Raw genomic sequence first — 115,343 nt, forward strand, 5'->3', positions numbered from 1 at the left:
GCAGTCGCTTCTGGTCATAAGCGACCGCGACACGGCCGGCCGGCCGGAGCTCATGATCGAAGCCGGCCAGAAGCACCTGGAGCATGGCCATGGCTGGCACACCTTCGTGAGGCCGTCCCCCCTGCCCTCGCCGGATACGGCAACGCTTACCGCCATGGCCGAGGACGTGGAAAAAGGCGTCTCCGGCGTACGCCGCCTGACCTATGACGGCCGCGACTCCCTGGCCGCCTACGCTCGCACGGCCGAGGGCGAGGCGCTCATGCAGATCGCCTCGGTCACCGACGTCCTGGCCGCTTCCCGGGCCGTGGCCGACGACGTCGAGGACAGCATCACGCGGCTTTTCACCTTCGGCACCGTGATCGTGGTCGCCGTCATGCTGGCCCTGGTCTTTATCTCGTTTTCCGCCTCCCGGGCCGTCACCCGCCCCATCCGGGCCCTGACCGACGCGGCCGGGAAACTGGCCGATGGCGATTTCGAGGCCCGGGTGGACGCCACGGCACGCGACGAGATCGGCGAGTTGGGCCGCGTTTTCAACGCCCTGGCCCCGCGCCTCGAATCCCATGTGCGCCTCATCGAGACCATGGCGCTGGCCAGCGAGATCCAGCACAGCCTGCTGCCGGCCAACCCGCCGGAGATCCCGGGCCTTACCCTCGCCGCGGCCAGCCGCTACTGCGACGAGACCGGCGGCGACTATTACGACTTCCTGCCCCTGGAAGGGGAAAAGGCCGGACGCCTCGCCATCGCCCTGGGGGACGTGTCCGGTCACGGCCTGGAAGCCGCCCTGCTCATGACCACGGCCCGGGCGCTCCTGCGCCCACGGGCCAAGCGTCCGGGCACGCCCGGCGAGGTTCTGGCCGACGTCAACCGGGAGCTTACCCGCGACGTCTACGGCACCGGCCGGTTCATGACCCTTTTTTACATGGAGATCGACGCGCCGGCCCGCGCGGCGACCTTTGCCAGGGGCGGCCACGATCCGGCCATGCGCTACGATCCGGCGACCGGGCGCATCGATGAGCTCACCGCCCGGGGCATCGCGCTCGGCGTGGCCGAGGAGGCCCGTTTCGAAACCGGCGCCGCGGACCTTGCCCCGGGGCAGGTCATCCTCATCGGCTCCGACGGCCTGTGGGAGGCCGAAAACGCCGCCGGAGAGATGTTCGGCAAGGACCGCACCCGCGACATCCTGGCCAAAGCCGCCCCCGACGGAGCGCAAGCCGTCCTGGATGCCCTGTTCGCCGCCATGGATGCCTTCCGGGGAGCAAGCCCCCTGGACGACGACGTGACCCTGGTGGTCATCGCCGTAACCGACCAGACGTAAAAAGGAGACGCACCCCATGCCCGTGACCGAAAAGGAAGCTAAGTTCAAATACTGTCCGCTATTAACCACCCACGACGACAAGCTGAAGTTCTGCCAGGGAACCATGTGCATGATGTGGCGCGCCGCCGGGCCGGATACGGGCTATTGCGGCCTGGCCGGACGCCCGGCCGGCCCCGAAGGGGAAAAGTGACCCTCTCCGGGCTCTCTCTTCCCCTCAAAATGCCCCCAAGGGAAAAATTGAGGAAAGGGAAAACGCGAGAGGGGCTACAGCCCTTTTTACAGGTATTCCCCTCTCGCACGTTGCTTTCGAGAATTCCCTCCCCCCGCACTTCCCTTTCAACTCTCGTGGATTGTGTTGACGCGACGCCATGTTGTGTTAGGGTCTCCCGGCGAGGTGGGCGGGACGCCCGCCAGCTTCGGGAAGCCACATGCTGCGAACGCTCATCGTCGACGACGATCCGGTCAACACCTGTTTCCTTCGGGAAATCCTGTCCCCCTATGCCGCCTGCGATACCGCCGGGAACGGCGTGGAGGGGCTTTCCGCCTTTGGCCGCGCGCTTTCCGCCGGCGCTCCCTATGACCTCATCTTCGTCGACGTCCTGATGCCCGGCATGGACGGCCATCAGGCCCTGGAGGGCATGCGCCACCTGGAACACCAGCAGGGCGTCTCGTCGTCCGATGCGGCCAAGGTCATCATGATCTCGGCCCAGGACGACGCCAAGACCGTCTACCGCGCCTTTTTCCAGGGGCAGGCCATGTCCTTTCTGGCCAAACCCTTCACCTGCGACACCGTGCTCGACGAACTGCGCAAATTCGACCTCATCGACGCACCCCCACATGCGCCATCAAGGAGCGATGCATGAGCCAGACGCCCGATAAACGTTTCACGCCCCAGGACCTGGCCGGCTACGACGGCACCGACGGCAAGCCCGCCTACGTGGCCTACAAAGGCGTGGTCTACGACATTTCGGCCAGCAAACGGTGGAAAGACGGCAAGCACATGAATCGCCACCATGCCGGCATGGACATGGGCCTCGACCTGGCCCAGGCCCCCCATTCCGCGGACCTGCTCACGCGCTTTCCCCGCGTCGGCGTGCTGGAAGCCCCGGCCCTGGCCCCGGAACCCGTGGCCGACCGCGTGCCGGCCTGGATTTCCAAGTACATGAAGCGCTTTCCCATGCTCAAGCGCCATCCCCATCCCATGACCGTGCACTTCCCCATCGCCTTTTGCGTGCTGGCCCCGCTGTGCCTGGTGCTGGCGCTGGTCACCGGCTGGGCCGGGTTCGACGCGGCCCTGCTCGTGCTGCTCGGCGCGGCCGTGGTCTTCACCCCGGTGGCCATCGTCACCGGACTTTTCACCTGGTGGCTCAACTACGCCGCCGCCCGCATCCGCCCCATCGTCATCAAGCTCATCGCCACCCCGATCCTCTTCCTGGCCGCGCTGTGGGCCTTCGTGGCCCACCTCAAGGCCCCGGACCTGCTCGCTTCCCCCGGCAGCCACCTCGGCTTCATCATCGTGGTCCTGGCGCTTTTCCCGCTGGTCTCGCTGATCGGCTGGTTCGGCGCGGCCCTGACCTTCCCGCCGCACGAAGACTAGGGGAGGAGAAGCGGGAAGGCTTTCCGGGGGAGGGGACTTTTTGAAAAAAGTTTCCCCCTGGCCGCCGGAGGCGTTTCCCCTCTCCTCCCTACCCCTTGGAGCGAACGCCGGGGGTGGACATCATGTAGATTTCGTGCGGGTCGAGGATGAGCACCACCGAGCCGTCGCCCATGATGGTCGCGCCGGAGATGCCGCGCATGTCGAATTCCGAAAGGTAGGTCCCGAGCGGCTTGATGACGATTTCCTGGCGCTCGAGCAACCGGTCGACGATGAGCCCGAGGCGGCGCTCGTTGTCCTGGAGGATGACGATGGGCGCGATCTCCCGCTCGCCCTCCTGCAGCGGCAAATCGAGGACTTCGGCCAGTTCCACGATGCCGAGCACCTCGCCGCGAAGCGTCACGCACTTGCGCTTGTTGACCTCGGTCATGCGCTTGAGCTCGATCTTGGTCGTCTCGGAGACGGAATCGAGCGGGAGGGCGTAAACCTGTCCGGCAACCACGATCATGAGCGCGTCGATGATGGCCAGGGTGAGCGGCAGGGACAGGATGAACTTGGTGCCCTTGCCCACCTCGCTCGTGACGCTGACCGTGCCCTTGAGATTCTTGATGTTGGTGCGCACCACGTCCATGCCCACGCCACGGCCGGAAATGTCGGTGATTTTTTCGGCCGAGGAGAAGCCGGGCATGAAAATGATGTCGATGGCGTCGCGGTCGTCGAGGGCCTTGGCTTCCTCGGGCGTCATGAGGTTCTTTTTCACCGCCACTTCGCGCATCTTGACCGGGTCGATGCCCTTGCCGTCGTCCTCGATCTCGATGGCCACCGAATTGCCCCGGTGGTAGGCCCGCAGCCACACCCGGCCCACGGGCGGCTTGCCGGCGGCCACGCGTTCGGCCTCGGTCTCGATGCCATGGTCCACGGAATTCCGGATCAGGTGCACCAGCGGGTCGCCGATGACCTCGACCACGGACTTGTCGAGTTCGGTTTCCTCGCCTTCGGTGATGAGGTTCACTTCCTTGCCGGATTTACGCGACAGGTCGCGCACCAGGCGCGGGAAGCGGGAAAAGACCGTGGAGACCGGCACCATGCGCACCTTCATGATCGTGTCTTGCAGATCGTCGGAGATGCGCGCCATGGAATAGGTGGTTTCGGTGAGCTGCTGGCCGATGTGGGCCACATCGTTCTTGCCCTCTTCCAGGGAGCGGGCGAGCATGGCGAAGCGGTTGCGGTTGATGATGAGCTCGCCGATCAGGTTCATCAGGTGGTCGAGCTTTTCATGGTCCACGCGGATGGTGGCCGACACCTTGGGCTTGCCGCCGGCTTCGCTCGCCTGGGCGGGGGGCGCGGCCTGGGCGGCGGGCTTGGCCGCCGGTTTCGGCGCGGGGGCCGACGCGGGCTTGGTCGCCGGTTTCGGCTCGGGAGCGGGTTTGGCGGCGGGAGGCGGCGTGGGCTTGGCTTCCGGCTTGGGCGCGGCGGCAGGTTTGGGCGCCGGTTTGGGCTCCGGTTTGGGTTCCGGCGCGGGAACCGGCTTGGACTCGGCCTTGGGCGCGGGCGCCGGTTCGCTGGCCGGCAGCGACGCCGCCTCCGGCGCGGCCGGAGCCTTGTCGCCGCGAAGCGTCGTCAGGGCGGCGGTGAGCATGTCGCCCAAAATCGAGCATTCCTGGCGCAGCATGTCGAGCAGGATGTCGAAGGAGAGGCCGGATTTGCGGGCCTGATCCACGAGCCCGGCCGTACGTTCGGCCTGGGTCTTGAGGTCGGACAGCCCCATGTAGCCCGAGGAATTCTGGATGGTGACCAGGGCGCGGTACAACCCGTCCACCATGTCCTTGGAGTCGGGGTTCTCGGCCAGCCCGGCCAGGGCCTGGCCCATGTACACGATCTGCTGGTCGATGGTGGACTCGAAAACGGCCACGTCTTCCGGGTCGTAGCCGGTGGCGGCGGGCTTGGCGGACGCCTTGGCGGCGGCTTCGGGCGCGGCCGGCGCTTCAGGCCCGGCCGGTGCTTCAGGCTGCGCTTCCGGAGCGGCTTCAGGGGTGGCTTCGGCGGCGTCTTCCGGCTGGGCGGACGTCGCTTCGGTCGGCGGCTCGAACACCTCGCCGTCTTCGGTCGCCTGCTTGAGCCGGGCCACCAGCGGCCGGATGTCCAGCGGCGCGGCCATGCTCGTGGCGGGCTCGATGTTGCTGACCAGCGCCTCGACCTGATCGACCACAGCCAAAAGCAGGTCCACCATCGGCCGGCTGGTGGCGATCTCGCCCTTGCGCACCCGGTTGAGCAGGGTTTCGGCCTCGTGGGTCAGGGCGTTTAATTCCTTGTGCCCGATGATGCCGCTGTTGCCCTTAAGGTTGTGGAAATAGCGGAAAATGTCGTTGATGCTTTCGGAGCGGCCCTCGCCGGCGGATTCGAGTTCGAGCAGGGCGGCGTTTAAACGCTCGATGATTTCCCGGGCCTCTTCCAGGAAATCGGCCATATGGCCTTCGCCGATGGACGTCAGCTGGTAGGTCTCGGTGCCGGTGGGCGGCAACTCTTCGAGAAACCGGGCGATCTTCTCGGCGGCGGCGGCGGCTTGCCCGGAAGCGGCCGGTTCGGACGCGACGGCCGGGGCGGTCTGGGCGGGCTCGGGCTCGGGCGCCGGCGCGACGGCCGGCTCGGGCGGGGCGACATCCTCGGCCGGAAAATCGGTCGGCGCGGGCGGCACCTCGGGCACGTGCGGCGCTCCGCCTTCGAGCTGGGCCGCGATGCGGGCGATGACCGGCGCGGTGTCCACCTCGCCCTCGACCCCGGTCTGCTCCAGGTTCTCGATCATGGTGCGCAACAGGTCCGTGGCCGCCAGGATCACATCCATGATCTCGGGCGTGACGGCGATGTTGCCCTTGCGCAACTCGTCAAGGATATTTTCGGCCTTGTGGGCCAGCCCGTTGATCGCATTGAGACCAAGAAAGCCGGAAGCCCCCTTGAGGGAATGCATGGGGCGGAAAATGTCGTTGAGGAGACTTAAGTTTCCAGGGTTGCGCTCCAAATCGAGAAGGTTGGGCTCGATGGTCTCGAGATGTTCCCGCGCTTCCACGATGAAGTCGGCAAAAAGTTCCGGGTCCATGAAATCCTGGTTCATCAAGGCACCTCGTGGCTATCGACGTCGGACGGGACGTCGCTCTACCCCAAAAGCATCTTTACGTTGCGCACCATAACTTCGGGCTGGGCGGGTTTCACCATATACAAATTGGCCCCGATGGAAAGCCCGGCATGGATGTCGCGTTCCTCGCCCTCGGTGGAGAGCACCACAATGGGGATGTCCCGGTATACATCCTGTTCGCGCACGGTCTTGATGAATGTAATGCCATCCATGCGCGGCATGTTGATGTCGGTGATAATCAGATCCACCTGCGGATCGGTGTAGAGCTTCTCCAGACCGTCGAGACCGTCTTCGGCGGCGGTAACCTTGAAGCCTTCCTTGCGCATGATGAATGCCACGAGGTTGCGCACGGTCTTGGAGTCGTCCACGATGAGGATATGCTTGGGCATCGACCTACCTCCTCCTCAACTCTTCAAAACCTTTTGGAAAAGGCTGTCAACGGAGAGGATGGCGACCAGTCCCTCGCCCACCTTGAGCAGCCCGGAAACAAGATCCGAGGACACGCCCAACCGCGCCTCGACACCCCACTCGATGTCCTCTCCCCGCGCCTGGTGCATGGTGGACAGGGCTTCCACCATCAGCCCCACCAGCATGCCCCGGCAGCGACACACGATGATGAACCGATTTTCGCCCCGCGGGCCGGAAAGTTCCGTGATCGCAGCCAGATCCACCATGGGGACCACCCGGCCGCGCAGATTCAGGATGCCGAGGATCTGGGGCGGCGCGGCCGGCAACCTGGTCACGGGCATGGCCCGCAGCACTTCCTGGACCTGGGCGATGGGCACGGCCAATTCCTGTCCGGCCAGGCGGAACCCGACCAGCTTGAGCGTTTCGGCCTGGCGCAGGCCGGCTTCCAGGGCCGCGTCCGCGTCTTGCGCCGGCGCGGCGGCATCCGGTGCCGGGCCCGTTTCGGCGTCGGGCTCGGGCGAGAGCGCCCCGGCCACGGTTTCCACCCGGGCGGGCCTGTCGAGGCCCTGCCGGGACAGGGCGGCCTCGAAATCCTCGCCCATGTAGCGCGCCAGAAAAGCCCGCTCGGCATCGGAAAACGCCTCCTGCCCCTTCTCGGGCAGCGTGACGTGGTCCTTGAAATATTCCTCCAGGGATCCGCTCACAGGGACAACACCTCTTTGGCCAGATCGCCGTATTCGCGCGCTCCCCGGCTTGCCGGGGCCACGGCCTGGATGACCCGGCCGGCGGCGCTGGCTTCGCGGAACTTGGTGTCGAGGCCGATGACCGTGGCGAACATCCGGCCGACGAACTTGTCCCGCAAAAGCTCCAGCACCCGCTGGCAGGCCTTGGCCCGCCGGTCGAACATGGTGGCCAGGGCCCGGTAGGCGATGGGCCGGGGCAGCACCCGGTTGAGCGTGCGCATGGTGTCGAAAAGGTTGCGCACGCCATGCAGGGCCAGAAAATCCGTCTGGATGGGAATGATGCACAGGTCCGCGGCCACCAGCGCGTTGACCAGCACCACCCCCGTATGGGGCGGGCAGTCGAGAATCACGTGGTCGTAAGCCGGCCCAGCGGCCAAAGCATCCTTGAGCAACACGCCCTTCCCCTTCCTGTCCGCAAGATCCGTTTCCATGTCCGAGAGCGCCGCATGGCTCGGCGCCAGGTCGAAATCCGCCAGCCGGGGCCGGATGACCACCCGCTCCCAGGGCGTCTCCCGGGGCGAGGGGGCCCGGAACACGTCCGCCGAGGTGGCCGCCACGTCCTCGGGGAAAATACCCAGATGCGCCGAGGCGCAGCCGTGGGGATCGAGGTCCATGACCAGGACCCGCCGCCCGGCGAGTGTCAACGCCGCGGCCAGCGACAGGGCCGTGGTGGTCTTGCCCACCCCGCCCTTCTGATTGGCTATGGCCAGAATTCGGGGCATGGACGCTCCGGCGTGTTCCCAGCCGCTTGCGCCGTCATGCCGTTACTCCTCCTTGCCGTAAATAATGGCCCCGGGGTAGTGCTTGGGACGAAAGGCCCGGGAAATGTTGTGCAGGGATTCCGAGTGTCCGATAAGCAGTTGGCCGCCGGGAAGCAGGTTGTCGTAAAAAGCGGTGATGACGTTTTTTTTCATTTCATCATCAAAGTAGATGATGACGTTGCGGCAAAAAACGATGTGGGAGCGCTCCACGCGCTTGAGCATCATCCGGTCGCTCAAGTTGATCTGGCCGAAGCTGACCAGACGCTTGACCTCGGGCCGCAGCTTGAAATTGGCTCCGTCCGGCGTGAAGTAGCGCGAGACGATCTCCTTGGGGGTGGTGCGCAGGCTGTACTCGGAATAGACGCCTTCCCGCGCCTGGGCCAAAACGGCTTCGGACAGGTCGTTGGCCGTGATGCGGATGTCCCAGGAGGCGATTTCCGTGCGCAGCACCTCGAAGAGGATGATGGCGATGGTGTAGGGTTCCTCGCCGGTGGAGCAGCCGGCCGACCAGATGCGCAGCCGCTTCTGCTTGAGCTTGCGCAGCTTTTCCAGGACGTCCTTGAGCACCATGTCCTGGAAGACCTTCAGCTGGGGCGGATTGCGGTAAAAGCTCGTCTCGTTGGTGGTGATGACCTCGAAAAGACGATTGAGTTCCTGGCGGCGGCCCGCGTCATACTGCAAGTAGGCATGATACTCGGCGAAACTCTTGAGATTGAGTTCCTTGAGTCTCGAGGCCAGCCGGTTCTCCACGAGATACTTGCGGTTGTCGGCCACATAGATGCCCGCCTGGGCGTAGATGAAATCCCGCAGTTGGGAGAACTCCGCGTCGGAGATCTTCAAATCCTTGCGCAGGGATATCGTCTTGGAAAAAAGCGAGGTCATGGACTAGCGCCCCCCTTGCTCGTCCTGCAGCCCGGCGACGGCCGCTTCGGCGGCAGCGACCAGTTCGGGGTCGCCGCCGGAGGTCAGCCCAAGCAATGCCTCCAAGGCTTCGGGGCCGCCAATTTCCCCCAACGTCTCCACGGCCTTGAGGGCCACCAGTTTGCTCGAGTCCGCGGTGAGCTCCATGAGCCGGGGCACGGCTTGGAGTTCGCCGCGAAGCCCCATGGCCTCCACGGCCCGGATGCGCACCCAGTCGTCGGGGTCCGACAGCGCCCGTTCCAGGGACGGATAGACCTTGTCGCTGTCGCAGCCGCCCAAAAGTTCCACCACGGCCAGACGCACGTCCCGGCTCTCGTCGGCCAGACCGGCCACGATCAGCGGCAGCCCCTCCTCCTCGTGACCGCACATCTCGGCCAAGGCCTCGAGCGCGATCTTGCGGATGTCGGGGACCGCATCGGTGAGGGCGCCCCGGATCACGTCCATGTGGTTGCGCACGCCCATCTTGCCCAGGGCATAGACGGCCATGAGCCGGTCCATGGGCTCCTCGCTTTGCGAGAGTTCCCGGAAGCGGTCGTCGAGATACGTGCCGCCGATGGCCACGCAGGCCTCGAGCGCCGCCTCCTTGACCGCGTCGGACGGATGCGCGAGCAGCGCGAAAATGGGTTCCCCGGCCAGCTGATGGCGCATTTTCGCCCCCAGAAAGGCCACGGCCTCGAGCAGCACCGACTCGTCGTCATCGTCCAGAAGGCCCAGAAAGAAATCCACCGCTTCCTCGCCGGCGATGGCCGCCAGCGTCCTGGCCGCCGCCGAACGAACGGGGGAGGGCAGGCCGGCAAAGGCGTCCATGACCAGGGTCGCGCATTGGGGACACGGCAGTTCGGTAAGGACGTCCAGGGCCACTTGCCGCTTGGCGTCGCCGCCCTGGCGCAACGCCTCGCCCAGGGCCTCGGTCAGCCCCATCTCGCGCAGCGCAACCACGGCGTGCTCGTAGCGCTCCGGATGGTGGTCGCGGTCGAGGCCGGCGCAATGGGCAAGGACGGCCGCGGCCGCCTCCTCGCCGGCGATCGACCCGAGGCCGGAGACGGCGGCGTCCTGCACGTCCTCCTCGTCGTCGCCAAGCGCGGCCAGCAGGTATCCCCGGAAGCGTTCCCGCTCGGCCGGGGACAAAAGCGAAAGCGCCTTGCCGCCCAGGATGTGCACCACGGCCTTGACGATCTTGTTGCGCAGCACCTCGGGCGAGGCGTCCATGCGTTTGAGGAGCATGGTCACGGCCTTGATGTTGCCGATCTCGCCCAGGGCGTCGACGATCATGGAGGCGACCAGATCCGAGCTCTTGTCCAGGGCCGCGACCAGGGCCCCGACCGAGGAGGCGTCGCGGATCTTGGACAGGGCCTCGATGACCGCGAACTGGACCCATTCCTCGTCGCCGAGCGCCTTGCCGAGACACGCCGCCGCGTCGTGGAAGGCCAGCTCGCCGAGGCTTACCGCCGCCTGGTAGCGGACGTTGACCTCGGGGTCCTTGAGCAGCGCTTCGCACAGCGGGGCCACGGCTTGGCGGGAATCCGTGGAGCCCAGGATGTCCGAGGCGAAAATACGGATGTCGGGGTCGGCGTCGTGGAGCAGCTCCACAAGCGTGGGAAAATCCTCAGCCCCCACGGCCCGCAGGATGTCCATGGAGGCGTTGCGCCGGGGCGCGTCGTCGGAACGCAGAAGCGGCTTGACCGCCGCCACGACGTCCTTGCCGCCGATCTTGCGCAATGCCCGGTCGGCCGCTTCCTGCACGCCGAGATTGTGCGAACACAGCAATTTGGCCAAATACGGAATGGCTTCGAGACAGGCGTTTTCGCCAGCCTCATAGGCCGCGTCCCGGAGCACGTCCGGATCGTCGCCGTCAAGCCGTTGGCAAAGCTCCTTGCAGTCGACCATGCCGCATCCTTGCCCGCCACCCCGCCAGGGGACGGTCATTTGTAAAGGTTGTGGAGGATGGCCTCGCCCATCTCGTCGATGTCCACGATCTCGTCGGCCAGCCCCGCGTCCACGATGGCCTTGGGCATGCCGTAGACCACGCAGGTGGAGTCGGACTGGGCCAGGGCGCGACCGCCCTTGGCCTTGAGCAGGCGCATGCCGTCCAGGCCGTCGCTGCCCATGCCCGTCAGCACCACACCGAGTCCCCGCCGGCCCACGGCCCCGGCCACGGAATCGAACAGCACCGAGGCCGAGGGTTTGTACAGCGCCTCGCGCGGTTCCTCGACCACGCGCACGTCGATGCGGCTGACCTTCTGATCGATGCGCAGATGCTTGCCTCCCGGAGCCACATAGGCCACGCCGTGCTGCAACCGTTCGCCGTCCTCGGCCTCCTTGACCGCAATGCGACAGACGCCGTCCAGGCGCTTGGCAAAGGGGCCGGTAAAGGCCGCCGGCATATGCTGGGCGATCAGGATGCCGGCCGGAAAATCCTGGGGCAGGGCCGAAAGCACCTTCTGCACGGCCGGCGGCCCGCCGGTGGAGACGCCGATGGCCACCAGATCGCGGTTCTGCGTGCCCGAAGGCCGGGCCGGCCGCGACGGCCGCGGCGATGGCGCGGACGTCGGCGCGGTGCCGGAAGCCGGGGCGCCGGGGCGCGCGCGTCCCGAAAGCGGCGGCCGGGAAAGATGGGTCATGCGGCGCCGGGCGATGGTCTTGACCTTGGCCCGCAGCTCGTCCTCGATCTTGACGATGTCGAGGGACACCTTGGAAAGTTGTTTGGGGATGAAATCCACGGCCCCGAGTTCCATGGCCTTGAGCGTCGCCTCGGCGCCCTCGTTGGTCAGGGAGCTCACCATCAGCACCGGCCGGGGCATCTCCATCATGACGTGCCGCAGGGCGGTCAGCCCATCCATACGCGGCATTTCGATATCCATGGTCACGACGTCCGGCTGGTGACGCCGGATCATTTCCAACCCTTCCTCGCCATCGCGGGCCGTGGCCACGACCTCGATTTCCGGGTCCTTGGCCAGCATAGTGCTTATGGCCTTGCGCATGAAGGCCGAATCGTCGACCACGACAACCTTGATCACATATATCTCCTGAAAGGGACCCGCCCGCGCCCGAATGCCGCGCCACCCCTCCCGGCACGGCCCGTGGCCCGCAACGCTCTCCATGATTAGATGAGTCTTGGCGTTCTGACAACCAACATTAGTGCTTGCCAAACCCCGTGGGATACTCTAAAACCCTGTCTTCCACGACGGGATGTGGCTCAGTCTGGCTAGAGCGCTGCGTTCGGGACGCAGAAGTCGGAGGTTCGAATCCTCTCATCCCGACCAGACTTTCCAAGGGGTTATGCGACAGCATAACCCCTTTTTTCGTCCGTCCCGCGACATTTTCGCGGCCCGGCCGCCAGAACCTTATTCGCAGGCCGCGCCCTTGCCGCCCGCGCCCAAGCTCATCTCCTCGGCCCGCTCCTCGGCCAGCCGTTCCACGGCCCGGATGAGGATTTCCAGCATTCCGCCCGTGTGATTGGCGCAGTACTGTTCCAGCCCCTCGGGGCCGCTCGCGTCGAACGCCAGCCAGTCCGGCTCCGGGAAAAGCTGCCCCGCTTCGCGCAGGCGCTGTTCCAACTGCTCCAGCAGGTCGTCGGCGTCTCCCAGGCACAGCGAGGGCATATCCAGCACCATGCGGAGTTTCTCGAAAATCTCACGAAGCCGTTCCCATCGGTTCGGCTCTCGATTCTGGGCCTCCCAGAAGGCGTCCATCGTGTCGGATCGCATGCCTTGGGCTCCTTTGCCGCGCCATTTCCCGATTCCTATCCTTATCGTCCGCCAATTTCCAGTCTGGAAGCCGCCGAATCCACGGCTTGCGCCCAAAATGAAAATGATTATCATAAGCCGATGGACAGCACAGCCAAAAAAGACACCTCCGTCATGGTCCCCGTGGCCGGCATGCATTGCGCCGCCTGCTCCGCCCGCATCGAACGCGTGGTCTCCGCCATGCCGGGCGTTGCCGAAGCGACCGTCAATCTGGCCGACGCCTCCATGCAGCTGCGCTACGACCCGCAGGCCACAAGCCTCGACGCCATCGGCGCGCGGGTGGCCGACCTGGGATTTTCCCTCGGGCCGCCGCCGACCGATGACGCCACCTTCGAGCTGGCCATCACGGGCATGCACTGCGCCGCCTGCTCCTCGCGCATCGAGCGTGTGACCCGCAGGCTCCCCGGGGTCATCGCCGCCGACGTCAACCTGGCCGGCGAGACCGGCACCTTCACCATCGACCCGGCCGTGCTGTCGCGCCGCCAGCTGCGCCAGGCCATCGCCGACCTGGGCTTCGGCTCCCAGCCCATCACCGCCTCGGAAAACCGCTTCACCGCCCGCCAGGAAGAGGCCAAGGCCGATCTGGCCAAAAAGAAACGCGAACTCATTCCGGCCATGGTCCTGGCCGCGTTGCTCCTCACCCTGTCCATGGGCCACATGCTGGGCCTGCCCCTGCCCGCCTTCCTGCGCCCCGAAACCGCGCCGGCCACCTTCGCCCTTCTCCAGCTCGCCCTGACCGCGCCCATCGTCTGGCTCGGCCGGCGGTTCTACCTCGACGGCATTCCGGCCGGACTGCGCGGCGGCCCCAACATGGACACCCTCGTGGCCGTGGGCACCGGCGCGGCCCTCCTCTACAGCCTGGCCAACCTCGCCCTGCTCCTGGCCGGCTCCGATCCCGTGGCCCGGGCCATGGACCTCTATTTCGAATCCGCCGGCGTGCTGCTGGTCATGATCAGCCTCGGCAAATACCTGGAAGCCTCGGCCAAATTCAAAACCTCGGGGGCCATCGCGGCCCTTATGCGCCTGACCCCGGACACGGCCACACTGCTTCGCGACAGCGCCGAGGAGACCGTGTCCCTCGACGAGGTGGAGCCCGGCGACAGGCTGCTCGTGCGACCGGGCGAACGCGTGCCCGTGGACGGCGAGGTGGTCGAAGGCGATTCCCGCGTGGACGAGTCCATGCTCACCGGCGAACCCCTGCCCGTGGCCAAAAAAACCGGCGACGCCGTCACCGGCGGCACCCAGAACACCACCGGCGCCCTGGTCGTGACCGCCACCCGCGTCGGCCAGGACACGACCCTGGCCCGCATCGTGGATCTGGTGCGCCAGGCCCAGGGCTCCAAGGCCCCCATCGCCAACCTGGCCGACACCGTCAGCTTCTATTTCGTTCCCACCGTCATGGCCACGGCCCTCGTCGCCGGCCTGGGCTGGTACTTCCTCGGCCACGCCGGCTTCTCCTTTTCCCTGCGCATCTTCGTGGCCGTCATGGTCATCGCCTGCCCCTGCGCCATGGGCCTGGCCGTGCCCACCTCCATCATGGTCGGCACCGGGCGCGGCGCGCGCCTCGGCATCCTGGTCAAGTCCGGCGCCGCCCTCCAGATCGCCGGCGACATCCAGGCCGTGGTCTTCGACAAGACCGGGACGCTCACCCACGGCAAGCCCGAACTGACCGACGTCGTCCCAGCCACGGCGAGCGACCCCGATCGCCTGCTCGCCCTGGCCGCCGCCGCCGAAGCCCGCTCGGAACACCCCCTGGCCAAGGCCATCGCCGCCGCCGCCACGGCCAAGGGACACGCCCTGCCCGCGCCCGAACACTTCGAAGCCGCCCCCGGCAAGGGCGTAGCCGCCACGATCGACGGCAACGCCGTGCTGGTCGGCACCGCCGCCTACCTCGCCGAACAGGGGGTCCCGGCCGATCCGGCCGCCGACGAAGCCGAAGCGCGTCTAGCCGACGCCGGCAAGACCGCCATCCGCGTGGCCGTGGACGGCAAGTCCGCCGGCGTCCTGGCCGTGGCCGACACGCCGCGCCCCGAAGCCGCCGCCGTGGTCAAGGCCCTGGGCCAAAAGGGCGTGGCCGTGGTCATGCTCACCGGCGACGACGAACGCACCGCCCGGGCCGTGGCCAATACCCTCGGCATCAAGGAAGTCATCGCCCGGGTGCTGCCCGACCGCAAAGCCGCCGAGATCCAAAAACTCATGGCCACAGGGTGCAAGACCGCCATGGTCGGCGACGGCATCAACGACGCCCCGGCCCTGGCCGCCGCCGACCTCGGCATGGCCATGGGCTCGGGCATCGACGTGGCCGTGGAATCCTGCGACGTCGTGCTCATGCGCAACGACCTGCGCGGCGTCACCGCCGCCCTGGAACTTTCCCGGGCCGTCATCGCCAACATCAAACAAAACCTCTTCTGGGCCTTCGCCTTCAATACCATCGGCATCCCCGTCGCCGCCGGCGTGCTCCATATCTTCGGCGGCCCCACCCTTAATCCCATGATCGCCGGCACCGCCATGGCGCTCAGCTCCTTCACGGTGGTCACCAACGCCCTGCGACTGCGCTTTTTCACGCCGAGGCAGGTAGCTTAGGGGAAGAGCGAAAGAGCGAAGAATTGAAGATGCCGGGGCGCTGCCCCGACACCCCGCCGGAGGGCTTATGCCCTCCGGACCTCCCTTTACGCTCTGCCGGGACGCAACGTCGCAGGGCGGCGGAGGGTGGGATTCTTGTTGCCGCAATCGGCCCGGCGGCACGAGGCGCTTCGCGCCTCGACGCCGGACGCGATTGCGGCAACAACCGCGCCAGCGGCGAAGCGCCGCATTTTAAGACAAACTGTTTCTCTAAATGTCGCCCCAAAGGGGCGACCGGCGTGGCGGCGGCGGCAAGGGCGTGGAGCTGATGACGGACAGGCCGTAGCGTTTTTTATTCATGAAACATTGAGGAAATAATAAAGTGTTGTGCCGAAAGCCCCCTGGAAAGTCGCTCTAGGCCGATAGCATCGCCGTCCCCTGCCATAACGCCAGCCAAACATGAACAAATATTTCATCATCCTGTAATCTTTTGAATTCTGAAAAACATTGCTCCCGTGGCCGAGGTAGTCTAGAAAGATGACTTCGGTTTCGTGACAGCATTCCAAACTTCGCAAAGAACCTGACAGCGCTAAGGTGGTGCCATGCCTCGTTTGTCTCGCCTCGTATTTCCTCTGTTATGCCTCAGCCTGCTCGTAACCGCCCGCCCGACCGTCGTCGGGGCCTATACCGTCAAAGCCGGCGATACCCCGGTTTCCATTGCCAAAAAGCACGGCGTTTCCGTCCAGGACCTGCTCAAGGCCAACAAAGGGCTTGATCCCAGGAAAATGCGGCCAGGCGATTCACTGACGATCCCCGGGGAATCCTCGGGCAAAGCCGATAAGAAGCACACGGAAAAGGAATCAAAGAAGGAAAAGGCCGGGAAGAAGGCCGAAAGCTCCTCGAGCAAGGAGCGCGCCGCCCAGGCCCGGGAGACTGCCAAGGAAAGCAAATCCTCCGGGAAATCGGGTAGCTACAAGGTCAAGAAAGGGGACACGCTCGGCTCCATAGCCGCCAAGTACGACGTCAGCGTGGATGACCTGCTTAAGGCCAACAAATCCCTGCATCCCAACAAGATGCGCGTCGGCCAGGAAATCAGCGTCCCCGGAGCCGCGCCGGCCAAGGCCGAACCCGCCGAAAAAACCGCGCGCAAGACGGAAAAGTCGCGCGAGTCCCAGACGAATACCACCACCTACACCGCCCACAAGCGTGACACCGTGCACACGGTGGCCAGCAAATTCCATATCAGCCTCAAGGAACTCTACCGGCTCAACCCCGGCCTCGGCAAAAAGCTGCATTCCGGCCAGAAGCTCAACGTGCCCAGAAACGCCGAGCCCGAACAGGCCCCGGCCCGCACGCACGCACCCGAGCAAGCCCCCGCGGCGGTGAGCGAACCGGAACGTCCGGCCCAGACCGTAAGGACGCCCGCCCCCGAAGCCGAGACTCCCCCGCCGGCCGAAGCGACCAAACCGGCCAGGACGCCCGAACCCGAAGCCGCACCGGCCAAAACCGGCATGCGCGAGACGTCCGACGCCGAAGCAGCCTTTGAAAAAGGCATCGAGTTCGGCAAGCAAAACAAGTTCCAAAAGGCCGTGGAGAGCTTCGACAAGGCCATCAAGCTCAACCCCAACCGGGCCGACTTCTTCGCCAGCCGGGGCCATGCCCACTACTATATGAAGCAGTACGCCAAGGCCATCGACGACTACACCAAGGCCATCGAGAAAAACCCCAACTTCGCCCTGGCCTACTCCATGCGGGGCCTCAGTCGCACCCGTTCCGGCCACTACCAGCAGGCCATCGCGGACTTCAACAAGGCCATAGGCTTCGGTCCCAACGAGGCGGACTACTACAAGGGACGCGGGTTCACCTACCTGCACCTCAAGCAGTATGGCCCCATGTGCGAGGACTACAAGAAAGCCTGCACCCTGGGCGATTGCGAACTGCTCGACAGCGCCAAGAAAGAAAAGCTGTGCCAGTAGGCGCGGCTGTGCAAGCGTCATAAAAAAGCCCGGCTCCGGCCGGGCTTTTTTTATGGAGAGAGGAAGAGGATGCGAGAGGGGGAGCCTTTTTGAAAAAAGGCTCCCCCTCTCGCGCTCTCCCTCTCCAAAAACTTTAACGGGGATAAGCTGTTATTGTCAGAAATCTTGGAAGTGGTTTTGGGGAAGACTGGCCTACGGAAAGATTTTCTCTAACGCCTTTGGGCAATACACGCAGAAATCGTTACGCCGCATGTTGTCCCTTGGATTTGGGCCAAAGCTGGGACAGGAGTATGCCGGCAAACATGAGCGCGCAGCCGAAAAGGCCGCGGGCGCCAAGGCGCTCGTTCAGGATGATCGCCCCGCCAAGCGCCGCGAACACCGTCTCGAAACTGAGCAGAATGGCGGCATGGGTCGGCTTGGCATCACGCTGGGCAATGATCTGCAACGTGTAGGCCAGCCCGACCGACATCAGGCCGCCGTACAGAATCGGCCAGGCCGCGCCCACAATCCCGGACCAGGTTATGGTCTCGAAAAAAAACGCGCAGACGAGACTCAGCACCGCGCAAACCGCGTATTGGGCCATGGCCAGGGGCAAGGCCCGGGTGCGCGGCGACAGCCAGCCGATCACCAGCACATGCCCGGCCCAGAAAAACGCGCCGATAAGCTCCAGCCCATCCCCCGGAGCCAGGCTGAAATTCTCGGTCACCGACAGAAAATACAGCCCGAATACCGCCGCCACCGCCCCGAGCACATCCCCCCGGGCCGGCCGCTGGCCAAGGAAAAAGCCCAACAGCGGCACCAACACCACATACAGGCCGGTGATGAACCCCGCCTTGCCGGCCGTGGTGTACAAAAGTCCCACCTGCTGCAACGACGCGCCGGTAAAAAGGATCGCCCCGGCAAGAAGCCCCCCCAACCAGGGAAACCCCGGATCGCTGCCCCCCAGAAACGGCGCGGGCGGAGGATAGCGCATCGAACGCAGCGCCAAGGGGGCCAGCACCGCTGCGCCCAGGGCAAACCGGATGCCGTTAAACCCCATCGGACCCAAATGCGCCATGCCGACCCGCTGGGCCACAAAGGCAAGACCCCAGATCAGCGCCGTAATCAGGCACAGGATATCCGCCCGCATCGATGCGTTTCGACCCATGACGATATGTCTCCTTATGCGGCACCAGGGCTCTGCCCTGGACTCGGCAGGGGCTCCGCCCCCGCACCCCCGCCGGGAGGCCGAGGGCCCCCCGGTCCCCCCTTCCCGTCTTTGGCTCGGCGGAGGCGGAGATGGTGGGCGAAAGGGCGGAGAGTGGAAGATGGAAGCGGAATTTGCCGGGACGGTGCATGTCGCTTCGCGACAAGCTCGTCCCGGCAAATTCCGCTTCCACCACGCCGGTCGCCCCTTCGGGGCGACATTTTAAAAATGAGTTGTTCTTAAAATGCGGCGCTTCGCCGCCGGGCCGATTGCGGCGACAAACATACGGAGCCCCGCCGCCCAACCACTCGCTCACCCCACCAACCGGACCCGGTAAAGGGGGGTCCGGGGGGCATCAAGTCCCCCGGCGGAGGGGTCCAGGGGAGGCAGAGCCTCCCCTGGGTCTGAGCGAAGTCCGATCACTCCACGACAACTACGGTCGCTGCTGGTCGCCCTGCTGCGCCTGGGCGTCGTTGCCTCGGCCGCGCGGCACGATGAGCACGCGTTTGAGCGGCCCGTCGCCTTTGGAGCGCGTGGAGATGGCTTCGTCCTCCTGAAGGGCCAGGTGAACGACCCGGCGATGGTAGGAGGAAAGCGGTTTGGTGGACTGGGGCCGCCCCAGGGTTTTGGCCTTGTCGGCGAGGAAGATGGCCATCTTGCGCAGGTTGTCGTCCTGGCGCTCGCGGTATTCGCCGGTGTTGATCTGGACCTTGATGGGGCTGCCGTGGCGACGGATGACGATGCGGTTGACGAGGTATTGGATGGAGGAAAGGGTCTGTCCTTCGCGGCCGATGAGCAGGCCGGAATTTTCCTCGTCGAGGATGAGCACGGAGACCCGCTCGCTGTGGCCGGAGATTTCGTATTCGGGAATCTGGCCGAGGATGCCGTCGAGCATCTGGTCCATGACTTCGCGCACGATGGCTTCGAGTTCAGGGGTGATGGGCTGGGGCGGCGTTTCCGGAGCGGCCGGCCGGCGTTCCTCGCGGTTGCCGCGGGATTCGCGCCGGGGAGCTTCCATTGCGCACTCCTCGTCCATTTCCATCATGTCGTCGTCCGGGAGGTCGTCGACCGGGGCAGCGTCCTTGAACGATTCCGCGACAGGGGGCGCGACGGGTTCCACGACAGGGGGGCGAACGGCTTCCTGACGCGGGGGCACGGGTTCGGCCGCGGCCGGCGCGGGCTTTTGCTTTTGCGGGGCGGCTTCCTGGCGCGGCGACCGGCGCGAACGGGTATTTCTTTCGGCCTTGGGCGCGGCGTCGCGCTTTCGGGATTCTTCCATACCTTGCAGGAGGTTGACTTCCTCGCGCAAGCGGGCCCGGACCTCGGCTTTCTTCTTGCCGACGAGGCCGAAGATTCCGGAGGAGCCGCCGGAGACGATCTCCACTTCCAACTTCTCACGGGGCTCGCCAAAATGGCGGCAGGCCTCCTCCATGGCTTCATCGACGGTCTTGCCGCTGAAGGTTCTGAATTCGCTCATAAACGCTCCTTGATTGCACTTGCGCCGCTTTGTTGCGGCCATGGATGCCCGATGACGAAGGACGTCACGAGTGCTTCTTGTTGAGCATCCAGTATTGCTGGGCGATGGAAATGACATTGTTGACCAGCCAGTACACAACCAAACCAGAGGGGAAGTTGAGGAACATGAAGGTGAAGATCACGGGCATGAGCAGCATGATCTTGGCCTGGGTGGGATCGCCCGGAGCCGGGGTCATTTTCTGCTGCAGGAACATGGTCGCGCCCATGATGAGCGGCGTGATGTAGTACGGATCCTTGGCCGAGAGGTCGGCGAGCCAGATCATGTGCGTAAAGGGCAAGTAGGTAATAAACGCCGCGTGCCGCAGTTCGATGGAGTGCAGCAAGGCCTGGTAAAGGCCGAAGAAGACCGGGATCTGCACGACCATGGGCAGACAGCCGCCGGCCGGGTTGACCTTGTAGGTCTTGTAGAGCTGCATCATCTCTTCATTCATCTTCTGGCGGTCTTCCTTATACTTCTCCCGCAGCTGCGAGAGCATCGGCTGGAGCTTTTTCATCTGCTCCATGGACTTGTAGCTCTTATGGGAAAGCGGCCAGAAGATTGCCTTGATGAGCACGGTCAAAAGGATGATGGCCACGCCGTAGTTGCCGACGTAGTCGTAGAAGAAGCGCAGAAGTTTGAGCAGCGGCTTGGCGATGAAGTCGAACCAGCCGTAGTCGATGGCCGCGGACAGGTGATGCGGGGCCATGGCCAGGTACTTCGGGGCCTTGGGGCCGAGGTAGTAGCTGATGGAGAGGTCCTGGCTGCCGCCGGCCGGAATCTCGATGCCGTCCTTGTCCACGGCCAGGCGGAAAAGCCCGTCCTCGATCTTGGCCTTGCCGAGCAGGTCCTTGGTGTCGGGAATCACGCCCACCAGGAAGTAGTTGCTCATGATGGCGCCCCACTCCACCGGCTTTTCATCGGCGATGCCCTCGGCCAGCTTCTTCTCGCTGTTAAAAAGCTCCAGGCCCGAGGTGTCGTAGAAGGCGGCCTGGGTGGGGTTGTAGCTGTCGCCCTCGGCCGAGAGGCGGTCCACGGCCACGGTCATGGACAGGCGGTCGCGCACCGGGTTGGCTCCGGTGTTGGACAGGGAGAGCTTTTCATCGATGAGGTAGCTTGCGCCGGAAAAGGTCAGGACGCGCTTGATGATGATCTCGCCCATGCGGCCAACGAAGGTCACGGAGGCGGTCCCCGAGGCGTCGATGGTGACGTCGCCGCCCTGGACGGACCACTCCACGTTCTGCCAGGTCGGCGCGCCGTTGAGGATGAGGCCCAGAGGCGCCTTGGCGTGCGCCTTTTCGTTTATGAGGTCGACCAGGGGGGAATTGTCGGCAATGGTCTGACGGTACTGCTTGAGGGAGAACCGGGAGAGCAGCCCGCCGGAGCTGTTGAAAACGGCCGTGTACAGGGGGGTGTCCACGGTCAGTGTCTTGCCGGGGGTGGGGGCGAAAGTGGCAAGGGCTTCGGCCGCCGGCGCCTTCGCCTGGGTTTTCCCGGGGACGGTTTTGTCAGGTGCGGGAGCCTGGGTTTGCGTCGTGGTTTCGGTCTTATGGACCGGGGGCTTGGTCGGAAACAGGAAGTTCCAACCCACCAGGACGACAAGGGAGAGAACCACGGCCAGGATTACGCGTTTGTTTTCCATTGTCCTTCAAATCCCGTCGATGAGTGTGGGTGCGTCGTAGGGGGGACGCTTCTCGAGGCGCTCTCGGGCGCGGCCAGGGTGCTTGGGGAACAGGGTCGAGACCGCCCCGGGCCAGGGGATGGCAACGTAAAAGCCGCCACAGGGCGAGCAGCCCGCCCCGCAGCACGCCGAACCGCTCCAGGGCCTCGATGGCGTATTCGGAGCAGGTGGGCACGAAGCGGCAGCATGGCGGCTTAAGGGGCGAGAGGGCAAGCCGATAGAAGGTTATGACCCAGATGAGGGCGCTTCGCATGGGGTCGGACTCCCCGGTCTGGCCAGACGGTCGAAATCCCTGGCCATCCGTGCCAAAAGCGGACGGATGTCGCGGCAGGCCGCATCCAGAGGCAGATGGCCCGGGTCCAGACTTTTTTTGGCGACGACCACGATATCCAAGGCGGAGACGGCGCATGGGGCGTCCAGGCGGAAACACTCGCGCAAAACGCGTTTAACGCGGTTTCGGGCGACGGCATTGCCGACCTTTTTACTGATGGCCATGCCGAGTCGCCATGTAGCGTCCCGATCCTGGCGCGGCAGGACGAACAGGAGAAAGAGCTTGCCGTGATAGCGGCGGCCCGCATCGAAGCAGGCCGCAAACTCCCATCGCGTCCGGAGCCTTTGCGCCGGAGAAAAGCCTAGACCGCCAGACGTTTGCGACCCTTGGCCCGACGGCGGCGCAGGATGGCCTGACCGTTTTTGCTCCTGGAGCGAACCAGGAAGCCATGCGTGCGTTTTCTGCGGATCTTGCTCGGCTGGTATGTTTTCTTGCTCATGCATAGACTCCATGAATTGTGATGAACTTCTTCCAATAGCCGCGAAAGCCGGCATCGTCAAGGCTGTCGCCCAGCGGGAATGTCGATATCCCCGTTTGGGCGGTCCGCCGGCGAGTCCTTCGGGGGCGTGCGCAGCAACCGTGCCCCCGCCAGGGCGAGTGCGCCCAGAAATAACACGGGGTCGGACTCGCCGACAGCCAGGACCGTCAGGACAGCCATCCCGGCCGCGACGAGGCATAGTGCCTTTTTTTGGACGGCCAGGGAAGCGGCCAGCAGGCCGAATCCGGCCAGGGCCAGGGAAAGATTCCAGCCTGTCGGTATAACCATCTGTTTATACTACAATTAACGCATAGCCTGCGCAATAAATTTCTTTTTTTTACATTTTCTGCTTGACGGGTAGTGGTGAACGGCCTAGATACATTTCTCCACGTGACGCGGGGTGGAGCAGACCGGTAGCTCATCGGGCTCATAACCCGAAGATCGCAGGTTCAAATCCTGCCCCCGCAACCAAGGAAGTCCAAGGGCTTACGCCAAAAGCGTAGGCCCTTTTTCTTTTCCCTCCCCAATTTCTCCCCGGCAGGGTAAACTGGTTGCCAGGGGTGTGATCCCCCGGGCTTTTGACATACGCTGTGGCGGCAGGGCTCCCTTCACCCTGGCGCGTCAGCAGGCTCGACCAACAGCCTTCACGGCGCGCCGACAGTGCGCCAAAGCCCCAGGAGGCAGCCGAACCGATGCCGGAAACCGGGCCCCATAGCCGCTGGATGCCGCGCTCCCTGCGGCAGTTCGAGGTCATGAACCGCAAACTGGCCCCCATCTTTCTGGTGGCGGCGCTCACCGGCGCGGCCACGGGAGGCATCGCGGCGGCGCTTTTGCGCAGCGTCTCCCTTGTCGACGCCGGCCGGGCGGCGCTTGCCGGCGCGGCCGAAGCGGCCTTTGGCGGCGGAGCCGCCGTTTCCATGCTCCTCTCGGCGGCCATGACGGTCGGCGCGGTGGCCCTGGTGCGCTTTTTCGCCCCCGAAGCGGCCGGCAGCGGCATCCAGGAGATCGAAGGCACCCTCGAGGGCCTGCGGGCGCTGCGTCCCGGCCGGGTGCTGCCGGTGAAGCTCGCCGGCGGCATCCTCTCCCTCGGCAGCGGCCTTTCCCTGGGCCGCGAGGGGCCGACCATCCATATGGGCGGGGCGCTCGGCCGGCTGCTCGGCCGGCTGTGCCGCCAGAGCGACCCGCAAGTGCTGCATTCGCTGGTGGCCGCGGGTGCGGCCGCCGGGCTGGCCGCCGCCTTCAACGCCCCCCTGGCCGGCATTCTCTTCGTGATGGAGGAGATGCGCCGCGAGTTCCACTTCAATTTCGTTTCGTTTCACTGCGTGGTCATCGCCGCTGTGGTCGCCGACGTGATGGTGCGGCTGCTCCTCAACGCCGGCCCGGCCATCGCCATGACGGTCTTCCCCGTGCCCCATGTGCAAAGCCTGTGGCTCTTTTTCCTGTTCGGCGTGCTGCTTGGCGGCGTGGGTGTGGTGTTCAACCGCCTGCTTCTGGCCTCGCTCAGGCGGGTGGACCGGGCGGCCGTACGCTGGCCCTGGCTCTTCGCCCTGGCCGTCGGCGCGGCCTTCGGGCTGATCGCCTGGTTCTATCCCGATCTCGCCGGCGGCGGCTACCATGTGCTCCACCACGCGCTGACCGGACAGGTGGCGGTCGCCTTGCTCGTGCTGCTTTTCGTCTGCCGTTTCGCCGGGACCCTTTTTTGCTACGCGACCAGCGCGCCGGGCGGCATTTTCGCGCCCATGCTGGCGCTCGGCACACTGCTCGGCATGGCCTTCGGCCAGCTCGCCGTGGGGCTCGGGCTGACCACCTTTCCCGGCATGTTCGCCGTGGCCGGCATGGGGGCGCTTTTCGCGGCCACGGTGCGCGCGCCGCTGACCGGCATGGTGCTCATCATGGAAATGACCCGTAATTACGCCCTGACCCTGCCCTTGCTCGTGACCTGCATCGCCTCGGTGGTCACGGCCGAGACCCTGGGCGGCCGGCCGATCTACTCGCTGCTCCTGGACCGCACCCTGCGCCGGGAACAGGACACGGCGGCGTCCCGGTAACGCCCACCTCCGGGGCATCGCCCGCCCGTCGCGCCCCCCGTCGGTTTCCTGGCGGGGAAGTGGGAAAATCGGTTTTGCGTTGCCATGTTCCCCGGGATGGGCATACACGATCGCAGAGTCATAACGCAGGCGGCAGGGCACGAAGCGGTCGCGCGCGGGCCTATGCGCCGGGGGCCGCGCCCGCGTCTCCCGAAACGCCCGCGCCCCCCTCCCCGGCGTTCACGCTCAACCAAGGATACGCGACCATGAAACGCCTTTTCGTGATGATCACCACCAACAACCCCGACAAGGCCACCCGGGCCGCCCAATTCGCCAAACTGGCCGGCGACTCCCTGGCCGGCATGATGCTGGTGGACGACGGCGTGTACCTCGCCATCCCGGAAACCCTCGACCGGGTCAGGGCCGTCACCGGCGACGACTTCGCCGGGCACTTGGCCGCCCTGCCCAAGGTCCCCCTGCTCGTCTGCAAACCCTGCTGCGCGGCCCGGGGCATCGCCGCCGAGGACCTGCACCCGTCCTTCAGGATCGGCACCGGCGTGGACGCCATGGCCGTCATCCTCGAGGACGACGTCACCACGCTGACCTTCTAGGCGCGCCCGCCTTCCGGCAGGGCAAGCCGGGCCCGGCGCCTTGCTTGCCCGCCGCAGTATTGGTAGCTACCGGCATGGCCCTTCCTCCCTCCGATGCCGAAGTCCCCTGCGCCGCAGCGCTGCCGCCGGGACGCCTGGGCCGACGCCTCTTCCTCTATTTCGCGGCCACGCTCCTGGCCCTGGCCGTGGGCGTGGCCATGGCCACCATCATCCCCCTGCTCGGCCGCCTCACCCGGTCCGAACAGGCCGGGCTGGCCCATGTGGCCGAGACCAAGGCCCTGGCCGTCGGCGAATGGTATCGCCGGGCCGAGGACCTGGCGAGGCAGATCACCAGCCGCACCCAGATCCGCGACGTCCTGGAGGACGTCTACGCCGGGCGCGTCTCCCGGGAACGCTTCGCGGCCTACGCCGGGCCGCGGCTCGCCGACGCCATGAAGCGCTCGGCCGACGTGGTCGGCATCACCCGCCTGTCCAAGGGCGGCGAAGCCGTCGTCTCCTGCGGCGAGGCGATCCCGAAAAACGCCTGGCGCATTCCGCCGGAAGGCTCGGGCAAGGTGTTGGTCTCCGCGCCCGTCACCCTTGCGGGAAAGCTCTGCATCGTCGTCGGCGCGCCCGTCACCGGCCGCGACGGCAGCCGCGTGGCCACCGACCTCGTGGCCGTGGACACGGCCCAGCTGGCCGAAAAGATCCTGCAGCCGCCGGGCGAGGACCCGGCCGCGCGCCTCGCCCTGGCCCTGCGGGAAAAGGGCGCGGTCCGCACGTTCCTGGCCGAACCGAAGCCCATCCCCGAAACCCTGGCCCCGGCCATGGACAAGGGACTGGGGGAGGCTCTTTCCGGCCGCGCCGGTATCCTGGCCGCGACCGACACCGTCATCGCCTACACGCCGGTGGCCGACACCGACTGGGGACTGGCCCTTTCCGCCGACAGCCGCCTGCTCTATGCTCCGGTCCGGGCCGAACTGGCCGCCATGCTCGCCTCCACGGCCGGGGTCTACGCGCTGTGCCTGATCGGCTTCGGCATCCTGCTGCGGCCGCTGACCGGACGCATCCTGCTCGAGGCTCGGGAGCTTTCCGCCATGGTCGCGGACCGGACCCGCCGGCTGACCGGGGAACTTGCGGCCCGCAAGGAGGCGGAAAAAGCCCTGCAGGAAGCCCGCGACGGCCTGGAACGCCGCGTGGCCGAGCGCACCCACCGGCTGGCCGAGGCCAATGCGGAACTGCTTGCCCTGCACGAACGCCTGGAAGGCGAGGTCGAGGAGCGAAAGGCCCTGTCCCGGGAGCTCATCAACCTGCTCGAAGGGGTGCGCCTGGACATCTCGCGCGACCTGCACGACCACACCGGCCAACTGCTCACCACCCTGCGCCTGACCCTCAACGCCGCCGCGCGTGACCTGCCCGGGGACGCCGAGGCCTGCCGCGGCCAGCTCGTCGCGGCCGGCCAGAAGGTGGACCAGGTGCAGACCGAGATCAAAGCCCTGGCCCGGGGGCTGCGGCCCGATACCCTGGACTACTTCGGCCTTGTCCCGTCCCTGGCCGCGCTCATCGACGAGCAGCAGGCCGCAAGCGGGCTGGCCTTCCATTTTTTCCACAACGAGATCCCGGCCGATTTCGACCGGGACAAGGCCCTGGCCCTCTACCGCATCGCCCAGGAAGCCCTGTCCAACACCATCCGCCACGCAAGGGCCGCCAACGTGCACCTAAGCCTCGTGCGGCGCGAGGACCGCATCACCCTGTCCGTGGAGGACGACGGCGCGGGCTTCGATCCGGCAACACGGCCGGCCACGAGCCTGGGGCTTACGCTCATGCGCGAGCGCATGGTCCAACTCGGCGGCTCGCTGCTGGTGGAATCGGCCCCGGGCGAGGGCACGCACATCGTCGCGGAAGTCGCGCTCTGACAAACGCCAGGGAGACGCCATGCACATCCATCGACTCCTGCTCGTGGACGACCATCAGGTGGTCATCGAAGGCATCAAGGGACTTTTCGCCGACCACGCCGACATCGTGATCGCCGGCGAGGCCACTTCCGGCGAACAGGCCGTGGAGCTGGCAAGCAAACTCCATCCGGACGTGGTCATCATGGACATCTCCATGCCGGGCCTAAACGGTGTGGAGGCCACCATCGCCATTCGGCAGGCCGAGCCCACGGCGGACATCATCATCTACACCATGCACTCCGACCAGCGCTTCATCCTGGAGCTTTTTAAGGCCGGCATCTCCGGCCACGTGCTCAAGGCCGACGACCCGGCGCTGCTGGTGCGGGCCGTGGAAACGGTCTGCGCCGGAGGCACCTTTTTCACCACGGTCACGCCCCAACAACTCTCCCGCCAGTTCCAGGGCGAGACGGCCGGGGACGACGAGGCGCGCCTCGCCCTTCTAAGCCGCCGCGAAATGGAGGTCTTCCGCCTGCTCGCCGACGGCCTGGCCCTCAAGCGCATCGCCGCCACGCTGTGCATCAGCCCCAAGACCGTGGAGACCCACAAGTACAACATCATGGAAAAGCTTGCCGCCGAGACCCCGGCCGACCTGACCAAGATCGCCCTGCGCCATGGGCTGATAAAGCCTTGACCGGGGGGAAACTTTTCTGAAGAAAAGTTTCCCCCCGGACCCCCCATCAAAAGACTTTCAAAGGGAAAGAAGCCTGAAGCCGTTTGGGGCTGGGAGGCGAGGGCGCAAGAGGGAAGTCCGTTTAGCGTCTCCCTCTCGCGTGGATCTTGGCTTGCGCGACCGTCAGGATTTTCCCGAGCCGGCCGCCGGAGTTGCGCGCACGGACAGTATCTTACTGGCGCGAGCCCCCGTCCTGGGGGACAATCACGCAAATTGATAAATCAGGAACGTCCCGATGGACCCGACCGCGTCCGGGCGGCATCCTTTGGCCAGAGCAAGGGAGATGCCATGGACAGGAGATCGTTTCTCAAACTGCTGGGGCTTGGCGGCGCGAGCGTCGGGATCGTGGCCCCGGGCGAAGCCTTCGCCGCCGGGAGCGCCAAGGGACCGCGCTACGCCATGGTCGTGGATCTGCGGCGCTGCGTGGGCTGCCAGTCGTGCACCGTGAGCTGCGGCCTGGAAAACCGCACCCCGGTCGGGGATTTCCGCACCACCGTGGGCGAATACGTGCTGCGCGACGCCGAGACGAAGCGTTCGTTCGTCGCCTCGCTGCCGCGCCTGTGCAACCACTGCGAAAAGCCGGCCTGCATCCCGGTCTGCCCGGTAAAGGCCACCTATCAGCGTCCGGACGGCATCGTGGTCATCGACGGGACCAAGTGCCTCGGCTGCGGCTTCTGCGTCCAGGCGTGCCCCTACGGGGCGCGGTTTCTCAACCACGAGACCAGGACCGCCGACAAGTGCACCTTCTGCGCCCACCGCCTGGCCGCCGGATTGCTGCCGGCCTGCGTGGAAAACTGCGTGGGCGGGGCGCGCCATTTCGGCGACGTCAACAATCCCGAAAGCGTCGTCGGCCGCCTGCTGCGCGAACACGACGGCGCGCTGGCCGTGCTCTACCCCGAAAAGAAAACCGAGCCTTCCGTCTATTACCTCGGCCTCGATCCCTTTTTCGTCAGCGCCGCCGATGTGGCCGCGCCCATGCCCTACCGCGATCTGCGCCAGGGAGGAAGCCATGCCTGATGTCATGGAACTCGTCGGCGTCGTGCCCGCGCCGGATTGGGGCGCGCTTGAACCGTTGGCCCTCGGTATGCTGACCGCCGGCGCGGCGGCCCTGATCCTGGCCGCGCTGACCTTGCTGTGGGGCCGGGGCGAACGGCTGGCCCGGCCGTTTTCCCTGGCGGCGCTCACCGCCGGCCTGTGCGGCCAGTCGGCCCTTTTCGTTTCCCTGGAGCAGCCGCTTCGGGCCTACGAATTCTTCCTTCACCCGTCCACGACCTCCTGGACCGCCGCCGGGGCCTACATCGTTCCGGTATTTCTGCTCACCGCGTTGGGCCTCGTTTGGCGCACGCGCCGACCGCGCCCGGCCAACCGGACCCTGGCCGCCCTGGCGCTTTTGCCCGGCATCGCGGTCTTTACCTACGCCACCAACGAAATCATGGCCTGCGTCGGCCGGGCCTTGTGGACAAGCCCGATGCTGCCGCCGCTTTTCGTCATCGCCGGGCTGGCCGGGGGCATCGGCCTGACCGCCTGTCTGGCCGGTGGCAGGGACGCCGGGTCCGGGTTCAACCGGGCCCTGGCCGGCTATGCCGCCCTGAGCGCGGGCGCTTGCGCGGCCTTGGCCATTTTCCTGCCCGCGCCCGCCGGATTCGCCGGGGCCGTGAGCCTCTGGTGGCACGCCCCGGACCTGCTCTGTCTGCTGGCCGTGGTCGTGGCCGTCCTCGGCTGGAAAAGCGCCGGGCGCGGCCTGTATGTGGCCGGCGTGGGCGGACTGGCCGCCGATTTCCTGCTCTTCTGGAAGCTCATCCAACTCGGCCAGGCCTTCCCCCGCGACGCCGCCACCGTGGCCGACAAGGCCGCCTTCCTCGACCTGCTGTCCGGGCCGTCGCTTCTGGCCCTGGCCGGAACCGCCGGACTGCTCCTGGCCCTGGGGTTGCTCGTGCCCGCGCTTTTGCCCGAAAAAACGCTGCCCGCGCCCCACGGCGTCCGCTCATAAGGAAAGGGACCGCTATGATGGACCAATCTTCCCTGCCGCAAAACGGCACGCCCCCGGATCAGGGCAAACGCGATCTGCTCAAAAAAGGCGCGGTGGTCGCGGGGCTCGGGCTTTTCGCCGCCGCCTCGGCCGGCGCGGCCGTGAAGGTCGTAAGCGGCCTTGTGACCGGCTCCGCCGGCAAGGCCCTGGCCGATCCCATAAACAAGAACTCCCTGCCCCCGGAATATCGCGTCGACGCCGCCGGAAAGGTGCACGAGGCCAAGGGCCAGCGTGTGGCCTTCAACCAGTGCTGGGGCTGCACCACCTTTTGCGGCGTGCGGCTCCATATCGACGACGCGACGGACGCCGTGACCCGGGTGGCCGGCAATCCCTACAACCCGCTGGCCCACGAGCATCATTTCGCCATGGACACCCCGGTGGAGGAAACCCTGCGCCGGCTCTCGGCCGACAAGGATCAGGGCCACGACAAGCGCTCCACCACCTGCGGCCGAGGCGCGGCCATGCTCGACGCCTCGAAAAACCCCTTCCGCATCACCCGCTGCCTCAAGCGCGTGGGCAAGCGCGGCGAAGGCAAGTGGAAGACCATTCCCTTCGAGCAGCTCGTGGCCGAGGTGGTGGACGGCGGCGACCTCTTCGGCGAGGGCCATGTGGACGGGCTTCGGGCCATCCGCGAGGCCAAGGGGCCGGCCAATCCGGCCATGCCGGAATTCGGCCCCCAGTCCAACCGCCTGCTTTTGACCTATGCCGTGGACGACGGCCGGGAGACGTTTTTCTACAAGCGCTTCGGCATGCAGGCCTTCGGCACCAAGAACTTCGGCAAGCACGGGGCCTACTGCGGCCTGTCCTTTCGCATCGGCTCCGGGCTGTTCATGGACGACCTCAAGAAAAACACCCACATCAAGCCGGATTTCGAAAACTGCGAATTCGCCATTTTCTGGGGTACGGCCCCGTCCCAGGCCGGCAACCCGTTCAACCGCTCGGGCCGGATGCTGGCCGCCGGACGTAGCGACGGCACGCTACGCTATGCCGTGGTGGACCCGGTGCTGCGTATGCCCATGGCCAGCGCTTCGCGGGACCGCTGCCAGTGGGTGCCCATCCTGCCGGGCATGGACTCGGCCCTGGCCATGGGCATGATGCGCTGGATTTTCGACAACGAGCGCTTCGACAAGGGCTTTTTGTCCCGGCCCACCCTGGCCGCCGCCAAGGCCGCCGGCGAAGCCGGCTTTTGCAACGCCACGCATCTGGTGCGGCTTTCCGGCCCGGGCGCGGGCCATATCCTCATGGCCTCGGACATGGGCCTGGCCACCCCGGCCGCGCCCGCCAAGGACGCCGGCAAGCCCGCCACCGACCCAGCCAACCCCGGGGACGTGCCCATGGTCATGGGCCTGGACGGCAAGCCGGTCCCGGCCGACGGTTGCCCGGAAGCGGCACTTTTCCACCGGGGCGAGGTCAGGCTGCCGGACGGCTCGACCGCAACCGTGGCCACGGCGCTGACCCTGCTGCGCGAGGAAGCGGCCAGGCACAGCCTGGAAGACTATGCCGCCTACTGCGGCGTGCCGGTGGACACCATGACGGGACTGGCCCGGGAGCTGACCGCCCATGGCAAGCGGGCCGCCGTGGACGTGCACGGCGGCATGATGAGCACCTCCGGCGGCAACGCCACGTTCACCGTGCTCACCCTCAATACGCTGATCGGCAACATCAACGCCAAGGGCGGCATCGCCACCACGGCCGGGGCGTTTCACGCCGGCCCGGCGCTCAAAGGTCCGCGCTACGACCTGGAAAATTTCCCCGGCGAGATCCAGGCCAAGGGATTCCCGGCCATCCGCTGCCGGGCTCCGTACCAGAAGTCGACAGAATTCAAGCAGAAATCCGCCGCCGGCAAGAATCCCTATCCGTCGGAGCTGCCCTGGTACCCGCTGACCCCGCCCAACATGCCCGGCGAGCATCTGCTGTCCCACGCCAACGGCTCGCCGTTTACGTACAAATGCTGGATCACCTGGACCGGCAACGTCATCTACGGCCACGGCGGGCTCAAACACGCCGTGGACAAACATCTGCGCGACCCGGCCAGCCTGCCGCTTATCATCGGCATCGACACCTTCCACAACGAGACCAACGCCTACGCCGATTATCTCGTGCCCGATCCGTGCATGTACGAGGTCTGGGGCGGCTTTTCCGGGGCCTGGGCCGGGGTGTTGACCAAGATGTCAACGGCCCGCTGGCCGGCCATCGAACCGCGCCAGGAAAAAAGCGCCGTCGGCGAACCGGTGTGCATGGAGCTTTTTCTCATCGAAGTGGCCAAGCGCCTGGGCCTGCCGGGTTTCGGCGACAAGGCCATTCCCGGCCGGGGCGGCACCCTCTATCCGCTCAACACGCCCCAGGACTACTACCTGCGCCTGGCGGCCAACGTGGCCTGGTTCAAGGGCGACGTGCTGCCGAGCCCCAGCGATCGGGACGTGGCGCTTTCGGGCATCGGCCGCATCCTGCCGGACATCGCCAGGGTGCTGCCGCCCGAGGAACGCGGCCCGGTGGCCTACGTCTACAGCCGGGGCGGCCGGTTCGCCCCCTACGGCGCGAGCTACGCCGGGGACGCGGTCAAGGCCAAGTGGGAAAAGGCGCTCCAGGTCTATAACGAGGAGGCGGCCCTGGCGATCAACTCCCAGACCGGCAGGCACTATAGCGGCACGCCCCGCTTCCTGCCGCCGCGACTCACCGACGGCCGGGAACTGCGCGAAGTCTGGACCGAGAAGGACTACCCGCTGCTCATGACGTCCTTCAAATCGAGCCTCATCAATTCCTACGCCGTCATCTCCGACCGGCTCCTGGCCGTCAAACCCATCAACATGGTCATGGTCCACACCGACGACGCCAAGCGCCTGGGCGTATCCCGGGGCGATCTTGTGCGCGTGGTGAGTCCGGCCGGCAGCGCCGAAGCCCGGGTGGTGGTCGGGGACGTGGTCATGCCGGGCGTCGTCGCCGTGGAACACGGCTTCGGCCATACGGCGCTTGGGGCCGCCGACGTGGAAGTGGACGGCAAGGTGATCCGGGCCGACCGCCGGGCCGCCGCCGGCTTCTCCCTCAACGACCTGACGCCGCCGGATCCCACCCGCAAGGGCGCGTCCACCCTGCTCGAGCATGAATACGGCTGTTCCGCCCGGCAGGGCATCCCCATACGGTTGGAAAAGGTCTGAAGTATCGTCCCGTAAAAAGCACTCAGTACTTTTTACGGGAAAGGCCGGCCGGCAAGACCGCGCGCGACGTCTAGTGTAGCGTTCTCTAAAAAATATTATCATATTTTTTAGAGAAAAAATAATTATTTAAATATATTATTCTCAAAATTCGTATGTACGAATTTCGAGAACGCGACGTTTAGGGGTTCGGGCCGGGGCGGGCGACATCGGCGACGTCCCCGGCGCTTTCCCGGCCCGGCCACTCGAAGAGTTTTTTGAGCCGCGCCCAGAATTCCCCGCCGAGCAGGAGCAGTCCCGCCCAGAAAAGCCCCTCCCCGGCCAGCAGCAAAAAGAGCAACCCCCGCAGGCCGGACGGTTTCGGCGGGCTGAAGATGAAGAGCCCGAGCACGATGTAGTAGGGCACGAAGCTGGCCATGAGCATGGCGATGCCGGTGTAGTGGCGGGCCTTGCCGATGTGGCGCGGGGGGGCGGTCTCGCGGCCGCCAAGGAAAAAGCCCTTGATGCGCCGCTTGACGCCTTCGATGAACGGCTTGCCCAAAAGCGCCACCGCCGCCAGACAGGCAAGCTCCCCGGAGCCGATGTACACGGCCCCGAAGGTCACGGCCTGCCCGGCACTCAGCGGCAGAAAAGCCACGAACTGGACGGTGCAGATCGGAACGAAGCTGTAGACGAGAAGCCCCAGGCCCAGTCGCCGCTTCCAGCCGTTCGCCTCCTGGCCGCCGTTCCCTTTTTTTTCCTCCATCCCCCCTCCTCACGTATCACCCCTCTCGTCAAAATCGCCTTTTCCCGGCGATCCCGGTCGGGGATCCGTCTCGATAGCCGCCGCGCCAGGCGATGGCAACGTGCCCTTCTCCCCCAAACATAAAAAACGGCCCGGGAAAAACCACCCGGACCGCCGTCATCCTCTCAAACCTGACGCTCCCCCGCGTCTTATCCCTCTATCTCCATCCCCTCCCCCTCGCCGCGAGCCCCTCCCATCGCCAAAAATCTTCCTGCTTACACACAATCATCAGCTAATTGTCAGCGGTCATTGTTTTGTGTATTTTCTGGGGGTTGGAGGCGCTGGATATGGCAAGAAACATTGTGCAATTCCAGAAGGGTATGAGCGAAGATGCGTTTGAGGCGCAATTCGGCACCGAGGAGAAATGCTGGGCACACCTCGTGCAATGGCGTTGGCCCGAAGGATTCGTTTGTCCAATTTGCGGCAGGGATAAGTACTCGCTGCTTATTGTTGGCAGGCGACGGCTCTTTCAGTGCTCACATTGCCGTACGCAGACTTCGGTGACCGCTGGCACAATCTTCGCTTCCACCAAAGTTCCCCTCAAGAAGTGGTTCCGCGCCATTTATCACCTCACTCAAAGCAAGGGCGGCATCTCCAGTGTCGAATTAGCCCGCAGACTTGGTGTCACGCAAACGACGGCCTGGAAAATGTCTCACAAGCTGATGCAGGTCATGCTCGAACGTGAACACCAGCAACGTCTCACCGGCCGCGTAGAGATGGACGATGCTTACCTTGGCGGTAAACGACGTGGTGGGAAACGTGGACGTGGTGCCCCAGGAAAAATTCCGTTTATTGCGGCAGTTGAAACGACAAAAAGTGGACAACCACACAAGATGAAGCTGTGCCGAGTCAAAGGTTTTCGGCGTAATGAGGTGCAGCGGGCATCTCAGAAAATCTTGCGTTCCGGGACATTGGTGGTGACGGACCGGTTGCCATGTTTTTCCGAGGTCCAGGCTGCGGGCTGTCGGCACGAACCCGTTCAAGACAGTGGCCGCAAGGCTGTGCAGGACTCAGTATTTAAGTGGGTCAACACCATGCTTGGCAATGTGAAGTCAGCATTATTGGGAACATATCGTGCCGTGAGAGGCAAACATGTGTCGCGCTATCTGGCCTCGTTCGGATATCGATTCAATCGCCGTTATGACTTGGCGACAATGCTCACGCGGTTGGCCTGGGTCTCCTTGCGGACGCCGCCCATGCCTTACAGACTGCTCAAACTGGCTGAGGATTGTGCGTAACCAGGAAAATCTTTGGAAAGGGGGTCTGGGGGGAGAACCTTTCTGCAAGAAAGGTTTCCCCCCAGCTCTTCCTCTTCTCCTCTCCCCCTCCCCTCTTACCCCGCTGTCGCGGCGGCGCGTTCTTCCCTGGTCATGTCCGCGAGCTTTTTCACTTCGGCCAGATCGAGGCCGAGTCCTTTGGCCACGCCCTCGCCCCACGCGGCATCGGCCTTGTAGAAGAGCGCGCACTGGCGCTTCTGGATGCGCGGGAGGGCGTTTTTGAGGTGATCCACGATGTTGCCGGCAAGGTGCTCCCGGTCCATGTCGTTCATGGCCTTGCGGTAGAGTTCCCCGGGCTGGCTGTGATCGTCGTTGGGATGGGTGTAGGCGTGCCGGCCGGCCTCGCCATGCACGGGAAAGTGCGGTTCCAGGGCGACCGCATCCGGGGCCGGGCCGCCGAAGCTGTTGGGCCAGTAGTTGGGGCCGGAGCCGCCGCCGTCGTCGACGCGCATGAAGCCGTCGCGCTGGTAGTTCTGGGCCTTGGCGGCCTTGGGCGCGTTGACCGGAATGAGCTGGTAATTGGGGCCGAGCCGGTGCAGGTGGGTGTCGTGGTAGGAAAAGAGCCGGCCTTGGAGCATCTTGTCCGGCGAGGCCGCGATGCCGGGCACCAGGTTGCTCGGATTAAACGCCGCCTGCTCCACCTCGGCGAAGTAGTTGACCGGATTTCTGTCCAGCACGAGCTTGCCGATCTTGATCGGCGGCACGTCGGCGTGGGGCCAGACCTTGGTCACGTCGAAGATGTCGAAGCGGTAGTCCTCGGCCTGCTCCGGGGTCATGATCTGCATCTCCAGGGTCCAGGAGGGCGGATTACCCGAGGCGATGGCGTTGTAGAGGTCCTCGGTGGCGTGGTCGGGACTGGCGCCGGCAAGGTGTTCGGACTCCTGGCGAGTCAGGTTTTTGATGCCCTGGTCGGTCTTGAAGTGGTACTTCACCCAGAAATAATCCCCGGCCGCGTTGTACCATTTATAGGTATGGCTGCTGTAGCCGTTCATGTTGCGGTAGGTGGCCGGGGTGCCCCGGTCGGAGAAAAGGACCGTCACCTGGTGCAGGGATTCCGGGGTGAGCGACAGGAAATCCCAGAACATATTGGCGTCTTTCAGGTTGGTCTGGGGATTGCGCTTCTGGGTGTGGATGAAATCCGGGAATTTGAGCGGATCGCGGATGAAAAAGACCGGCGTGTTGTTGCCGACCATGTCGTAGTTGCCGTCCTCGGTGTAGAACTTGAGCGCGAATCCCCGGGGATCGCGGGCCGAATCGGCCGAGCCGCGCTCGCCGCCCACGGTGGAGAACCGGGCGAAGACCTCGGTGCGCTTGCCCACCTGGGAGAGAAACGCCGCCTTGGTGTAGCGGGTCACGTCGGCCGTGACCTCGAAGTAGCCGTAGGCCCCGGCCCCCTTGGCATGGACCACCCGCTCGGGAATGCGCTCCCGGTCGAAATGGGCCATTTTTTCCAACAGATGCACGTCCTGCATGAGCGCCGGACCGCGCGAACCGGCGGTGACGGTATTCTGGTCGTCGCCAATGGGGACTCCGAATCCGGTGGTCATGTTCTTTTTGTCGGGCATGCCGCGCCTCCTGGCCAAGGGCCTGTTTTCCCGCCTGGGCGGGATCGGTTTTTATGGATAGTCATTCTCTACAAGAGACGGGAAGGCGTGGCAACGGAAAAGGGGAAAAAAAGCGAGACCCCGGTCAGAATTTCCGGCCAGGCGCGGCAAAAAGGCAGGAGGAACAGGGACTAGACGCCGTGTTTTTTACGGCAGCGCGGGCACAGGCCGAAAAAATCCAGGCGGTGGGAACTGATGGCGTAGCCGCTGGCTTCGATCAGGGAGGCGACGAAGCGCTCCATGTCCGGGGCGGGCGGATCGGCCACGGCCCCGCATTCCACACAGATGCAGTGCGGATGGGGCGTCGGGTGGATGGCGTCGTAGCGGTTGTCCCGGTCGCTGAATTGCAGCTCCAGGATCTCGCCGCACTGCTTGAGGGCGGCAATGGTCTTGTAGACCGTGGCCAGACTCATGGCCGGGAAACGCGGCAGCAGACGGCGGTGGAGCGCCTCGGCCGTGGGATGGTCGGGGCTGCCGGCCAGTTCGCGCAGGATTTCCAGGCGTTGCGGGGAAATGCGGTGCCCCTGGCGGCGCAGATGCGCCACCATGGCGTCGAGGCGGGTATTGCCGACGGTCATGGGAAAACCTCAGCGGGCGAGCATGGCGCGCAGGATGTCGGCGCAGTTGCCCGCCTTGCGGCTGGCCCGGTAGACGTATTCCACAAAGCGCACCACCTGGTAGACGCGGCCGAATTCCATGTCCGTGCCGTAGGCCGCGGCGATAAGCGACCGCTTGGCCCGGGACACGCGCTTGTGCTGGTCGCGCACGGCCTGCATGGCCCCCTTGACCGCGTCGCGCTCCCCCTTGCCGCACAGGATGTATTGCACCGTGTCGGCAAGGGCCGGCTCCAGCAGTTCCACGCTGCGAGCCGCCTCGGCCACGCAATCCCGCATGGCCGCGCCAAGGGGCGGCGGCACCACGAAGTCGTCGAGGTCGAGCCAGACGGCGGCTTCCAGGATGGCGTCGAGGATATCGTCCTGCCGCTGGGTATAATCGAGAAAAAGGGTCTTATCGACCACCATGAGCCCGGCCGCCGGCAGGTGGTTGCGGATGCGCCGCTTGATCTTGTCGGCGGCCCCCTCCAGGATGTCGATCTCCCCGACCAGGGCCGCGAAGGCATCGTCCGCGCAGGCGTCGAGGCAATGCCGCAGGGCCTCGGCCAAAAGCGCCATGCCCCTGCCCACGGGCCGGTAATGGTCGCACAGCCCCGGCAGGTAATCCTTGCGGCGCGGACCGAGAAAGCGCAGGGCGCGGGGCAGCATGGCGGGCTCCTTGGCGTCGGGGATGAGGGCGTGGACCGGCCCTCAGCCATGCGGCAAAGCGCCCGGGCCTGTCAACCGCCGAGAGCCCGGCGTCCCTCGGCCAGTCCGGCGACGGCCGTGTCCGCGCCCAGGGCGCAGTCGCCCTGCTGCTCGTTGCGCAGGCATTCGATGAGCGATTCCAGCTCGCCCGTGCGCTGGGTCAACTCGGACACGGAATCCGCAGCCTGGCGCATGCCCGAGACGGTCTCCTCGGAAATGTCGCTGATGCTGCCGAGGTCCCGGCTTATGCCCTGCCCCCGCTCGGCCAGTTCGTCGGCCAGGCCGGCCATATGCCCCACCCGCTCGGAAGTGCGCCCGACGATGTCCACGATGGCGCCCAGGGCCTGACTGGAATTATCCGCCAGGCCGGTGCAGGCCTCGATGGCCCGGCCGGATTCCTGGGTGGAGGCGATGTTGCGGCTGATCCCCTCCTGGATGGCGGTCACGGCCGTGGTCACGTCACTTGTGGCGTGCATGGTCTTTTCGGCGAGCTTTCTGACCTCGTCGGCCACCACGGCGAAGCCGCGTCCGGCATCGCCGGCCCGGGCGGCCTCGATGGCGGCATTAAGGGCCAGCAGGTTGGTCTGGTCGGCGATGTCGGAAATGACCGTGGTGATGGCCCCGATCTCCCGGGCCTGATTCCCCAATTCCTCCATGCCCCGGCGCAGGGCCTGGGACAAGTCGTTGATGCGGGCGATGGACGTGGCGACATCAGTCACCGAGGCGTCGCCCTGATGGGCCTTGTCCATGGCGACATCCGCTTCCCCGGCCACTTCCCGGGCCTTGTCGGACATTTCGCGCGCCTTGGCGTCCATGTCGCCCATGGCGGCCGTCGAGGCGGCAAGCTTTCCGGTCTGGAACTGGGCGCCCCGGGAGGCCTTGGTAACCACGCCGGAGAGGTCGCTCGTGGCGTCGGCCACGGCCCTGGCCACGGTTTCGGCCTGTTCGCCAAGGGAGAGCAGGCTGGCCCGCTGGCGTTCGATTTCCGCCCGCTGCCGGCGCTCGGTGGTCAGGTCGAAGTAAAATCCGAACAGCCCCAGCGGCTTGCCGTCATCATCGGCGATGGGCGTGGCCGAAACGCGGACGGTCTTATGCCCGCCTCCCGGGACGGCGATCTCGATGTCGCCGTGAAAGGCCTGCCGCGTGCGGGCGGCCTCGGCGGTACGCGTGTGGCGGTTGCTGTCGCCGTGGAAAAATTCCCCCGGCGTCTTGCCGACATAGTCCTCCGGACGCCCGGGCTTGCCCACGAGGTCGAGCATGAGCCTGTTGATGTGGGTGATCTTCCCGGCGGCGTCCAAAATGGCGAACGGCGAGGTGTCGGCGATGGCCCCGATGACGCCTTCGATAAAGCTGAAACGGTTCTTGATGCCGGCGAGCATGCCCACGAGGCTGTTTTGGAGCCGGCCGATCTCGCCGGCGGTGGATGTGGCGAAGGTCGCCCGGTAATCCCCCGAAGCCACGGCCTCGGAAAAGGCGATACAGCGCTCGATGGGGCCGAGCACCGTCCGGCGCAGGACAAACCAGGCAAAGCCGCCCAGAACCAAGGCCAGGAGCAAAAAAGTCCCCTGGATCCAGAGCAGCGTGTCCACGCGGCCCTCGGATTCGACCTGGAGCATGCTCACGGCCTTGTTCATGGCTCCGAGGATGGCTTCGCTGGCGGCCAGGAGCTTCGCGTCGTCGCTGTCGCCTGTGCCGCCGGCCGCGGCTTTGACCAGGGGCTCGTAGGCCCGCCACAACTGGCCGACCCGGGTGAGTTGCTCCCCCACCGCCGCCGACGGCGTCGGCAGGGCGGCCATTTGGCCGGCCGGGTCGAGGGTGAGCGGCGCGGCCCCGCCGAGGCGAAGCGCCTCGAGGCTTTTGGCAAAAACCGCCATGGTCGCATTGCGCTTTGCCGCCAGGGCCGGGTCGGGTTTGCCCGAGGCGGCAAGCGAGGCGGCCAGCAGCGCTTCCTTGGCCATCTTCTGGGACAGCATGCGCTGCCGACCGGCGATGTTGATGACCTGCCCGTCATGGGCCTGATCGCGGGCGACAATCCAGGTGGCGACGAACATAGCGGCAACCAGGGCGATAAGCGCCAGGGCGGGCCAGAGCACCTTGATGCGAAGCGACATGGGGGTTCCTCCGTAATATACCGGCACGAATACGACTTCCACGTCCCGTAAGAGAAAAGGATTATGCCGCGTAACACGGTTTTGCCGAAAAAAGAATAGGGAAACCGAAAATGCCGTCTGCCCGTTACCGGGAGACCGGCCGCCCCGCCCGCGCGACGCGCCCTTGTCAGGCCCGGCCCGGCCGGCGTAGTGTGCTTTTTTCCCTAAAGACCGGCCCTGGGCCGACAACGCACGGGCGGGACTCCTTGCGCTTCACCATTCTCAGTATCTTCCCGGAATTTTTCAATTCCTTCCTGTCCTGCGGACTTATGGCCAAGGCGCTGGAAGCCGGCGTGGTGGCCGTTGACCGGGTCAATCCCCGGGATTTCGCCACGGACAAACACCATACCGTGGACGACAGGCCCTACGGCGGCGGCCCGGGCATGGTCATGGGCCTGCCGACCCTGGTTACGGCCCTGCGCTCCCTGCCGCACCCCGGCCGCCTGCTCATGCTGTCCCCGGCCGGCCGGCCGCTCACCCAGAAACTCGCCGAAGAGCTGGCCGGGGAGGAGGATCTTACCCTTGTCTGCGGCCGCTACGAAGGCATCGACGCCAGGATTTTCGACCTGTTCGACATCACCCCGGTGTCGGTGGGCGATTTCGTGCTGTCCGGGGGCGAATCCGCCGCAGCCTGCCTGATGGAATCCGTCTCCCGGCTGGTGCCGGGATTCATGGGCAAGGAGGCCTCGGCCGACGAGGAGAGCTTCGCCTCCGGGCTTCTGGAATACCCCCACTACACCCGGCCGGAGGAGTTCGAGGGGCTGGCCGTGCCGCCTGACCTTTTGACCGGCCACCATGCGGCCATTGCCGCCTGGCGGCGCAGGCGCTCGCTGGAAACGACCCTTTACCGGCGACCGGACCTGTTCGATGCCACGATCCTCTCGGACGGGGACATGGATTTTTTACGCGGCCTCCCCCGCGCGCGGCCCGGACGCAACATGCACATAGCCCTCGTGCACGGTCCGGTGCTGCTCAAAGACGGAAAAGTCGGCACGGTATCTTTGACAAACCTTGACGTCCACGATATAGCGCGCGTTTCCCGCACCTACGGTCTGGGCGGCTTCGAGGTGGTGTCCCCGCTTCGGGACCAGCTTGCCCTGGCCGGCCGTATTGTCGGCCATTGGCGGGAAGGTCCGGGGCTGGCCGCCAATCCGGACCGCAGCGAGGCGCTGTCGCTGGTGCGGCTGCACGAGGATCTGGACGCGGCGCTTGACGCCGTGGGCAAGGATCACGGACAGCCACCGGCCCTGATCGCCACCAGCGCCCGGGGGCCGGCCACGATGTCCTTCGCCGCCGCCAGGGAGCTTATCGGCAAACGCCCGGTCCTGGTCGTACTCGGCACGGGGCACGGGCTGGCGGACGCGGTGCTGGATCGGGCCGACGGCATATTGCCGCCGCTTCGACCCTTTTCGGACTACAATCATTTATCGGTGCGGGCCGCGGCCGGCATCCTCACCGACAGGCTGCTCGGCGACGTCCTGTGAGGCGCGCGCCAGCGGCAAACAAGACATTCCAAGGCCGAATGCGGCGCGCGCGCCGGACGGCCTTACCGAGGAGAAAGCGTCATGAACGTGATCAAGCAGATTGAGCGGGAGCAGATGCGCCTGGACATGCCGGCGTTTCGCCCCGGCGACACCGTCAAGGTGCACCTGCGCATCATCGAGGGCGAAAAAGAGCGCATCCAGGTGTTCCAGGGCGCTGTGCTGCGCCTGCGCAAGGGTGGCGTCAACTCCACCTTCACCGTGCGCAAGGTGTCCGACGGCGTGGGCGTGGAGCGCGTGTTCCCCATGCACTCCCCGTTTATCGAGCGCGTGGAAGTGGTGACCCAGGGCAAGGTGCGCCGCAGCCGGCTGTACTACCTGCGCGCCCTTCGCGGCAAAGCCGCCCGCATCAAGATCCGGACCACCTGGGATTCCTAGTCCCGGCAAAACGCCGTGGACCAGACCCGGACCCTTTCCGCGGCCGTCGCCTGTCTGGCGGGATTTTTCCCGTCCGGCGGGCGCGGCCGTCTTTTGTCATGGCCGTAGACCTCCTTATGGCCGGCGTGGACGAGGCCGGCCGGGGCTGTCTGGCCGGACCGGTCGTGGCCGGGGCGGTGATCCTGCCCGAGGCCTACGATTTACCCTACCTGACCGACTCCAAAAAACTTTCCGCCGCCCGGCGCGAACGGCTGGCCCCGGCCATCAAGGGGCAAGCCATCGCCTGGGCCGTGGGCATGGCCTGGCCGGTCGAGATCGACCGCATCAACATCCTGCAGGCCACGTTCGCGGCCATGTCCCGGGCCGTGCGGGCGCTTGGCATCAGGCCGGACAGGCTGCGCATCGACGGCAACAAGTGCATCCCCGCCGCCCATCTGGCCATCATCGACGCGCCCCCGCCCCAGGAGGCCATTATCGGCGGCGACCTGAGCGTGCCGGCCATCTCGGCCGCCTCGATCCTGGCCAAAACCTGCCGCGACAAGCTCATGACGATTTTCGACGGGCAGTTTCCCGGCTACGGCTTCGCCGGGCACAAGGGCTACGGGGCCAAGGCCCATCTGGCCGCCCTGCGGGAGCTTGGCCCCTGCCGCCTGCACCGCCTGACCTTCCGGGGCGTCCTGCCCGAGACGGCCCGCCAGATGCCCCTGCCGGGCTGTTAGCCCCACCCCCCTTCCCCTTGCCGCCACAGATTCGTTAGGGGGAAATACCTTTCCCGCCAAAATACGAAGAACGAAGTCCAGATGGCTTTCCGCTATGGTTTGGCTGGCCGGCTGACCGGCCGGCGTGGGGCAGGACAGCCGCGTGCGGCGCATATTTGAAGAATACGCCTTCGCGTCCGCCCTGCCCCACGCCGGCCCTGGACGCACGTCCCATCTCCGAAAACGATTCACCATGGCTCCCCCCCGCTCCCCTTGCAGGCGACAACTTCTTGCCCTTATGAAAGTGGCAGCGTTTCCTCGCTTCCGAAAAAATGAAAAACGCTTCCCCCATCGCCCCCCATTGAAAGTTTTTGAAGGGGGTCCAGGGGGAAACTTTTTTCAAAAAGTTTCCCCCTGGCCGCCGGAGGCATCCCCATGATCCCACCATCACCACCGCCATCGCCACCACACCTGCGCCTGGGCCGGGCGGGCGAGGACGCGGCGGCGGCGCTTCTCGGCGGCAAGGGCTATGTCGTGCTGGAGCGCAATTACCGCGCGAAGGGCGGCGAGGTGGACCTTATCTGTCGGGACGGGGACACGCTCGTTTTCGTGGAGGTCAAGACGCGCGGCCCGGGGAGTCTCGGGCGGCCGGATCAGGCGGTGACGCCGGCCAAGCGGCGGCGGATCGCGTTAGCCGCGGCCGTCTACCTGTCCGAGCGGGATTTGTGGGAAATGCCCTGCCGTTTCGACGTGGTGGCCATTGTCGTACGCGATGGCGGCCATACGGCCACCCATCTGCCCAATGCCTTCGGCGTGGAGGATGCCCTGGATACGGGGCGCTTTTATCAGCCGTGAGGGGAGGGCGCGAGAGGGGCTCCTGCCTTTTCGGGCGGGTTTCCCCTCTCGCACATTCCAAGCGGGATGTCAGTCGTTGGCGTCGACTTCGCCGCAGGTGTCGTCTTCGGACAGGGAAAACGCGGCGGCGGCCTCGAAGATACGGGCCTCCACGTAGCTGACGGCATCATCCTCGTCGGAGTCAACATCGAAGCAGTAGCCGTCCTTGGAGAGCAGGCCATCGGGGATGAGGTCGCCGCGCTCCTCGGGATCGGTGATGGTATCGGCGTAAAAGCACACCGAAAGAAATTTTTCACCGTCGAGGGAGGCCACGTCGACCATGGTGATCACGGGCCGTCCGCGCGGGGGCTCGGCGCGCAGGCTATAGGTCAGGGGCGGCCGGGGCACGAAGGACACGGTGACTTCGTTTAAGCCGTCGAGCACGGATTTGAGGCGCAGGAAGGCTTTTTTGACGCCGCTCGGATCGTCGGTCCAGTCGTTGATGAAGGCTTCAAGTTCAGTCATGGCGGGCCTCCTAGAGGTAGAACAGGATGAGCAGGTAAGTGGATAACCCGATTACGGAAAAAATGAAATCGCTTCGCAACATGGGATTTCCTCAAAAAAAGGGTTGCCAAGCCCAAGGGCGTGGGATAAATACCGTCTCTCGCCGCGCCGAGGTAGCTCAGTCGGTAGAGCAGGGGACTGAAAATCCCCGTGTCGGCAGTTCGATTCTGTCCCTCGGCACCATAGAAATCAAAGGGTCCGCTGCAAAGCTGGCCCTTTTTTCTTTTGTCTGCGCCATAGATTTCTCCCCCACGCACTCCCCTCTTTGCAAATGAGGGGAAATGCATTGCGGTCAAAATAGCCCAGGCCCGCCAGGATGAAAAGCGGCCCGGGGAAGTCCACCCTACCCTGCCCTACCCTGCCGCGCTCGCCCGCGCGTTTCCATCCTGCCCACCGCCTTGTCCCCGCTTCTTCAAAGGAGCTCATCACCGCCCTGCTCAAAAAAACGAAGCGGGAAAAGCCGTGGGGCACGCTACGGATGACACGCCGCGCCCATGAGGCCGCCCGCCCATGGCTTTCTGCCGGGATGCCCCGGCAGAGAGGGGAAGAACTCGTGCCGCTCATCCCTGACGACGCCGTGGACGCGCGCAAGCTGGAGGCCGAAGCCGACAGGCTGGGCGGAAGCGATATTTGGGGAGGTGGGAGGAGAGGCGGGCCCGATCGCATCGAGGACCATCCTCGGCACAATTAGGATGAGGCGCATCGCCTCGTCTCGGCCTGCTCCCGGATATTGCGCACGAAGGAAAAAAGGTTTTCCCCCATGCCGCAAAGGACGATATAGCGCCGCAAACGGCTGGGATTGCGCCGGGCGACGATGGCCAGTTGCCGCCAAAACTGCCCGCGCGCCTCCCCTGTCACCCCCTGCCTCCAGATCAGGCGCAAAAGAGGCGTGAAGTCAGGGCTGCGGTTTTTTTGGGGTATGGCCAGAGCGGGGTCGGCGTTGGCTTTGGGTGCGGCCCCTGGCATGGAGGCCCGGGTCGGGCGCATGGCAAGCGTGGCCCGAAGCGCCCGCCCAAGGTAGGCCCCCGGAGCGTAAAGGGCGTTTAGGGCCGAGACCTGTTCGGCGAAGATCTCGTCGATGGGCCGCTGGGGGGTGAAATTGGTCAGGGAGTCCCAGCCGCTTTCCGCGATGCCGTCGTACAGCCGGCCTTCCGCCTTGAGTCTGTCCCACAGGGCGGTGTGGGGAAGGGCGCGCAGGACGTTGACCATGACCCAGGGCAAATCCGCCGCTTCGGCGAAGGCCCGCATGCGCTCTCCGGCTCCGGCCTTCTCGCCGTCCATGCCAAGGATGAAGCTGCCGATGACGCTGAGGCCGTTGGCGTTTATGGCGCGCAGGGAATCGAGCAGCGGGTTGCGCACGTTCTGGTGCTTGTGCGCGGCGGTCAGAACGTCGTCGTCCGGGGATTCGATGCCGACGAAGACATAGGAGAAATTAGCGGCGGTAAGCAGGTCGATCAGCGGGATGTCCTGGCCCAGATTAACCGAGGCCTGGGTGATGAAATCAAACGGCTCGCCATGCCTGGTCTGCCATTCGATGATGCGCTCAAGGAGGGCCACGGTCCGGGAACGGTTGCCGATGAAGTTGTCGTCGGCCACGAACACCGTGCCCCGAAAGCCGAGCCGGCGAATGGCCTCCAGTTCGCCGAGGACCTGATCCGGCGTCTTGTGGCGCTGGACCCGGCCGAACAAGCTCACGATGTCGCAGAATTCGCAGGCGAAAGGACACCCCCTGGAGGTCTGGACAGACATGGATTCATAATCGCCCGGGGCAATGAGGTCGTAGCGGGGTGGGGGCGATGTGGCCAGGGCGGGCTTGTCTTCGCACGCGAACGTGCCGCTGGTCCGGCCGGCCGCCATCGCGGCAACCATTTCCGGGATGGTGGTTTCCCCTTCGCCCAGGATGAGAAAGTCGCAGCCCGCGTCCAGCACTTCCTTGGGCGAGGTGGTGGGGTAGGCACCGCCGGCAGCCGTGGCGACGCCTCGGGCCTTGGCCTCGGCAAGAAGATCCAGCAGGCTTTCGCGCTGCACCAGCATGCCTGTGACGAGCAACAGATCGATCCCGTCCCAGTCGGACTCGATCAAAGGTCGAACGTTCAGATCAACCAGCCGGATGTTCCAGTCCCTGGGCAACAGGGCGGCCACGGTCAGCAGCCCCAAGGGCGGCAGGAGAGCCTTTTTTCCAGTCATGGCCAGGGTTTCGCGAAAGCTCCAAAACGACAGGGGCAACGGCGGATTCAGCATGAGGACATTTTTCATTGTGCCTTCCTGCTAGCACACTCGGGACGCTCCCACCATGATTCATTTACGCCGCTCCCCCGGAAAGCAAAACGCGCTTCGCAACAGTCCCAAATACCACTGTAAAACACGCCCACGCTATTTTTTAAATTTTATGGCGGTTTACCTTTACATTCTTCAGCCCATGCGTATATTTGAAAAATAGCCATTCAAACGAGCAAACTTTTTTTTGGATCTTGGGCGTCTCCCGGTGAACAGCTCCAAGCAATACGAAAAAAAATGCCAAAAACGGGAGCAAAAGCCCTTGTCTAAGAAACTTTACGTCGGAAATCTCTCTTTCAATTCCACCGAGGATGACATCCGCACCCAGTTCGCCACGTTCGGCGAAGTCATCAGCGTCAACCTCATCACCGACAGGGAAACCGGCCGCCTTCGCGGTTTCGGCTTTGTCGAGATGGACGAGGAAGGCGCCCGGGCGGCCATCCAGGGCATGGACGGCAAAGAGTTCGGCGGCCGCAATCTGAAGGTCAACGAAGCCGAGGACAAGCCCCGCTCCGGCGGCGGCGGCGGTCGCGGCGGTCGCTGGTAGGCCAAAAGGCTTCCAGCGAACATCCCCGCAAGCAAAGGGGCCAGGAGACATTCCTGGCCCCTTTTTTATTGGCGCCCCAAGCGGGGAAATCGAAATGGCGACAAGGCCCTTGTCGTGATCCTCCCCAGGGCGCGGCCGGTATCCAGGGCCACGAGGCTGCCGGAACGGATGCGCGCCTCCACGCCGCGCACGCCTCCCTGAAAAAAACGGCCCGCCCCCGAATCGGGGACGGGCCGTTTTGTCTTGCCCGTCAATACGCCTGGGCCAACAGAGGGGGAAGGGTTCTTTCCCCAGGCCCCCTACTCCGCCTTGAGCGTCTCCACGAGGCGGGTCAGATTATCGGCCTGACTGGTGAGCTCTTCCACGGAAGCGGCCGCCTTGGCCATGGCGTCGGCCGTTTCCTCGGATATCTTGTTGATGTCGTCCACGGCCCGGTTGATCTGTTCGCTGGCCGCCGACTGCTGTTCCGACGCCGTGGCGATAGAGCGCACCTGGTCGGCCGAGGCATCGACGATGGACACGATCTCCTCGAGCATGCTGCCGGACCGGCCGGCCAGATCCGTGGCCTGATCCACGGCCCGGGCAGCGCCCTCCGCACCCTCGACGCTGGAACGCGCGCCGGTCTGGATGGCCCGGATGGCGTTGCCCACCTCGCTCGTCGCGGTCATGGTCTTTTCCGCGAGCTTGCGGACTTCATCGGCCACAACGGCGAAACCGCGCCCGGCCTCGCCGGCCCGGGCAGCCTCGATGGCCGCATTGAGGGCCAGCAGGTTGGTCTGGTCGGCGATATCGGAAATCACGCTGATGATGTTGCCGATGCCTTCGGCCTGTTTGCCGAGTTCGTCCATATTGGTACGCAGGGACGAGGCCTGCGCCTGGACACCGTTTATGGCCGCGATCACCTGCTGCACCACATCGGCCCCGGCCTTGGCCTTGTCCCGGGCCTGTCCCGAGCCCTCGGCGGCCTCGGAGGCGTTCCTGGCCACCTCGAGCACGGTGGCGTTCATCTCCTCCATGGCCGTGGCGGTCTCCCCGGTATGGCGGCGTTGCAAGTCCGCCCCTTCCTTGGACTGGTCGATTTGCGAGGAAAGGTCCATCGAGGCCTGGGCCACCGCCTTGGCCACGTCCTCGACGAGGGCCGCGGCATTGAGCTTGCCCTGGCGCTCGGCCATGGCGCCCTGCCGTCGGGCCTCGTCGGCTTCGGCCACCGCCTGCCGGGCGCGTTCGGCCTCGGCCGCGGCCTCACGGCTCTTGTCCTCGGCCTGGGCGATCATCCCCTTGAGGTTATCGACCATGCGCGTCAGCGCCTTGGCCAAAACCCCCGTTTCGTCGACCTGATCGACGGCCAGGGTCTGGGAAAAATCCCCTTCGGCCACCTTGCCGGCAAAGGTCGCCGCCTGCCGCAAGGGCCGGACCAGCCCGGCCGCAAACACCCACAATACGCCAAGGGCCAGCACCGTGACGCCGAGGCCCACGCCCACCTGCCACATGGCGCTTTCACGATTGAGCCCGATCAGGGCGGCATCGAGCTCCCGGCTCTGGGCCAAAACGATATCCGGATGGACTCGGATGAGCACGGCCCACGGACGATCGGTGCGGCCCAGGGTAATGGGGGCCAGGGCCCGGTACACTCCCGTGGCCGGGCTCACGTCGATCAGGGGCTTGCCGGCCCTGACCTCCTTGACGATGACTTCCCATTCCTTGGAAATAGTTTTGAGGGGCTGGCCGATAGCCTCGGGATGCTCGCTGCTGGCGACCACCAGCCCGGCGTAACTGATGATGGCCACGTCGCCCCGGCTCTCGTAAAGGCTGGCGTCGACCTTCTTGGCCAGTTCCTGCATGAAGTTGAGCCGCAGGTCCGTGCCGGCCAGGCCGAGATACTTGCCGTTTTCCAGGATGGGCGCATTGATCGTGGCCAGCCAGTCCTTCTTGCCCTGGATGATGTAGGGCAGCGGGTCGAGGACGATTTCCTTTTTCCTCTCGCGTGACTGCTGGTACCAGGCGCCCTTGCCCACGCCATTGTCGTTGAGTTCACGGTTTTCATAATCGACCAGCGCCTGGCGGGCGATCTTCCCGTTGACGTCACGATTCCAGTAGGGAATGAACCGGCCGGTCTCGTCGTAGCCTTCGTCGGCCTTGCCGGCGAATTCCTTGTCCCGGCCATCCAGGGCGTCCGGCTCCCAGGCCGAATAGGCACCCAGAAAATTGGGATTATTCTCGAGGACCCGGTGCAAAATGTCGTTGAGGATATTGCGCACCGGGTTCTGGACGCCTTCCTTGGCGGATATGCGGCCCACATCCTCCCGTACGACTTCGAACACCTTGGCCATGGTCCGGGCGGTGACGAGGTTGTTCTCCAGGGCGCTTTGGATAATGGACGCCTGATTGGCGGCCAGCATAGTCAGATTGCGTTTCGCCTCCGACTCCAGCAGATCCCCGACGCGTTTCGACACCAGCACCTGCGTTTTTCCCGCAGAATACAGATTGTAGCCGACAAGCGCCGCGGCGGTCGCCAGCAAACATCCCCCCGCCAGCAGTAGTATTTTTGCTTGAATCGACTTCAGTTGCATATCATTCCTCTCTTGCCCGTAAACCATCTCTGCCAATTTCAAAAGAAATACTCCGCCAAGGCCGAACACATCACGAATTGAAAAGAGAACGCTTTTCCAAAAAGATGCCCTGTTGCCCTGTTCATGGCCACAGCAAGGAACAGCCGATGGGACTGGATTCTAAAACCATACCACCATGCAAGGCATTTCGCAATGCCGGGTACGCGGCAAGGACGGCATTGCGCCAAATCCACCATAAACACAGCGCACCATGTCGCAACAAGCCGCAATTCTATACTAAAGGCGAATGCACCTCAATTCCCGACGAACGCATTCCGTTTTTTGGGGCCTAGGCACGACGTTCGACAAAAAAGGCGATGATGGGACTGCCCGGCTTGTTGACCAGTTCGTAGCGCGCGGCACGCCAGGCATCGAAGGGAAGGCCCGCGCACCAGGCGGCGACCGCCGCCGCCTCGGCCGCGCCGCCGGGATGGCCGGTGTAGCAGACCACGGCGATGCCGCCGTCCGGGGCCAGCACGGCGGTCGCCGCGTCAAGCGCGGCCAGGGTCGTTTCGGGACGCGTGACCACGGCGGCGTCGCCGCCGGGCAAAAAGCCGAGGTTGAAGACCATTGCCGCCACGTGGCCGTGGTGCGCCCCGGGCAGGCGCGCAAGCATGTCCTCGTGTCCGGCGGCGTGGTAGCGGGCGAGGTGGCCGAGGCCGGCCGCTTCGAGGCGCTCGCGGGTATGTTCCAGGGCCTCGGCCTGGATGTCGAAGCAGTGCACCACCCCATCCGGGGCGACCAGCCCGGCCAGGGCCAGGGCGTCGTTGCCGTTGCCGGCCGTGGCGTCCACGGCCACGCGGCCCGGGCCAAGGGTCCGGGCCAAAAGCTTGTGGGCGAAGGTCAGGGCGGCGGTGGTGCGCACGATGGCGTCAGCGGCCGCAGCAGCGCTTGTACTTCTTGCCGCTGCCGCAGGGACAGGAATCGTTGCGCCCGACCTTGGGCGCGGCCGGGGCGGGGGCCGGGTCCGTGCTTCCGGGGCGGCCATCCACGTAGAGCCAGCAGCCGTTTTTTTTCTTGAACCGGCTGCGTTCGTGCAGGGTCATGGGTTCGCCGGCCTTTTCGAAGGCGGCGGAAAATTCCACCACTCCCGTGTCGTCGTCCGGACCGCCATCCAGGGTGGCCAGAACGGTCAACCCGGTCCAGACCACGTCGACGCTCCAGGCCAGTGTCTCGGCCGGGCGGAAGGCCGCCCGCTGGCGCGAGCCCAGGGTGCGCTCGAGGTGGGCCATGTCGTTTCGGGCGTAGGCGGTGTAGCGCGAGCGCATGAGCGCCTCGGCCGTGGGCGCGGGCTTGCCGTCGAGATAGGGGCCGCAACAGGCCTCGAAGGAGAGGCCGGACCCGCAGGGACAGGGATCGGTCATCGTTGTTTCCAGTATGGCTAGGCCGGAGACTGCCTCCTTCACAGGAGTCTTTCCCCGGATGTTTCCCAAGACGCGCGTCCTGAAAAAGGAAAGTTACCCATTAAAAAATTTAGGAAAGGGAGAGCGCGAGAGGGGAGAACCCTTTTCTTAAAGGGTTTCCCCTCTCGCATCCTCTTCTCCCCCTCTCCTTCCTACACCTCGTAATCGACGACGCGGCGTTCGGACACGACCTTCTTGATGAAGTCCACGACCTCGAGGTGCAGCGGGTGCACGGCGTAGGTCTGCAAGTCCTCCTTGGTCCGGAAGGAGGAAGAGAGCACCACGTCCGTTTCGGGCACGGCGGCGAAGATTTCCGCGCCGACGGCGACTTCCAGCTCCACGGCCTGGGGCAGTTTGCCTTTGAGGGCGAGCAGTCGGGACTGCATTTCGGCGGCGTTGGCGGCCTTGTCGCGGCCTTCGGCCTGGTCCTTGAGGGTCCACATGACGATGTGCTTGATCATGGCGGGCTCCTGAGAATGGGGTTGCGGCCTTGTAGCGCAAACGGGCCCGGGGAGCCAGGGATGCGCGCGGCGGTAGTTTGATGCAAAATAGCAACATGAGATGCAATACTGCAACATTGTGGCGAAATCGCCTCACGCAGATTTGCACAAATCGTTTCATATTGCAACATATCAGTTGCAAATATGCAACACTATCACGCTTTCAAGCCTGCCCCTCTTTCCGCCCTTCTCGTCGACACCCAATTTTATCCAATATTATAAAAGCATTACCAAATTCATCTGACGCTTGCGCCCCGCGTTGCATGCATCTTGCTCCAAAGCCGCATCCACCCGGCGACATGCACCGAAAAAGCGATCCCATAATCGCGCTCGATCTCACGATGCATCGCCGGCCGAGAGCCACAGCGCCCCGGCCGGCATGGCGATACGGCAGGTGGCGGCACAGGTTCGGGGGTGCCTCCACCTGCCCCAACCGGCTCTTCCTCCCGGCCCGCGCGGGCGCCCGGACGCCGGCCGACATGGCGAACCCCGGCACGAAACCTCCCATCCACGCTTGCAGTCGTAAAGGAGAGCATCAGATGGAGCCCAAGTTGGCCGCGTCGCTGGCGGAAACCGCCAAATTCCAGAAGCTGTGCGGCATCCTCGACCATTACGGACGCCACCCGGCCCGACTCGTCCCCATTTTACAGGCGTTGCAGGAAGAGTACCGCTACCTCCCCGAGGAAGTGCTCTCCTACGTCGCGACCTCGCTGCGCATCCCCGAGGCCAACGTCTTCGGCGTGGCCACCTTTTACGCCCACTTCGCGCTTACGCCCAAGGGCAAATACATCGTGCGGCTGTGCGACGGCACCGCCTGCCACGTCAAGCATTCCATCCCCATCCTCGAGGCCCTGCGCGAGCGCCTTTCCCTCTCCGAGGAAAAGACCACCACGCCGGACATGCTTTTCACCGTGGAGACCGTGGCCTGTCTCGGCGCCTGCGGCCTGGCCCCGGTCATGGTCATAAACGAGGACGTCTACGGCCAGATGACCCCGCAGCGGGCCGTTTCGCTCATTGATTCCATCCGCGCCAAGGAGTTGCAGTAATGGAAGGCCCGAACCAGGAATCCACCAGCGTCGCGCCGGCCGCCGTCTCCCAGGCCGTCGCCGGACAGCGCCGCGTCATCGTCTGCGCCGGCACCGGTTGCGTGGCCAACGGCTCGAAAAAGGTCCTCGCCGCCCTGGAAACACAAATGGCCGAGGCCGGCCTCGACGTGGTGCTGGAATTCAAGCCCGAAGGCCACGGCGACGGCGTGCGCCTGTCCCACAGCGGCTGCCAGGGCTTTTGCCAGATGGGGCCGCTGGTCACCATCCTGCCCGAGAACATCCTCTACACCAGGGTCGCCGTGGAAGACGTGCCCGACATCGTGAGCCTGACACTTATAAAGGGCGAGCCCGTCGAGCGCCTGCTCTATGTCGAGCCCCGCACCAAAAAGCGCTGCCTCGGGCCCGAGCAGATTCCCTTCTACCAGCGCCAGTCCCGCTATGTGCTGAAGGAATGCGGCTTCATCGACCCCGACGAGATCCGCGAATACGTGGCCCACGGCGGCTACGGCGCGGCCCGCAAGGCCTTTACCGAGATGGACGGCAAGGCCGTGTGCGACATGATCAGCGCCTCCGGGCTGCGCGGCCGGGGCGGCGGCGGGTTCCCCACCGGCCGCAAGTGGGAGGCCGCCCGCATCCAGGACAACCCGAAAAAGTACGTCATCTGCAACGGCGACGAGGGCGATCCGGGCGCGTTCATGGACCGCTCCGTCATGGAGGGCAACCCCCACTGCGTCATCGAGGGCATGATGATCGCCGCCCGGGGCATCGGGGCCGACGAAGGCTACATCTACGTGCGCGCCGAATATCCCCTGGCCGTGAAGCGCATGCGCCACGCCGTGGCCGAGGCCGAGGCCGCCGGGTACCTGGGCGACGACGTCTTCGGCTCGGGCCAGTCCTTCCGCCTGGAAGTCATGGAAGGGGCCGGCGCGTTCGTCTGCGGCGAGGAAACCGCGCTCATGGCCTCCATCGAGGGCCGGCGCGGCATGCCCGCCCCCAAACCGCCCTTCCCGGCCCAAAAGGGCCTGTGGCGCAAGCCCACCATCATCAACAACGTCGAGACCCTGGCCCAGGTGCCCCGCATCATCGGCCTTGGCGTCGAGGCTTATCGCTCGCTTGGCACCGAAACCTCCCCGGGCACCAAGACCTTTGCCCTGACCGGCCACGTCTGCAACACCGGGCTGATCGAGGTTCCCTTCGGCGCGACCCTGCGCGAGGTGGTGATAAACATCGGCGGCGGCGTCACCGACGACCGGGGCCTGATCGACAAGGCCGGGTTCAAGGCCGTGCAGATCGGCGGCCCTTCGGGCGGCTGCCTGACCCCGGAACTGCTCGACCTGCCGCTCGATTTCGATTCCCTGCGCTCGGTCGGGGCCATGGTCGGCTCCGGCGGGCTCGTCGTCATGAACCAGAAGACCTGCATGGTCTCGGTCGCCCGCTTCTTCATGGAATTCACCCAGCGCGAGTCCTGCGGCAAGTGCGTGCTGTGCCGCGAGGGCACCAAACAGCTGCTGGCCCTGCTCGACGACGTCATCGAAGGCCGGGGCACGGCCGAAACCCTGGAGCTTCTGGAGACCCTCGGCCACGCCGTGCAGATCGGCTCCCTGTGCGGTCTCGGCAAGACCGCGCCGAACCCGGTGCTCTCGACCCTCAAGCACTTCCGGAAGGAATACGAGGAGCACGTCTTTGAGAAGCGCTGCCGGGCCGGGCGCTGCAAGGCCCTGGCCCGCCCGACCATCAACCCGGCCATCTGCAAGGGCTGCCGGTTGTGCGTCAAGGCCTGTCCGGTCGGCGCCATCATGGGCGAGAAAAAACAGCCCCACCGCATCGACGAGGGGCTTTGCGTCAAGTGCGGCGCGTGCGCGGCGGCCTGCAAGTTCGGCGCGGTGGAGGGAATCTAGCCATGGCCAAGTCTGTTGAACAAAGCGTTACCATTGACGGCAAGGTCGTCCCCATCGAAGGGGAACGCAACCTGCTCGAGCTGATCCGCAAGGTGGGGATCGACCTGCCGACCTTTTGCTACCACTCCGAGCTCTCAGTCTACGGCGCCTGCCGCCTGTGCCTGGTGGAAGTCAAAAACCGGGGCATCATGGGCGCCTGCTCCACCCCGCCGGAACCGGGCATGGAGATCCGCATCCACACCAAGGAGCTGCGCGAGATCCGCAAGATCGCCGTGGAGCTGCTTTTAGCCAACCACAACCAGAGCTGCCCCACCTGCTTTCGCAACGGGGCCTGCAAGCTCCAGGAAATCGCCCGCAAGCTCGGCGTGTCCCAGGTCCGCTTCAAGCCCGTGCAGGAGCCCGTGCCCGTGGACGTCTCCTCGCCGTCGCTGGTGCGCGACCCCAACAAGTGCGTGCTGTGCGGCGACTGCGTGCGCATGTGCTCGGAGATCCAGGGCATCGGGGCCATCGGCTTCGCCTTCCGGGGACATAAGACCGCCGTGCTGCCGGCCTTCGGCAAGGGGCTGGCCAATGTGGAGTGCGTCAACTGCGGCCAGTGCTCGAGCGTGTGCCCGACCGGCGCGTTGACCCCCAAGTCCGAGATCGAGGACGTCTGGAACCTCCTGGCCGACCCGGACGTGACCGTAGTGGCCCAGATCGCCCCGGCCGTTCGCGTGGGCCTCGGCGAGTGCTTTGGCGCCGCCCCCGGCGACCCGATCATGGGCCGCATGGTCGCGGCCATGAAGACCATCGGCTTCGACCAGGTCTACGACACCACCTTCGCCGCCGACCTCACCGTCATCGAGGAGGCCGAGGAGTTCCTGGCCAGAAAGGCCGCCGGCGAAAAGCTGCCCCAGTTCACCTCCTGCTGCCCCGGCTGGGTCCAGTTCGCCGAGCAGTACTATCCCGAACTGCTCCCGAACCTCTCCTCCTGCCGTTCGCCCCAGCAGATGTTCGGCTCCCTGGTCAAGGAAATGCTGCCCGAGCAGCTCGGCATCCCGCGCAAGAAGCTGGCCATCGTCTCGGTCATGCCCTGCACGGCCAAGAAGTTCGAGGCGCGCCGGCCGGAATTCGCCAAGGACGGCTCCCCGGACGTGGACAACGTGCTGACCACCCAGGAACTGGCCCGCATGATCGAGCAGGCCGGGCTGCGCTTCAACGACCTCGAGCCCCAGTCCCGCGACATGCCCTACGGCTTCGGCACGGGCGCGGGCGTGATCTTCGGCACCACCGGCGGCGTCACCGAGGCGGTGCTGCGCTATGCCTCCGAAAAGATCACCGGCCAGACCCTCTACGACACCGATTTCAACGACGTGCGCGGCGAATCGGGCCTGCGCGAGGTCAATGTGGAAGTCGGCGGCAACACCCTGCATCTGGCCGTGGTCTACGGCCTGGCCAACGCCCGGGTGGTCTGCGAGAAGATCAAGGCCGGGACCTGCGACTACGACCTCATCGAGGTCATGGCCTGCCCCGGCGGCTGCGTCGGCGGCGCGGGCCAGCCGGTCAACCTCGACCTGGCCGCCCGCAAGCGCCGGGCCCAGGGGCTCTACAGATCCGACAAGGGCCGCCAGCTCCACAAGGCCCAGGACAACGTCTTCGTCAACCAGTGCTATGCCAAGTTCCTCGGCGACGTGGGCGGCCACAAGGCCCACGAGCTGCTGCACACCGGCTACCAGAGCCGGCGGCGCATCGCCGACGAGACCCTCGTGATCCTCGACGGCGCGGGCGAGCCGCGCCTGCGCGTCCAGGTGTGCCTCGGCACGAGCTGCCACCTGCGCGGCGCCCAGGACATCCTGACCGGCCTGCTCGGGCATATCGCCGAACAGGGCCTTACCAATGCCGTGGACGTGCGGGCCTCGTTTTGCCACGAAAAGTGCGCCGAAGGCCCCACCGTCCAGATCAACGGCGACGTCATGACCCACTGCACCCTGGAGTCGGTCATCGCCGCCCTGGACGCGCACCTGCAAAATCCCCTGCCGCCCACGGCCGGCGCGAGCGCCGGCACGGGCTGCGCCTGCGGCAAGGGATAAGAATAGGAAGAGAAGAAAGAGATGCGGGGGCGTTGCCCCCGCACCCCCACCGGGTGGCCGAGGGCCCCCCGGTCCCCCCACAAGGGGGAGGAACGGAAACGGGTTTCGCGTGGCAGCGCGGGACCCGTTTTTTGTTTTGGGAGATGAAGGGGGAGATTGCTTGCGCGCCGAAGCGAAATCGAGGCACAAGGGCAAGAGCGATCCAGGTCGCCAATCCCAAGACAAGGAGCCCGCCATGGAACTACTTGCCGCCTTTCTGACCGCGCTTGTCGCCTTTTTCGCCGCTTCGGCCCTGCCCGACTATGGCAGCGGCCTGCTGCTCGTCCTCGGACCGCTCTTCGGCCTGCTCATGGCCGCGAAAAAAGGCCTGCGCGGCCACGAACGTCTGGCCTACGCGCTCAAATACCTGGTCTTTTTCTTCGTCGGCGTGGGCGGCATCTGGGGCGGGATCGGCCATGTCTTTTTCGCCGACAGGATCGCCGCCTCCATCGGCTGGGCCCCGAGCCCCTTCCAGTTCGAGGTGGGCATGGCCAATTTCGGCTTCGGCCTGGCCGGCATTCTGGTCCCCTTCTTCCGGCCGGGCTACTGGTTCGGGGCGGCCGTTGGCCAGTGCGTCTTCCTGCTCGGCGCGGCGGCCGGCCACATCGCCTCCATGCGGGCCGGCAATTTCGCCCCCAACAATGCCGGCGTGATCTTCTACACCGACATCCTGGGTCCCCTGGCCATGCTGGTCCTTTTTTTCGTCCTTTCCCGAGCCAGGCCCCATCGCCTCCAGTAGGCCGCGCCGACAAGGCTTGCGATATTCAAGAAGTCCCCTCGTCCTCAATTCCCGGAGCCGAAGTGCTCCCGATACCGCCCGGGCGTGACACCGAACGCGCGCAAAAATGCGCGCCGCAACAGTTCGCCGCTCCCAAACCCGCAGGCGCGCGCCGTTTCCTCGAGCCCGGCCGCGCTTGCGAGCTCAAGCCGTTGCCGTGCGGCTTCAAGCCGCAACCGCTCGACATACCGGGCCGGGGTTATCCCGAATTCGCGCACGAACGCGCGCGCGAAATTGCGCGGACTCATGGCGACACGCGAGGCAAGCGCTTCCACCGTCAGATCCTTGGCCAGATTCTCCGCCATCCAGACCTGGAGTTCAAAAAGCGGACTGTTGGCCGGGGCCTGTGTCGCAAGCGAAACGCTGAATTGCGCCTGCCCTCCCGGGCGGCGTAAAAAAAGCACCAGGCGGCGTGCGACCGCAAGCGCCATCGCGCTGCCAAGATCCTCCTCCACGAACCGCAAGGCGAGATCCATCCCCGCCGTGACGCCGGCCGAAGTGTAGATATTGCCATCCTGAATCCAGATCGGGTCGGCATCGACGCGGACGCGGGGATATCGCGCGGCGAGCGTCCGCGCATACTCCCAATGCGTTGTGGCGCCCCGGTCATCCAAGAGTCCCGCGTCGGCGAGAAGAAAGGCCCCGGTACAGATCGATCCGACGCGCCTGACGCGCGACGCCATGTCCCGAAGCCAGGCAATGACCTCCGGATTGCCCGCCGTCATGGCCCCCCTGCCGCCCGCCACCAGCAACGTATCCACATCGTCTCGAACGTCATGATACCGCTTGTGGGCAACAAGGCGAACTCCCGCCATGCCGTCGACATCCAGGGTCTCTTTCGAGGTTGCCAGCAGGATTTCGTATGATCTCGGCTTCCCTCTTATTTTATTCGCCGCCGAGAATACGTTCACAGGCCCGACGACATCGAGCTCCAATACGGGCGACGGCGCGAATACAACCACGCGCCGCGGCCGTCCGCCGCCCTGCTCCCTTTGCTCCGTCTTCAGTTCGCCGCCCATGGACCCTCCACATTCGAATCTCCGGCTGTTCCGTACCCGGCATAGGACATATCGCGCCCGTTTGCCCGCGCTCAAGCCGCTTCTGGCCGAAATAGTGGGGCATTTGTCATTCCGACCAGGCGGTCCCGAAGCTAGAACGAGGCTTGGCTGTGGGCAATGGCGATGCGTCAGGCACCATGTGCCACCTCACGCGAACCTATCTCGGGAGGCATAACGACAACACAGCGGCAGGCGACAGGGGAATGCGGTTGCACCAGGCCGGCCTGGAAAAACGAACTCCGGTCCCGCACCCCTCTCAAAACAACGGCTCAAATCTGGCCATCTTGCCCAATCAACAAACAACAATACAGGAGACTTTGCGATGTCATCTTGGAAATGCAGCAATTGCGGCGAACAGATTGACATGAAATCATTCCCGGAAATATGTCCCGCATGCCATCAACAACATGGCTTCAGCGCGCGAAGGGCTATCGTGCAACGCGACAAGGAGACCTATGCCATTGCCCCGCATATTCCAGGCGGCATCATAACGGATTTCAGCTTGCTGCGGAAACTCGCCGATGTTGCGGAAAAATACGAAGTCAAAGCCATCAAGATCACATCCGCCGAGCGGTTTGCCCTTGTAGGCTTCCAGCCGAACGACATCGACGCCGCCTGGAAAGACCTTGACCTTGCGCCTTCGGCGGGAAGCGGCCTGTGCGTCAGATCGGTCAAGCTCTGCCCTGGAACGAGTTTTTGCAGACTCGGCATGCAGGATGCCGTTGGCGTCGGGCTGCGGATCGACCAGAAGTTTTATGGCTACAACCTGCCCTACAAGTTCAAGATCGGCGTCTCCGGTTGTCCCAACACGTGCGCCGAGTCCTCCATAAAAGACGTTGGCCTGATCGGCACGCCAAGCGGTTGGCGGGTCGTGGCCGGAGGTTTCGCGACCAGTCTTACCCCGCGCTTGGCCGATTGCATCGCCGACAAACTCGATGATGCCCAGGCGATGGAACTCGTCGACAAGATAATCGAATGGTTCCGCGCGACGAACAAGCCCAAAAGGCTGGGACGCCTCATCGACGAGGTCGGCCTCGACACGTTCAAATCGGAATTGGGTTTGTCCGATCCTGGCGCATGACAGCGGCGCGCATTGACCGCGGCCTGCCGCGAAACGGCGGCATGGCGAATTCGGATCCGTAGCCGTGGGCGGCCCCACATGGGGCAACGGGGACCGAAAAGACAAGCCTCCCCAGCGGCCGGATCGGCGACGCAAGCCGGTCCGGCCGCTGGGGACGGCACACCTCGTCTGTCTGGCGCGCCGGGCAATTTTGGCTTATGACCGGCAAACGAATCCGTCTCACCGCAACAACGAGGATCGCATGCGCCGCACCTTTGTTTTCGCCTGTTTCGCCGTTCTGGCCCTGGCCGCCGCGACCGTCCGGCCGGCTGCCGCCGAGGAAGTCGGCTGCGTCACCACCGAATGGAAGCTGCTCGGAGCCAACCATAAAGTCTGCGTCAACGCCTTCGACGACCCGGACCTCCCCTGCGTCACCTGCTACATGAGCCAGGCCCGCACCGGCGGCATCTCCGGGGCCGTGGGGCTGGCCGAGGACCCGTCCGAATTCTCCCTGGATTGCCGCCAAACCTGCGCCATCGACCTGCCGCAAAAATTCCCCAAGAAAAAGAAGGTGTTTTCCGAAGGCACCTCGGTCTTTTTCAAGGACACCCAGGTCACGCGTTTTTATGACGAAAAGCGCAAGGCGCTCATCTACCTGGCCGTCAGCCGCAAGATCGTCTCCGGCTCGCCGAAAAATTCCATCTCCACCGTCGTCGTCCGCTAGGCCGCCCCGTCCATGCGTCCTTACGAATCCGTCGCCGTCGGCCTGCTCCTTGTCGCCGGCGACGGGACCGTGATCGAGGCCGACGCCACGGCCGCAAGCCTGCTGGGGGCCGATCCCGCCGCGGCTTCGCCGTTGCGCACGGCCGACCTCGGCCTGCCGGACGCCCTTTTCAGCCGTCCCCCCGGCCAGGGCGTCCTGCTCCACCGCGACGGCGGCGACGGCGCGGCCCGCTGGCTGCTTGCGGCCGCGCGCCCCGTGCGCCTTGGCGGCGAGACGGCCCGCGCCCTGGTCCTGGCCGACGTCACGGACGTCATAAGCGACCTGGACAAGTACGAGGGGTTTTTCTCCAACGCCGTGGAGGGCATCTTCCAGTCGAGCCCCAGGGGACGCTTTCTCGACGTCAACCCGGCTTTGGCCCACATCCTCGGCTACGACGACCCCGAGGACATGATCGCGACCCTTACCGACCTGCGCTCGGAGCTCTACGTCGACCCGGCCGACCGCGACGCCTTCCTGGCCCAGCTGGCGGAAAAGGACGTGGTCACAGGCCTCGAAACCCGCTTCTACCGCAAGGACCGCTCGATCAAGTGGATCTCGCAGGCCGCCCGGGTGGTGCGCGACGACCGGGGCGAGGTCCGCTACATCGAGGGCCTCAACATCGACATCACGGCCCGCAAAAAGGCCGAGGAAGCCTACAACGACATCCTGGAGCGCTACCGCACCATCGTCACCGGCAGCATCGACGGCGTGATCCTGTGCGGCGCTCTCGGCGAGATCCTGACCGCCAACCCGGAGACCGAACGCATCTTCGGACTCTCCGAAGCCGATCTGGCCCAGGTAGGCCTCTCCGGCGTCATCGACGACTCTGGCGGCGCCCTGGCCGAGGCGCTGGCCAACCTGGGGCGCACCGGCAAATTTCGCGGCGAGTTGACCGGCATCCATTCGGCCGGGGCCGTGGTGCCGCTCGAGGTCTCGGCCAGCGGCTTTCCCCACAAGGACGGGGCGAGCCATGCCGTGTGGATCGTGCGCGACGTGACCGAGCGCAAGCAGGCCGAGTCCGTGCTGCGGGAAAACGAGGAGAAGTTTCGCCGCACCTTCGACCAGTCGCCCATCGGGGCGAGCATCCTGTCGCTGGACTACCGCTTTTTGCGCGTCAATGACGCGCTTTGCCGCATCACGGGCTACGCCGCCTCCGAGCTTCTGGAACGCTCCATGCTCGAGGTCACCCATCCCGACGACGTGCCCGAGACCATCCGCTGGGCCGAGCGGCTTTTAGCCGGCGAGTTCGACCGCTACGAGATCGACAAGCGCTACGTGCGCCAGGACGGGGGCACGGTCTGGGTGCATCTGTCGGTGCGGCTGATCCGCGACGTGGCCGGCCGGCCGCTCTATTTCATGCCCATGGTCCAGGACGTGACCGAACGGATCAAGGCCGAGGCCGAGATGCGCGCGCTTCTGGGCGAGAAGGAATCCCTGCGCTTAAATCTCGAGGCCGTCTTTCGCGCCATCCCGGACGCCATCGTGGTGGTGGACACGGCCATGCGGGTGGTGCGCACCAACCGGGGCCTGACCGACGTCTGCTTCCTCACCGGCGGCAGCGGGACCGGCGAAGCGGGCGCGACCGGGCAGCAGGTGGTGTCCGGGGCCTGCCGACGGGGTTGTTTCTCCGCCCTGCGCGAGACGCTGGCCACCCGGGAGCCGCTCATCGAATACCGGGTGGAATGCCAGGGTCAAAGCCCCGGCCGGGTGGTGGTGGTCAACTCCATGCCGCTTTCCGGCGAATCCGGCGAATTCGTCGGCGCGGTGCTCATCATCCGCGACATCACACGCCTGGCCAACCTGGAAAAACGCCTGACCGACCTGCACAGCCACCAGGGGATCATCGGCAAGTCCAAGGCCATGCGCGACATCTATCCCGTGCTCGACCAGCTGGCCGAGGTGGACACCACGGTGCTGATCACGGGCGAGTCCGGCACCGGCAAGGAGCTGGCCGCCGAGGCCATCCACTACGGCGGCCCCCGGGCCAAAAAGCCCCTGGTCAAAGTCAACTGCTCGGCCCTGTCCGACGAACTCCTCGGCAGCGAGCTGTTCGGCCACGTGCGCGGGGCGTTCACCGGGGCCATCCGGGACAAGGTGGGCCGGTTCGAGGCGGCCCAGGGCGGGGCCATCTTTCTCGACGAGATCGGCGACATGTCCCCGCGCCTGCAACTCGGGCTGTTGCGCGTGCTCGAGAGCAAGGAATTCGAGCGCGTGGGCGAGGCCAGGACCCGCAAGGCCGACGTCCGGGTCATCGCCGCCACCAACGTGGATCTGCCGGCGCGCATCAAGGCCGGGCTTTTCCGGGCCGACCTCTACTACCGGCTGCGGGTGGTGCAGGTGCGCTTGCCGCCGCTGCGCGACCGGGCCGAGGATATCCCGCTGCTCTCCGACCATTTCATGCGCCAGTTCGCGGCCAGCTTCGGCAAGGCCATCTCGCGCCTGTCCGCCGAGGCCATGGCCGTCATCATGGCCTACCCCTGGCCGGGCAACGTGCGCGAGCTCAAGTACGCCATGGAGCACGCCTGCGTGCTGTGTCCCCAGGGCGAGATCACCCCGGCCCACCTGCCGCGCGAACTGCTTTCCCCGCCGCTGTTGCCGGCCGGGGCGGAGCTGCCGCCGCCACGCCGGGGTGGGCTCAGCCGGGAGATGGTGCTGGAGGCGCTGGCCGCCTGCGGCAACAACCGCTCCCGGGCGGCCCGGCGTCTGGGCGTGGACCGCCGCACGCTGTATCGCAACATGGCGCGCCTCGGCATCGACTGAGCGCTCGCCGCAAAAGTGTGGCGAACGCCCCACTTTTGCCCCACCTGTGGCGCAACGCCACATAATGACGCCACACCTTTCCAGACGGCGGATTTTCATCTTCCTCCCAACATCCCATAATAATTGTTTTTTTAGAGAGCGGTTCCCACGCTATCGCTTTGGCATGAACCTTGCCGATAGTGAGATAGCAGAGGAAATGCACTTCCCGCAGGACCGAGGAGAACAGTGCGCCCGCCAGCCGCGCCGGATCGGGCCGCCGCACGGCGAGGGATGCAACCGGGGAGCGGCCAGGCGAAACCGGAAATCCCGCCGCCGCGCCACGCGCCGACGCGTGCAGGGACAACATCGCCTTGAAGACGCGGCCGAAACTGTTACTGTAGTTGCAACCACCAAATCCTTAACCTGGACGGAGGGGAAACGATGTCCGTACCCACTACGGCGACCCACGAGGGCCTGCCCGTCGGCAGGCTTTCAGCCTATCTCGACTGGCTGCAGATGCTCACGGGCGCGGCGCTCATCCTTTTCATGTGGGCGCACCTGATCCTCGTGGCAAGCATCCTGATCGGCCCCGGCACCATGAACGCCCTGGCCTGGTTTTTCGAGGCCACCTACATGGCCCAGGTCGGCGGCCCGCTGATCTTCCTGGCCTTCCTCCTGCATTTCGTCCTGGCCGCGCGCAAGATACCCTTTGCCACCAAACAGCAGCGCATCATGCTGGCCAACGCCAAGCGCATGCGCCACACCGATACCTGGCTGTGGGTGGTCCAGGCCACGACCGCCATGGGCATCCTCATCATGGGCGGCATCCACATGTGGGTGGTGCTGACCAACCTGCCGATCACCGCCGAAAAATCCGCCGCCCGCATCCAGACCGGCTTCTGGTTCGTCTTTTATCTCTTCCTGCTCCCCATGGTGGAGCTGCACGTGGGCATCGGCTTCTATCGCATCCTGGTCAAATGGGGCTTCCTCGATCGTCAGGGACGCTGGTCGATCAAGAAGAAGGAGAACATGCTCACCGCCATCTTCATCGTTGTCGGCGTGCTCTCGCTTTTGCGCTACTACTTCCTGCCGCTCAAATAAGGACGCGACCCATGAATATCATACAAACCGATCTGCTGTGCATCGGCGCGGGGCTGGCCGGCGAACGCGTGGCCCTCGAGGCGGCCGACAACGGCTTCTCCGTCATCTGCCTGTCCATCGTCCCCGCCCGCCGCTCCCACTCCTCCGCCGCCCAGGGCGGCATGCAGGCGGCCCTGGGCAACTCGGCCATGGGAGAGGGCGATTCCCCGGACGTCCACTTCGCTGATACCGTCAAGGGCTCGGACTGGGGCTGCGACCAGGAAGTGGCCCGCCTGTTCGTCAATGCCGCGCCCATCGCCATGCGCCAGATGGCCTTCTGGGGCGTGCCCTGGAACCGCGTGGTGCCGGGCGAACAGACCTATTACAAGGGAGGCAAGCCCTTTACCGCCTATGAAAAGCCGGAAAACGAGGGGCTCATCCACTCCCGCAGTTTCGGCGGCACGGCCAAGTGGCGCACCTGCTACACCTCCGACGGCACCGGCCACAGCGTGCTCTATACCCTGGACAACCGCGCCGCCCAGATGGGCGTCAACGTCAAGGACAAGGTCGAGGCCATCGCGCTGATCCATGACGGCGCGACCTGCATGGGCGCCATCGCCCGGTCGCTCAAGACCGGCGAGCTGACCGCCTACCTGGCCCGGGCCACGCTGATTGCCACCGGCGGTTTCGGCCGCATCTACCGCGAATCCACCAACGCCGTGATCTGCGACGGCGGCGGACTCATCACGGCCCTCGATACCGGCGTGGTGTCCCTTGGCAACATGGAGGCCGTGCAGTTCCACCCGACCGGCATCGTGCCGACGGACATCCTGGTCACCGAAGGCTGCCGCGGCGACGGCGGAACGCTCCTCGACAAGAACGAATACCGCTTCATGCCGGACTACGAGCCGGAAAAGGCCGAACTGGCCTCCCGCGACGTGGTATCGCGCCGCATGACCGAACACATGCGCAAGGGCCTTGGCGTCCCCTCCCCCTACGGCGACCACCTCTGGCTCGACATCCGCCACCTCGGCGAACACCACATCCGCACCAAACTGCGCGAGGTCGACGAGATCTGCCAATCCTTCCTCGGCATCGATCCGGTCCACCAGCTCATCCCGGTGCGCCCCACCCAGCACTATTCCATGGGCGGCGTGCGCACCAACAAGGACGGCGCGGCTTATGGCCTCAAAGGCCTGTTCGCCGCCGGCGAGGCCTGCTGCTGGGACATGCACGGGTTCAACCGCCTGGGCGGCAACTCCCTGGCCGAAACGGTCGTCTCCGGCATGATCATCGGCGGCAAGATCGTCGAATATCTGAAGGGCACGGAAACCACATTCTCCACTGGCGCCGTGCGCGACGCCATGGCCCGGCAGGACGCCCGCATCGCGGACCTCGTTTCCTGCAAAAACGGCCACGAGAACCCCTACACCGTGCGCAACGCCATGTACGACTCCATCATGAAGGGAGCCGGCATCTTTCGAAACGGCAAGGACCTGCAAACCTGCGTCAACGAATTGCAGGAAGTCCTCGGCCGGGCCCGCCAGGTCGGGCTGCGCAGCAACGGCAAGGGGGCCAACCCCGAGCTCACCATGGCGCTCAAGATCGAAGGCATGGTCAAGCTCGCCCTGTGCGTGGCCTACGGAGCCCTGGAGCGCACCGAATCGCGCGGCGCCCATACCCGCGAGGACTACCCCGAACGCAACGACCGCGACTGGCTCAAGCGCACCCTGGCCACCTGGGCCCCCGGCGCGGACCTCCCCACCCTCAACTACGAACCGGCCACCCAGGTCTTCGAGATGCCCCCGGGCGACCGCGGCTACGGCGGCGGCAAGATCATCCCCATGGATGCGCCCAAGGAGTAAGGGGGAAGAAGGTGCCTCCGGCGGCCGGGGGGAAACTTTTTGAAAAAAGTTTCCCCCCGGGCCCCCCTTCAAAAACTTTTAAAGGGGGACCGGGATTGCCAGATGCAATGGCCGGGACAAAGGACGGCCGGAACGCGCTCCGGGTGAGCGAAAAGACAAGCGAGCGTAGGGAGCAGGATTTGCCCCAGGGATGGGCCGAAGGTCGCAGGGCCGGCGGGGGCGTGTGCCGGACGCGAAGGCGTATTCTTCAAATATGCGCCGCGCGCGGCCGCCACACGTCCCCGCCGGCCGACCCAAGCCCCCCCGCCGGAAGGGCAAAACGAACGGCGAACGGTGAACGGTGAACAAGCAGGACACCAAGGAGAACAAGAAGATGGGCAGAACGCTGACCTTCAATATATTCCGCTACAATCCCGCGGACGAGGCCTCCTCGCCCCACATGGACAAATTCCAGCTCGACGAAACCGAGCGCATGACCCTTTTCATCGCACTCAATAGAATCCGCGAGGAGCTCGACCCGACACTCATGTTCGACTTCTGCTGCCGGGCCGGCATCTGCGGGGCCTGCGCCATGGTCATAAACGGCCGGCCGGGCCTGGCCTGCCACACCAAGACCAAGGACCTGCCCGACGAAATCAACCTCATGCCCCTGCCGATCTTCAAGCTCGTGGGCGACCTCTCGGTCGATACCGGCACCTGGTTTCGCGGCATGTACCAGAAGGTCGAATCCTGGGTGCACACGGACAAGGTCTTCGACCCCACCGCCCAGGAAGAACGCATGGACAACGGGCTGGCCGAGCGGATCTACGAGCTCGACCGCTGCATCGAATGCGGCTGTTGCGTGGCCGCCTGCGGCACGGCGCTCATGCGCGAGGACTTCCTCGGTGCGGTGGCCTTAAACCGCGTCGCCCGCTTCATCCTCGACCCCCGCGATAAGCGTACCGAGAAGCAGTACTTCGATATCGTCGGCACCGACGAAGGCATCTTCGGCTGCATGGGCCTTTTAGGCTGCGAGGACGTCTGCCCCAAGGAGATTCCGCTCCAGGAGCAGCTTGGGCACCTGCGCCGCAAAATGGCCCTGGCCGCCGTGAAAAACCTCCTGCCCAAGTTCCTCAAAAAGGACTTTTAGCATGAAGACGATCAAGGCATCCGACATCACCGAAGCCGTGGCCAAGATGTGCGTCACGGCCAACCACGAACTTCCCGCCGACGTCCAGGCCGCGTTCGAGGCTTGCCACGCCGCCGAGGAAGCTCCGGCGGCCAAGGAGATCTTCCGGCAACTGCTCGAAAACTCCGAGCTGTCCCGCACCACCAACCTGCCCCTGTGCCAGGACACCGGGCTCGGCGTCTTTTTCGTCGAGGTCGGCGAGGACGTCAAAGTCGAGGGCGGCGGCCTGCGCGCGGCCATAAACGACGGCATGGTCAAGGGCTACAAGGACGGCTACCTGCGCAAGTCCTCCTGCGATCCCTTCAGCCGCAAGAATACCGGCGACAACGCCCCGGCCATCATCCACTTCGACATCGTGCCGGGTGATGCGCTCAAAATCTGCATGATGGCCAAGGGCGGCGGTTCGGAGAACATGTCGCGGGTCACTATGCTGGCTCCGGCCCAGGGCTGGAAGGGCATCAAGGAATTCGTGGTCAATCGCGTGGCCGAGGCCGGCCCCAACCCCTGCCCCCCGACCATCGTCGGCGTCGGCATCGGCGGCAACTTCGAACTGGCGGCCATCAACTCCAAAAAGGCGCTGATGCGCGCCCTGGACGACCGCCATCCCGATCCCGAAATAGCCAAGCTCGAGGATGAACTGCTCGAAGCGATAAACAACCTCGGCATCGGCCCCATGGGCCTCGGCGGCAAAACCACGAGCCTTGGCGTCAAGATCAAAGTCGCGCCGTGCCACCTGGCAAGCCTGCCCCTTGCCGTCAACATCCAGTGTCACAGCGCCCGCCACAAGGAGGTCGTTTTCTAATGGCCGAACACCATCTGACCACGCCGCTTTCCGACGCCGACGTGGAGAAGCTCCAAACAGGCGATGTGGTCTTTATAAGCGGCCACATCTACACCGCGCGCGACGCCGCCCACAAGCGCCTCGTCGAAACACTTGACGCCGGAGAGCCGCTCCCCTTTGACCTGAAAGGCGCGCTCATCTACTATGTCGGTCCCTCCCCCGCGCCTCCGGGTCGTCCCATCGGCGCGGCCGGACCCACCACCAGCTACCGCATGGATTCCTTTGCCCCCAGGCTCCATTCCCTGGGGCTCAAGGGCTCCATCGGCAAGGGCAAGCGCAACGACGCCGTCAAGGAGGCGTTGCGCCAATACAAGGCGGTGTATCTGGGAGCCACCGGCGGCGCCGGCGCGCTATTGTCGCAGCGCATTACCGACGCCAAGGTCATCGCCTACGAGGACCTCGGTCCGGAGGCCATACGGGAGTTGACGGTCAAGGACTTCCCGCTGTTGGTCATAAACGATTGCCATGGCGGGGAGCTGTACGTGAAGCCGAACCTCGGCTAAGCCGCGCCGTTTGGCGCGTTGCGGAGCACCCATGCCAACCCGAATTCTGCGCAAACGCAAGCTGATCCCGGGGCAGACCAGCGAGCTGGTCCTCGAAGCCCCACATATCGCGGCCAAGGCCAGACCCGGGAACTTCGTGATCCTGCGGGTCTGGGAGGATGGCGAGCGTATTCCGCTCACCATCGCCGACGCCGATCCCGACGCCGGGACCATCACCCTGGTCTACCTCATCATGGGCAAGACCACGGCCCATCTCGACACCCTGGACGCCGGGGATTTCCTCCTCGACGTCTGTGGACCGCTCGGCAAGCCGACCGAGATCCACAAGCTCGACGGGCCGGTCATCTGCGTCGGCGGCGGCACCGGGATCGCCGCCATGCACCACATCGCCAAGGGCCATCACATGGCCGGCAACCATGTGGTCACCATCATCGGCGCGCGTTGCGAAGACTTGCTGCTCTTTCGGGACGAGCTGTGCTCCTTTTGCCCCGAGGTTTTAATCAGCACCAACGACGGCAGCTGCGGCCGGCAGGGGTTCGTCACGGACCTGCTGGTCGAGCGCCTTACCGAGGACAAGACCGTGGCCGAAGTGGTGGCCATCGGCCCCGTGCCCATGATGCGGGCCGTGGCCGAGGCCACCCGCCCATTCGGGGTCAAGACCACGGTCAGCCTCAACTCGATCATGGTCGACGGCATCGGCATGTGCGGCGCGTGCCGGGTCAGCGTCGGCGGCGAGACCAAGTTCGCCTGCGTCGACGGCCCGGAATTCGACGGCCACAAGGTGGATTTCGACGGGCTCGCCGCCCGTCTGACGTCCTTCAAGGAACAAGAACGCATTTCTTACGAGGAGTTCAGGAAAAGCCATGAATGCCACTGCTCCAAGTAAGAAGGCCAAGGCCCCCCGCACCGCCATGCCCGAGCAGGACCCCAAGGTCCGGGCCCGCAACTTCGAGGAAGTCGCCCTCGGCTACACGGCCGAAATGGCCGCCGCCGAGGCCGCGCGTTGCCTGCAATGTAAAAAACCGGCCTGCCGCAAGGGCTGTCCGGTGGAAATCGACATCCCGGCGTTCATCAAACAGGTCGTGGCCGGCGACCTTGACGCCGCTTACGGCGTCATCCGCGAAACCAACTCCCTGCCGGCCGTGTGCGGCCGTGTCTGCCCCCAGGAAACCCAGTGCGAAGGTTCGTGCATCCTGGGCAAAAAGGGCGAACCCGTGGCCATCGGCCGCCTCGAGCGGTTCGTGGCCGATTCGTTCCTGGCCAAGTCGGCCTGCGAAACGGTGACCGGCACCCCGGCCTGCTCCATGGCCCGCGACGATCTCAAGGTCGCCTGCATCGGGTCGGGGCCCTCGAGCCTCACCTGCGCCGGCTATCTGGCCGCCCGGGGCATCCCGGTCACGGTCTTCGAGGCCCTGCACGAGGTCGGCGGCGTGCTCGTCTACGGCATCCCGGAATTTCGGCTGCCAAAGGGCGTGGTGCGCCAGGAAGTCCAGGCCATGAAGGCGCTCGGGGTCGAGTTTCGCCCCAACTGGGTCGGCGGCAAGACCATCACCGTGCCCGAGTTGCTCGAATCCGGCTACGACGCCGTCTTCATCGGCGTCGGCGCGGGACTGCCGCGCTTTCTCGGCATCCCGGGCGAAAACCTGATCGGCGTGTTCTCGGCCAACGAGTACCTGACCCGCGTCAACCTCGGCCGGGCCTACAAGTTCCCGGCCACGGACACCCCGACCTTCCCCGGCAAGCACGTCGTGGTCTTCGGCGGCGGCAACGTGGCCATGGACTCGGCCCGCACGGCCATGCGCCTGGGGGCCGAAAAGGTGTCGCTGGCCTACCGCCGCACCGAGCACGAAATGCCCTGCCGGCGCGAGGAACTCCACCACGCCAAGGAAGAAGGGCTGGAAATCCTGTGCCTCAACGCCCCGCTGGAATTCATCGGGGACGACAAGGGACGGCTGACGGCCATCGCCATGCAGAAGATGATGCTCGGCGAGCCCGACGATTCGGGCCGTTGCGCGCCGGTCGCCTGCCAGGGCGACACCTGCACGCTGGCGGCCGACATGGCCATCGTGGCCGTCGGCACCGGAGCCAACCCGCTGATCAGTCAGACCACGCCGGGTCTTTCCACGTACCGCCGGGGCTACATCACGGCGGACCCGGAAACCGGCGAAACCTCCATACGCAACGTCTTCGCCGGCGGCGACATCGTCACCGGCGCGGCCACGGTCATTTCGGCCATGGGCGCCGGCCGCCGGGCGGCCAAAGCCATTGCCGAACGCCTGCTCGGGGCGGCCGCGGCCGATCCGCCACAGGCCCGCGCGGCGGATGATTCCGCCGACGCTTAGAGCACCAAACCCTCCAAGGAGTCCACACATGGCCCTTTTCACCAAGGAAGAAGCGCTTCGTTACCATTCCGCTTGGCGTACCGGCAAACTCGAGTCCGTGCCGATCAAGCCCTTCCGCAACCAGAAGGACCTTTCGCTCGCCTATTCCCCGGGCGTGGCCCTGGCTTGCAAGGAAATCGAGGCCAATCCTGAAAACGTGTGGAAATACACCAACCGGGGCAACCTGGTGGCCGTGGTCTCCAACGGAACCGCCGTGCTGGGCCTTGGCAACATCGGCCCCATGGCCGGCAAGCCGGTCATGGAAGGCAAGGGCGTGCTGTTCAAGATCTTCGCCGACATCGACGTCTACGACATCAACCTGGACACCAAGGACCCGGAAAAGGTCATCGAGACGGTGAAACTGCTCGAACCCACCTTCGGGGCCATCAACCTGGAAGACATCAAGGCGCCGGAGTGCTTCGAGATCGAACAGCGCCTCATCGAGATGATGGACATCCCGGTCTTCCACGATGACCAGCACGGCACGGCCATCATCTCCGGCGCGGGCATCCTGAACGCGGTGGAGATCACCGGCAAGAAGATCGAGGACTTAAAGATCGTGGTCTCGGGCGCGGGCGCGGCCGCCATCGCATGCTCCAAGTTCTACGTCGCCCTCGGCGTGGACCCGGCCAACATCGCCATGTTCGACTCCAAGGGCCACATCAACACCTCCCGCACCGGCCTGCATCCGACCAAGGCCCAGTTCGCCCAGAAGCACGCCTACGCGAACCTGGGCGAAGCCTTCAAGGGTGCCGACGTGTTCCTGGGCCTGTCCAAAAAGGGCCTGGTCTCCCAGGATATGGTCAAGAGCATGGCCAAGCATCCGATCATCTTCGCCATGGCTAACCCCGATCCGGAGATCGGCTACTACGAGGCCAAGGAAGCCCGTCCCGACGCCATCATGGGCACGGGCCGCTCGGACTTCCCCAACCAGATCAACAACGTCTCCGGCTTCCCGTTCATCTTCCGCGGCGCCCTGGACGTGGGCTCCAAAAAGATCAACGAGGCCATGAAGCTGGCCGCGGCCAAGTCGCTGGCCGCCCTGGCCAAGGAGCCGGTGCCGGCCGAGGTCATGGATATGTACGGCGAAAAGGACGTGAAGTTCGGCATCGACTACATCATCCCCAAGGCCCTGGACTTCCGCATGCTGGAATGGGAAGCCCCGGCCGTGGCCAAGGCCGCCATGGACACCGGCGTGGCCAAAACGACCATCGACCTCGAACAGTACAAAAAAGACCTGCGCGCCCGCATCGACGCGTCCCACAAACGCATCGACGCCTACGTCGCGACGTATAATTACGACTTCTAGGAAAGATAAAAGGAACTGGGGGGAAACTTTTCTGAAGAAAAGTTTCCCCCCAGGCCCCCTTTCCAAATACCATGTTGGCCTCGACCCTCAAACTGGCTGATAGTGCCAGTGAACGTGCTCCAAGGGCACAAACGAGGCGAGGAGACCAACATGGCAGGACAAGCGATATCCCAACTTCAGGCGTTTGTAGAGGCTTCTCAAGGTCGATCTTTTTTTGTCGGATTGGATATCCATAAGAACAGTTATTCTGTGGCATTGCGCCGCGTTGATGGGGCTGTCCACACCTTGGTGCTATCGGCGAGCCCGCAGGCTTTGATCGACAAATTGGCCGCGTTGGGCATCACCGTGGCCATGGCGGCCAGTGAATCCGGGCCAACCGGATTTCACTTGGCCAGGGCGCTTACCAAAGCGGGCATCCCCAACTTGGTGGCGGCTCCCAGCCGTATTCCCCGCCCCGTGATCTGGGGCGCAAAAACAGATCGGCTCGATTGCGTCAAATTGGCCGATTACGCCGCCAAGGGAATGCTGCGTCCCATCGCCGTACCGACGGAAGAACAAGAAGCGCAGAGGAGTCTGGAACGCCGGCGACACAACTTGGCCGACGACCTGCGTCGTGTGAAACTTCGCATCCATTCCCATCTGCTTTTTTTGGGCCTCACCGAACCACCCAATCTGAAATACTGGAGCAAGGTCGCTGTAGCATCCCTGCTTAAACTGCCCATGCATCAGGCTGCCCGGTATACGCTGGAAAGTTTTGTGCGGGAGATGCATGCCATCACCAGCGAATTGTCCCTCGTTGAACAGCAACTTGAAACAATTTGCCGCCAGGAAGAGCATGACGAAGTCATCAAGTGCCTGCGCACCGTGCCCGGTGTAGGACCGCTCATCGCCGCTACGTTTCGTCTGGAGTTGTTCCAGCCGGAGCGTTTCAGCCGGGCCGAAGAAGTGACAAGCTATCTGGGACTTGCGCCCATGGTGCGCCAGAGCGGCGAGAGCAAGGGCCGGGCCAAGTTACGGCCGGTGGGGCAGACCAAACTGCGAAGTCTTTTAGTGGAGGCGGCCTGGAAATGGCGCGCACACGATCCGAAGGCCCAGGCTTGGTATCACAAACTGCTGGGGAAAAGCGGCCTGGCCCAAAAGGCCATCACAGCCTTGGCTCGAAAACTGGCCATCATTTTGTGGCGGCTGAGCCTGGAGAAAAGAGTGTACCGCTCTGAGGCCGTTGTAGCGTGAAACGGCGGAGGGCGAGTCTGGGAAGCCCCCTCCTCGCCCGCCAAGAGGGTATTGCAGCGCCAACAAGGACCTGTGGCAACGAGTAGGGAAGACTGAAAGCCTAACAGCCAATAAAATTTCGGATTGGTCGCGGAGAAGTCTGGCCGCATGGCGGCGATTTCCAAATGGCGGGAATCCGAAAACTACCGAATCGGTACTTGGCGCTTCGGGCGCGAATAGGAAACGGGCGGTTAGACTGCGTCAGCCGGCTTGACTTCGGGCCACATAGGAAAGACTTTAACGGTCACGGAGTGTTATCGTCACACCACCCGTAACCGTTGAAAGTTTTTGGGAAGGGAGAGCGCGAGAGGGGAACCCTTTTTTCAAAAAGGGTTCCCCTCTCGCATTCTCTTCCCCCTCCTAAAACTCCGGCTGCGCCGTGCGCGACGAGAGCGGCCAGGGGCCGGGTCGCAGGAAGAGCGCGAAATCGTTGGTTCCGGGATCGGCCAGGGACACCTTGAGGTCCGGACCGGAGAGGTGCAGCGGCGGCAGCGCCCGCGCGTCGATATCGGCCTCGATATACATGTCGTCCACGTTCCAGGACGGGGAGAGAAACCCGGCCTGTTCCCCCTGCTGCAACTGGAAGGCGACGATCACCGTTTTGGCCGGCGGATCGAGGCGCAGCCGCCGGTAGGCGGAAGTGCCGGCCGGCGTCCAGGTGCATTCCTCGCCTCCCTTCTCGTCGACCAGGGTACGGTAGGTCTTGCCGCCGTCCGTGGACACGGACACCCGGGCCTGGTTGGGTTCGCATTTGCGGCAGGGATTGGCGTAGACCAGGGGAAAGGCGCGCAGGCGCAGTTCGGTCATGGGCAAGGCGGAAACGAAGGTATAGCTGAAGGCGCAGTTGCCGTCGATGCCGCAGGTCAATGCCCCACGCGTCCGTTTCGAGGCCGTCACGTCGCGCGCGTAGCTCATGGCGGCGCTATAGCGCGACGGCGTGGTCGTCCAGTCCGGAGCGAAGGTAATGCGCCCCTTCCCCCCCGGCGTCAGGGTCAGGGTGCTTCCGGCCGGGGCCAGGACCGGAATGGTCAGGCTGGTTGCGCCAAAACGCAGGGTCGGGATGGCGATGGTCCCGGTCAGGCGCAAGGAAACCGGGGCCTGGCCGAAATCCGGCAGACTGGAGACGGCATGCCCGGGAGTGGCGGCGCTTAGCTTGATCCCAGGGCTGGCCATGGCGGTATCGTAGACGAGAAGCGCCGGATGGCCGTCTTTGTCCGCCAACGTGGCCACGGGTGCAAGCGCCGGATGGCGGGCACGAAAGACCTCGGCCTCGGCCGGCGTGCCCACGGGCAGGCCGACATCGGCCAGCCAGGGAGTCCCCGGCGCGGCAAAGGCGAAAAGTCCCGTCTCCGTCCCACCGTCCGCTTCGCGCCAGCGCGCGGCCCGGATGTTGGCCAGCAAGTGCCCGGCCTGGAGCGCCAGGGGGCTGTCCTTGCCCTGCCCGGCCGGCCTGCCCGACAGATCGGCGACCACGGCCAAACCAGCCAAGTTGAGAAAGCCCTCCTTGTGCCCGGGGCGGTAGGACACCCGCACGAAAATACGGCCCGAAGCGGCAAGTCCCGCCGGAACGGCATAGTCCACCGCCACTTTCCGGCAGCGATCGTGGTAAAAACCCATCTCGTCGAAAAAGGCGCTGGGTACCGTGACCGGATGGCCATCCTTCACGGGGAAGGCGTCCTGGCCGATAACGCCGAGGTCGGTCAGATGGGCGGGGTCCGGCCCGGCGGCGACGACCAGATCGGAATCGGACGCCACGGTCGGATGGCGCTTGAAAAGCGCGGCCGTGACGGTCAGGCGCAATTTGGCAAACGTCGTGCCGGGCGGGACCTCGAAGGCCCAGGTCGCGGATGCGGGCCTGGAATACCGGGCCGGGCGCAACATGCCGAGTTCGGTGTCGAGGGTGGTGTTGGCGGCGCGTAGCGCGTCGGCGTAAAATCGCCGGTCCCGAAAATCATCCTTGTAACGCCAGACCCCGCCCGGGCCCGGGTCCATGACCAGTGGCGCGCGTCCGGCCGCCGGGGCAAGGGTGACGCGGGTGGTGGTGAAAAGCCAGCTGAAAGTCTTGAGCGGCAGACCGGGCAGGCGCGGCCTTTTTGGGGCATCGTCGGTGTAAAAGGTGTCGATGTCGGCAATGCGACGGTACCCCGGCGCGGCAAAGGTCCCGGCCTCGTCGAACCGGCCGGGGAGATACCAGCCGAGGGCAAAGCGGCGCGTATTGCGCTTGTAGCCGTGGAAATTCAAAGCGTTGACATCGCCACGCACGCCGTCCAGCCAGTGGAAAAAGTCCCGATCGAGACTCAGGGAACGCCCGAAGAAGCCCGGATAGGCGGAAACGCTCGGCCACAGCAGGAAAAGGCAGGCGGCCAGGGCGAAACCCGCCGCCACCTGAGACCCGAAGCGAAACCGGGACAAGGCCCGGGCGGTCACGTCGCGCAGCCCGACCACGCCGCAGGCGGCGAAAAGAACCATGGCCGGAAAGGCCATAACGAAATGCCTGCCCTCGAGAATCGACCGCAGCAGACTGCGCGAACTGACCAACGCCAGGCTGGTGATCCCCGCCACGAGACAAAGCAGCCCCAGCCCCCGCCATTGGCGATGGGACACACAGCGCCAAAGCCCCAGGGCGAGCATGGCGCACCAGCCGATGACGTAGCCCCGGGGCAGATGCGGATCGAGCGCGATCAGGCCGCGCAGGATCTTGCCCGCAAAGGCGACATTCACGCCGGCCCACGGATGGACGGACGGATCGAGCAGAAACGTCCGGGCGAAAAAAACCGCCGGAAGCCACGGAAGATACGCCAGCCCCACTGCCGCGCAGGTGACCAGCAATGGCGTCAGCCGGCGGCGTCGCCCAGCCGCCCCAGCCGTCTCAGCGGGAGCCCGCCACAGGACGAGGCCCGCCCACAGACACTGGGCCGCGAAGGCGGGCAACGCCTGGTAGCCGGCATAGAGCATGGCCAGGGCGCAGGCCCCGTAGGCAATCCAGGCCCACACGGTACGCTTTTCCACGGCCCGGACCACGAGCCACAGCGCATAGACGGCCAGGCATAGGAACAGCGCATAGGTCTTGATGGCCTGGGCGAAGCCGAGGGGATAGAGCAGGAACACGGACAGGACGGCGGTGACGAACCCGACCGCGGGGCCGAAGAGTCGCCGGGCGAGCAGCCACAGCCCAAGGGGCGTCAGCAGCGCGGCCAAAAGACTCGGAATGCGCGCGGCCAGCGAACTTTGGTGGATGGCCAGGGCCAGATGCTGTACGCCGTAGACAAGCGGCGGCTGAAAATCGAAGATGGTGTCGGCCGGGCCCTGCCATTTCTGGACGGCGACCATGTCGCCCAGGGGCATGAGCGCCCGGTCCAAATTGAGGTAGTCGTCCTCCCATAGGGAGGCAGCGTCGATTCGCCAGAGCCGGGTGGCGAAAAGCCCGGCCAGCAAAGCCAGAACAATCAGGGCTATAATAAGCCGACGCCGGTCAACCCGCATGACCGCAACCGTCCCCTGCCGCAACGTCAAAGCCCGGCTTCGGTCCGCGTCGACGGGACGCGTCCTGATACCGGGTGTTCATGGCGCACGTCACCCATGCCCCCCCGTTCCCGCCCGGTCCACCGGGCGCGCATGTGATCCGCGTTCTTATCGTTTGGACGCCCACCGCGCAACGCCTGGGGTGGGGAGGGAAAAAAGGAGGGGGCCTTCCTTCAGAAAGCCCCCCCGGAAACGCGAGATCCTCCGCCTCAGGCGCGGAGCCTGGGACGGGAGTCGCGGCGGGGCTGGCGGGCGACGGCCGGAGTCACGCGCGCGGTCGGGGTGGCGGGCCGGGACGGCTCTTGCTCACCGGTCAGGTCGCTACGGGAGAAATGGACGTACCAGTCGTTGGCGCTTGCGGCCTGCAACTGGGGTTTGTCGGATTTGCGGGCGAAACGCTCCAGAAGGCGGTCGGAGAACCCATAGATGCGATCGGCCAGCACCACGGCGCAAAAAGCAAACAGGAATTCGGTAAACGCCAGTCGCAATTCCATGGGGTCCTCCTTGGGAGAAAAGGTTAGGTTTCTTCGTCCAAGGGTACGGCGTCCGCATCCCCTGGAGCGGCCTTGACCACCAGGACCGGGCAGGAGGAAAGGGCCAGCACCCGCTCGGCCACGCTGCCGAGCAACAGCCGCCGCAATCCGCTCTTGCCGTACGACCCGAGCACCAGGCAGCCGGCTCCGACCGAGGCGGCATGGGCCGCGATGGCCCGGTAGGGCGAGCCTTCCAGAATCGTCACCGCACAGGCCACGTCCCGCTCCTTGGCCGCCTTGGCCACCGCCCCCGTGGCGACAAGCGCCCGGCGCTTGATGTCCTCGAAGATGCCGTAGATCAGATGCCTGTCCACGGGGACGTCGAGGGCCGCCACCACATCCAGGGAGCCGGCGTAGGCGGCGCAAAGGCCGATGGCGCGCCCGGCGGCGGCCATGCTCTGCTTGGAGCCGTCAACAGCCGTAACCACCTTGGTAAAATCCAGCGTGGTTCGTTCTGGAACAACCAGCACGTCGCACGGGCTGTAGCCGATGATCTTGGCCACATTTCTCCCAAGCAATATCCGTTCCATATAGGCGCGCCGCGCATCGCCCACAACGATCAGACTGGCCTCCTCGCCCTCGGCCGCATCCACCAGCCGCTCGAAGGCCTCCCCGGCCTCGAGCACTTTTTTAAGCGGCAACCCGGCCTTGGACGCAGCCTCCCCCGCCGCCTCGAGGGCCTCCTCGAAGGGCCGCAACAGTTCCCGGCGTTCTCGTTCCCGGCCGATGCGCTCGAGCCCGCCCAAGGCGGGAGCCACCGCAACGGCAACAAGCCGCCCCCGTAAGGAGGCGGCCAGGATCATGGCCTGCTCGAAGGCTCCCCGGGAGGCCGAGGAGCCGTCGAGCCCGACGACAATGGTCTTGGGTCGGTGCACGTACATCGGGCTAGGCCCCGTTTTCCAGCCTTCTGGCCTTGAACATGGAGGCCAGGATGATGCCCGCGCCGATCAGCAGGGCCACCACCATGATGCCGAAGCTCGTCTGGGTGAGCAGGGACACGGTGGAATCGGCGAAATTGGTCAGGGAAAGCTTGTTGAGGTACTTGGGCATGGCCAGAAAGCGGCTTACGGCCACGATGAGCATGATGATGGCCATGACCATTTTGATCATGTATTCCTTGACGTAGGTGGTGCCGATGGCGCCGAGCTGCACGCCGAAGAGCGAGCCGCCGAGGATGATGAGCGTGAGCCGGATGTCGACCATGCCGTAATAGGCCCAGATCAGCGTGCCGCCAAGGCCCATGACGAAGGCGATGACCAGCTCGGAGGCCGAGGCCACGATGCTGGTGACGCCGATGACGTACATGAGGCCCGGAACGCCGATGAACCCGCCCACGGCGATGGTGGCGGCCAGCATGCCGGTGGCCAGGGAGACCGGGATCAGAAACCACATGGAGATGCGCACGCCGGCCCGCTTGAAGGTGAGCATGGGCCACAGCTCGATGGCCTGGAGACGCTGGGCCAGGCGGTTGGGCGAGCCCGCGGCGCCGCCGGAACGGGCCAGGCGCATGGCGTCGCGCATGACGAAGCTGCCGACGGTCAACAGCACCACGACGAAGGCCAGACTGACGTAGAGGTTGGAGCCGGCCTGCCCCCAGCGCTCCAGAATGGAGGTCTGGACCTTGATGCCGAGCTGGACGCCGATTTCGGCGAAAAGGCCCATGATGACGCCCAGTTTGATGTCCACCTGGCCGTAGCGGTAGCGCTTGATGGAGCCGACCAAGGCCTTGGGGAACTTGTGGCACATGTTGCTGGCCACGGCCACGGGGCCGGGAACGCCAAGGCTCATCATACCCGGGGTGAGCACGAAGGCCCCGCCGGAGCCGATAAAGCCGCTGACCAGTCCGCCGATGAAGCCGACCAGAAAAAGAAAAACGACGGAATACATATTGAGGTCGATGAAGGTGATCATTTCGCCAGCGCCGTGCATGTCCTATCCTCCCGTACCCTTGCGGTGCTCGTAACCCTTGAAACCCTTGAAAACCTTGACGCGGCCGCGACTGTCCCGGGCCGCCGCAGAATGCCTACGCGTTGATCTGGGCGGCAGCGCGGCCGTCCTTGCGCTTCTCGGTCGAAACGGTCGTCTGCTTCTTGGCCGCCGCGCCCTTGGAGGCCTCGATGCCGAGCGCCGACCAGAAGGCGCCGGTGAAGCTGCCGTGCACGTAGGAGAACAAGAACACGGTGATGACCGGCACGATGGCGTACAGGCCGCCCTTGGCCGACAGGTTGGCGACCCAGTCGGTATGGGTGAAAACCGCCGCGTACAAAGCCACCGACCCGATGCCGAAGATGATGGAACGAACCCCGTTGCGTTTGCGCGTTCTCTCGGACATGGACAACCTCCCAGGATTTCGGTGTTGCAGCATCTTGCGGCCGCGACCGCGCCCCTTGCCGTCCGCCTCGGCCACATCCAGGCCGAAGACCGGCACGGGCGAACGCCGGGCCACATCCTCAAGTCGAATCGCCGGATCGAGCACCACGAAATCGATGCGCCGGCCGCCGTGCACCAGGGCCAGCACCGCCTCGGACGCCTTGCCCGAAGCCGTGACATGCTCGAAGCCAATGTTTGATTGTTGCGCCTTTGCCGCGAACGCGGCCGCGTCGTGGGCGGCCCCGGCGGCGAAGCGCTCCCGCCGCGTCAGCCTGTCGCCAAACCGGGGCAGGGTGTCGACGTAGGCCGCCAGGATTCCGAGCCCCAGCCGCTCGGCCACGCCCAGGGCGTATTCGGTCAAGGCGGCAGCCGCCTGGCCGCCCCGAACCACCACCAGCACCTGGTGGGGCCGTCCGGCCGGCATCTGGGTTTCCTGCGTCATGGTCGCGGCGTCGTGCATCCTGTCCTCGCGTTGTGGGCTTCGCGCCCGGATTGCGCTTTTAAGAACAAGATGCGTGCCATTTTGAAACATTCTTCTAACTATACGTTTTTATTTGATAAGATTTGATTTTTCAAAAACTGACTGACCGCTCAGTCAGTGTTGCCATCTGCAACGCAACATCGCTTCGTCCCCCCGCAACCCGCATAACCACGTTATTTCCCGTCAAAACGGCCACTGCGTTGCAATCTGCAACATGCCATCCGGAGCGTAACAATGCGCAACAGGCGCTTCGCTGATGCCAGGCGCGGGGCATTTGCCCGTCCGCCCGATTTGACGCTAGATTGGCCCATCCGGTCCCCAGGAGAACGCCATGTTTTTCCGCAACAAATCCCGCCCGGCCGAGCCCGCCGCCCCGAACACCGCAGAGGCCGAAAACGGCGTGCTCGAAACCCTGCGCCGCTCCGTGGAAGACGCCCGGCTGCCGGCCCAGGCCGCCGATGCCGCCGGTCGCGAACTGGAACGCCTGGAAAAAACCGATCCGTCCGTGGCCGAATACGGCGTCGGCATCAACTATCTGGAATTTCTGCTTAAGCTCCCCTGGAACAACTGCACCCGCGACACCCTCGACCTCGCCCGGGCCAGGGAGGTTCTGGACGCGCGGCACCACGGGCTCATGGCGGTCAAGGAGCGCATCCTGGAATTTCTGGCCGCCCGGGCGCTTCGCAGCGCGGCCAAGCCCAAGCTCCTGGTGGTCGACGACGAGGAAATCGCGCGCATGAACATGGCCCATGTCCTTGGCAAGGAGGGCTATGACGTGCGCACGGCCGGCGACGGCCTGGAGGCGCTGGACATCCTGACCGGAGGATTCGCGGCCGATGTGGTGGTGACGGATCTCAAAATGGAACGCCTGGACGGCATGGAGCTGTTGCGGCGGCTGCGGCGCACCGCTCCGGACGCCGCGGTCGTCATGGTCACGGGATTTGCCACCGTGGGCACGGCGGTGGAGGCGCTCCGGGCCGGGGCCGCCCACTACCTCGGCAAGCCGGTCAATCTCGACGAGCTCAAAAAGACCGTGCGCGAGGTCCTTGACGCCAAACTGGCCGCTTCGCCGGGGCGCGGGCCGGTGTTGTGCTTTTCCGGCCCTCCCGGGGTCGGCAAGACGTCCGTGGGGCAGGCCGTGGCCGAGGCCCTGGGCCGCGAATTCGTGCGCCTGTCCCTGGCCGGGCTTCGCGACGAGGCCGAACTGCGCGGCCACCGCCGCACCTACGTCGGGGCCATGCCAGGGCGCATCCTCAAGGAACTGGCCCGCATCGGCGTGTCCAACCCGGTCTTCATGCTGGACGAGATCGACAAGATCGGCGCGGATTTTCGCGGCGACGCCGCCTCGGCCCTGCTCGAAATCCTCGACCCCGAGCAAAACGCCCGCTTTTCCGACAATTACCTGGAAATTCCCTTCGACCTCTCGCGCATCATGTTCATCGCCACGGCCAACGACGTCTCGCGCCTGCCCGGCCCCCTGCTCGACCGCCTGGAAAACCTGGCCTTCCCCGGTTACACCGACCGGGAAAAGCTCGGTATCGCCAAGGACTTCCTCCTGCCCCGACACCTGCGCGAAAACGGCCTGTCCCCGGATTCCATCACCTTCACCGACCAGGCCCTTGGCCGCATCATCGACGACTACACCCGCGAATCCGGCCTGCGCGGACTCTCCCGCGAAGTCGGCGCGGCCTGCCGCCGCCTGGCCCGGCTCACCTTTGAGGACAAAGGCACGGCCCCGACCGCCATCGACGCCCCGGACATCCCCAAGCTCCTGGGGCCGCGCCGCTTCACCCGCGAGGCGGCCGAAGCCGGCGACCGCGTGGGCGTGGTGACGGGCCTTGTCGTCGGCACGCACGGCGGCGAAATCGTCTTCGTCGAGACCGCCCGCATGCCCGGCTCCGGGCAGCTGCTGCTCACCGGCTCCCTCGGCGACGTGCTGCGCGAATCGGCCCAGGCGGCGCTCAGCCATATCCGCAGCCACGCCGTCGCCCTCGGCGTCGCCCCGGATTTTTTCGAAAAAACCGACATCCACGTCCACTTCCCGGCCGGCGCCATCACCAAGGACGGCCCCTCGGCCGGGGTCACCATCTTCTGCGCCCTGCTCTCCCTTTTGACCGACCGCCCCGCCCGCTGCGACGTGGCCGCAACCGGCGAGATGACCCTGGCCGGACGCCTGCTCCCCGTGGCCGGCATCCGGGAAAAATGCCTGGCCGCCAAACGCGCCGGCATCACCACCGTCGTCCTGCCCCAGGCCAACGCCCCTATCGTCGAGACCCTGCCCGCCGACGTGCTCGAAGGCCTCGATATCGTCCTGGCCGCCGACGCCACCGCCGCCGCCGAGGTGTTGCTCCGCAAATAGAAAGACTGGGGGAAACTTTTCTGTAGAAAAGTTTCCCCCAGGCCCCCTTCCAAAGACTTTTAACGATTACAAAGTATTATCGATACCAATCTGTAATTATTAAAAGTTTTTGGGAGGGGAGAGCGCGAGAGGGGAAACCCTTTTTCCAAAAAGGGTTCCCCTCTCGCATTCTCTTCATTGTCCTTACCTCTACTATCTTTCCCAGCCGGTGATCATGGCCTGCACGTGGGCCAGGGGCGTATGGCCGGTGGTGGTCATGTAGACGTGGACGACCAGGAAAACGAGAATGGCGAAAGCGCCGATGAGGTGCGCCAGGGCCACGGCGGACAGGCTCAGGCCGCCGAGGCCCAGGGAGGCCCAGTCGTTGTAGCTGTAGTAGAGGAGCCCGGTGACCATCATGAAGGGGAGCAGGAAGGTGGCCAGGACCAGGTAGGTCAGGCGTTGCAGCGGGTTGTGCTTGACCTCGGCCGTCTTGGGGCAGGGATGGGGCGCGCCGAGGAAGATGCCGTAGGCGTAGAAGCGCATGACCTCGAACATCTTTTTGGTGGTCGGCACGTACTGCTTCCACTCGCCGGTGGTGGCGATCCAGAAGATGAAGAAGGCGAAGGCGATGAGCCAGGTCACGCCGAGCCAGGCGTGGACGGACACGGCCCGTTTGTAGCCGAGCAGGGTGAAGGTGCCGTGGACCTCGAAGCCGGTGGCCAGCAGGCACAGGATCAGGGCGGCCTGCAACCAGTGCCAGAAGCGTTCGTAGCGGGTGTAGATATAGAGCATGCCCTTGGCGGCGTTGGCGTCGTTTTGCATTATCCCTTCCTCCTCTTGCGGGAAACGAAGCGAACGGCCCCATGGCCGCACACGGCCAGGATCGCGGCCACGACGGCCGCCCAGCCCACGGTGGTCACGGCGGCGTGGATGTCGCGCCCCGGGACGTAGACGCCGGGCAGGCCTTCCAGCCGCCCGCCCTGGCTGTGGCATTCCCCGCAGGCCACCACCTGCTCCTTGGGGGCCACCATGTGGGTGGTGGGGAAGAAGTATTCCGTTTCCACGAATCCGACCTCGCCGGAAAACGGCTGGTCCACGTAGGCCATGCCGGAGGTGATGGAGGTTTTCCAGTCATAGCCGGTCCAGAAGGCGGTGGGGTCCTTGGGCCCGAACAGGTGCGGCACGACCATGGTGGCGTTTTTCGGGTCGAAGGGCTGTTCTCCGATATGGCGCTTGAAGGGCATGATGCGCGATTTCGGATCGTCCGGCGAACCGGCCGGGGCGTTGACGGAAACGCGCCGGGTCGGATCGACGGTGTCGGTGATGAGCAGGTTGCTCATGGCCCCGTTGAACCAGCGGTAGGTGGGGACGACGTTTTTCTCCCAGACGAAGTCGCCCTTCTTGGTGTCGTAGACGGGCTTGCCGTAGGGCCCCTTCTTCTTGAAGGGCTTGCCCTCGGCGTTCATGCGTCCCGCCGTGGACCAGTCCCAGGACATCTTGGTCGGCAGCACCCGGGCGAACCGGGGGATGTGGCAGGCCTGGCAGGCCACCTTGTCGGTGTGGTCGTTGGCCTTGGCGTCCTTTTTGTGGGGCTTTTGGCCGTGGCAGGATTCGCAGGCGATCTTGGAGGCCAGGTCGGCCTCGGTGAGGCTGATGCGCTCGGGCGCGGCCGGCGAGGTGTAGAGCCGCCCGGCGATCTGGTGCTCCTTGGTGGTGTGGCAGCGCTGGCAGGTGAAATTGAGCCCGTCGACGTCCATGTGCACGTCCAGGGACTTTTTCGGCGCGCCCATGGAGCTGTCCAGGTCGCCGTGCTTCACGCCGTCGCCGCCGCCGCCGTAGAAATGGCACACGCCGCAGTTGAGGCGGTCGGGCCGGCCCACCTTGCCCACGATCAGCTTGTAGTCCGGCGGCAGGTAGGTCACGCCGTCTTCGGGAAAGAGCGTGGGCTCGGTGGCCGGATAGCCGGCCTTGGTGGGGAATTTCTTATAGGTGTGGGTGGTGTCGTGGCACACCAGGCAATCGATGCGGTCGTTGGAGGCGAAATCGAAGTCCTTGTTCTTCCAGCCGTAGCCGATGTGGCAGGAGGTGCAGCGCGGTTCGTTGGACGGCACGGCGATACAGAAGTTGTTGAGTGTCTTGCCGTACTTGCCCATGGATTTGCCGTCGCCGCAGTCCGGACAGATCCAGGTCCAGTGGATGGTGTGGTGAATCTGGCCGGCGGCCAGGTCGTGGCAGGACAGACAGGCCGCCGTGACCTCCTCCGGTTTGGTGAAATCCTTTTTGAGGGCCTCGAATTTCGAGTGGTCGGCCGTGGTCCAGCGGGCCCCCGGAGCCTTGACCGCGCTGCGGGCCAGCTGCCGGCCCGGGGCCTTGTCCTCTTCCTCTCCAGTGGCGGCGAGCGGGGCCGGGCCGCTCCAGGAGGCGGCCAGAATCAGCACGGCCGCGACGACGATCCATGTCCATGGCTGCTCGGGAAGTCGCATGCGCCCTCCTTGATTGCCGTCCGGGGGGACGGTAGGGGCGCTTGCCCGGCACGGGAAACGCCCTGGTTCCAAGACGAGTCACAGGGATGCGGGAGACTATGGATTTGGGTCCAACCGTACCATGACAGGGAAGAAATTGGAAAGAAGTATTGCACCATGCCGAAACAATACGCCCTTCGGGCCGGGACCGGACAGATGGCCGGGAAAAGACGCGAAAAAGGCCGACAACGTCTCCGTCGCCGGCCCTGTACGTCGTTATCGCCAGCGCGCCGCTAGTAGCCGCGCGTTTCCTGGCTGTGGCCGATAAGCCCGCCGGCGATGCCGCCGAGCGCGCCGCCGATGCCCGCGCCGATGCCGGCATTGCCGCCGGAGATGGCGCTGATGGCCGCGCCCGCGCCCGCACCGATGGCCGCGCCGGAAAGCGCGCCCTGCTGGGTTTTGGTCATATTGGTGCAGCCCAGACCGCCGACAAGCAACAATGCGGCGATCACCGCGCTCAAACGCTTCATGGCGTCCTCCTTTATGCAACCATGGGCCACGGCCGCAGCCGGCCCACCGTTCCTGTCATGCGCACGAATCGTGCGGCTATCCTTGAACAAAGCGGACAGCGGCGGCTAGTTGCCGGCCTTGGCCTTGGTCTTGGCATGCGTCGCCTTGGTCTTGACCGCCTTGGTCTGGACGTCCTCGGACACCTCCGTGGGCAGGCTGGCAACCGGACAATGGGGCTTGGCCATCTCGTACCACATCACCGACACCACCGGCCGCTTGAGCTGGTCCGGATGTCCGGCGTACCACTTGTCGATGGTGGCGACCATCTGGTCGAACGTATAGGGGCTCAGGCCCTCGGACCAGGCCTCGATGGTGCTGTTTTTCGCCGGATGCTTGCCCTGCACTTCCTGGTCCAGTTCGATGATCGTCGCCGCGCCGACCAGAAACGCCTTGCGTTCCTGGGGCGTGGATTTTGTCCAATGCTCGCCGGTCACCACCGGCATCGGACGATCCTCGGCCAACGCGGGCACGGCCATGGCCGCGGCCAGAAGCAGCCCGCAAACCAGCAGTCCCAGAATTTTCGACTTCACGTCTCACTCCTTTGCAATGGGTCTTCCCACCGACAAATCAAGAATCCGCGACAGCATCGCAACCGCCTCCCCCGACGGCAGGCAGTCCGACACTCTTACCGAAACTATGCAGAAGGACCACGCAAATTGCAAGCTGGACACAACTTGCCAAGCCTCCCGGCGAGCCTTAAGCATTCCCCCGGGTACTACCATGACGCACCAAACCACCCTTCCCCAGGAACTGTCCCGCCCGCTTTTGGCCGGCGCATTTCTCTCCGACACCGACCGCGACCGGCTGCTGGCCGCCCTGCCCCGGGCCGAAGGTCCCGAGCTCACCGCCCTGGCCCAGGCCGCCGACGCCATCCGCCGCGCCCGACTCGGCAACGCCGCCTCGCTTTGCGCCATCATCAGCGCCAAATCCGGCCGCTGCGGCGAAAACTGCGCCTTCTGCGCCCAGTCCGGACACCACCACACCAGCGCGCCCGAATACCCTTTTCTCGCGCCGGCCCGCATCATCGCCGCCGCCAAGGCCATGCACGACGCCGGCGTGGCCCGCTTCGGCATCGTCGCCTCGGGCAAGGCCCTGCCCCAGGCCGAACTGGAACACGCCGCCACCGCCATCGCCGGCCTCAAAGCTTTCGGCATGGCCGCCGACGCCTCCTTCGGCGTGCTGCCGGACGACGCCCTGGCCCGGCTCAAAGCCGCCGGACTCGCCGCCTACCACCACAACCTCGAAACCTCGCGCGCCTTCTATCCGCGCATCTGCACCACCCGCAGCTTCGAGGATAACCTGGCCGTGCTGCGCACCTGCAAACGCCTCGGCATCCCCGTCTGCTCCGGCGGCCTGTTCGGCATGGGCGAATCCTGGGCCGACCGCGCCGACCTGGCCCAGACCCTTCTCGAAGCCGGCGTCATGTCCGTCCCCATCAATTTCCTAAGCCCCATCCCCGGCACGCCCCTGGGAAGCCGGCCGCCTCTGGCTCCCGACGAAGCCACCCGCATCGTCATCCTGCTGCGCTTCCTGCTGCCCGACCGCCATCTGCGCATCTGCGGCGGCCGGCCCACCGTCTACGGCGCGACCGCCCCCCTCGCCCCCATGGCCGCCGGAGCCGACGGCCTCATGGTCGGCGACTACCTGACCACCGCCGGCGGCACCCTGGAGGCCGACAAGCAAGGACTGCGGCAACGCGGCTTCACGCTGTAGCGACGGGACGGCAGGGCTCCCGCCTCTATTAGGACGCGCTTACCGCAAAAGCCCCCGCCGACGCATCGCATCGGCGGGGGCTGTCGTCAGGTCCGCAACAGTCCGGGCGCGGTGTCCGCAAACCGCCTGGCGGCTATTGGACGCGCACCACGGCCGGGATCTTCCACGTACCGTCCAAGATGGAAGGCGGCGACGTATTCGGCCAGTAAAGCCGCAGCGTCAACGCAAAGGGGCCCTTTGGCGCGGGAAGCCAGTTGGCTTCCTTGGCTTTGCCAGGCGAGTCGTGCTGGAAATACAGCGTCACCGAACCGTCCGCGTTCTTCACGAGCTTGTCGCGCGGGCTCACGGTCAGCTTGTTCGCCTTGTTCGGGTAAAACCACAAGCCGGTCGGCGTGGCCTCGTACATGGTGATCGACCAGAAAGCCAGGGGGTTGACGGGCGGCAGCTCTCCCTTGGCGAAGGTCAGCGTGTACTTGTTGGCGCCGTCGAGTTTCTGTCCGGAGCCGTCGACATAGGTCGTCGGATAGACCGAGACATGGGGGAGCTGCGAAGGCCAGCCGCGTGTGGCCCAGGCGCCGCGTTCGAGGTAGTTGGTCCCGTAGCGGCCGCCGACCGTCGTCACGCGCCAGCCGTTCACGGACGTTCCCAGCCCTTCCCAGGCGGCGGTCATCTTTTCGAGGGCGATTTTGGGCACGTCGCGCAGCGCGGCCTGGGCGGCCGCATCGAGCTTGCCCGGATCGAAGGGCTGGCCCGCAACGATGCCGATTTTCGCCATGCGCGCGATCATGGACGCATCCTCAGGCACCGCCGGCGCCGCGCCCGCCATGAGCTTGGTCATCAAATTGAAATAGCCGGTGGTGCCCAGGGCGGCGATCGCTTTTTGCGGCGCTTCCGTCATGCTGAAGCCCGGATTGGGATTCACGGGCGGCGCCTTGAAGGTATACGGCTTGCCATAGGCGGAAAGCGGCATGACCTTGTACTGCGCCTGCAGCGCATGCACCTTTGCCAGGTCCGTGGGCGTGTTCAGCGCGTAGGTGCGGCCGAGGATCACCATGTAGCGCGTCGGAAAGCTGATGTGCGTCATGCCCTTGGGCACCTCGCCTTTCCAGCCGGGCCCCGTGAAGAGATAGGTCATCGCCTTCTCGCCGCTGGTGTTCGTGCCGACGCTGTCCTTCACGATCATCCAGAGATCGACCAACTCGAAGGTGAAAAAACGCTTCTTGATCGCGGGATGGCTGAAGACCTGCGGCTCGGACAAATCCAGCCAAGCCACCGAATACAGCGTGTCGGCATTGGTGGCCGAAACGCCCCGGTAGGTTGCCGGCGGATAGCCCTTGATATTGAAGAAGGTGCCTGTCGGCGCGGTGACTTCCCCGACCTTGTCCACGTTGCTCATCTGCATCCGCGTCACATCCGTGGTGACAAGCGAATAGCCGTAGATGTAAGCATCCACGGCGATTTTCTGTACTTCCTCCGGGCTGGCCGCCGACGTATTCTGGGCGTGGGCTGCGGAGGCGACCAGCAGCATCGCCAGGGCGAGCGCCGCGCCCATCGCAGTTCTCATGCTACATCTCTTTCGCATCATCATCCTCCACATTTAACGTTTGGCGATTTTTCCACCTGACCATGCATCATACGGACAGCATGACAACACCTTATTTACATCGTATCCACATAGCACAACAAAGCGCCTTTGTCTTGCAGCATTGCGCAATTATTTGTCGCGAAGCGAAATCAAAGGGCATTCTGCCCTGGCGCATGAACTTGCTTTTTTATTTGGCCATGGTCCCGGAGAAAATCGGAGTTTCCCGAGAATCGTCGCCGCCCGCTTTCTTGGGATGCCAGGCCCCCTGGGACGGGCCGCATCCCCGTCGGAGGGGAGGCGGGAATTTGCGCATCATACCGGCTTGCGCTACATAATGGCCGAACCTTTTCGTATTTCGACTTCAAGGAGCGGCACCATGGCCCTTTTCGGCGGTGATAAAGACAAGAAAGCCAAGGACGCAAAGAAGGCGGCGAAGGACGAGCCCAAGCGACTCATTCCGGAAGACAACATCCCGGAACTCAAAAAGTTTTTCAAACCGATGCAGGAAACGGTGGAATTGCTTGTTTTCACCGACCCGAAACAGAACACCCCGTACAACGGATTCATGGAATCCCTGTGCCGGGAGCTGGCCGAGATCACTGACAAAATCACGGCCAGATTCGAGACGTTGGAAAGCGACGCGGCCAGACAGCACGGCGTGGATTTCTCCCCGACGCTGCTTTTGGCCCCGGACCGGTACAAGATCCGCTACCTGGGCGCGCCGCTCGGCGAGGAGGCGCGCACGCTGATCGAGACCATCCTGCGGATTTCGGTCGGCAAGAGCGGCCTGGGGCAGACGTCCCGGGAGCTGCTCAAGGAACTGACCGAGGAGCGCCATATCCAGGTGTTCGTCAACCCGTCCTGCCCGTATTGCCCGGGCCAGGTGGCCAATGCCTTCCACTGCGCCATCGAGCGGCCGGACCTCGTGTCCGCCGACTGCGTGGACGCCTCCCAGCATGTCGCGCTGGCTCAGCAGCATCAGATCGGCTCGGTGCCGCACACCATCATCAACGACGAGTTCTCGACCCTGGGGCTGTTGCCCGAGGAGCGTTTCGTGGCGGAGCTGGTCACGCTCAAGACCGCCGAGGAGTTTCTTGGCGGACACCACGGGCTGGAGGATGGCGGGCCGGATGTCGTCGAGGTGGACGTGGTGGTGGCCGGGGCCGGGCCGGCCGGTCTGACGGCCGCCATGTACGCCGCGCGAAGCGGGCTTTCGGCCGTGGTGCTGGAGAAAAACGTCATCGGCGGCCAGGTGGCGCTCACCCCCGTGGTCGAGAACTACCCCGGGTTCGCCAACGTGCCGGGCAAACGGCTGATGGAGATGATCGCCGACCAGGCGCGCGGCTATGCCCAGGTGCACGAGGGCGAGGGCATCGACGAGGTCAAGGTCGGCAAGAATATCGAGGTCTACACCGACAAGGCGGTGTACGTGGCCAAGGCGCTCATTCTGGCCACCGGCGCGACCTGGAAGAAGCTCGGCGTGCCCGGCGAGGAACGCTACTTCGGCTTCGGCGTCAGCTACTGCTCGACCTGCGACGGCTATCTGTACAAGGAAAAGAAGGCGGTCATCGTCGGCGGCGGCGACACGGCCCTCACCGACGCGCTGCACCTCAAGAACCTGGGCGTGGACGTGACCGTCATCCACCGCCGCCAGGAGCTGCGGGCCGAAAAATACCTCCAGGACGCGGTGGCCAAGGCGGGCGTGGCCCTGCTGCTCGGCTCCGTGGTCACGGAGATTCTAGGCGACGACAAGAAGGTGACGGCGGTGAAGGTGAAAAACCTGGCCGACGACGCCGAACAGGAAATCACCACCGATGCCGTGTTCGTGGCCATCGGGCTCGAGCCCAATACCGGCATCGCCGAAGAGCTGGGACTGAAACTGGACAAGGACGGATTTATCCGCACCGACCGGGGCAAACGGACCTCGATCCCCCGCATCTACGCCGCCGGCGACGTGACGGCCGGTGCGCGCCAGATCGTCACGGCTGTCGGCGACGGCTCCACCGCCGCCCTCTCGGCCTTCGAAGACCTGTCGCACCCGTACTGGAAGAAGGAAAAAGCTTAAGAAGGGAAAGAGAATGCGAGAGGGGAAACCCTTTAAAAAGGGTTCTCCCCTCTCGCGCTCTCCCCTTCCTAAAGTTTTCAATGGGTGCAGGCTGCACCGTAACAAATTATTTTTATTAAAAGTCTTTCCTATGTGGCCCAAAGTCAAGCCGGCTGACGCAGTCTAACCGCCCGTTTCCTATTCGCGCCCGAAGCGCCAAGTACCGATTCGGTAGTTTTCGGATTTTCGCCATTTGAGAAACGCCGCCATGCGGCCAGACTTTTCCGCGACCAATCCGAAAAATTGTTGGCTGTTAGGCTTTCAGTCTTCCCTACTCGTTGCCACAGGTCCTTGTTGGCGCTGCAATACCCTCTTGGCGGGCGAGGAGCACGGGGCTTCCCAGAGCCGGCGTGATCCTCGCCCGCCGCCGTTTCACGCCATAACCGCCTCAAATCGGTACGCTCGTTTCTCCAGGCTCAGCCGCCACAAAATGATGGCCAGTTTTCGAGCTAAGGCTGTGATGGCCTTTTGGGCCAGGCCGCTTTTCCCCAGCAACTTGTGATACCAGGCCTGAGCCTTCGGATCGTGTGCGCGCCATTTCCAGGCCGCCTCCACTAAAAGACTTCGCAGTTTGGTCTGCCCCACGGGCCGTAACCTGGCCCGGCCCTTGCTCTCGCCGCTCTGGCGCACCATGGGGGCAAGTCCCAGATAGCTTGTCACCTCTTCGGCCCGGCTGAAACGTTCCGGCTGAAACAACTCCAGACGGAAGGTCGCGGCGATGAGCGGCCCCACACCGGGCACGGTGCGCAGGCACTTGATGACTTTGTCATGCTCTCCCTGGCGGCAAATTGTCTCAAGTTGCTGTTCAACGAGGGACAATTCGCTGGTGATGGCATGCATCTCCCGCACAAAACTTTCCAGCGTATACCGGGCAGCCTGATGCATGGGCAGTTTAAGCAGGGATGCTACAGCGACCTTGCTCCAGTATTTCAGATTGGGTGGTTCGGTAAGGCCCAAAAAAAGCAGATGGGAATGGATGCGCAGTTTCACACGACGCAGGTCGTCGGCCAGATCGTGTCGTCGGCGCTCCAGGCTCCTCTGGGCTTCTTGCTCCTCGGTCGGCACGGCGATGGGACGCAGCATCCCCTTGGCGGCGTAATCGGCCAGTTTGACGCAATCGAGCCGGTCTGTTTTTGCGCCCCAGACCACGGGGCGGGGAATCCGACTGGGAGCCGCCACGAGATTGGGAATCCCTGCCTTTGTGAGCGCTCTGGACAGGGTGAATCCGGTCGGCCCGGATTCACTGGCCGCCATGGCCACGGTGACGCCCACCGCGGCCAATTTGTCGATCAGAGCCTGCGGGCTCGCCGACATCACCAAGGTGTGGACGACTCCATCAAACCGACGTAACGCAACAAAATAACTATTTTTATGGACATCCAATCCGACAAAAAAAGATCGACCTTGTGAAGCCTCCACAAACGCTTGAAGTTGGGATAACGCTTGTCCTGCCATGTTGGTCTCCTCGCCTCGTTTGTGTCTACGAGCACATTTACTGGCACTATCAGCCAGTTTGAGGGTCGAGGCCAACATGGTATTTGGGAAGGGGGTCCGGGGGGAACCCTTTCTACAGAAAGGGTTCCCCCCGGTTCCTCTACAACATCGCGTAAAATTCGGCGGGGGAGAGTTCCGTGGATTCGAACCAGCCCCGTTCGGACAGGTGTCGGCGGATATCCTGGCACAGCTCGCACTTGTTGACGTAGCCTCCCGGCCGGGGCGTGTACTCCTCCAGGGCCGTGGCGTAGTCGTAGAAGCCCCGGATACCGGTTTCGGCCAGGGTGGTGAGGATGGGGTAGCGTTCCGGGTCGAGCGGCGTGCCGAGGTCGTCGGCCCGAAAGGCCAGTCCCGCGCACAGTCCCGGGATGTAATCGCCGTAGAGGTCCATGTGGAAATGGCCGACGTCGGTGAGTTCCGCCCGGCAGTCGGCCGAGGCCTCGGCCAGGATGGCCGCAACCGGACGTCGCCCCAGGGCCGGGGCGAAGAGGTCGAAGGCCCGGCCGCCCAGATGTATCCATATCCGGCGCAGAATCTGGGCCGGGTAATCCTGGCCGAAGCGCTCCTGATATTCCCGCAGCGGGTGCGTCGTCTCGGGATCGAAGGCGCGCATGTCCTCCAAAAAATGTTCCTGCCAGGGAAATACGACGATGCCGGCCGCCTGGGCCGCCTCGATGGTCCCGAGCGTCTTGCGCAAGGGGATGAACCCGTTGTGCATGGGCGTTATGGACACCAGCAGCCGGGCCAGGCCCATGGCGCGCAGCTCGGTTAAAAGCTCCACGGCCTCGTCCGCGTCCGTGAACCAGGCCCCGCTCGTCTCCACGTATTCGATGGGCATGCCCGCCTCGTCGGCGGCCGCCAGCAAGCCGGCCAGGGACAGGGGGTCGGAGAGGGGCTCGCCGCCGCCGATATGCATGGCCGCCGCGCCAAGTGCACGCGCCTTGGCGAAAAGAGTCGTGGCCAGCCCCTGGTCCATGTAGATGGGTTCCCGGCCCGGGCTGCCCCGATACAGGCAATGGGGGCAGGCGCTTTGACACTGGTAGGTGGCGATAAGCCCGCCCGACTGGAGCCGCGAGACGCACAAGGACATGGGGCGTTACCCTTGCGCCAGCCCGGCCAGGGCGTCGAGGACCGCTGCGGCGTGCCCGGCGGCCTTGGCCACCTTGGGCCAGGCCCGGCGCACCACGCCTTCGGGGTCGATGAGGAAGGTGGAGCGCACCACGCCCATGGCTTCCTTGCCGTAGGCCTTTTTCAGCCGCCAGGCGCCGTAGGCCTTGTGCACGGCCATATCCGGGTCGGACAGCAGCTGCACGGTCAGATCGTTTTTGACGATGAACTTCTCATGGGAGGCCGGGGCGTCGCGGCTTATGCCGACCACGGCCGCGTCCAGTTCGACGAAGCGGGGCATAAGGGTGGAGAATTCCAGGGCCTCGGTGGTGCAGCCGCTGGTCATGTCGCGCGGGTAGAAATAGAGCGCCAGCCAGCGGCCGGCGAAATCGGCCAGGGAATGGACCTGCCCGGAAGCGTCCGGCAGGGAAAAATCCGGCGCGGGCTGCCCGGCTTCGGGCCAGAGGACTTCGCTCATGGTTTCTCCCGTCCGCCGGCCAGGGGCGCGGCATCGGTCAGGGTCAGCTTCTTGTGCATGGCATCCAGGTCTTCCACCGGATAGCGCTGGCGCAGGTAGAAATAACGGTCCACCACCTTCAGCACGTAATCCTTGGTTTCCTCGTAGGGTGGCACCCCACCGTGCTTGGCCACGGCCCCGGGCCCGGCGTTGTAGGCGGCCAGGGCCATGACCTCGGTCTGGAACCGGTCCAGCATAGACCGCAAATATTTCGTTCCCGCGGCGATATTGCGCTCCGCGTCGAACGGTTCGCTTAGTCCCAGCACTTTCTGGGTGTCGGGCATGATCTGCATGATGCCCTGGGCCCCCTTGGGCGAAACCGCGCAGGGGTTGAACCGCGATTCCTGCTCGATCAGCGCATAGACGAGCCGTGGGTCGAGACCGTTTTTTCTGCTGTAAATATTGACCAGGCGCAAGAGCTTCTTGTCTTCGATAAGCGCCGGGTAGCGACAGGCCACGGACCGTTGCCTGGCCTGCCGCAGCCGCACGTCATGCTTGGCGGCGGCCACGGGATCGGGCAGCGCGATGCCGTGTATCTCGGTCGCCGAGGTCGGCACGGTGGCCATTTTCGGCCCGGCGGCCAGTGTGGGAAGCGCCGCAGTGACGACCAGAAACGCCGCCACGACCGGCAAAACAACACGCATGGACACGACTCCTTGGTACTCTCTTTTCAGCCCCCTACCTTCTTCCACAGGGATTGACAAGAAACGGGGGCATCAACGCACCTGCTTTCGCCAGCGATCAATCGTGTCGTCGATAAAGCCCGGCTCGTTACGCGGCGCGGACCAGACCTCGGAAAAACGCGCCGTATCGCTGCGCGGCCGCTCGCCATCGGCCAGATCGCGCAGGCGGATGCGCATGGGCACGGGCACGCCCTCGCCCACCACCACCGCCTCCTGGGTGCGTAGCGCCGGCAGGGCGGACAAAAGCCCGGCCGCGTTTTCCGGCATGGCCCGGCGCACGAAGAGCTGGTCCTGCTCGTTGCTCATGCGCAGCGACACGAGGGTGTTGACCTGGGACAGCACGGTTTCGGAAATCTCCGACGGCCGCTGGGTGACCAGGCCAAGCGACACGCCGTACTTGCGGCCCTCCTTGGCGATGCGCGAAAGCGCCCGGCGGGTGGGCCCGAACGCGGCGGCCGTGTCGCGCGGCACGTAGCGATGGGCTTCCTCGCAAACCAGCAGCACCGGTACCCCGCGCCCGCGCTCGGTCCACAAGGCGAAGTCGAAAATCAGCCGGCACAGCACCGACACCACCACATCCACGATCTCGGCCGGCACGCCGGCCAGATTGAAGATGGTCAGCGGCCGCCCGTCGGCCGGGAGCCGCAGATAGCGCGCCAGGACATCGGCCATGCCATCCTCGACCGTCAACTGGCCGAACATGAAGGTGAAACGCCGGTCGCGGCGCAAGGCGTCGATGCGGGTCGTCAGGCGCAGGTAGGGGATGGAACTTTCGGGCTTGTCCAGTCGCCCCATGCCGGTTTTGAGCAGCTCCGTCACCCGGGCCAGCCGGTACGGCACCGGCGTGTCGATGGTCAGGGCCGCATCGTCCTGCCCGGCCCCGCGCATGAACTCCGCCTTGGCCGTCAGCACGCAGTCCTTGAGGATATTGGCCTCGGTCTCGCGGTAGGGCTGCTCGCCGCTGCAAAAAACCTGGGCCATCTCCTCGAAATCGAGCAGCCAGTACGGCAGGGCCAGATTGTCGGTGGTGACCGATTCGGCCATGTCGCCAAAGGCGGCGGCATATTCGTCGTGGGGATCGAGCAGCACGATATGGCCGTGAGCATGGGCGGTCAAAACCGAACGCAACAGCACCGCCACCGTGCAGGACTTGCCCGAACCGGTGGTGCCGAGCACCGCGAAATGCTTGCCCAGAAAATCGTCGACAACCATGAAGGCCGGCACGTCCGCGTCCTGGTGCAGCGTGCCGATCAGGACGCTCGACTTGGCCGGCTTGGCATAAATGCGGGCCAAATCCCCGGTGACCGCGCGCCGGACGACAGCCCCCAACTTCGGACTGATGGACACGCCGCGCTGAAACGTGAATTCTTCGGTTTCCGCCCCGAGACTCTCGCCCAAAAGCGCCAGGCGGGCCATGCGCATGCCGTCGGCTTCCGGACCTGGCGACGGCGTGAAAAGCGCCTGCACCAGGCCGAACACCATGGACCGCTCGGAGACAATGACCGCCATGTCGCCCACGCCGACATCGGCCGCCACGGCCGCGTCCAAGACCACAACAACCTCCGCGCCCTCAACGGACGCCACATAGCCGATTGGCGTTCGGTCCATCGCTGTGTGCCTCCGGCGGCCAGGGGGAAACTTTTTGAAAAAAGTTTCCCCCTGGACCCCCTTCAAAAACTTTCAACGGGCTCCATGCCCGATGCGTCAACGCTTCAGTTTCCCAAACGTCTCTTCCATGCGGCGCTTCGCCGCTGGCGCGGTTGTTGCCGCAATCGCGTCCGGCGTCGAGGCGCAACGCGCCTCGTGCCGCCGGGCCGATTGCGGCAACAAACAATCCATTCCCACCAGCCCCCGACACCTCCACCCGTCATCCCAACCCGGTAAAGGGGGGTCCGGGGGGCATCAAGCCCCCCGGTCGGGAGGGTCCGGGAGGGGCGACGCCCCTCCCGGCGCTTCCCCTCCCCCCGCTGCCGCTTCCACCTGCGCCGCCGCCAGGGCCGCCTCGATGGCGACGGCCAGATCGCGGCGCAAAATAGGCTTGAGGAGCAGGTCGCGGATGCCGATGGCCCGGGCCGCGTCCTTGCTCATGGTCTCGCTGAATCCGGTGAGCATGAGCACCGGCAGATCGGGGCGAATGGCCAGGACCTCGCGGGCGAGGTCGGCGCCGGTCAGGCCCGGCATGTTCTGGTCGGTGACCATGAGGTCGCAGGCTGTGGGATCTTTTTGGATGCGGGCCAGGGCCTGCCGGGGATCGGTTTCGGCCTGGACGGCGTAGCCCAGGGATTCGAGGAGTTCCCGGCCGATTTCAGCCAGGGCCGGCTCGTCGTCGACGAAGAGCACACGTCCCCGACCCCTGCGGGGCTGGGGTCCGGCGTCCTGGTCCGCCTCGCCGGCATGATCGGCCAGGGGCAGGTAGACGCTGAAGGTCGCGCCCTGCCCCGGAGCGCTTTCGACCTTGATGTCGCCATTGTACTTGCGCACCACGCCGTGGGCCACGGCCAGGCCCATGCCCGTGCCCTCGCCGGGTTTCTTCGTGGTGAAAAAGGGGTCGAAAATCCGCTCCTGGATATCGACGGGAATGCCGGGGCCGGTGTCGCGCACCCACAGGCGCAGGCAATCGGCGGCCGGCGCGTCGCCGCCGATGGGGCAAAGCCCGCCCAGGCACTCCTCCAGCCCCACTTCGAGCACGCCGCCTGTTTCGCGCATGGCCTGGGCCGCGTTGCCGCACAGGTTCATGATGATCTGCTGGATCTGGGTGGGCTCGGCCAGGATGGTGTCGCGGCCGGGGCGCACGGCGTCCACCAGTTCGATGGAGTTGGGCACGGTGGCCCGGATGAGCTTGAGGGTTTCCTTGACCAGGGGGGCCACGTGCAGGGGCTTGGCCCCTTGTTCGTTCTGGCGGCTGAAGGAGAGGATCTGGAGCACCAGGTCCCTGGCCCGGCGGCAGGCGGACAGGATATGGTCGACGCGGCGGGCCAGCGGGCTGTCCGGCGGGGCGTCGCCTTCGATCATCTCGGTAAAGCCCATGATGATGCCGAGGATGTTGTTGAAATCATGGGCGATGCCGCCGGCCAGGGTGCCGATGGCTTCCATCTTCTGGCTCTGGCGCAGGCGCTGTTCGAGATTCTTGCGTTCGGTGATGTCGTGGGCCACGAACACGGTGCCGATGGGGACGTCATCGGCATGGGACAGCGGCGAGGCGGTGACGAGAAATTCCCCGTGCAGCCTGGCGATGGCGATCTCCCGGGAATGGTGGCGGCCGTCGGTCATGGCCAGGATTTCCCCGGAGCGTTCGCCGGGCCGGTCGGGCAGGTCGAAGACGAAGGCGGCCTCGCGGCCGACGACTTCCCGGGGCGACAGGCCCAGGCGGTGGGCCATGGCCAGGTTGAGGCGGCGCACCCGCCGTTCGCGGTCGATGACCACGACCATGTCCTGGACGGAGTCGAAGATGCCCTCCCACTCCCGCTTGGCCGTGACGATGAGTTTGGTGACGCGTTCGCGCTCTTCGATTTCCCGGGTGAGCTTGCGGTTGGCGCTGGCCAGGGCGGCGGTGCGCTCGGAAACGAGGGTCTCCAGGTGGCTTTTGAGCGCCGTGAAATCGCGTTCGGCCCGCCATTTGGCGCACAGGGAGGTGGCGAACTGGCGGATCTCCTGGGAATGGAAGGGCTTTTGGATGTAAAGCAGCTTGTCGGCCGGCGGCACCCGGGCGGCGATGCTGGCCGGATCGACGTCGGTGAAGGTGGTGACCACCACGATCTGAACCCAGGGATCGAGGGCCCGTATCTCCTCGGCCGCGAAAAGACCGCCGCGCCCGGGCGGCATGTGCACATCCAGGAAGGCGGCGGCATAGGGCCGGCGCTCGCGTTTGGCCGCGACCACGGCCGCCACAGCCTCCTCGCCCTGGCGGCACAGCGTCAGTTCGAACCGGGGTTCGTCGGATACGGGAGGCGCGCCCCCGAGCCCGTCGAGGCCGCCGAGGATGTCGTCCCGGGGCGCCAGGATCTCGGTGAAAAGAGCGAGGATGCGCGGCTCGTCGTCGGCCACCAGCAGGCGCAGGGGCGCGGGTGTCGGTTGGGTGGATGCGGCCATTTCGCGTTTCGCCTTTCCGGGGGCATCGACAGTCGCCCCCCGGCCTAGGGCATCTCCAGCCTGTCCAGGCGTTCGGCCGCCGCGGCCCGGCCCGACGCGGACGGCGCGGCGGGGGAAGAGGCCGCGGGCCTGGCCTGGGCCGGCACGGCCACAGGCTGTCCGGCGGCCGGCTGGGCCGGGGCGGAGGATGGCAGGGCCACTTCCTCGGCCGTGGACAGGCGGGTCAGGTTGTCGTGGGCCACGGGATAGAATTTCGGATTGGCGGCAATGGCCCGTTCGAAATATTCCTGGGCCTTGGCCTTGTTGCCGGCCTCCATGTAGCACACGCCGACGTTGTTGAGCGCCGTGGCCTCGCCGGCGACGCCGGCAAACGCCGCGTAGGCGTCGTCGTAGCGGCCGAGCTTGCACAGGGCCAGCCCCAGATTGTTGGCGATCTTGGGAGATTTCTTCACCCCCCCGGCCTTGGAAAACGCGGCCACGGCATCCTCGGTGCGGCCCATGAGCATCAGCGCGAGGCCCCGGTTGTTCTCCACATCCGGGTCGAAGGCGACGGCCAGGGATTTGTCGTACACGGCAAGCGCCGCCTCGGGCCGGCCTTCCCGGGCCTCGATGGCCCCGAGCAGGGCCGCCGCGCGGGACAGGGACGGCGAAAGCTCCAAGGCCTGGGCCAGGGTCTTGGCCGCCTCGTCCTTGGCCCCGCCGAGGTAGAGGGCGAAGCCGAGTCCCTGCAGGGCCGGGGCGTATTTCGGGTCGGCCGCAAGCGCCGCCCGGTAGGCCATGGCGGCCTTGGGGTAATTGCCCACGCGCAGGTACAGGTCGCCCATGCGGGTGTGGACCACGGCCGGCGCGGCTCCGGCCTTAAGCGCCGCCAGATAGAGCCGGCCGGCGTCCTTGGGGTCGCCGTGGGCAAGCGCGGCGTCGCCGGAGGCCAGGGCCTCGGCCCCTGGCTTGCCGGCCAGGGCGTCCGGCCCGGATTTTCCCTTGGAACCGGCACAACCGACGAGTCCGGCCATCCCGGCCAGACAAAGAGCCACAAGCGCGGCCGCCAGCACCGCCCGTACCTTCTCCTTCACCACGCGCCCTCCCCTTGTCCTTGGCCCAGCATAGCAAAGGCCGCCGGGTGGGTAAACACGGCCGCCGGGCGACGGCATCCCCCGCCGTCCTTTGCTGGAAGAGCACCTCCACGAAAAATGGTTCGGCCGCGATATACTCCACGATTCATAGATTCCATCCGACGCTGCCACTGGCCTTTTCCGGTTCGAGCAAAAAAAATTTGTCAAGCGGCCATGTTGCGCAAGCCGGCCGTCTCCGACTCCCTTCCCCCGCCCTGGCATGAATCTTTCAGACGCCTAGGGGAATGCCCCTAGGGGGAATTGCACATCCCAGAGAAACGACAAGCGAGATGCATGCCATGAAACGACTTCACAGGGACCAGCGCGGCCTGGCGGCCGTGGAAATGGCCATCGCCATGGTGCTGCTCGTCCCCCTGCTCCTCATCCTCGTGGAGGCGAGCCGGGCCCTGACCGAATATTCCCAGCTGCAAAACGCGGCCATGGAAGGAGCGCGCATGCTGGCGCGGCAAAACGGCGATACGGACGGAGTCGAGAATTACATCAAGCATACGGTGCTCACGGATGCCTCCGGGAAGCCCCTGTTCGACGGCGCCGACCCGACCGTGACCATCTCCCCCCGCGACGCCGACAACAACGTAACCGTGCAGGTGGACCATGACTACAGCCCCTCGTTCATGCCGCAATACGACGACTCGGGGAATCCCAATCCTTTCAATTTGCTTGGATCGGATACGCTCACGATTTCGGCCAAGACGACCATGGCTTTGCCGGCGGCAAACTAACCGGGGCGACGCCCGTGGGGCGTCGAGCGTGGTCATGGCGGCGGCTCTGGTCGGGCTCATGGCCGCCGCGGGCGTGGCCGTGGACCTCGGCCGCGTCTACGTGGCCCACAACAAGCTGCAAAACGCCGTGGACGCGGCCGCGCTGGCCGGCAGCCTCCAGCTTCCCGACGACCCGGACGTGGACAACGGCAAGGTTTCGCAGGCGGTCACGAGCAACCTGGCCGCCAACGACCCCGAGGCCACGGCCACCGAAATCGCCTCGGGCGGGGCCACCCGCAGCGTGTGCGTCACGGCCGAAGCCAACGTGGACATGACGCTGTCCAAGGTGGTGGGCCTCGACGCCACCACGGTCACGGCCGATGCCTGCGCCGGTTACAACGACATCGAGCTGGTCATGGTGCTCGACGCCACGGGCAGCATGCGGGGCACGCCCATCGCCAACGTCAAGGAGGCGGCGGCGAACCTGGTCGACCTCATCATGCCCGATTCCGGGGCCAACACCCGCTCCAAGATCGGGCTGGTCCCCTTCCAGGGCAAAGTCCGCATCGACGGCAACGACCCGGTCACAGCCGAGCGGGACCCCGACGGCGTGGGGGCCGGCTGCCGCAATGCCGACGACACCTTAAACGACGGCAAGCTCAAGACCGAATACAGCGACACCAGAAGCCGCAACTCCATTTTCTACGGCTACACCATCAGCGGCGTGAGCACCTATTACGACAAGACCTGCTCCGGCATGTCTCCCATCCGGGCCCTGTCCTCGGACAAGGATGCCATTCTCGACAATATCGACGCCATCAACGCCGGGGCCGTGACCTCGGGCACGCTCATCTCCGAGGGCATCAAGTGGGGCCATCGCGTGCTCTCGCCCGAGGCGCCCTACACCGAAGGCAACACGGACAAGAAGGTGCGCAAGATCATGATCGTGCTCACCGACGGCGACACCGAGGACGGACGTTGCGGCGGCCGCTACGCCTCGGCCTCCCGGACCATCAACTCCTACTGGACCAACGCCTACTTCGGCCAGGGACTCAAGCCCAACACATCGGGCTCGCCCTATTCCACCCTGTCCACGGCCACCGAAACCCTGGCCCAGATTCCCGACTGCGTCGACGGCGGCAAACTCAACCAGTTCGTCCTCGACGAAGCCGACGACGCCAAAAACGACGCCGACTATCCGGTGGAGATCTTCGCCATCCGCTTCGGCGATTCCGACGCCACGGACATAAGCCTCATGAAGCAGATCGCCTCGTCCAAGTCCGGCACCGACGACCATTATTACGACGCGCCGGACAGTTCCGACATCAAGGACATGTTCAAGAAGATCGGCCAGCAGCTCGGCCAGCGCCTCATGAGCAAGAAGGAAGCCACCACCGGCACGCCATAGCGCAACGCAGGAGCACGACCATGTTCACGCCGCCTCCCCGCAACCAGTCCCCCTCCCGCCGCACGACGCGGCGGGAATCGGGCGCGACCGCCGTGGAATTCGCCATGGTGCTGCCCGTGCTGGTTCTCATGCTCCTTGGCATCATCGAAATCGCCAACATCCTGCGCATCCAGTTCACCCTGGAAAGCGCGGTCACCACCGTGGCCCACACCATCTCCCAAAACCCCGACATCACCAACCAGTCCGATGCCCAGAACCTTTTCACCAGCCATCTGGCCGACTATGCGCCCCTGGTGCAGCAAAACACCGACACCCACGATCCGTCGGCCCCGCCGGCGCTGACCATGAGCCCGACCATCAGGCCGACGTGCAACTCGAGCGCCTGCACGCCGTTTCTCATTACGATCACCTACACCTACAGCGCGCTCTCCGCGCCCATGCAGCCCTTTTTCGACGGGCTGACCCTTTCGGCCTCGGCCCGCAAAAGCCCCGAGCCCAACACGAGCACCACGCTGGTTGCCAAGTAAAAGCCCCGCACCGGAGGAAACACCCCATGAAAAAAATCTCCATCGCCCTGGCGGCGGCCATCGTCCTGACCCTGACCGGGCTGGCCCCGGCCGCCACGACCAAGGCCAGCGTGGTCAACTTCTACAATGCCTACCTGACCCTGGTCAGTTCCAGCGACTACGTGCCCTTGTCGCGGGATACGCCCGAGGCTTTCGACGCCAAGTTCGACGCCATCGCCAGGGACACCGGCTTCGAGGATGCCGCAGCCGCCCTGGCCGCCGGCGAAGACTATGCCGCCGACGCCGAGGTGGCCGCCCTGCGCAAGGCCGTGGCCGACAAGATTCTCGAGCAGTATGCGCCGTACAAGGAATGACGCCGGGGACGTCCCAAAGGAATCCTGCCCAACCGCTGGTTGGCCGGCCCGGGAGCGGGTGCGGCCGCCACGCGCGGCGCATATTTGAAGAATACGCCTTCGTGTCCGCCACACCCGTCCCCGGCCCTGTCAACCCATCTCATACCCTTGAGCAATCTCCGCCTGTGACGGCGCCCTGAGCCCATCGCCTTTTGCCCTTCTCACAAATATTGCATCATTTCCGAAAAATAACGTGTATTTTCAGGCAGCACCGAGTGAAACGCCCCTGCCCCCTTTGAAAGTTTTTGAAAGGGGGTCCAGGGGGGAAACTTTTTTCAAAAAGTTTCCCCCCTGGCGGCCGTTCGCATTGGAGCATCAGAACAGACGTGAAAACGCCGCGACAAGGGCCGCCAGGCGTCCCGAAGCCAACGCCAGCCCGACGAGGGCCACCACCGCGAACAGCATGATCCGCAGGGCCAGGCGGCGGGCCAGGAAGCTGCCGGCGAATCCGGCGCCCAGGCGCGGGGCCGGGATGATGTTTTCGGCGCGCAGCAGCCGGTAGAGGCCGACAACGGCCGCCAAGCACACGACCAGGGCCAGCAGGTTGTCGAGGTTGTGGAAGAAACCCGAAAGTCCCCGCGCCGCGTCCACAGCCTGATGCGCGTTGCCGGACAGGGCGTCGGCAATGCCCTGCCCTTTTCCCTGCAGCTCCCCGACGGAGCGCATGACGTCGTCCGCGCCGGCCATGTCCATCGCCTCCTAACGATTGATGTTGCCGAACATCCGCATGAGGCTGATGGCCGCCGGTCCCAGGATCACGATCAATAGCGTGGGGAAGATAAAAAGGATGAGGGGGAAAAGCAGCTTGACCGGCAGCTTGGCGGCCATTTCCTCGGCCAGCTGGAACCGCTTGGTGCGCATGGAATCGGCGTAGACCCGCAGGGTCTGGGCAATGGAGGTGCCGAACATGTCGGTCTGGATGAGCATGGCCACAAGGCTGCCCATGTCCTCGAGCCCCACCCGGGACGACAGGTTTCGCAGCGCCTCCCGCCGCGATTTGCCGGCCCGCAGCTCCAGGGTCAAAAGCCGCAACTCGGAACTCAAAATCGGCTCCTTGGGGGCCAGCTCCAGGCATACCCGGTACATGGCGGCGTCAAGGCCCATGCCCGCCTCGACGCAGACCACGAGCAGGTCCAGGGCGTCGGGCAGGCCGTGCTGGATGGCCTTCTGGCGCTTTTTCACCCGCGAATCGAGCACGATCCCCGGCAGGTAGAATCCCCCGGCCACGCAGGCCAGGGCCGCGAGCATCTTGTACTGGGCCGGAACCCGGCCCGACATGGCCAGAAGCACACCCACGAGAAGCCCGACCATGGCCGCGCCGACCTTGATGCCCCAGTAGATTTCCACGGCCCCGGGCTGGCGGAACCCGGCGTGGATCAGGGTCGTGCGCGTCTTGGAAAGCTCCTTGGCCTCCTTGGGCTTGACCGCCTCGCCAAAGCGGGAGGCCATGCCCCGGGCCAGCCCGACCAGCCAGCCGAAGACCCCCGGCCGGCGACCGCCCCCCGGCTCGACCGGACGCAGCATGGCCATGGCCCGCTCGGCGATCTCCCGGCGCTGCTCGCGCTCGTCGCGCAGGACCATGACGGCGTACACGAAAAAGCCGACGCTGGCGGAAACGAGCAGGGAGATAAGCACAAGTTGCATAACGGCCTCAGACCTCGATGCGGACCATCTTGCGGATGACCAGGATGCCCATGGTCATAAGCCCCATGACGAGATAGATCAGGATGCGGCCCAAAGGCTCGGTGAAAAGCAGGTTCAGGTAGCCGGGATTGAGCATCTGCACCGCGCCGCACACGAAAAACGGCAGCAGGCACAGGACCCAGGCCGCCATGCGCCCCTCGGCCGAAAGCACCCGGATGCGCCCCTTGAGCTTGAGCCGCTCGCGGATGAGCCAGGCGATGTTGCCGACGATCTCGGCCAGGTTGCCGCCGGTTTCGTTCTGGATCTTGACCGAGATCACAAAGAAGTTGAGGTCCGGGCAGTCCACCCGGTCCATGAGGTTGTCCAGGGCCACGGCCACGCCCATGCCGAAGTTGATCTCCTCCATGGTCGTCTGGAACTCGCCCCGGATGGGCTCGGCGAATTCGCTGACCACCATGCCCATGCCGCTGGTGAACGTGTGCCCGGCCCGAAGCGCCCGGCCCACGAGCTCCAGGGCCTCGGGCAACTGGCGCTCGAATTCCTGCATGCGCCGGGCCTTGCGCATGGCGATCCACTTGAAGGGCATAAGCCCCAGCCCGATGCCGACGGCCAGGCACACAAACGTGTTTTGCGCGTAGAGCGACGCCGCCGCATAGCCCGTTGTCGCAAGGACCAGCGACAGCAGGACGAAGATGCCAAGCGGCGCCTCGATGTCCGCCTGGGCCAGCATCTTGTCCATGCGCCGGCTCCAGGCCTGGCGCGACAGGAAGACGTCCAGCCAGCGCAGCCCGCTCATCTCGTGGCGCTTGACCAGATCGCCGGCCACATCCGCCGCCGCGTCAGAGCCGCGCGTCGCCGCCCGGATGCGCCGGGCCAGCTCCTTGCCGCTCTTGTCCGTCAGCCGGCGCACCACGAAGACCGCGGCCACGAACACGTAGACCAGCGACAACAGCCAGGCCAGCGACAAAATGCTCGGCGGTCCCTCGGTCATAAGCGGCCCTCCCTTCCGGTGCGCGGGGCGCGTTGCGGCGGCATACGCTCCCCTGGCGAATCAGCTCTCGACAATGTTTCGCGGGTCGAACACGCCGTTTGCCATCCGGATACCCTTGGACTCGAACTTGGCCGCGAACTTCGGCCGGATGCCCCGGGCCAAAAAAGCGCCCTTGACCTTGCCGTCGGCCGTGACCCCGCGCTGCTCGAAGGCAAAAATCTCCTGCATGGTGATGACCTCGCCTTCCATGCCGGTCAGCTCCTGAAAGCTGACAAGCTTTCTGCTGCCGTCGGAAAAACGCGAAATCTGGATGATCACGTCCACGGCCGAGGCGATGTAGCGCTTGAGCGAGAGCGCCGAAATGGTCAGCCCGGCCATGGCCACCAGCGTCTCCAGACGCATGAGGGCGTCGCGCGGGGTGTTGGCGTGCAGCGTGGCCAGCGACCCGTCGTGGCCGGTATTCATGGCCTGCAGCATGTCGAGGGCCTCGGCCCCGCGCACCTCGCCGACGATGATGCGGTCCGGGCGCATGCGCAGACAGTTGCGCACCAGATCGCGCTGGGTCACCTCGCCGCGCCCCTCGATATTGGGCGGACGCGATTCCAGACGCACCACATGGTCCTGCTTGAGCTGCAACTCGGCCGCGTCCTCCACGGTCACGATGCGCTCGTCATGGGGAATGAACCCGGACAGGCAGTTGAGCATGGTCGTCTTGCCCGTGCCCGTGCCGCCGGAAATGAGGATGTTGAGCCGGGCCAGGACAATGCCCTGCAACACCTCGGCGATGTCGCGGGTCATGGCCCGAAACCGTATCAGGTCCTCGATGGTCAGCTTTTCCTTGGCGAACTTGCGGATGGAAAGCGCCGGACCGTCGATGGCCAGCGGCGGAATGATGGCGTTGACGCGCGAGCCGTCGGGCAGGCGCGCGTCCACCATGGGCGAGGATTCGTCCACGCGACGGCCCACCCGGGACACGATGCGGTCGATGATCTTCTTTAAGTGGTCGTTGTCCTTGAAGCGCGATTCGGTGAGCACCAGCTTGCCGGAGCGCTCCACGTAGATCTGGCGGTAGGAGTTGACCAGGATGTCGTTGACGCTCGGGTCCTTGAGAAAGGGCTCCAAGGGGCCAAGGCCGAGCATCTCGTCCTTGACCTCGTTTATCATCCGCTCGCGCTCGACCTGATTGAGCGGCGTCTGGGAAAACTCGTCGCGCAACAGCCGCTCGACCAGCTTGCCGATCTCCCCGCTGATGGCCACGGCATCCAGCGTGTCGAGCAGCGACAAATCGATCAGGTCGATCAGCCGGTCATGGATGCGGGTCTTGATCTCGTAATACTCGTCAACGGCAACGCCCGGCTCCTTGCGCTCCGTCGCGGCGGACATCCCGGGCCGCTGCCCCTGCCGCATAAGCGGCGTTCTTCCGCGTTCCATACTCACGTGGCGTGCCTGCCTCCGGCGGCCAGGGGAGGCTCCGCCTCCCCTGGACCCCACCGCCAGAAGGGGCGTTGCCCCTTCTGGACTTCCCCACCGGGGGGCCGAGGGCCCCCCGGTCCCCCCATATAGGGGGTTAATAACGACCACCATTACAGCCGATGCCGTTTATCTCTACCGTATCCGCGACATCCCAACAACAACCCCGTCAAAGGGAGCCGGGGGAAATCCCCCCGGGAGGGAGGGGCGACGCCCCTCCCGGATCTTACTTGCTACTTGCGGCCGGTAAGGCGTTTGAGGCCAAAGAGGCCCTTTTTGCGTTCCGGTTCCGGGACCGGGGGGGCCAGGGCCCGGGCCAGGTCGGCCAGGGACCGGGTGACTGGGGCCTTGGGCGCGGTTTCGAGCAGCGTCTTGCCCTGGTTTATGGCCGCGAGCGTGGTCGGGTAATCGTTTGGCACCTGCCAGAAAACCGGCAGGGAAAGCGCCTTTTCCATGTCCTCCACCACCAGGTCGCTGTCGCGCAGGTGGCGGTTGACCACGATCTTAAGTTTCTCATCGAGCCCGGCCTCGGCCTGCCGGATATTGTCCAGGAAGCGGCGCACGTTGGCCAGGCAGGGCAGGTTCTGGACGCACACAAGCACGATGGCGTCGGAAATGTCCATGACCTTGAGGGTGATTTCGTCGAGGTACATGCCGAGATCGATGACCACGGTATCGAAGATCTGGCGCATGAGCTCCAGGAGCTTGGAGATGTTCTCGGGCGTGGCCATCTGGAGGTCGTCGAGCCGGCTTGGCGGGGCCAGGAGGTAGAGCCCCGAGGGATGGCGCGACATGACGCTCATGAGGTAGGTGGCGTCGAGCCGGCTGATGTTGCCGAGCACTTCTCCCCAATGGTATTTGGGGGTGATGTCCAGAAACAGCTGGGCCTCGCCGAAGGGCAGGTTCATGTCCACGAGGGCCACCGAGGCCCCGGGCCGCAGCGTCAGGCAGGCGGCGGCGATATTGACCGCGGCGGTGGTGGTGCCCACGCCCCCCTTGGCCCCGAAGACGTCGATGATGCTGCCGTGCTTGCCGCTCATGGGGCCAAGCCGGCTTTCCAGGCGGGTTTTGAGCCGCCACAGCGCCATGCGGACTTCCTCGTGGCTGACGGGCTGGGGAAAAAATTCGCGCACGCCCTGGCGCATGAGCCGCATGAGGATTTCGGCGTCGTAGGTTTGGGCCGTCAGGAACACCTCGCGTTCGCCCCGCCGGGCCACGGTCTCGGCCAGTACCTCCAGGGCTTCCTCGCCACCGTCCGGGTCGAGCTCGCACACGAGCAGTTCGGCGAACTCCTCGCCGTCGCCGATCACCTCGAAATCGCCGTCCTCGGACAGGCACTCCTCGAAAGCCCTTCGCGCGGGCGAGGCGGCCATGTCCAGGAACACCGTGAGTTTGTCGCGCATGCTCGTGTCCTCGCAGGACTTGCTGCAGCCCTACTGCCCCTTGGCGATGTTGAGGATCGGATTGGAGGCGGTCTCTTTTTCCGTCGGCTTGGCCTGCTGGTAACGGTCGTAAGCCATGGCCGCCTTTTCCCCGTCCATGCCGACCACGGGCGTATCGTCGCCGGCCGTGGGGTCGATTTTCTGGTTGTCGAACACGGCATGGAACGACTTGCCGTAGTCCCAGTTCTGGGTCTTGTCCGCCTGGCAGCCGGCCAGGAGGCCGAAAAGGGCGAGAAACGCCAGCATTGCCGTCATGCGGTACATGGGAGCCTCCTGCCGGATGAATCCGGATGCGGCGGGGAACCGCCGTTGTTACTGTATTTCCCTGGGCCTGGCCACGGCGGCCACGGGCACGGCGTGCCCGAAATCGCCGTCCAGGGTGCCCGGCGTGGCCAGCGTCCGGGCCTGCGCCGCGCCGGCGTCGGATTTGGCATCCCGGTTGATGCCCAGGAAAAATTCCAGGTCGTCGGGCTCGTGGGCCGAATCCGTGGGCAGGGAAATGGCTTTCTTATCCAGCGGCTTGACCAAGTGGGCGGTGATGAGGATCACGAGCTCGCTCTGGTCCTTCTGGTACTGGGAGCTTTTGAAAAGCGCGCCGAGCACCGGAATGTCGCCGAGCACCGGATACTTGTCCATGGAATTGCGGGACTGCTCGTTGAGCATGCCGGCGATGGCGAAGGTCTGGCCGTTTTTCAGTTCGATGGTGGTCGAGGTCTGCCGGGTGTTGATGGCCGGGATGGTGGACCCGAGCAGGGTGATGGCGCGGGTGTAGTCGAGATTGGAGACCTCGGGGTTGACCTTGAGGTTGATGCGGTCCCCGGCCACGATGGTCGGCGTAAAATTGAGCTGCACGCCGAACTTCTTCCATTCGATGGTGGTGGTGCCGAGCCCCGAGGATACGGGCACGGGAATCTGGCCGCCGGCCAGGAAATCTGCGGTCTGGCCGTTTAAGCAGACCAGATTCGGCTCGGCCAGGATCTTGACCAGTCCGTTTTGCTTGAGCATGTCGACGACGGCGGTCATGGCCGTGTTGCCGGCGCCGCCGAAGTTGGTGTTCCAGCGGGCCACGGCCGTGCCCTGGTTCATGCTCATGGTCGCCTTGCTGGAGGGCTGGTTGAACTCCCGGTAGGCCAGCTGAATGGGCGACGAATCGAAGCTTGCCGAGCTGTCCGCGGATTTGGCCGTCATGGTGATGTATTGGTACGCGTTTTGGGGGTAGTAGGTGTCGAACATGCCCGAGGCCACGGACGAAAGGCTGCCGACGAGGGTATAGGCGAAGTTGCCGTCGCCGACGGCGCTCAGGTTGATGCCCATGCGGTTGACCAGGGACTTGGACATCTCGGCCACGCGCACCTCGAGCATGACCTGCTGCACGCCGCCGACGGAAAGCAGGTTGAGGACTTTTTTGGGCGCGTAGACCTCGGCCAGGGTCAGGGCCTTTTTCATGTTGCCGCTGTCGCGCACGGTGCCGGAAAGCGCGATGGAATCCTGGCTGGCCATGACCTCGATGCCGGTTTCCCCGGGCATCACGTCGTGGAGCATCTTTTTGAGCCGGGAAATGTCCGGGGCGACGTCCAGGTCGTAGACGGCGCGGACCTTGTCGCCCTTGTCCCAAAGGGTCAGGTTGGTGATCCCCGGAGCCCGGCCGGTAACGTAAATCTGCCGTGGGGAAAGCAGCACGAAATCGGCGATCTCGGGCTGGGCCACGGACACCCGCGACACGTCCGCGTCGCTTTGCAGGATGACGGACTTGCCGATGGTCAGCGACAGCTTGGGCGCGGTGCGCACGGCCACGGCCCCGATCCGACCCGGCGCGGCGTAGGACATCGTGGCCAGGCCGCACACAAGCAGCCAGATGAGCAACCGGGCGCCCGGTTTCGTGAACTTACGGCCGCGCATGGCTTTTCTCCTCAGGCTTCGCCTGGTTTACGCCGTCGAGGGTGATGCGCTCGCGCTCGGTGCCCCGGATGATTTCCACGCTGTAGCCGCCCTCCTCGGGCTCGCCTTCGGCGGGAGCGCCTTCCAGGGGCGAGGTCGGGGGGCCGGCCGGCGCGGCGGCAAAGGCTTCCAGGCTTCCGGCCACGTCCGCGCCCGGGGTCGTGACCACGTCGTCGTCGCCGGGCTTGCGCAGCGCCATGTGCATGCTGCCGAGATCGGCCGCCAGGGCCAGCCGCTCGGCCTCCTCGGGCGTGACCATGAGCGTGAAGGAATCCGTGCTGGCCAGCTCTTCCCGGCCGTCCTTGCCGATACGGGGCTCGAGCTCGGTGCCGGTGGCCAGGACCGGGATGTTCTCCAGGATGACCTTGGAAATCTTTTCCTCGAGCTTGCCCGGCCGGGCGTAGGTGACCACGACGTCCACCCGGCTGCCCGGGGTGATGAGCCCGCCCGAGCCCATGACCTTGGTGCCCTTGACGGTGAGCGCCCGCTTGCCGGGCGAGACCGCCGCGTCCAGGCCGCCGCTCGTGGCGCCCTTGGCCAACAGCTTGTCCGGAGTGATGGGGTCGTCCTTGGAGATATCCCGGGCCGCGACCCGGCCCACGGCCTCGGCGACGCCACGAAGCGCCCCGCCCGGAGCGGCTTCGACCTCGTAGGGCTTGAGCCGTAGCATGGCCGCGTCCAGGCGCGCTCCCTTGGGGATGGCCACGGCCGCCACCAGCACGTCGACCTTTTTCGCCTCGACCCTGGTCCGCTGGCCCTGCCCCGGGCCGCGTACCGACCCCAGCCAACGGATGGTCAGCACGCCGGCCACCAGGGCCAAAATCACGGCCAGGATCATGTGGGGGATCGCCTTGGACTTCATCCGTTCCTCCGCCCTGGGCCGCGCCTTGCCCCGCGCGTCGCCCGGCACCTGGAACACAGCGTTGTTTTACTTTATTAAACGGTGGCACAGGCCACCCGCGTCTGTTTCTCCCGAAGCGCGCCGGGGCCCGGCCCGCTCCCGGCCTTTGCCCACAACGCCTTGCGCCGGATTTCCGGCGGGGCAACCCGGTTTCGAGCGGGCGGCCCGGCCGGGCCGGGAGCGATCGGCAATGCCTGTGCAGCAAGAAGCCTGCCACCCGACCCCCTGTTTCGCGCCGGGCCGAAACGATTGCCCCGAAGCGGCCATGAGGGTAGCCTGCCAGCCATGCCTCGCGCCAAGGAGCCTCGCCCATGCTGATCCAGGTCAAGGCCTCGGCCGGTTCCGGCAAGACCCACGCCTTAACCGAGCGCTTCATCTCCCTTGCCCTGCGCACGGCCCGAAACCTGCCCCGCAGCTGCGCCGGCAGCCTCGAGGCCGGCTACGCCCTGCCCGAGATCCTGGCCGTGACCTTCACCAACAAGGCCGCGGCCGAGATGCGCGAGCGGGTCTTCACGCGCTTAAAAAAGATCGCCCTGGGCCTCGGCGGCGCGGACGCCGACTCCCGGGGCAAGGCCCGCGACGAGCTGGAAGAGCTGCTCGTCCACGCCGAGCGCCTCAATATCCGCACCATCGACAGCCTGCTGTTCCTTTTGGCCCGCATCTTCGCCCTGGACCTCGGGTTGCGCCCGGATTTCGAGCCGGCCTTCAACGATGCGGAACTGCTGTCCGACGTCTACGACCGCCTGGCCGCCCGGTTGCCCGAGGACCCTGGACTGGGCCGGCTTTTCGGCGACGCGGCGGCGGCCCTGCTCCAGGGGACGTCCGGCTTTTTGCCCATGGCCCCCTTTCGGGAGCGGATCCTGGCCGTCACCCAGAAGCTTTTGACAGAGCCGCTGGCCCATCCGGCCGAACCCGAGGCCCTGCGCCTGGGCCTCGAGCGGCGCATCGGCCGGCTGGCCAACGCGGCCGGGGCCATCTTCGCCGCCCTGGACGCGGCGTCGCTCAAGGCCAATTCCAATTTCCTGGCCTTTCTGCGCAAATGCCGCGAAGCCGCCCAGGCCGACGCCCCGCCCCAGTCCGCCTACGCCGGCAAGGCGACGCTTACCGACTGCATGCTCAAGGCCAGTCGCGACGCGGTCACGCCCGAGCTCGAACGCCTCTACGCCGAGCTTAAGGAGGCCCACGGCGCCTGCGAGCGCGAGCTGCCGGCGCTGCGCGCGGCCATGGGCCTGGCGCCCTTTGTCGCCCTGGCCGGGGCCCTGGCCGAAGACTACCCCACCTACCTGACCCAGATGCGCAAACTCCCCCACTCCCAGTGGTCGCGCCTGGTGGCCGGCCGGCTCGGCGGCGACATGGGCGTGCCCGACGCCTGGTGCCGGCTGGGGGCGGGGCTGGCCCACATCCTCATCGACGAATTCCAGGACACGGCCCGCGACCAGTGGGAGGTGCTGCGGCTTCTGGCCCTGGAATGCCTGGCGCGCGGAGGGAGCCTCTATCTCGTCGGCGACGTCAAGCAGGCCATCTACGGCTGGCGCGGCGGCGAGGCGGCCCTTTTCGACGAGGCCCCGGCCGATCCCGAGCTTTCCGGGGTGGTCGACGGCGTCACGCGCCAGACGCTGCCCGTCAACTGGCGTAGCGCCCCGGTGGTGGTCGACGCCAACAACCGCTTTTTCGCCCCCCTGGCCGATCCGGATACGGCGGACCGCGTGGCCGCAGCCCTGCTCGGCCCGAACCTCGCCTCCGCCGCGCCCAAGCTTGCGGCCGCGCTTGGCCGGGCCTTCACCGACGCCCGCCAGAGCCTGCCCGACGACTACCATGGCCCGGACGGGCACGTGCGCATAACGGCCCTGGCCGGCGCCTCGGCCGGCGAATACGAGGACGAGGCCCGCAAGGCGCTCGTCCGGCTGCTGACGGACGAACTCATCCCCCGCCACGGCCCGGGCGGCGTGGCCGTCCTGACGCGGTCCAATCCCCAGGCCGGCCGGGTGGCGGACTGGCTGATCCGGGCCGGCATCCCTGTGGTGACCGAAAACAGCCTGCTTCTGGCCGAGCATCCGCTGATTCGCCAGCTGGCCGCCATGCTGGCCTTTCTGGATTTTCCGCCGGACAGCCTGTCCTTTTTCGCCTTCGTTTCCGGACGCGAACTTTTCGGCGACATCGCCGGCATCGGCCGCGACGAACTGGCCGACTGGCTGACGGGACTCCCCCACCGGGGCTCGCTGTCCCTGGCCTTTCGCGCCCGCTGGCCCGACGTCTGGGACCGGCTGATCCGGCCCTACCAGCGCCAGACCGGACTGGCCGCGCCCTATGACCTGTTGCGCGAGATCGTGGCCGGTTACCGGCTGCTTGAGCGCCGCCCCGGCGACGAGGCCTTCATCCGCCGTTTCCTGGAAATCGCCCATCTGGCCGAGAACAAGGGCTACGGCTCCATCGCCGCCTTTCTCGACTTCTGGCGCGAACTCGGCTCGGACGAGAAGGTGCCCCAGCCGGAAAACATCGACGCCGTGCGGGTCATGACCATCCACAAGGCCAAGGGGCTCCAGTTTCCGGCCGTGGTCGTGCCGTTTCACCACTTCACGGGCAAGGCCGGCCAGGCGGACCTGGTGGTCGGCCACGTGGAGGAAGGCGAGGTGCTGGCCCCGGACATGCCCGGCCTCGGCCCGGACCATGCCCTGCGCCGGGCCCGCGAACTGGCCGAGCAACTGCACCTCCTCTACGTGGCCTGGACCCGGCCGCAGGTGGAACTGCACGCCTTCGTGCCCGGCTTCGGCAAGCTGCGCGACGAGGCGCGCTATCCCCTGCCCAAGGCGCTGACCATCCTTTTCGCCGCCTTCGGCCAGGATCCGGCCGCCGGCGAGCCCATCCGCCTGGGGAGCCTGCCCGACGCGCCGCCGACCGCCGCCCGCGCCTGCCCGGCCCTCGAAGCCGAAACGCCGGCCGATACGGAAACGACCGGGGACGGACAGGCCGTCGCGGCCGACAAGGAGGCCATCGCCGTGGACGCGCCCATGGCCTGGCTGCCGCGCCTCAAGGTCTACCGCAACGTGGCCCGCGATATCCGCGACAGCCTGCGCTTTTCCGAAAAGCGGCGCGGCGAGCTGGCCCACCTGGCCGCCGAAACCTTCGCCCGCCTGGGGCACGACCCGGCCGATCCGCAGCCCGCCGCCAGACGCGCCGCCGCCATGGCCCTCGGTGGGCAGCGCCTGGACGCGGGCCTTCGCGCCCGGCTGACCGGGGAATTCACGGACATGCTGGTGTGGCTGGCCGAGCTGCCCGACTGCCGGGACGCCCTGGCCGACGGCATCCTGGAGCGCGAACTCCTGGACGATGCCGGCGCGCGCCACCGGCCGGACCTGCTCTTCGCCGGACCGGAACACACCCTGGTGCTCGACTTCAAGACCGGCCATGAAGACCCCGAACACGTGACCCAGGTCTCCCGCTACCTGCGTTTGGCTCGCGCCCTGCCCGGCCGGGCCGGACTGCCGGCCAGGGGGCTGCTCGTCTATCTCGACAAGCGGGTCTGCCGGCCCGTGGAGGCCGCTTCGTGAAACCCGTCGGCGTCATTCCCTGGACCGAGGAATTCTTCGGGGCCGTGGCCGAGCGGCTGGTGGCCGCAACCGGCGGCGATTTCCGCGACACGCTGGCCATCTTTCCCCTGCGCCGGGCGACCAGGCATTTGTGCGACCGGCTGGCCGCCATGGCCGAGCTGCCGAAACCGCTGCTTTTGCCCGAAATCACCGCCGTCGGCGACTGGGCGGCCGAGGTCGGCGCGTCGTTTATGCCCGAGCCGCCGGTGACCCTCGACACCCTCGACCGGGTGGCGCTGCTTTACGACATCGTGCGCGAAATCGCCGCGGAAAACGCGGGCGAGGCCCAGCCCGGGGCGTTTCCCACGGACATGGCCCGCTTTTTCCCCTGGGGCCTGGAGCTGGCCGAACTGATGGAGGAACTTTTCCGCCACAACGTGCCCGGCCGGGACCTGGAATACCTGGAGGGGCAGGTGGTGCCCCCCGCCGCCGCGCTGCTTTCCCGCCTCGGCACCATCTACGCCCGGTACCGGGAAAAGATGCTCGAGGCGGGCCTGGCCACGCCAGGGCTCCTTTTGGCCCTGGCCGGGGAAA

Annotated in this window: 96 protein-coding genes and 3 tRNA genes (2 of these 99 only partly in view); 48 read left to right on the plus strand and 51 right to left on the minus strand. The window is 65.4% G+C overall.

Going from position 1 to position 115,343, the window contains the following annotated elements; all coding sequences use genetic code 11:
* From K9F62_00705 to K9F62_00720, 4 genes are all read left to right on the plus strand, one after another.
* On the plus strand, positions 1 to 1,315 hold the 3' portion of the coding sequence (locus K9F62_00705; protein UJX41255.1) for a SpoIIE family protein phosphatase. The gene continues 887 nt to the left of window position 1, outside the view; 1,315 of the gene's 2,202 nt are visible here — the last part of the coding sequence; its start codon lies off the left edge, out of view; it ends in the stop codon at positions 1,313 to 1,315.
* Positions 1,316 to 1,331: 16 nt separating this feature from the next.
* Positions 1,332 to 1,505, plus strand: coding sequence for a hypothetical protein (locus tag K9F62_00710; GenBank protein UJX41256.1), 174 nt, complete (start codon positions 1,332 to 1,334; stop codon positions 1,503 to 1,505).
* A gap of 238 nt (positions 1,506 to 1,743) precedes the next feature.
* Positions 1,744 to 2,178, plus strand: coding sequence for a response regulator (locus K9F62_00715; protein UJX41257.1), 435 nt, complete (start codon positions 1,744 to 1,746; stop codon positions 2,176 to 2,178).
* The gene (locus K9F62_00720; GenBank protein ID UJX41258.1) at positions 2,175 to 2,912 is read left to right on the plus strand and encodes a cytochrome b5; all 738 of its coding nucleotides are present in this window, start codon (positions 2,175 to 2,177) and stop codon (positions 2,910 to 2,912) included. The genes K9F62_00715 and K9F62_00720 overlap by 4 nt, the downstream gene beginning before the upstream one ends.
* Positions 2,913 to 3,000: 88 nt before the next feature.
* On the opposite strand, the gene K9F62_00725 is transcribed toward K9F62_00720, so the two are convergent.
* Genes K9F62_00725 through K9F62_00755 form a run of 7 tightly spaced genes read right to left on the minus strand, consistent with a single transcriptional unit; the run spans position 3,001 to position 11,889 of the window.
* Positions 3,001 to 6,018 (minus strand): Hpt domain-containing protein, encoded by a 3,018-nt coding sequence (locus K9F62_00725; GenBank protein ID UJX41259.1) that lies wholly within the window; start codon positions 6,016 to 6,018, stop codon positions 3,001 to 3,003.
* A gap of 41 nt (positions 6,019 to 6,059) precedes the next feature.
* On the minus strand, positions 6,060 to 6,428 hold the full coding sequence (locus tag K9F62_00730; GenBank protein ID UJX41260.1) for a response regulator: 369 nt from the start codon (positions 6,426 to 6,428) through the stop codon (positions 6,060 to 6,062).
* Between the two features lie 15 nt (positions 6,429 to 6,443).
* Positions 6,444 to 7,151 carry a chemotaxis protein CheW gene (locus tag K9F62_00735; protein UJX41261.1) on the minus strand — a complete coding sequence of 236 codons (708 nt, stop codon included), beginning with the start codon at positions 7,149 to 7,151 and terminating at the stop codon, positions 6,444 to 6,446.
* The gene (locus K9F62_00740) at positions 7,148 to 7,912 is read right to left on the minus strand and encodes a ParA family protein (protein ID UJX41262.1); all 765 of its coding nucleotides are present in this window, start codon (positions 7,910 to 7,912) and stop codon (positions 7,148 to 7,150) included. The genes K9F62_00735 and K9F62_00740 overlap by 4 nt, the downstream gene beginning before the upstream one ends.
* A 42-nt stretch (positions 7,913 to 7,954) precedes the next feature.
* Positions 7,955 to 8,833: a protein-glutamate O-methyltransferase CheR gene (locus K9F62_00745; protein ID UJX41263.1), complete on the minus strand. Its 879-nt coding sequence runs from the start codon at positions 8,831 to 8,833 to the stop codon at positions 7,955 to 7,957.
* Positions 8,834 to 8,836: 3 nt separating this feature from the next.
* The gene (locus K9F62_00750; GenBank protein ID UJX41264.1) at positions 8,837 to 10,759 is read right to left on the minus strand and encodes a HEAT repeat domain-containing protein; all 1,923 of its coding nucleotides are present in this window, start codon (positions 10,757 to 10,759) and stop codon (positions 8,837 to 8,839) included.
* A 35-nt stretch (positions 10,760 to 10,794) separates the two neighbouring features.
* Positions 10,795 to 11,889 (minus strand): chemotaxis response regulator protein-glutamate methylesterase, encoded by a 1,095-nt coding sequence (locus K9F62_00755; GenBank protein UJX41265.1) that lies wholly within the window; start codon positions 11,887 to 11,889, stop codon positions 10,795 to 10,797.
* Positions 11,890 to 12,057: 168 nt separating this feature from the next.
* Between K9F62_00755 and K9F62_00760 the strand changes: the two genes are divergently transcribed.
* Positions 12,058 to 12,135: transfer RNA gene (locus K9F62_00760), tRNA-Pro, on the plus strand.
* Positions 12,136 to 12,216: 81 nt separating this feature from the next.
* Here the strand turns inward: K9F62_00760 and K9F62_00765 are convergent.
* A complete protein-coding gene (locus tag K9F62_00765) occupies positions 12,217 to 12,579 on the minus strand; it encodes a hypothetical protein (GenBank protein UJX41266.1) in 363 nt (120 codons plus the stop codon).
* Positions 12,580 to 12,699: 120 nt separating this feature from the next.
* On the opposite strand from K9F62_00765, the gene K9F62_00770 reads away from it, so the two are divergent.
* Together K9F62_00770 and K9F62_00775 are read left to right on the plus strand one after the other, a co-directional pair.
* Positions 12,700 to 15,201: a heavy metal translocating P-type ATPase gene (locus K9F62_00770; protein UJX41267.1), complete on the plus strand. Its 2,502-nt coding sequence runs from the start codon at positions 12,700 to 12,702 to the stop codon at positions 15,199 to 15,201.
* 581 nt (positions 15,202 to 15,782) lie between these two features.
* Positions 15,783 to 17,156 (plus strand): LysM peptidoglycan-binding domain-containing protein, encoded by a 1,374-nt coding sequence (locus tag K9F62_00775; GenBank protein ID UJX41268.1) that lies wholly within the window; start codon positions 15,783 to 15,785, stop codon positions 17,154 to 17,156.
* Between the two features lie 241 nt (positions 17,157 to 17,397).
* Here K9F62_00775 and K9F62_00780 read toward each other — a convergent pair whose 3' ends face one another.
* The 4 genes from K9F62_00780 to yidD form a co-directional block, all read right to left on the minus strand.
* Positions 17,398 to 18,303, minus strand: a complete 906-nt coding sequence (locus K9F62_00780) for a DMT family transporter (protein ID UJX41269.1) — start codon at positions 18,301 to 18,303, stop codon at positions 17,398 to 17,400.
* Between the two features lie 472 nt (positions 18,304 to 18,775).
* Positions 18,776 to 19,819 (minus strand): Jag N-terminal domain-containing protein, encoded by a 1,044-nt coding sequence (locus K9F62_00785; protein ID UJX41270.1) that lies wholly within the window; start codon positions 19,817 to 19,819, stop codon positions 18,776 to 18,778.
* A gap of 64 nt (positions 19,820 to 19,883) precedes the next feature.
* Positions 19,884 to 21,497: a membrane protein insertase YidC gene (yidC, locus tag K9F62_00790; protein UJX41271.1), complete on the minus strand. Its 1,614-nt coding sequence runs from the start codon at positions 21,495 to 21,497 to the stop codon at positions 19,884 to 19,886.
* Positions 21,403 to 21,789 carry a membrane protein insertion efficiency factor YidD gene (gene yidD / locus K9F62_00795; GenBank protein UJX41272.1) on the minus strand — a complete coding sequence of 129 codons (387 nt, stop codon included), beginning with the start codon at positions 21,787 to 21,789 and terminating at the stop codon, positions 21,403 to 21,405. Before yidD ends, yidC begins: the two co-directional genes overlap by 95 nt.
* A 95-nt stretch (positions 21,790 to 21,884) precedes the next feature.
* On the opposite strand from yidD, the gene K9F62_00800 reads away from it, so the two are divergent.
* Positions 21,885 to 22,172: a hypothetical protein gene (locus K9F62_00800; GenBank protein UJX43284.1), complete on the plus strand. Its 288-nt coding sequence runs from the start codon at positions 21,885 to 21,887 to the stop codon at positions 22,170 to 22,172.
* Here the strand turns inward: K9F62_00800 and rpmH are convergent.
* Positions 22,169 to 22,306, minus strand: a complete 138-nt coding sequence (rpmH, locus tag K9F62_00805) for a 50S ribosomal protein L34 (protein UJX43090.1) — start codon at positions 22,304 to 22,306, stop codon at positions 22,169 to 22,171. The genes K9F62_00800 and rpmH overlap by 4 nt on opposite strands.
* A 57-nt stretch (positions 22,307 to 22,363) precedes the next feature.
* The gene (locus K9F62_00810; protein UJX41273.1) at positions 22,364 to 22,633 is read right to left on the minus strand and encodes a hypothetical protein; all 270 of its coding nucleotides are present in this window, start codon (positions 22,631 to 22,633) and stop codon (positions 22,364 to 22,366) included.
* Positions 22,634 to 22,739: 106 nt separating this feature from the next.
* Between K9F62_00810 and K9F62_00815 the strand changes: the two genes are divergently transcribed.
* From K9F62_00815 to ttrA, 8 genes are all read left to right on the plus strand, one after another.
* Positions 22,740 to 22,816, plus strand: a tRNA-Met gene (locus K9F62_00815).
* A 221-nt stretch (positions 22,817 to 23,037) separates the two neighbouring features.
* A complete protein-coding gene (clcA, locus tag K9F62_00820; protein UJX41274.1) occupies positions 23,038 to 24,393 on the plus strand; it encodes a H(+)/Cl(-) exchange transporter ClcA in 1,356 nt (451 codons plus the stop codon).
* Positions 24,394 to 24,638: 245 nt separating this feature from the next.
* A complete protein-coding gene (locus K9F62_00825; protein ID UJX41275.1) occupies positions 24,639 to 24,983 on the plus strand; it encodes a DsrE family protein in 345 nt (114 codons plus the stop codon).
* 74 nt (positions 24,984 to 25,057) lie between these two features.
* Positions 25,058 to 26,878, plus strand: coding sequence for an ATP-binding protein (locus K9F62_00830; GenBank protein UJX41276.1), 1,821 nt, complete (start codon positions 25,058 to 25,060; stop codon positions 26,876 to 26,878).
* Between the two features lie 19 nt (positions 26,879 to 26,897).
* The gene (locus tag K9F62_00835; GenBank protein UJX41277.1) at positions 26,898 to 27,548 is read left to right on the plus strand and encodes a response regulator transcription factor; all 651 of its coding nucleotides are present in this window, start codon (positions 26,898 to 26,900) and stop codon (positions 27,546 to 27,548) included.
* 327 nt (positions 27,549 to 27,875) lie between these two features.
* Positions 27,876 to 28,604, plus strand: a complete 729-nt coding sequence (locus tag K9F62_00840; GenBank protein ID UJX41278.1) for a 4Fe-4S dicluster domain-containing protein — start codon at positions 27,876 to 27,878, stop codon at positions 28,602 to 28,604.
* Positions 28,597 to 29,577 carry a polysulfide reductase NrfD gene (nrfD, locus tag K9F62_00845; protein ID UJX41279.1) on the plus strand — a complete coding sequence of 327 codons (981 nt, stop codon included), beginning with the start codon at positions 28,597 to 28,599 and terminating at the stop codon, positions 29,575 to 29,577. Before K9F62_00840 ends, nrfD begins: the two co-directional genes overlap by 8 nt.
* Before the next feature lie 14 nt (positions 29,578 to 29,591).
* Positions 29,592 to 32,771 (plus strand): tetrathionate reductase subunit TtrA, encoded by a 3,180-nt coding sequence (ttrA, locus tag K9F62_00850; GenBank protein ID UJX41280.1) that lies wholly within the window; start codon positions 29,592 to 29,594, stop codon positions 32,769 to 32,771.
* A gap of 178 nt (positions 32,772 to 32,949) precedes the next feature.
* Here ttrA and K9F62_00855 read toward each other — a convergent pair whose 3' ends face one another.
* Complete coding sequence (locus K9F62_00855) at positions 32,950 to 33,513, minus strand: hypothetical protein (protein UJX41281.1); 564 nt, start codon at positions 33,511 to 33,513, stop codon at positions 32,950 to 32,952.
* Between the two features lie 326 nt (positions 33,514 to 33,839).
* Here K9F62_00855 and K9F62_00860 point away from each other — a divergent pair, with 326 nt between their 5' ends.
* Entirely contained in the window at positions 33,840 to 34,790 is a 951-nt protein-coding gene (locus K9F62_00860; GenBank protein UJX41282.1) for an IS1595 family transposase, read from the plus strand.
* Positions 34,791 to 34,885: 95 nt separating this feature from the next.
* On the opposite strand, the gene K9F62_00865 is transcribed toward K9F62_00860, so the two are convergent.
* The 4 genes from K9F62_00865 to K9F62_00880 all read right to left on the minus strand — a co-directional run bounded on the left by K9F62_00865 (position 34,886) and on the right by K9F62_00880 (position 39,845).
* Positions 34,886 to 36,394, minus strand: coding sequence for a catalase (locus K9F62_00865; GenBank protein ID UJX41283.1), 1,509 nt, complete (start codon positions 36,392 to 36,394; stop codon positions 34,886 to 34,888).
* Between the two features lie 170 nt (positions 36,395 to 36,564).
* Positions 36,565 to 37,011 (minus strand): transcriptional repressor, encoded by a 447-nt coding sequence (locus K9F62_00870; protein UJX41284.1) that lies wholly within the window; start codon positions 37,009 to 37,011, stop codon positions 36,565 to 36,567.
* 9 nt (positions 37,012 to 37,020) lie between these two features.
* Positions 37,021 to 37,695: a DUF47 family protein gene (locus tag K9F62_00875; protein UJX41285.1), complete on the minus strand. Its 675-nt coding sequence runs from the start codon at positions 37,693 to 37,695 to the stop codon at positions 37,021 to 37,023.
* A 71-nt stretch (positions 37,696 to 37,766) separates the two neighbouring features.
* Complete coding sequence (locus tag K9F62_00880) at positions 37,767 to 39,845, minus strand: type IV pili methyl-accepting chemotaxis transducer N-terminal domain-containing protein (GenBank protein ID UJX41286.1); 2,079 nt, start codon at positions 39,843 to 39,845, stop codon at positions 37,767 to 37,769.
* 245 nt (positions 39,846 to 40,090) lie between these two features.
* Here K9F62_00880 and trmD point away from each other — a divergent pair, with 245 nt between their 5' ends.
* The 4 genes from trmD (at position 40,091) to K9F62_00900 (ending at position 43,356) form a co-directional block, all read left to right on the plus strand.
* On the plus strand, positions 40,091 to 41,368 hold the full coding sequence (gene trmD / locus K9F62_00885; GenBank protein UJX41287.1) for a tRNA (guanosine(37)-N1)-methyltransferase TrmD: 1,278 nt from the start codon (positions 40,091 to 40,093) through the stop codon (positions 41,366 to 41,368).
* 81 nt (positions 41,369 to 41,449) lie between these two features.
* Positions 41,450 to 41,803 carry a 50S ribosomal protein L19 gene (gene rplS / locus K9F62_00890; protein UJX41288.1) on the plus strand — a complete coding sequence of 118 codons (354 nt, stop codon included), beginning with the start codon at positions 41,450 to 41,452 and terminating at the stop codon, positions 41,801 to 41,803.
* 98 nt (positions 41,804 to 41,901) lie between these two features.
* On the plus strand, positions 41,902 to 42,522 hold the full coding sequence (locus K9F62_00895; protein UJX41289.1) for a ribonuclease HII: 621 nt from the start codon (positions 41,902 to 41,904) through the stop codon (positions 42,520 to 42,522).
* A 414-nt stretch (positions 42,523 to 42,936) separates the two neighbouring features.
* Positions 42,937 to 43,356, plus strand: a complete 420-nt coding sequence (locus K9F62_00900) for a YraN family protein (protein UJX41290.1) — start codon at positions 42,937 to 42,939, stop codon at positions 43,354 to 43,356.
* 69 nt (positions 43,357 to 43,425) lie between these two features.
* On the opposite strand, the gene K9F62_00905 is transcribed toward K9F62_00900, so the two are convergent.
* Positions 43,426 to 43,860: a hypothetical protein gene (locus K9F62_00905; protein UJX41291.1), complete on the minus strand. Its 435-nt coding sequence runs from the start codon at positions 43,858 to 43,860 to the stop codon at positions 43,426 to 43,428.
* A 146-nt stretch (positions 43,861 to 44,006) separates the two neighbouring features.
* Between K9F62_00905 and K9F62_00910 the strand changes: the two genes are divergently transcribed.
* Positions 44,007 to 44,082: transfer RNA gene (locus K9F62_00910), tRNA-Phe, on the plus strand.
* A 504-nt stretch (positions 44,083 to 44,586) separates the two neighbouring features.
* Here K9F62_00910 and K9F62_00915 read toward each other — a convergent pair.
* On the minus strand, positions 44,587 to 46,155 hold the full coding sequence (locus K9F62_00915; GenBank protein ID UJX41292.1) for a B12-binding domain-containing radical SAM protein: 1,569 nt from the start codon (positions 46,153 to 46,155) through the stop codon (positions 44,587 to 44,589).
* Positions 46,156 to 46,438: 283 nt separating this feature from the next.
* On the opposite strand from K9F62_00915, the gene K9F62_00920 reads away from it, so the two are divergent.
* Complete coding sequence (locus K9F62_00920) at positions 46,439 to 46,723, plus strand: RNA-binding protein (protein UJX41293.1); 285 nt, start codon at positions 46,439 to 46,441, stop codon at positions 46,721 to 46,723.
* 299 nt (positions 46,724 to 47,022) lie between these two features.
* Here K9F62_00920 and K9F62_00925 read toward each other — a convergent pair whose 3' ends face one another.
* The 4 genes from K9F62_00925 to K9F62_00940 all read right to left on the minus strand — a co-directional run bounded on the left by K9F62_00925 (position 47,023) and on the right by K9F62_00940 (position 51,196).
* Complete coding sequence (locus tag K9F62_00925; GenBank protein ID UJX41294.1) at positions 47,023 to 49,293, minus strand: HAMP domain-containing protein; 2,271 nt, start codon at positions 49,291 to 49,293, stop codon at positions 47,023 to 47,025.
* A gap of 328 nt (positions 49,294 to 49,621) precedes the next feature.
* The gene (locus K9F62_00930) at positions 49,622 to 50,197 is read right to left on the minus strand and encodes an rRNA methyltransferase (protein ID UJX41295.1); all 576 of its coding nucleotides are present in this window, start codon (positions 50,195 to 50,197) and stop codon (positions 49,622 to 49,624) included.
* A gap of 7 nt (positions 50,198 to 50,204) precedes the next feature.
* Positions 50,205 to 50,696: an SEC-C domain-containing protein gene (locus K9F62_00935; protein ID UJX41296.1), complete on the minus strand. Its 492-nt coding sequence runs from the start codon at positions 50,694 to 50,696 to the stop codon at positions 50,205 to 50,207.
* A 191-nt stretch (positions 50,697 to 50,887) separates the two neighbouring features.
* Complete coding sequence (locus tag K9F62_00940; GenBank protein ID UJX41297.1) at positions 50,888 to 51,196, minus strand: Dabb family protein; 309 nt, start codon at positions 51,194 to 51,196, stop codon at positions 50,888 to 50,890.
* A gap of 578 nt (positions 51,197 to 51,774) precedes the next feature.
* Here K9F62_00940 and K9F62_00945 point away from each other — a divergent pair.
* The 4 genes from K9F62_00945 (at position 51,775) to K9F62_00960 (ending at position 57,026) form a co-directional block, all read left to right on the plus strand.
* Complete coding sequence (locus tag K9F62_00945) at positions 51,775 to 52,281, plus strand: NAD(P)H-dependent oxidoreductase subunit E (protein ID UJX41298.1); 507 nt, start codon at positions 51,775 to 51,777, stop codon at positions 52,279 to 52,281.
* Complete coding sequence (locus K9F62_00950) at positions 52,281 to 54,179, plus strand: 4Fe-4S binding protein (protein UJX41299.1); 1,899 nt, start codon at positions 52,281 to 52,283, stop codon at positions 54,177 to 54,179. Before K9F62_00945 ends, K9F62_00950 begins: the two co-directional genes overlap by 1 nt.
* Positions 54,180 to 54,181: 2 nt before the next feature.
* Positions 54,182 to 56,248: a [FeFe] hydrogenase, group A gene (locus tag K9F62_00955; protein UJX41300.1), complete on the plus strand. Its 2,067-nt coding sequence runs from the start codon at positions 54,182 to 54,184 to the stop codon at positions 56,246 to 56,248.
* 235 nt (positions 56,249 to 56,483) lie between these two features.
* Positions 56,484 to 57,026, plus strand: coding sequence for a hypothetical protein (locus K9F62_00960; protein ID UJX41301.1), 543 nt, complete (start codon positions 56,484 to 56,486; stop codon positions 57,024 to 57,026).
* A gap of 44 nt (positions 57,027 to 57,070) precedes the next feature.
* Here K9F62_00960 and K9F62_00965 read toward each other — a convergent pair whose 3' ends face one another.
* Positions 57,071 to 58,084, minus strand: coding sequence for a GlxA family transcriptional regulator (locus K9F62_00965; GenBank protein UJX41302.1), 1,014 nt, complete (start codon positions 58,082 to 58,084; stop codon positions 57,071 to 57,073).
* Between the two features lie 403 nt (positions 58,085 to 58,487).
* Here K9F62_00965 and K9F62_00970 point away from each other — a divergent pair, with 403 nt between their 5' ends.
* From K9F62_00970 to K9F62_01025, 12 genes are all read left to right on the plus strand, one after another.
* Positions 58,488 to 59,204, plus strand: a complete 717-nt coding sequence (locus K9F62_00970) for an NAD(P)/FAD-dependent oxidoreductase (protein UJX43091.1) — start codon at positions 58,488 to 58,490, stop codon at positions 59,202 to 59,204.
* A gap of 241 nt (positions 59,205 to 59,445) precedes the next feature.
* The gene (locus K9F62_00975; GenBank protein UJX41303.1) at positions 59,446 to 59,907 is read left to right on the plus strand and encodes a CreA family protein; all 462 of its coding nucleotides are present in this window, start codon (positions 59,446 to 59,448) and stop codon (positions 59,905 to 59,907) included.
* 12 nt (positions 59,908 to 59,919) lie between these two features.
* Positions 59,920 to 62,706, plus strand: a complete 2,787-nt coding sequence (locus K9F62_00980; protein UJX41304.1) for a PAS domain S-box protein — start codon at positions 59,920 to 59,922, stop codon at positions 62,704 to 62,706.
* Between the two features lie 420 nt (positions 62,707 to 63,126).
* Positions 63,127 to 63,786, plus strand: a complete 660-nt coding sequence (locus K9F62_00985) for a succinate dehydrogenase/fumarate reductase cytochrome b subunit (protein ID UJX41305.1) — start codon at positions 63,127 to 63,129, stop codon at positions 63,784 to 63,786.
* 11 nt (positions 63,787 to 63,797) lie between these two features.
* Positions 63,798 to 65,630 (plus strand): fumarate reductase flavoprotein subunit, encoded by a 1,833-nt coding sequence (locus K9F62_00990; GenBank protein UJX41306.1) that lies wholly within the window; start codon positions 63,798 to 63,800, stop codon positions 65,628 to 65,630.
* Positions 65,631 to 66,003: 373 nt separating this feature from the next.
* Positions 66,004 to 66,759 (plus strand): fumarate reductase iron-sulfur subunit, encoded by a 756-nt coding sequence (locus tag K9F62_00995; protein UJX43092.1) that lies wholly within the window; start codon positions 66,004 to 66,006, stop codon positions 66,757 to 66,759.
* A gap of 1 nt (position 66,760) precedes the next feature.
* Positions 66,761 to 67,600 carry a fumarate hydratase gene (locus K9F62_01000; protein ID UJX41307.1) on the plus strand — a complete coding sequence of 280 codons (840 nt, stop codon included), beginning with the start codon at positions 66,761 to 66,763 and terminating at the stop codon, positions 67,598 to 67,600.
* Entirely contained in the window at positions 67,600 to 68,142 is a 543-nt protein-coding gene (locus K9F62_01005) for a Fe-S-containing hydro-lyase (GenBank protein UJX41308.1), read from the plus strand. The genes K9F62_01000 and K9F62_01005 overlap by 1 nt, the downstream gene beginning before the upstream one ends.
* A gap of 31 nt (positions 68,143 to 68,173) precedes the next feature.
* Positions 68,174 to 69,028, plus strand: a complete 855-nt coding sequence (locus K9F62_01010; GenBank protein ID UJX41309.1) for a sulfide/dihydroorotate dehydrogenase-like FAD/NAD-binding protein — start codon at positions 68,174 to 68,176, stop codon at positions 69,026 to 69,028.
* A complete protein-coding gene (gene gltA / locus K9F62_01015; protein UJX41310.1) occupies positions 69,006 to 70,484 on the plus strand; it encodes an NADPH-dependent glutamate synthase in 1,479 nt (492 codons plus the stop codon). The genes K9F62_01010 and gltA overlap by 23 nt, the downstream gene beginning before the upstream one ends.
* 28 nt (positions 70,485 to 70,512) lie before the next feature.
* Positions 70,513 to 71,832 carry a malate dehydrogenase gene (locus tag K9F62_01020; GenBank protein UJX41311.1) on the plus strand — a complete coding sequence of 440 codons (1,320 nt, stop codon included), beginning with the start codon at positions 70,513 to 70,515 and terminating at the stop codon, positions 71,830 to 71,832.
* 150 nt (positions 71,833 to 71,982) lie between these two features.
* On the plus strand, positions 71,983 to 73,065 hold the full coding sequence (locus tag K9F62_01025) for an IS110 family transposase (GenBank protein ID UJX41312.1): 1,083 nt from the start codon (positions 71,983 to 71,985) through the stop codon (positions 73,063 to 73,065).
* A gap of 399 nt (positions 73,066 to 73,464) precedes the next feature.
* Here K9F62_01025 and K9F62_01030 read toward each other — a convergent pair whose 3' ends face one another.
* From K9F62_01030 to K9F62_01050, 5 genes are all read right to left on the minus strand, one after another.
* Complete coding sequence (locus K9F62_01030; GenBank protein UJX41313.1) at positions 73,465 to 76,587, minus strand: glycosyltransferase family 39 protein; 3,123 nt, start codon at positions 76,585 to 76,587, stop codon at positions 73,465 to 73,467.
* Positions 76,588 to 76,835: 248 nt separating this feature from the next.
* Complete coding sequence (locus K9F62_01035) at positions 76,836 to 77,120, minus strand: hypothetical protein (protein UJX41314.1); 285 nt, start codon at positions 77,118 to 77,120, stop codon at positions 76,836 to 76,838.
* A gap of 23 nt (positions 77,121 to 77,143) precedes the next feature.
* Entirely contained in the window at positions 77,144 to 78,040 is an 897-nt protein-coding gene (locus K9F62_01040; protein ID UJX41315.1) for a universal stress protein, read from the minus strand.
* Positions 78,041 to 78,044: 4 nt separating this feature from the next.
* Complete coding sequence (locus K9F62_01045) at positions 78,045 to 79,088, minus strand: sulfite exporter TauE/SafE family protein (GenBank protein UJX41316.1); 1,044 nt, start codon at positions 79,086 to 79,088, stop codon at positions 78,045 to 78,047.
* Positions 79,089 to 79,182: 94 nt separating this feature from the next.
* Entirely contained in the window at positions 79,183 to 79,989 is an 807-nt protein-coding gene (locus K9F62_01050; protein UJX41317.1) for a universal stress protein, read from the minus strand.
* A gap of 352 nt (positions 79,990 to 80,341) precedes the next feature.
* On the opposite strand from K9F62_01050, the gene K9F62_01055 reads away from it, so the two are divergent.
* Positions 80,342 to 82,369 (plus strand): response regulator, encoded by a 2,028-nt coding sequence (locus tag K9F62_01055; GenBank protein UJX41318.1) that lies wholly within the window; start codon positions 80,342 to 80,344, stop codon positions 82,367 to 82,369.
* A 192-nt stretch (positions 82,370 to 82,561) separates the two neighbouring features.
* Here K9F62_01055 and K9F62_01060 read toward each other — a convergent pair whose 3' ends face one another.
* The 4 genes from K9F62_01060 to K9F62_01075 all read right to left on the minus strand — a co-directional run bounded on the left by K9F62_01060 (position 82,562) and on the right by K9F62_01075 (position 85,859).
* Positions 82,562 to 83,143: a cytochrome b/b6 domain-containing protein gene (locus tag K9F62_01060; GenBank protein UJX43093.1), complete on the minus strand. Its 582-nt coding sequence runs from the start codon at positions 83,141 to 83,143 to the stop codon at positions 82,562 to 82,564.
* Positions 83,144 to 83,172: 29 nt separating this feature from the next.
* A complete protein-coding gene (locus K9F62_01065) occupies positions 83,173 to 84,834 on the minus strand; it encodes a tetrathionate reductase family octaheme c-type cytochrome (protein ID UJX41319.1) in 1,662 nt (553 codons plus the stop codon).
* 272 nt (positions 84,835 to 85,106) lie between these two features.
* Positions 85,107 to 85,343: a cell envelope biogenesis protein OmpA gene (locus tag K9F62_01070; GenBank protein UJX41320.1), complete on the minus strand. Its 237-nt coding sequence runs from the start codon at positions 85,341 to 85,343 to the stop codon at positions 85,107 to 85,109.
* Positions 85,344 to 85,448: 105 nt separating this feature from the next.
* Positions 85,449 to 85,859 (minus strand): hypothetical protein, encoded by a 411-nt coding sequence (locus K9F62_01075; GenBank protein ID UJX43094.1) that lies wholly within the window; start codon positions 85,857 to 85,859, stop codon positions 85,449 to 85,451.
* A 244-nt stretch (positions 85,860 to 86,103) separates the two neighbouring features.
* Between K9F62_01075 and bioB the strand changes: the two genes are divergently transcribed.
* Positions 86,104 to 87,096, plus strand: coding sequence for a biotin synthase BioB (gene bioB / locus K9F62_01080; protein UJX41321.1), 993 nt, complete (start codon positions 86,104 to 86,106; stop codon positions 87,094 to 87,096).
* A gap of 133 nt (positions 87,097 to 87,229) precedes the next feature.
* Here bioB and K9F62_01085 read toward each other — a convergent pair whose 3' ends face one another.
* The gene (locus K9F62_01085; GenBank protein UJX41322.1) at positions 87,230 to 88,660 is read right to left on the minus strand and encodes a DUF1214 domain-containing protein; all 1,431 of its coding nucleotides are present in this window, start codon (positions 88,658 to 88,660) and stop codon (positions 87,230 to 87,232) included.
* A gap of 397 nt (positions 88,661 to 89,057) precedes the next feature.
* On the opposite strand from K9F62_01085, the gene K9F62_01090 reads away from it, so the two are divergent.
* A complete protein-coding gene (locus tag K9F62_01090) occupies positions 89,058 to 90,746 on the plus strand; it encodes an FAD-dependent oxidoreductase (GenBank protein UJX41323.1) in 1,689 nt (562 codons plus the stop codon).
* 411 nt (positions 90,747 to 91,157) lie between these two features.
* Here the strand turns inward: K9F62_01090 and K9F62_01095 are convergent, their stop codons facing one another.
* The 7 genes from K9F62_01095 to K9F62_01125 form a co-directional block, all read right to left on the minus strand.
* The gene (locus K9F62_01095; GenBank protein ID UJX41324.1) at positions 91,158 to 92,240 is read right to left on the minus strand and encodes an IS110 family transposase; all 1,083 of its coding nucleotides are present in this window, start codon (positions 92,238 to 92,240) and stop codon (positions 91,158 to 91,160) included.
* 139 nt (positions 92,241 to 92,379) lie between these two features.
* A complete protein-coding gene (locus K9F62_01100; GenBank protein UJX41325.1) occupies positions 92,380 to 93,369 on the minus strand; it encodes a radical SAM protein in 990 nt (329 codons plus the stop codon).
* A 6-nt stretch (positions 93,370 to 93,375) separates the two neighbouring features.
* Positions 93,376 to 93,864 (minus strand): peroxiredoxin, encoded by a 489-nt coding sequence (locus K9F62_01105; GenBank protein UJX41326.1) that lies wholly within the window; start codon positions 93,862 to 93,864, stop codon positions 93,376 to 93,378.
* On the minus strand, positions 93,861 to 94,547 hold the full coding sequence (locus K9F62_01110) for a lytic transglycosylase domain-containing protein (GenBank protein ID UJX41327.1): 687 nt from the start codon (positions 94,545 to 94,547) through the stop codon (positions 93,861 to 93,863). The genes K9F62_01105 and K9F62_01110 overlap by 4 nt, the downstream gene beginning before the upstream one ends.
* A gap of 72 nt (positions 94,548 to 94,619) precedes the next feature.
* A complete protein-coding gene (locus K9F62_01115) occupies positions 94,620 to 96,194 on the minus strand; it encodes a DUF87 domain-containing protein (protein ID UJX41328.1) in 1,575 nt (524 codons plus the stop codon).
* A 294-nt stretch (positions 96,195 to 96,488) separates the two neighbouring features.
* Positions 96,489 to 98,675, minus strand: a complete 2,187-nt coding sequence (locus K9F62_01120; GenBank protein UJX41329.1) for a response regulator — start codon at positions 98,673 to 98,675, stop codon at positions 96,489 to 96,491.
* A gap of 44 nt (positions 98,676 to 98,719) precedes the next feature.
* Positions 98,720 to 99,748 (minus strand): tetratricopeptide repeat protein, encoded by a 1,029-nt coding sequence (locus tag K9F62_01125; protein UJX43095.1) that lies wholly within the window; start codon positions 99,746 to 99,748, stop codon positions 98,720 to 98,722.
* 338 nt (positions 99,749 to 100,086) lie between these two features.
* Here K9F62_01125 and K9F62_01130 point away from each other — a divergent pair, with 338 nt between their 5' ends.
* From K9F62_01130 to K9F62_01145, 4 genes are read left to right on the plus strand one after another with little or no spacing between them, the layout of a single operon-like run.
* Positions 100,087 to 100,530, plus strand: a complete 444-nt coding sequence (locus tag K9F62_01130) for a pilus assembly protein (GenBank protein UJX41330.1) — start codon at positions 100,087 to 100,089, stop codon at positions 100,528 to 100,530.
* Between the two features lie 28 nt (positions 100,531 to 100,558).
* Positions 100,559 to 101,917 carry a VWA domain-containing protein gene (locus K9F62_01135; GenBank protein ID UJX41331.1) on the plus strand — a complete coding sequence of 453 codons (1,359 nt, stop codon included), beginning with the start codon at positions 100,559 to 100,561 and terminating at the stop codon, positions 101,915 to 101,917.
* A gap of 20 nt (positions 101,918 to 101,937) precedes the next feature.
* Positions 101,938 to 102,444 carry a pilus assembly protein gene (locus K9F62_01140; protein UJX41332.1) on the plus strand — a complete coding sequence of 169 codons (507 nt, stop codon included), beginning with the start codon at positions 101,938 to 101,940 and terminating at the stop codon, positions 102,442 to 102,444.
* A gap of 26 nt (positions 102,445 to 102,470) precedes the next feature.
* Positions 102,471 to 102,797, plus strand: a complete 327-nt coding sequence (locus tag K9F62_01145) for a hypothetical protein (protein UJX41333.1) — start codon at positions 102,471 to 102,473, stop codon at positions 102,795 to 102,797.
* 354 nt (positions 102,798 to 103,151) lie between these two features.
* On the opposite strand, the gene K9F62_01150 is transcribed toward K9F62_01145, so the two are convergent.
* The 8 genes from K9F62_01150 to cpaB form a co-directional block, all read right to left on the minus strand.
* The gene (locus K9F62_01150; GenBank protein ID UJX41334.1) at positions 103,152 to 103,523 is read right to left on the minus strand and encodes a hypothetical protein; all 372 of its coding nucleotides are present in this window, start codon (positions 103,521 to 103,523) and stop codon (positions 103,152 to 103,154) included.
* A gap of 12 nt (positions 103,524 to 103,535) precedes the next feature.
* On the minus strand, positions 103,536 to 104,480 hold the full coding sequence (locus tag K9F62_01155; GenBank protein ID UJX41335.1) for a type II secretion system F family protein: 945 nt from the start codon (positions 104,478 to 104,480) through the stop codon (positions 103,536 to 103,538).
* 7 nt (positions 104,481 to 104,487) lie between these two features.
* Complete coding sequence (locus tag K9F62_01160) at positions 104,488 to 105,471, minus strand: type II secretion system F family protein (protein UJX41336.1); 984 nt, start codon at positions 105,469 to 105,471, stop codon at positions 104,488 to 104,490.
* 60 nt (positions 105,472 to 105,531) lie between these two features.
* Complete coding sequence (locus K9F62_01165) at positions 105,532 to 106,902, minus strand: CpaF family protein (protein UJX41337.1); 1,371 nt, start codon at positions 106,900 to 106,902, stop codon at positions 105,532 to 105,534.
* A gap of 272 nt (positions 106,903 to 107,174) precedes the next feature.
* Positions 107,175 to 108,344 (minus strand): AAA family ATPase, encoded by a 1,170-nt coding sequence (locus K9F62_01170; GenBank protein UJX41338.1) that lies wholly within the window; start codon positions 108,342 to 108,344, stop codon positions 107,175 to 107,177.
* A 30-nt stretch (positions 108,345 to 108,374) separates the two neighbouring features.
* Entirely contained in the window at positions 108,375 to 108,647 is a 273-nt protein-coding gene (locus tag K9F62_01175; GenBank protein UJX41339.1) for a hypothetical protein, read from the minus strand.
* A gap of 48 nt (positions 108,648 to 108,695) precedes the next feature.
* On the minus strand, positions 108,696 to 110,282 hold the full coding sequence (locus tag K9F62_01180; protein UJX41340.1) for a type II and III secretion system protein family protein: 1,587 nt from the start codon (positions 110,280 to 110,282) through the stop codon (positions 108,696 to 108,698).
* Entirely contained in the window at positions 110,269 to 111,183 is a 915-nt protein-coding gene (gene cpaB / locus K9F62_01185; GenBank protein ID UJX41341.1) for a Flp pilus assembly protein CpaB, read from the minus strand. The genes K9F62_01180 and cpaB overlap by 14 nt, the downstream gene beginning before the upstream one ends.
* A gap of 350 nt (positions 111,184 to 111,533) precedes the next feature.
* On the opposite strand from cpaB, the gene K9F62_01190 reads away from it, so the two are divergent.
* Together K9F62_01190 and K9F62_01195 are read left to right on the plus strand one after the other, a co-directional pair.
* A complete protein-coding gene (locus K9F62_01190; protein UJX41342.1) occupies positions 111,534 to 114,770 on the plus strand; it encodes a UvrD-helicase domain-containing protein in 3,237 nt (1,078 codons plus the stop codon).
* Positions 114,767 to 115,343, plus strand: the beginning of a protein-coding gene (locus K9F62_01195; protein UJX41343.1) for a PD-(D/E)XK nuclease family protein. It continues 2,432 nt past the right edge of the window; only the first 577 of its 3,009 coding nucleotides appear in the window; its start codon is at positions 114,767 to 114,769; its stop codon lies off the right edge, out of view. The genes K9F62_01190 and K9F62_01195 overlap by 4 nt, the downstream gene beginning before the upstream one ends.

It is taken from the genome of Desulfovibrio sp. JY (genome assembly GCA_021730285.1).
GTDB lineage: Bacteria > Desulfobacterota > Desulfovibrionia > Desulfovibrionales > Desulfovibrionaceae > Solidesulfovibrio.

Excerpts from the sequence above, each read along its gene's own strand:
- K9F62_00710 (UJX41256.1), top strand. The coding sequence starts at position 1,332 with ATGCCCGTGACCGAAAAGGAAGCTAAGTTCAAATACTGTCCGCTATTA.
- K9F62_00715 (UJX41257.1), top strand. The coding sequence starts at position 1,744 with ATGCTGCGAACGCTCATCGTCGACGACGATCCGGTCAACACCTGTTTC.
- K9F62_00720 (UJX41258.1), top strand. The coding sequence starts at position 2,175 with ATGAGCCAGACGCCCGATAAACGTTTCACGCCCCAGGACCTGGCCGGC.
- K9F62_00725 (UJX41259.1), bottom strand. The coding sequence starts at position 6,018 with ATGAACCAGGATTTCATGGACCCGGAACTTTTTGCCGACTTCATCGTG.
- K9F62_00730 (UJX41260.1), bottom strand. The coding sequence starts at position 6,428 with ATGCCCAAGCATATCCTCATCGTGGACGACTCCAAGACCGTGCGCAAC.
- K9F62_00740 (UJX41262.1), bottom strand. The coding sequence starts at position 7,912 with ATGCCCCGAATTCTGGCCATAGCCAATCAGAAGGGCGGGGTGGGCAAG.
- K9F62_00745 (UJX41263.1), bottom strand. The coding sequence starts at position 8,833 with ATGACCTCGCTTTTTTCCAAGACGATATCCCTGCGCAAGGATTTGAAG.
- K9F62_00750 (UJX41264.1), bottom strand. The coding sequence starts at position 10,759 with ATGGTCGACTGCAAGGAGCTTTGCCAACGGCTTGACGGCGACGATCCG.
- K9F62_00765 (UJX41266.1), bottom strand. The coding sequence starts at position 12,579 with ATGCGATCCGACACGATGGACGCCTTCTGGGAGGCCCAGAATCGAGAG.
- K9F62_00770 (UJX41267.1), top strand. The coding sequence starts at position 12,700 with ATGGACAGCACAGCCAAAAAAGACACCTCCGTCATGGTCCCCGTGGCC.
- K9F62_00775 (UJX41268.1), top strand. The coding sequence starts at position 15,783 with ATGCCTCGTTTGTCTCGCCTCGTATTTCCTCTGTTATGCCTCAGCCTG.
- K9F62_00780 (UJX41269.1), bottom strand. The coding sequence starts at position 18,303 with ATGGGTCGAAACGCATCGATGCGGGCGGATATCCTGTGCCTGATTACG.
- K9F62_00785 (UJX41270.1), bottom strand. The coding sequence starts at position 19,819 with ATGAGCGAATTCAGAACCTTCAGCGGCAAGACCGTCGATGAAGCCATG.
- yidC (UJX41271.1), bottom strand. The coding sequence starts at position 21,497 with ATGGAAAACAAACGCGTAATCCTGGCCGTGGTTCTCTCCCTTGTCGTC.
- yidD (UJX41272.1), bottom strand. The coding sequence starts at position 21,789 with ATGCGAAGCGCCCTCATCTGGGTCATAACCTTCTATCGGCTTGCCCTC.
- K9F62_00800 (UJX43284.1), top strand. The coding sequence starts at position 21,885 with ATGGCCCGGGTCCAGACTTTTTTTGGCGACGACCACGATATCCAAGGC.
- rpmH (UJX43090.1), bottom strand. The coding sequence starts at position 22,306 with ATGAGCAAGAAAACATACCAGCCGAGCAAGATCCGCAGAAAACGCACG.
- K9F62_00810 (UJX41273.1), bottom strand. The coding sequence starts at position 22,633 with ATGGTTATACCGACAGGCTGGAATCTTTCCCTGGCCCTGGCCGGATTC.
- clcA (UJX41274.1), top strand. The coding sequence starts at position 23,038 with ATGCCGGAAACCGGGCCCCATAGCCGCTGGATGCCGCGCTCCCTGCGG.
- K9F62_00825 (UJX41275.1), top strand. The coding sequence starts at position 24,639 with ATGAAACGCCTTTTCGTGATGATCACCACCAACAACCCCGACAAGGCC.
- K9F62_00830 (UJX41276.1), top strand. The coding sequence starts at position 25,058 with ATGGCCCTTCCTCCCTCCGATGCCGAAGTCCCCTGCGCCGCAGCGCTG.
- K9F62_00835 (UJX41277.1), top strand. The coding sequence starts at position 26,898 with ATGCACATCCATCGACTCCTGCTCGTGGACGACCATCAGGTGGTCATC.
- K9F62_00840 (UJX41278.1), top strand. The coding sequence starts at position 27,876 with ATGGACAGGAGATCGTTTCTCAAACTGCTGGGGCTTGGCGGCGCGAGC.
- nrfD (UJX41279.1), top strand. The coding sequence starts at position 28,597 with ATGCCTGATGTCATGGAACTCGTCGGCGTCGTGCCCGCGCCGGATTGG.
- ttrA (UJX41280.1), top strand. The coding sequence starts at position 29,592 with ATGATGGACCAATCTTCCCTGCCGCAAAACGGCACGCCCCCGGATCAG.
- K9F62_00855 (UJX41281.1), bottom strand. The coding sequence starts at position 33,513 with ATGGAGGAAAAAAAAGGGAACGGCGGCCAGGAGGCGAACGGCTGGAAG.
- K9F62_00860 (UJX41282.1), top strand. The coding sequence starts at position 33,840 with ATGGCAAGAAACATTGTGCAATTCCAGAAGGGTATGAGCGAAGATGCG.
- K9F62_00865 (UJX41283.1), bottom strand. The coding sequence starts at position 36,394 with ATGCCCGACAAAAAGAACATGACCACCGGATTCGGAGTCCCCATTGGC.
- K9F62_00870 (UJX41284.1), bottom strand. The coding sequence starts at position 37,011 with ATGACCGTCGGCAATACCCGCCTCGACGCCATGGTGGCGCATCTGCGC.
- K9F62_00875 (UJX41285.1), bottom strand. The coding sequence starts at position 37,695 with ATGCTGCCCCGCGCCCTGCGCTTTCTCGGTCCGCGCCGCAAGGATTAC.
- K9F62_00880 (UJX41286.1), bottom strand. The coding sequence starts at position 39,845 with ATGTCGCTTCGCATCAAGGTGCTCTGGCCCGCCCTGGCGCTTATCGCC.
- rplS (UJX41288.1), top strand. The coding sequence starts at position 41,450 with ATGAACGTGATCAAGCAGATTGAGCGGGAGCAGATGCGCCTGGACATG.
- K9F62_00895 (UJX41289.1), top strand. The coding sequence starts at position 41,902 with ATGGCCGTAGACCTCCTTATGGCCGGCGTGGACGAGGCCGGCCGGGGC.
- K9F62_00900 (UJX41290.1), top strand. The coding sequence starts at position 42,937 with ATGATCCCACCATCACCACCGCCATCGCCACCACACCTGCGCCTGGGC.
- K9F62_00905 (UJX41291.1), bottom strand. The coding sequence starts at position 43,860 with ATGACTGAACTTGAAGCCTTCATCAACGACTGGACCGACGATCCGAGC.
- K9F62_00915 (UJX41292.1), bottom strand. The coding sequence starts at position 46,155 with ATGAAAAATGTCCTCATGCTGAATCCGCCGTTGCCCCTGTCGTTTTGG.
- K9F62_00925 (UJX41294.1), bottom strand. The coding sequence starts at position 49,293 with ATGCAACTGAAGTCGATTCAAGCAAAAATACTACTGCTGGCGGGGGGA.
- K9F62_00935 (UJX41296.1), bottom strand. The coding sequence starts at position 50,696 with ATGACCGATCCCTGTCCCTGCGGGTCCGGCCTCTCCTTCGAGGCCTGT.
- K9F62_00940 (UJX41297.1), bottom strand. The coding sequence starts at position 51,196 with ATGATCAAGCACATCGTCATGTGGACCCTCAAGGACCAGGCCGAAGGC.
- K9F62_00945 (UJX41298.1), top strand. The coding sequence starts at position 51,775 with ATGGAGCCCAAGTTGGCCGCGTCGCTGGCGGAAACCGCCAAATTCCAG.
- K9F62_00950 (UJX41299.1), top strand. The coding sequence starts at position 52,281 with ATGGAAGGCCCGAACCAGGAATCCACCAGCGTCGCGCCGGCCGCCGTC.
- K9F62_00955 (UJX41300.1), top strand. The coding sequence starts at position 54,182 with ATGGCCAAGTCTGTTGAACAAAGCGTTACCATTGACGGCAAGGTCGTC.
- K9F62_00960 (UJX41301.1), top strand. The coding sequence starts at position 56,484 with ATGGAACTACTTGCCGCCTTTCTGACCGCGCTTGTCGCCTTTTTCGCC.
- K9F62_00965 (UJX41302.1), bottom strand. The coding sequence starts at position 58,084 with ATGGGCGGCGAACTGAAGACGGAGCAAAGGGAGCAGGGCGGCGGACGG.
- K9F62_00970 (UJX43091.1), top strand. The coding sequence starts at position 58,488 with ATGAAATCATTCCCGGAAATATGTCCCGCATGCCATCAACAACATGGC.
- K9F62_00975 (UJX41303.1), top strand. The coding sequence starts at position 59,446 with ATGCGCCGCACCTTTGTTTTCGCCTGTTTCGCCGTTCTGGCCCTGGCC.
- K9F62_00980 (UJX41304.1), top strand. The coding sequence starts at position 59,920 with ATGCGTCCTTACGAATCCGTCGCCGTCGGCCTGCTCCTTGTCGCCGGC.
- K9F62_00985 (UJX41305.1), top strand. The coding sequence starts at position 63,127 with ATGTCCGTACCCACTACGGCGACCCACGAGGGCCTGCCCGTCGGCAGG.
- K9F62_00990 (UJX41306.1), top strand. The coding sequence starts at position 63,798 with ATGAATATCATACAAACCGATCTGCTGTGCATCGGCGCGGGGCTGGCC.
- K9F62_00995 (UJX43092.1), top strand. The coding sequence starts at position 66,004 with ATGGGCAGAACGCTGACCTTCAATATATTCCGCTACAATCCCGCGGAC.
- K9F62_01000 (UJX41307.1), top strand. The coding sequence starts at position 66,761 with ATGAAGACGATCAAGGCATCCGACATCACCGAAGCCGTGGCCAAGATG.
- K9F62_01005 (UJX41308.1), top strand. The coding sequence starts at position 67,600 with ATGGCCGAACACCATCTGACCACGCCGCTTTCCGACGCCGACGTGGAG.
- K9F62_01010 (UJX41309.1), top strand. The coding sequence starts at position 68,174 with ATGCCAACCCGAATTCTGCGCAAACGCAAGCTGATCCCGGGGCAGACC.
- gltA (UJX41310.1), top strand. The coding sequence starts at position 69,006 with ATGAATGCCACTGCTCCAAGTAAGAAGGCCAAGGCCCCCCGCACCGCC.
- K9F62_01020 (UJX41311.1), top strand. The coding sequence starts at position 70,513 with ATGGCCCTTTTCACCAAGGAAGAAGCGCTTCGTTACCATTCCGCTTGG.
- K9F62_01025 (UJX41312.1), top strand. The coding sequence starts at position 71,983 with ATGGCAGGACAAGCGATATCCCAACTTCAGGCGTTTGTAGAGGCTTCT.
- K9F62_01030 (UJX41313.1), bottom strand. The coding sequence starts at position 76,587 with ATGCGGGTTGACCGGCGTCGGCTTATTATAGCCCTGATTGTTCTGGCT.
- K9F62_01035 (UJX41314.1), bottom strand. The coding sequence starts at position 77,120 with ATGGAATTGCGACTGGCGTTTACCGAATTCCTGTTTGCTTTTTGCGCC.
- K9F62_01040 (UJX41315.1), bottom strand. The coding sequence starts at position 78,040 with ATGTACGTGCACCGACCCAAGACCATTGTCGTCGGGCTCGACGGCTCC.
- K9F62_01045 (UJX41316.1), bottom strand. The coding sequence starts at position 79,088 with ATGCACGGCGCTGGCGAAATGATCACCTTCATCGACCTCAATATGTAT.
- K9F62_01050 (UJX41317.1), bottom strand. The coding sequence starts at position 79,989 with ATGCACGACGCCGCGACCATGACGCAGGAAACCCAGATGCCGGCCGGA.
- K9F62_01055 (UJX41318.1), top strand. The coding sequence starts at position 80,342 with ATGTTTTTCCGCAACAAATCCCGCCCGGCCGAGCCCGCCGCCCCGAAC.
- K9F62_01060 (UJX43093.1), bottom strand. The coding sequence starts at position 83,143 with ATGCTCTATATCTACACCCGCTACGAACGCTTCTGGCACTGGTTGCAG.
- K9F62_01065 (UJX41319.1), bottom strand. The coding sequence starts at position 84,834 with ATGCGACTTCCCGAGCAGCCATGGACATGGATCGTCGTCGCGGCCGTG.
- K9F62_01070 (UJX41320.1), bottom strand. The coding sequence starts at position 85,343 with ATGAAGCGTTTGAGCGCGGTGATCGCCGCATTGTTGCTTGTCGGCGGT.
- K9F62_01075 (UJX43094.1), bottom strand. The coding sequence starts at position 85,859 with ATGGCCGTGCCCGCGTTGGCCGAGGATCGTCCGATGCCGGTGGTGACC.
- bioB (UJX41321.1), top strand. The coding sequence starts at position 86,104 with ATGACGCACCAAACCACCCTTCCCCAGGAACTGTCCCGCCCGCTTTTG.
- K9F62_01085 (UJX41322.1), bottom strand. The coding sequence starts at position 88,660 with ATGAGAACTGCGATGGGCGCGGCGCTCGCCCTGGCGATGCTGCTGGTC.
- K9F62_01090 (UJX41323.1), top strand. The coding sequence starts at position 89,058 with ATGGCCCTTTTCGGCGGTGATAAAGACAAGAAAGCCAAGGACGCAAAG.
- K9F62_01095 (UJX41324.1), bottom strand. The coding sequence starts at position 92,240 with ATGGCAGGACAAGCGTTATCCCAACTTCAAGCGTTTGTGGAGGCTTCA.
- K9F62_01100 (UJX41325.1), bottom strand. The coding sequence starts at position 93,369 with ATGTCCTTGTGCGTCTCGCGGCTCCAGTCGGGCGGGCTTATCGCCACC.
- K9F62_01105 (UJX41326.1), bottom strand. The coding sequence starts at position 93,864 with ATGAGCGAAGTCCTCTGGCCCGAAGCCGGGCAGCCCGCGCCGGATTTT.
- K9F62_01110 (UJX41327.1), bottom strand. The coding sequence starts at position 94,547 with ATGCGTGTTGTTTTGCCGGTCGTGGCGGCGTTTCTGGTCGTCACTGCG.
- K9F62_01115 (UJX41328.1), bottom strand. The coding sequence starts at position 96,194 with ATGGACCGAACGCCAATCGGCTATGTGGCGTCCGTTGAGGGCGCGGAG.
- K9F62_01120 (UJX41329.1), bottom strand. The coding sequence starts at position 98,675 with ATGGCCGCATCCACCCAACCGACACCCGCGCCCCTGCGCCTGCTGGTG.
- K9F62_01130 (UJX41330.1), top strand. The coding sequence starts at position 100,087 with ATGAAACGACTTCACAGGGACCAGCGCGGCCTGGCGGCCGTGGAAATG.
- K9F62_01140 (UJX41332.1), top strand. The coding sequence starts at position 101,938 with ATGTTCACGCCGCCTCCCCGCAACCAGTCCCCCTCCCGCCGCACGACG.
- K9F62_01145 (UJX41333.1), top strand. The coding sequence starts at position 102,471 with ATGAAAAAAATCTCCATCGCCCTGGCGGCGGCCATCGTCCTGACCCTG.
- K9F62_01150 (UJX41334.1), bottom strand. The coding sequence starts at position 103,523 with ATGGCCGGCGCGGACGACGTCATGCGCTCCGTCGGGGAGCTGCAGGGA.
- K9F62_01155 (UJX41335.1), bottom strand. The coding sequence starts at position 104,480 with ATGCAACTTGTGCTTATCTCCCTGCTCGTTTCCGCCAGCGTCGGCTTT.
- K9F62_01160 (UJX41336.1), bottom strand. The coding sequence starts at position 105,471 with ATGACCGAGGGACCGCCGAGCATTTTGTCGCTGGCCTGGCTGTTGTCG.
- K9F62_01165 (UJX41337.1), bottom strand. The coding sequence starts at position 106,902 with ATGGAACGCGGAAGAACGCCGCTTATGCGGCAGGGGCAGCGGCCCGGG.
- K9F62_01170 (UJX41338.1), bottom strand. The coding sequence starts at position 108,344 with ATGCGCGACAAACTCACGGTGTTCCTGGACATGGCCGCCTCGCCCGCG.
- K9F62_01175 (UJX41339.1), bottom strand. The coding sequence starts at position 108,647 with ATGTACCGCATGACGGCAATGCTGGCGTTTCTCGCCCTTTTCGGCCTC.
- K9F62_01180 (UJX41340.1), bottom strand. The coding sequence starts at position 110,282 with ATGCGCGGCCGTAAGTTCACGAAACCGGGCGCCCGGTTGCTCATCTGG.
- cpaB (UJX41341.1), bottom strand. The coding sequence starts at position 111,183 with ATGAAGTCCAAGGCGATCCCCCACATGATCCTGGCCGTGATTTTGGCC.
- K9F62_01190 (UJX41342.1), top strand. The coding sequence starts at position 111,534 with ATGCTGATCCAGGTCAAGGCCTCGGCCGGTTCCGGCAAGACCCACGCC.